Below are 115343 nucleotides of genomic sequence, written 5' to 3'. Positions count from 1 at the left end.
TTTATAAATTCTTGAATCTGCTCTTTCGTTTTACGGTGCTTGTTCACATAACGGCCTGTTTCCTGTCCTTTGCTGAATCCGACAAAACTCGGAATGCCAAATACATTTAATTCAGCGCAAAGATCAATAAATTGATCCCTGTCTACATAATAAAAAGTGAATTTGTCATTTTCAGCCTGAAGCTCCGGCAAAAACGGGTCAATAAAACGGCAATCGGGGCACCAGTCAGCTGAAAACATAAGAATCACATTTTCTTTTTGAATTAATTCGTTATATTGAGCCATTGATTGTAATTTTTCCATGTTAAAACCTCCAATAATTTCGTTTCCAATTCGTGCATTCATCCATTCGCATCATACCAAAAGAAGCACTTGGTTACCAATAGTTTAGCCTGTATAAAAGAAAAAGCCCCTTTGAGGCCAAAGGAGAATTCTTTTGTTTTAATAGGTAACAGAAGACACAATTCCCATCATTTGTTCAGCTGTATCTGCAACATTGCGCCCGTTTGTTTGCGTTGTCATTTTAACTCCGCCTATTCCGGCAGAAACCTCATATTCATCGTCTTCCAGTTTATCGACGAGAACGTATCCGAACCTTCCATTATCCTTAAAGGTTTCTTCTACTATTGGATCTTTGTATTGCTCAAGCAAAGAATCGTAAAAAACGGTACTGTCCTCTTTTTCTTTATCATTAACAAATAAAATATATTGGTCATCATCACGTTTGAAAATCAAGTTATTATTTTTGGCAGATTCAACTTTATAGCCTTCAGGCAAATGATAGTTAAAAGTGCCGCTTTCTTCATTGGCAGCAGCCGGCTTGCTTGTAAAAGTCTTTTTTGTCTGATCTATCGTTGCAGTTTGCATTTCTTCTTCATTCATTGAACAGGCTAATAAGGAAAAAAGAGAAGCAATTATGATGCCTGCTAGAATTTTTTTCAAGAAAAACCCTCCTTAATCAATAGGAAAATAGGACCCTTTTCTATAATAACCCTTTCATTTTAGAATTGACAAGAGAGCTTTGTTTTATGAAAAGAAAAAAAGGGTAATGAATTTTTTAAAAAAAGAGGTGTTTTGGAATGAAGCTCCATGTTTACTTAGCTGGAGAAATACATAGTAATTGGAGGAATGAAGTTAAAGAGAAGACCGGGAATCTCCCAATCATTTTTACAGGACCAATGGAAAACCATGATAGATCTGATCTGATTGGAGAAGAAATACTCGGCACACAGCCCAATGCTATTTTCAGAGATGAAGCTGCATCAAAAATTAATAATTTCAGATCAAAAGTTTTGATGGAGAAATCTGATATTGTGATTGCTTTATTTGGAGAAAAATATAAGCAGTGGAATACTGCAATGGATGCAAGCAGTGCATTGTCGAACAAAAAGCCATTAATTATCATTCGGCCTGAGAATCTGCACCACCCACTCAAAGAGCTTTCTTCTAAAGCCGATGTCACGGTAGAAACGATTGATCAGGCAATTGCAGTCTTATCCTATCTGTTTGAACAAGAGTAGCGGCTTTATTTGCCGCTGCTCTTATTTTGCATGTAAAAATATTGTCCGAATAAAAGTTTTGAAATGTGAGTAAACATTTCTGTCCTGTTCACCATGCCATTTGTAAAAATTCCAATTGCTCCTTCATTCTGACTTACATTAAATTGATTTGCATATTCATCCATAACGATGCCAAGCTCAATACCCGATTTCACCTTCCTGCCAACATCATCCGGGAGTAAGATTCTGGCGCTGCCTGCAATTATTGGTGCAAAGTCAGCTCCTGTCAAAGCACCCCAGTTGCATAAATAAAAACCTTGACTGGTTTCAATTATGCCTCCTTCAAGGCCTATGCCAAGATCAGCAAGCTCCATCTTTCTCGCATTTTCCGCCCTGTTAATGGCTCCCTGTATGGTTTCTTCATCTGAAAACGGCTGATCGGATACTCCAGATGGGACTTTTAAGCTTTGGAATGTAATATGCTCATAATTAGATAGAGCTGATATTACCGCATTTACTTTTGCTGGGTTTAAGGTTCCAATTGCTGTTTTCATTATTTTTTCTCCTAAGACATCTATAGGCAAATTTTTATACTACTTAACTCTAAAAAAGGGAAACCACAGCAGTGATTTCCGCTTCTTCTCTTTATGAATTTTGCTTAATTGTATCCAAAGTCGTTTGATCACAAGCTTTTACAAGAGTGACTATTAATTCTTTTGCTGCAGCATAATCGTCAATATGGACAATTGAAGCTGCCGTATGAATATAACGCGAGCAGATGCCAATAACTGCTGAAGGAACACCGTCATTTGAAGTATGAACACGTCCTGCATCTGTTCCGCCTTGCGACACGAAATACTGATATGGGATTTTGTTGGATTCTGCTGTGTCTAAAACAAATTCCCGCATTCCTCTATGCGTCACCATTGTCCGGTCTAAAATGCGGAGCAGCGCGCCTTTGCCGAGCTGGCCAAATTCATGTTTTGCTCCGCTCATATCATTTGCAGGGCTCGCATCAAGAGCAAAGAACAAATCAGGCTGAATCATATTGGCAGCAGTTTGTGCTCCTCTAAGCCCTACCTCTTCTTGTACAGTCGCTCCGGAATATAGAGTGTTTGGAAGCGTTTCGTTCTTCAGCTCTTTTAACAGTTCAATGGACAATCCGCAGCCATAGCGGTTATCCCAGGCCTTAGCCATAATCTTTTTAGGGTTTGCCATTGGAGTAAAGGGACAGACAGGAAGAATTTGCTGACCTGGCTTAATCCCAAGCTCTGCTGCATTTTCTTCTGAATCTGCTCCAATATCAATTAGCATATTTTTTATCTGCATCGGTTTGTTGCGCTGATCCTCACTTAACAAATGGGGAGGAATCGAGCCAATGACGCCGGGAATTGGTCCTTGGTCTGTTATGATCTCAACGCGCTGTGCAAGCAGCACCTGACTCCACCACCCGCCAAGCGTCTGGAATCTTACCATTCCATTTTTCGTGACCCCCGTTACCATGAACCCAACTTCATCCATGTGCCCTGCAACCATAATCTTTGGACCTTCTGAATGACCGCGCTTTACCCCGAAAATACTTCCTAAACGGTCTTGAACAATCTCATCTGAGTACTTGCTGAGCTCAGAACGCATGAATTTACGCACCGCATGCTCATTTCCCGGTGCACCCGGAAGTTCCGTTAATGTTTTAAAAAGCTCTAACGTCTCTTGGTTCATCCATCATATCCCCTTTACGTATGTATACTTTTATTTTACAGAAAGTTATCGTTTGGTGCTACTAAAGAAAAGCACAGCACCTGATCGAAACTGATGGAAGATAAAAAAATCCGTGAAAATTGGCCTTCTTTGTTTCATTCTCAATTGTTAATTCTCCATTATATTAGCAAAAAATTGTATCTTTCTAACGATTTTCTGTTTTTTACAGCTGAATTGCAGCTTTATTTAGCCGTCCGCCTTATGTTTCAGCCTAAAGCTCAATTCACTTAACAACAGTGCAGAACTTCGGTATACTTAAATCAATGTGTTAAGGATGGAGGAGATCGTGATGAATTGCAGAAAAGCATTCATTGGTATTCGAATTGGCCTGGCTGCTGCATACATTTTCAAGGATCAATTAAAGCCGGCATATATTTCTTCTGAAAAAGCTCTTGCAGTTGTGAAAAATGCATTTAAGGAAAAGGGTCCAATCAACGGATCATGGATCTATACAGTCCGCGAGTCCTATACCGAATCTGGTGAGACGTACAGTATTTATAAAGCAGGGATTACCAGAACAGCTGACTCGGAGCTCGAACAATACGAAGCTTTTGTGGATGCAAAAAGCGGGAATATCCTTCACGTAGAACAAATTGCTTAAAGATAAAAAGCCTGATTAAAAAATGCATAATGGCATGGAGACACTGCTCTCCATGCCATTTTTTTATTCTGGTCGAATTCTCTCAACTTTATCGATCATTTCTCTTTTTTCATTAAATTTGATTGCGCGGTATAAGGCGTCATGATAAAAAGACAGCCAAGTCTGTTTTTCGCCCGCATACCCGAGCCATTTTTGCTTCTGCTGAATCGAGTTCATTGGATAGTCATCGTATGCCAGCACCCATAAAGGATTGGTGTGGGCATGTGTTGGCATGAGGTCTGCCATATGGAGAAGTATTTCTCCATTATCCTCTATTTTAATTATACTGTGACCATCACTGTGGCCGCCCGTGTGAATCATTTCTATTCCCGGTACCGGTTCTGTTTTCACTTCAAAAGGAACGACCTGTTTTTCGATGGCCAGCCAATTTTCCTTCCAGTATGTATTTGCAGACCTGATATTAGGCTCTCTCATTTCATTCCATTCGGTAGAAGACGTGATAATTTTTGCACGTGGAAATACTGATACAAGTTCATCATTTACAAGCTTGGTCAGACCGGAAACGTGATCGAAATGCAAATGTGTCATAAGAACATAATCAATATCTTCAGTGTTCAATCCCATCTCATTTAATGAAGCGATTACATTTGATTCAGCCGTTACACCAAAATTCCGCTTTTGCTTATCGGTAAGTCTTCCTGAACCAATACCGCTGTCAATCAGTAAATTGATGCCCTCTTTTTGAACAAGGATTGGATCCGTGCGAAGCTCAATCTGATTGAGTTCATTAACAGGATATTTTTTTGACCATAGCGGTTTAGGAACGACCCCAAACATAGCGCCTCCATCAAGATAAGTTACCCCGCCGTCAAGCCATGTTAACGTTGTTTGACCTATTTTTAAAGTTTCCATATTATCCCCTCCAATTCAATCATAACAAAAAAACCCGCGTCCGTGGACATGGGTTACTTTTTTAAAAATTTCACTTCAGAGCGATAGATTCTTTGCCCTTTTTGTGAAAATTTCTCTTCATATTCGGTCATGATGTTGCCCTCGTATTCGCTTTTGTGCAAATCCAGGCTTACGTAAGTTAAAAGCAGTCCATAGGATGAGAAGCTTTGAAGCGAATACTCGAACAGCCCCTGATTATCTGTTTTAAAGTGAATTTCACCTTCATCAACTAAGATATCTTCATACCTTTTAAGAAATGTTTTAAAGGTTAATCTGCGTTTTTCATGTCTCGTTTTCGGCCATGGATCAGAGAAATTCAAATACACTCTCTCAATTTCGTCTTTGGCAAAAATATCAGTCAGATCCTCTGCATTCTCATTGAGCAGCAGAACATTTGTTCGTTCTGCGTCCACCGCTCTTTGAAGAGCCCCAACAATGACACTTTCAGACAATTCTATGCCAATATAATTAATGTTTGGATTAGCCCCTGCCATTCCAACCACAAATTGCCCTTTTCCTGTCCCAACCTCAATATGAATCGGGTTATTATTCCCAAAGATTTCATTCCATTTTCCTTTATACTCTTTAGGATTTTGTATCACAATATTTGAATGCCCGGCAATGAAATCATTAGCCCAGGGCTTATTACGCAATCGCATGAAGCACACCTCTATCGATTTAATGTCGCCATAAAAGATATCATGAATTAGAAGGGTGTGCAAGAGGAATTCCATGTAAAAATGTGTATTTTAATGAAGGTCTATGATTGTCTATCAGGGTTCTTTCGACATGAATCAAAGTTCTATCAATAAAAATCAAGTTTCTATCAGTATAAATCAGGATTTAAACCTGTTTCATAGCTGTAAAACACTTCAACGTCAGGCTGAATTCAAGCGTATTTTACTTCGCGAAAAAATGACCAGGCCCGACGGGAACTGGTCATTTATAATTCAGAATGAAATGGCTGTTTCCTGCACAAATTAAGACAAGAATCTGTAAAGGAGTGTTTGCCGTGCCGCTAGAATATCAGCATCAAGTTGAATTATTAAAGGATATATTGACTGAACATCAAAGTGACTGCTGCGGAACAGTTGCAGAATGTGAACAGCTCGAGCGTGTCATCAAATCTCTGATGGTGAATTCAAACATTCATCAGGATTTAAAGAACGTACTGCAAAATATTTATTCATACAGTCAGGACGGAAAAAATTCTTCAGAACTGAATTCCTATATAACATCTCAGCAAAATGTTCTTACACAATGGATTGATGATATTGATTCATTTTCTTAATTTAACTTAGAAATCATTTGCCGAAGGTAGTTATGCCACTCATTTGTTTCCTTTTCGTTGTGTTTCGCCCGATACCAAAGGGTATAGGTAATCGTTTGCGCAAGCACATACCAGTACATTCTTGCACGAAGCTGATCGGTCATATTCAGGCCATAAGTGGACAGCCAGCTTTCCCAGTCTTTTTCGTCTATATACCAGTATAAAAGCATGCCGATATCGATTGCAGGGTCAGCAATCAAAGCCCCGTCCCAGTCAATCAGATATAGCTGTTCATCGTTGGACAGCAGCCAATTATTATGATTCACATCACAATGACAGACCACTTTATCTTCGCAGTCCACATAAGGGAGATTGGACTCCAGATAATGAAGCGCCTGTATGACCTCTGGGAGATAAAAGTTTTCAAACTCAACCGTTTGCTTTAAATCCTCTAAAATAATTGAAGGAGTAAGCGGTTGCTTTCCCAGACGTTTCAGCATATCCAGCAGCTCTTTAGAATGATGGATTTTATGCAGCAGTTCCGCAACATTTTCGCCATTCATATCGTTTGGCTTCAGTTCACGGCCGCTTAGCCAGTGCTGTGCTGTTATCACATCGCCATTTTCCAGCCTTTTTGTCCATACCAGCTTAGGAACAATTCCTTCAGCAGACAGAACGGCCAAGAATGGAGAACTATTTCGTTTTAAGAACAATTTTTGCCCTTCTCGCTGTGCAAAATATGCATCGCCTGTTGCTCCGCCAGCAGGAGATAGCTCCCACTCGCTTCCTAGTAGTTGTTCCAACCAGTTCACCTTCAATTTCAACCCAACATTTCATTTATAAGTTTGGAATAGGGAAAGCAAAAGGCAGTGTACACCTGTTTGCTTCACCTTCTATTTTTTCATTTAGTCAATTAAAAAAGACAGCTATTCAAAGATAAAGAATCAGGTACCGATAGCTATCCTTTTAAATTTTATCGTTTCTAAGCAATTTTAGTCAAGAAAAACCGATAACCTACTTTTGGAATAAGACAAAAGTCCCTATCTCTTTCACCTCAAATGATTCACTTATAAGCTTGGCTGAGTTTCCTTCAATCTGATTGATATATGGACCTGAAGCAAGTTCCCATTGACCTTCGCCTGGCAAAGAAATAACCTTTCCATTTTTATGGCAGCAATGAATGACCGCAATCCTGCTCCATGGACCATATGAGCCTACATCGTTTAAGCAGTATGCGTAAATGCCTTCCTCATTCATAAAAATCTGATAATGCCTGCTTATTTCCTCTGAGGAATTAAATCTGAATGCACCATGTGATTTCCGCAGTGAAATAAGGTGCTGAATGTATTTGATATCGTCTGAGTGATGCTCTCTTTCATTCCAGTCCAGCTGATTGATCTTGTCAGGCGAGTTATAGCTGTTCTCCACACCCTGCTTTGTTCGGTAAAACTCTTGGCCGCTATGAAGAAATGGAATTCCTTGTGCAAGAATGACCATGCCGGCAGCAAGCTTCTGCCTCAGCCGTTTATCTTTAATCGAATCATTCGGAAGACACAAATTCATTTTATCCCATAGTGTATGGTTATCATGTGATTCTACATAATTGATTGATTGAGCGGGACTCTGAAAATGGGCAATCGAACCGCTCATGATTTTTGCCAGCATTTCCGGATTTCCAGTATTGCCTAGAATGAATCCCCTGTCCAGCACCTCAAAAGTGCTTCCTTTAATGTTGTCTCTGAACTGATCGTTAAAAAATGCGATACCCGGCATTTTGGCGGCATTTGCAATAATCGCTTTTTTTTCAAATGCAAGCGGGGTAAGCAGATCCCAGCCCTCTCCTAAAATTAGAATTTCAGGCTTTAATCGCTTACAAACCTCGTTCACCATGTTCATAGTATCAACATCCAAAATCCCCATTAAATCAAAGCGAAAACCGTCTACATCGTATTCCTTCAGCCAAAAAGTGACTGAATCCACAATAAACTTTCCGGCCATTTTCATTTCTGAAGCAAAATCATTGCCTACTCCAGTACCATTTGAAGGGAGTCCATTATGGTCATGCCGAAAATAATATCCCGGAACAATCTTCTCAAATGATGAGTTTTCTCTGATGTAAACATGATTGTAAACCACATCCATAATGACTCTTATACCATTTGCATGGATAGATTGAATGGCCGTCTTTAACTCCCTGATTCTTGAATAAGGATCTTCCGGATCAGATGAGTAGCTGCCTTCTGGCGCATTAAAATGAAGCGGGTTGTACCCCCAATTATAATGCTCCAAAACATTCTGCTCATTAACTCCTTCAAAGTCATTGAAAGGGAGCAGTTCTAAATGAGTTATGCCAAGTTCCTTCAAATAAGAAATGCCTGAAGTCATTCCCATCCCAGTTTTTGTGTCAGCTTCTGTGAAAGCTGCATATTTTCCTTTTTGATTGTTTCCGCTGTTTGGGTGGATGGTAAAATCACGTATATGCGCTTCATAAATTATTGCATCTGTTAATTGACCAAGCGGAGCGGGTGTATATTTCTCAACCGCTGTCCTGTCAAAATCTGCGATGACCCCGTATACGCCATTCATGGATACCGCTTTTGCATAGGGATCAACTGCTTCATTCCAGATTAAATTCACACATACAAGATAAGTGTAGAAAACGCTGTCAAAATTGCCTTTCAATTCGATCGTCCAAACGCCTCTGTCCCCGCGCTTCAGCGGAAGTGTTTCCTCGCGCTGTTCGCTTGGAAACAGCAATTTCACCTGAACATCTGTCGCTGTAGGAGCCCAAAGTTTCATTGTGACAGAATCTTTGCTGAAACGCACTCCAAGGTCATCACCGTTATAATAAAAATGTTCATCAAAAGCTGCCGTCCGAATAACTGCACCTATTTGCAGATCTGTTTTATTATCCTGTTCATCACATACTTCATACAATTTTCCAAAAGGTTTTATAGATGAATCCAGTCTGCATTGATATTTAACTCTGTTTTCTATATCCTGATGCCGCTCGCATTGAAGCTTCAGCCGGGTTTCGCCGTCCAGAAGAAAAAATGTCTTATTGCCTATGGCCTGCATTTCTTTTGGGATAAGGATTGTAATTAAGTTCATTTCATCAAGGTATGCATGATATACACGTTGTACCGATAACATTTTAGTCACCTGCCTGCAAAAGTTGTTTCATCACATCAGTATACCCATAGTGAAACAACTTGATATTAGAGTTACGTATAATACTTTATGCTTTTAGGTCTCAATGTGACTGTAACCGGTGTTTCGCCTATGTATTCTCCGTCAGCATGAATCATGAGCGGAGCAGCTCCGGCAATTTTTATTTTCCTTGCCGTAAACGTATGAACTTCTTTTAAACGTGTGTGCACTCCTGCAAAAACCAGACCAAAGAGCAATAGCAGCTTTAATCTTGATAAATTATGCACAACGATAAGATCTAGTACACCGTCATCTGGTTTTGCAGCTGGGGAAATTTTCATTCCTCCCCCATAAAAAGGGTGATTGCTAACTGCAGCAAGCCAGACATTTTCAAATACATAATCTGTGTCATCAACAGTCAAAGTTACGCTGTTTGGCTTGTAATTAAAAAGCCCTTTCAGCAGGGCAGCTATATAAATAAAAGAACCTGCCCGGAATTTATTCAGCCATTTCTTTAATTCCATTTCGTTAGAAAGCTTTGCAACATACGCATCAAATCCTGCGCCCATGCTGTTTACAAAGAAACGGTTCATCTGCCCTGTATGATATTGACCAAGGTCAAAGCTATTTACTTGCCTTTGCAGCCTGCGAAAAATCGATGATGGGTCTTTAGAGGAAAGGTTGTACCCTCTCTTAAAGTCATTGCCGGATCCGGCTGGAATAAATCCGATTTGCACAGAATGAAATTCACTCAGCCCATTTACGATTTCATGGATCGTCCCGTCCCCGCCAATTCCAACAACTGTCTTCAGGTGGTAATCCTGAATTGTCGCGATTTGCCTGGCCAGTATTTCAGCATGACCTGAATATTCAGTTAAAAATGAACGATAGTCTGCTTGATTCCGTTCAAGTTCAGCTTTTACCTTTTTCCAAACACGTAATGATCTGCCATTCCCGGCAAGAGGGTTAATGATAAAGTATATGCTGTTTTTCATTCTTAGCTCCATTATCTTCAATAATTCCTTGAATATCTCCGGAGATATTCCCAGTCTAGTAAAATTATAGCTTTTTTTAGGGGAACTGTATGTATGAAACGAAAAAAAATACGCCTAAAGGCGCATTAATCGTTTCTGCGGAAGGAGTCAATCAAGCATTGAGACAAAAGAATCTCAGCAGCTCTCAGCTGATCATGCTTAATCGGGGTTGAAGAATCTCTGTAAATTTGAAACCATTGATTGAAATTCCGTTTGTCTGCAATTGTTACGTCGTATGGCGCCTGGGTGAACTCAATGAATCCATTTTTGCACACCAGTACCTTTTTTATTTCAAGTTTGATATTTCTTTCTCTGAGTAATTGCTTCACGATTGTTCCAGTCCGATTCAGACTGATTAATGGAGAAAGCTGTTTTTTTTCATGATCTCCCGGATTCACTGTCCAGAACCGTTCAGCTGAACCTTCAAAAACATCGTGCTGTACTCCTTCTAAATAATGAATACAAACGATTTCTCTCGGGCTTATTAAAATCGGGTCAAGCGCAATGGATGTATTTTTCATTTTGAAAACAGGATGATACATGATGAGATGCTGGTCCGGCAATTTCTGAAGAAGTTCATGCAACTTTTCATCTTCGTAGAATGATGCATCTGCATAAGATTTTTCACGAATAGTAGACGTTGCCCACTTCATTTGGAACCTAAAGATGTGATTCATAAATTTGACTTTCAACTCTTCCATTGACTGGGGAACAGAGTGAAAGAACAATTCCATTATATCTGTTTGCTGATCAGCAGCCGGAATGGTCAAATCGTAAGACAGTGTTTCTTCTTTCTTCCCGAATTTATTTCTCACCTTACTTAGAAAATTCTCTTTTTCCTCTATTCCTTCTGCCTCATCCATTGTCTCCGTTTGGCGGCTTATAAAATGCTGAAACTCGTTATTTTCGTATGCCAGCTTGATCATTTGCCATTGCTGTTTTTTCAAGCGCAGAAATTGGCTTTGGTAGCGGTATATATCCATTTCATAGCGTGATATGCAGGAATGGATCTTGATTAATTGAGCCAACTTTTTCAACTCCTCAAAGCATATTTAAAATAAATGGTGCGAGCAGCGGGCAAATAATCGCTGTAAAAATGGCACATAAAGTCATTGAAATCGAACTGATGGCACCTTCAAGCTCCCCCAGCTCCAATGCTCTGGCCGTCCCTGTTCCATGCGATGCCGCACCAAGTCCAATTCCTTTTGCTACTGAATGATGAATGCCACAAAGCTGCAGCAAAGATGGCCCAAACATGGCACCAGAGACCCCTGCAATGACAACATAAATGGCAGCAAGCGCCGGTATCCCCCCCATCATGTCTGCAATATCCATTGCTATCGGATTCGTAACTGATTTTGGTGCAAGAGATAGAATCAGCTCTTCATCCACATGAAAAAGCCCTGCAAGAAGCGTTCCGCTGCCTATGCCAATGATGCTTCCGGCAAAAACACTTGCAAGAATCGTAAGCGCATATTTTTTCAGAATCCGGCGGCTTTCATATAAAGGATAGGCCAAAGCCACAACCGCAGGACCAAGCAGCCCGTCAATCCAGATGCCGCCTTTCATGTACTCTGCATAATCCGTTCCGCTTCCCAATAAAAGAAGAATGATAATAAAAGTGCATGTAGCTATAGGTACAAGAAAAGGAAGCGGATACTTCTTATAGAGCTGCCTCATGGCTGCATAAACAACAATCGTTAAAGCTATGTACAAGACTGCTAAAAACATTAGACTTCTCCTCTTTTTTCGGACACTTCCGAATTCATAAGCCTCTGACCGATGGCAGCGGACGAAATCATAACCAGGGCCGTACTGAATAGAGCGACAAGCGCACTGATGATTCCTTTTCCGCTGAACAAATCAAAATGATCGATTAAACCGACCGTCGCCGGTATAAAAAGCAGTGATAAATGACTTAACAGCATTGAACTTCCTGCTTTTAAAAGCGGCAGCCTGATGATCTTTAAAGAAAGGCAGAAAAATAGAAGAAACATGCCGATGATGCTTCCTGGCATAGATAGCTGCAATATCTGCTGTATAAAGATTCCAGCCAGGTAAAAAAGATATAAACAAGCAATTTGAATTAAAATTTTCATCCATTTCATCGTTATCCCTGCTTTGCATTTGTTGGTACATAGGATGACAGGCAAACCTTTTTTCATCGCAGCATCACGTTGTGTATAGAATGATATTTAGGCACTTCATCCAGCTTTGACTCGAAAAGATCCACAGCAGTCACTTTAAAGCTCAGCTTTTCAGGTGAAGGGATGAGCTGCTTTAAAAAATCTTTTTCTGAGATCCATTTCCTTGCCACTGTAATATGAGGAGCAAACGGACGCTCGTCCAGTTTAAAACCAGCATCCTGACATATCTGATAAACCTCGCTGCGAAGCTCCGCGAGTTTTTCAGATTCCTCTATTCCCAGCCAGAAAATCCTTGGAGACTGCGGTCTCCCGAATGTCTGGAATTCTGTTATCTGCAGATCAAAGGAATGATAGCTGGCAAGGTTCCTCTCAAGATCCTTCTTCACCTGATTTAATTGATCTTCAGATGATGGATGGCCTAAAAAGGCCAGTGTAAGGTGATAATCAAGCGGGTGCACCCAAGATTTAAATTGTTTTTCTTCCCTTAAAAGAGATGTTTGATCATAAATAGATTTTGCTATTGCTTCCTCAAGTGAAATGCCTATAAAAAAATGTGTCATTGTCATTTTTTCATACTCCTGTTCTTAATTGTTTTCAGAAGTGTTGTCTTTTTATAGCAAAGAGCGCAAAAGTTACTTTAGTTTTCATTTTATCAAAGATACAGGCAAGAATATAATCAAGCGCTTTGGATGGCTGCTGAAAAAATATATGCTATCATATCAAATAAAGGAGCTGAGAGAAATGCGTGTAGTTGAAAATATAGCAGATTTAATTGGCAGCACTCCCTTATTAAAATTAAATCGGCTGAACCCTGAAAACGGAGCGGACGTCTATTTGAAGCTTGAGTTTTTCAATCCGAGCGGAAGTGTAAAGGACAGAGCCGCGTTAAACATGATCATTGAGGCTGAAAAACAAGGTCTTTTAAATAAGAACTCCACGATTATTGAGCCGACTTCAGGCAATACCGGCATTGGGCTTGCAATGAACGCCGCTGCGAGAGGCTATAAAGCCATTCTCGTTATGCCCGACACAATGACCCAGGAACGAATTAATCTATTAAAAGCTTATGGCGCTAAAGTCGTACTGACGCCTGGCGATGAGAAAATGCCGGGTGCCATCAATAAGGCGAACGAACTGGCAAAAGAAATCCCGGACAGCTTTGTTCCAATGCAGTTTGATAACGAAGCAAATTCAGATGCCCACCGTAAATCAACAGCGCCTGAAATTATTTCTGCAATGGACAAGCTTGGCAAAAAACTGTCTGCATTTGTAGCAACTGCCGGAACAGGCGGAACGATTACAGGAACTGGCGAAAGTCTGAAAGAGCATTATCCTGACCTGACAGTTCACGTTGTTGAGCCAGCAGGATCTCCTGTCTTATCGGGCGGGAAGCCCGGCAAGCATAAGCTTGTAGGCACCAGTCCCGGATTCATCCCTGAAATTCTGAATCAAAGCGTCTATGATGAAATTTTCAAAATTAAAGATGATCAGGCATACGACATTACACGCCGCCTTGCCGCAGAAGAAGGCATATTGGTCGGCCCTTCATCAGGCGCTGCCTGTTTTGCTGCGCTGGAAGTAGCAAAACGTCTCACTCCTGATGATGTTGTCGTGTGCATCGCCTGCGACACAGGCGAGCGCTATTTATCAAGTGATTTATTTCTTCAGGACTAATACGAAAAGCGGAATCGCCCGTTTAGCGCAGGCAGACAGATAAGAAATCACCTATCCGCAGCCCATTCACTTTTATCATTTCCTAAGCAACAGAAAGAGCTGCCCGGCACTTAAACCGGAGCAGCTTTTCTCATTCTTATATTCATGATAGCTAAAACAAGTAATGCGATGGATGAGAGGATTCCAAAAAACAAATACACATAAAGGATAGAAAAACCTTCTAAGATCAACCCTCCGAAAAAAGTGCAAAACCAGTTTCCGAGACCATTTCCTACTGATGAATAAAGGGAAATGGCTGTCGCCCCAACAGAAATCGGCGCAAGATCTCTCACATACTGAAGGGCTGCAGGAATAAACAAGCCTACAGAAAATCCTTGAGCGATGGTCGTCACATAAACGACTCCAAGCGGAGGCTCGGTAAAATACAGAAACCATCTGATGCTTGAAATCAAAGTTGCCATCATAAGAATGTTCATCATCCCAAGTCTGCTGATCCAGCTGCTGGCGAATTTCATAAAAGGCGCTTCACTGCCTGCTGCAAGAAGAAATGCTATGCCAATTCCAGTCAGTCCCCCTCCAAGCTCTGCCACAAAAATTCCAAAGTAAATATTGTTCGCTAAGATCGGTCCGAGCACCAGAAAAGCAACGAATAAAAACAAAAAATACCTTGGTACATTCGCAAGCTCTTTTATGCCTTCCCTGATGCTGATTTGCATCGTTTTATTTTCATTAGGAAGCTGATAGGCGAAAAACACTGCACTAAATAAAATAAGGGCAAACGCATAGAAGATCATGCTTAATGAAAAAAGCTCGGAAAGCTGCCCGACAGCCATAACGGCAACCGCAAATCCAACCGCTCCCCAGAGCCGGATCGAACCGTACTCCGTTTTCGTTTTTTGAACGTAATTCATTGAGATGCTGTCTGACAAGGGAATCAGCGCACTCTGTACAATCGCAAGGAGCGAAGCGATGGCGATCATCCACATATATGTATCAATCATTGAAAAAACAAGTCCAAAAATCCCTGCAAGCGTCAGTGCAATTGTTAATAAAACAGTTGGTTTTTGCGTCATGTCACTCAAAATACCCCATAAAGGCTGAATTAAAATCATGACTACAGGACTGATGCTCATGATCATGCCAATCTGACTTCCAGTTAGCCCTGCACTGTCTTTAAGATAAACCGGCAGCAGCGGAAACAGCGAACCGAAAGCAAAAAACACTAAAAAATAAAATGAATAAAAATGAACTCTAGTTGTACGATGCTCTCTTTGCAATGAATATTCCAAAACAGCAGCCTTCTTTCTTTAATGTTCCTTCTTCATTTCAACTATAAAACCAGATCAGGACCCATAACCCTATTTAATAAATCGGGAGTTTCTAAAAAACCGAACTCCCAGAAAAACCGCCCTCCAGTAACAGAGAGCGGCCAAAAAGCTTCTTCAATCATCCTACCACAACAGGATGAATTCGTCGTTAACATTATTTTGCCAATTCATAAATGGCTTGTGCATAAATGGCAGTAGCTTTAAGCAAATCTTCAATGATGACATATTCATCTTTTTGATGAGCGACATCAGGTCTTCCCGGGAACATCGGTCCAAATGCCACACCAGCCTTCAGAGAACGGGCATAGGTTCCGCCTCCAATTGCAATCAGTTCAGCACGATCTCCTGTCTGTTCCTCATATACTTTTTTCAGTGTTTGAATCAATTCATGTTCAGCATCGACATAATGAGGCTTTGAATCACTAAAAGCTGCCAGCTGAAACTCGCTGATTGATTTAAGCCCTTCAGAAATTCTTTCAACATCACCTGTTACAGGATAGCGGATATTCACGCCAAGCTCACCTGATTTTTCACTGTCGAATGAAATGATGCCAAGATTAACAGTCAGCGGGCCGCTCACCTCATCCTCACATTGAATGCCAAGCTTCTCACCGCTCGTATCATTGCTGAAGAAGGCAACAATCTGTCTGATAAATCCTTTCCCGTTATGATCCAATTCTTCATCTGCAAGGAAGAGGGAGAGCAGAAGTCCCGCATTCTTGCCCGTGTGCGGCAAGCTCCCATGCGCAGAAACACCCTCAGCTTTAAGGGTAAGCACTCCATTTTCTTCAGAAGCGCTGCCTGAAATATCATATTGATTTAAGTACTTGTTATATTTTTCTTTAAGCCCCTGTGCATCCTCAGACTGAATCAGAGCTTCTGCATGATCGGGAACCATATTGAAGCGCCTTCCTGATTGAAAAGAAAGAAGTTTTGTTCCGGCTTTGCTGCTTAGTGTTTTATCAAAGAAGTATGTAAGCTTTGCATCAATAATTCCTTTTTCAGCATTAATAATCGGAAAATCTGCATCAGGTGCAAAGCCAAATGCAGGCATTTCCTCATGTTTAAAATAGTGATCAACACATCCCCAGTCACTTTCTTCATCTGTTCCAAGAATCATGCGGACTCTTTTGTTCAATGGCAGTCCAAGGTCTTTTACAATCTTCATCGCATAATAAGCGGCCATCGTCGGTCCCTTATCATCAATGGCTCCGCGCGCAAAGATTTTCCCGTCTCTTATTTCCGCCCCAAAAGGATCGCTGCTCCATCCGTCACCTTCGGGCACAACATCGACGTGACACAGAATTCCAACGATCTCATCCCCTTGTCCCATTTCCAGGTGCCCTGCATAGCCTTCTAGATTCTTAGAAATAAATCCGTCTTTTTCTCCTTTTTCAAGCATGTGAGTCAAAGCTTTATTAATTCCCTTTCCAAATGGAGCTCCTTCCTTGACTGTTTTTTTATCAAGCAAACTTTTAATGCGCAAAAATTCTTGAGTGTCTTTAATAAAATCTTCTTTTCTGCTTAAAACTTCCTGCATCCAATCCATTTTCAAAACCCCTTTTCATATTTATTTCAATAGGTCCTTACCTAGTAAGATACCAAAGGACGAGGACATAAGAAAGCTTCTATAGGAGAAACTAAAAGAAGCATAAAAAGAATAATCCTTGCAATTTACCTTAAAAACGAATATTATTAAAAATGTTTTGTAAAAACGTTCGTTAATTGGAGGCTCTCATGTTTAAATTAAAAGAAAATCAAACGACAGTACGCACAGAAACGCTGGCAGGTCTTACAACGTTTTTAACTATGGTTTACATTGTCGTCGTTAATCCTATTATCCTTGCAGACGCTGGTGTCCCTTTTGACCAGGTATTTACTGCAACTATTATTGCTGCTATCGTCGGTACATTGTGGATGGCCCTTGCTGCAAATTATCCGATTGCCATCGCTCCTGGCATGGGGCTGAATGCCTATTTTGCTTATTCCGTTGTCGGAGGCCATCAGGTCAGTTACCAGATTGCATTTGCTTCCGTATTTGTGGCAGGTATTCTGTTTCTTATTTTATCTTTAACTCCGTTCCGCAAAAAATTGATTGAGGCGATTCCTGCTAACTTAAAATATGGAATTACCGCCGGAATCGGTCTTTTTATCGCCTTTATCGGTCTGCGTTTAACCGGAATTGTAACAGATCATCCGGAAAACCTTGTAACTCTTGGAGATTTAACTTCTCCACCTGTCATACTGGCACTTGCCGGTCTTGCTGTTACGCTCGTATTAATGAGTTTAAATGTACATGGCGCCCTCTTTTTCGGGATGATCATTACTGGAATTATCGCTTTCTTTACTGGTGAACTTTCATTTAAAGAAGGATTTGTTTCAATGCCGAGCCTGCCGGAAGGATTTATTATCCTGAATCCTGTTGAAGCAATCGGACAAGTGATTCAGCATGGCCTTTATGCCGTGGTATTTTCTTTCCTGCTTGTTACAATCTTTGATACAACCGGCACGATGATCGGTGTTGCACAGCAGGCTGGGTTAATGAAGGGAAATGAACTGCCGAATGCACGCAAAGCCCTTTTAGCCGACTCTGCAGCAACTACCGTAGGAGCCATGTTTGGAACAAGCCCTACGACAGCCTATATTGAGTCCTCTGCAGGAGTAGCTGCCGGCGGACGTACAGGGCTTACTACTTTAACAGTTGCTGTGCTCTTCGGATTAACAGCGTTCTTCAGCCCTCTTGTCGGCGCCGTATCTGGAATTGCCGCCATCACCGCTCCAGCCTTAATTATTGTTGGAAGCTTAATGATGGGCAATATTGCAAAGATTAACTGGAATGAAATTGATGAAGCATTCCCGGCATTTCTCGTCATCATCAGCATGCCGCTTACATCAAGCATTGCAACAGGTATTGCACTTGGATTCATTTCATACCCCCTTATGAAAATAGCAAAGGGTAAATGGAAAGAAGTTCATCTGTTTGTTTATATTTTTGCTGTTTTATTCTTTATACAGCTTGTCTTCCTTGGAGGACATTAATAATAATGTGAAAAAGCATCCATACTAAAAAAATGGATGCTTTTTCTATACAAACACAAAAATGTCATACTATTCAGAATTAACTACATATAGTAAAATATGATATATAAGTTTTAACTTTATGTCATTAGATTAAAACTATGTAAAAATTTTGTTAATTCGAGCATTTAACTAGTATGAAGCTGTCGAAATCGTGTAAAATATTGTTGTAGCGTTCATAATTTAAATAAGTACAGTAACATCTGCAGTAGGGGACATCGTAGGTTGTAGTAGGCTATGCCGTACGATCAAATGATAAGGAGTGGTTTTTTGAAACCTTCAACAAACCGTATGCTAACTCGTATCAAATCTGTCTACATGTTTATCCATGAAAGAGGTACTGTGACAACTCAGCAGCTTGTCGACGAATTTGGTATTACACCACGAACCATTCAAAGAGATTTAAATGTGTTAGCGTATAATGACCTGGTTCGGAGCCCAAGCCGAGGCAAATGGACAATTACACAGAAGAAGGTTAGAAAAATGTCTTCTTAATGAAGAGACTGAACAATGGAAAACCGAAACGTTTTGTATACATAAGAAAACCAGCCAATCATTATATGGCTGGTTTTTTTTCTGATGGTTTAACTCGGGTTATTTTTATAATTCAATTGCTTTAGCATTCTGCAGGGCTTCCACTTCTTCTTCCGTAAGCTCGCGGTACTCCCCTAATGCCAAATTTTCATCAAGCAAAAGCGGTCCCATGCTGATTCTTTTTAAATAGGTTACTTTTTTTCCGACAGCTTCAAACATTCGTTTTACCTGATGAAATTTGCCCTCTGTGATGGTAATGTTTATTTCAGACTGCTCGTCTGCTGAAAGAATGACAAGCGATGCAGGTTTTGTCACATATCCATCATCAAGCTCTACACCTTGTTTAAACGCTGCTGCATCCTCTTCAGTCACTTTGCCGAGTATTTTTGCATAATACGTTTTGGGTACATGTTTTTTTGGAGACAGCAGCTGATGTGACAGCTGGCCATCATTTGTCAGCAGCAGAAGCCCTTCCGTATCTTTATCAAGGCGTCCTACCGGAAACGGCTTGTAAACCGCGTCTTCCATTTCCAGCAAGTCAATAACGGTTTCCTGAACAGAATCCTCTGTAGCCGAGAGATATCCGCCTGGTTTATTCAGCATCAAATAAATATGCTCCTTATACTCTACTGTCTCCCCATGTACGGTAATCATTTGCGCTGCAGGATCGACATGTGTCTTAGCATCTTTAATACTGACTCCATCCGCTTTTACTGCACCTGTTTTTAACAGCTGTTTAACTTCTTTTCGGCTGCCATAGCCGATGTTTGATAAAAGTTTATCTATTCTCATTAAAAATCCTCCTTTTAAAAATAGCGCAAGCGGCCGTTTAGCTCCGGCCAGACAGATAAGAAATACTAAAAAATTCGGTTCCCGGCTTATTGGATTATTTTGTTCTGGCCCAAGAAACTATAATTTCTTATCTATTAAAAAGGCTGTTTCGTAAATATTGTTGCTTTTAAACTACATGTATTAATCCATTAGTGGATTGCAGCGGAAGGAACTTGACTCCTGCGGGATAGTAGAGCGAAATGGAAGACCCCGCAGGCTCGCCGAGGAGGCTTCCACGCTCCCCGCGGAAAGCAAGTTCCTGCAGCGGAAAGGAACGGACAACATTTATAATCAAAAACCACAATCTATGCGAAAACAGCTATTAAAAAAGAAGGCTGTTTATTCAGCAGCCTTCTTCTTTCGATTTAAAAATGAAAAACGATTTCCCAGAAGTTTTTCAAGCAAGTGTGAACGGTGAGCAGCATACAAATAGGCTGCCGCTCCAAGACCTATTGAAATTAACAGGATAATAACTGATTGCATCTTGCCCTCGGCATAATCTATAAAAATGGACAATATAGATTGAGATACGGAAACTACAAGTGCCATAAAGGCTGTGAGAATCGCTATAAAAACTGTCCGTTTAAAAAGCAGTTTAAAGGAATATCCAGCGTGACGGTGAATCATGGCAAAGCTATACATAATAGATGCACCAAATCCGAGTGCAGTGGCCAATATCGAACCAAAGCCTTGGAATGCTTCAATCAGCGGTGCATTTACAGCAAGCTTAATGATCAATCCGAACGCAAGTGAAATGACTGCAAGCTTCTGCTTGTTAATTCCTTGAAGAACAGCCGCTGTAACAGTGAAAAAAGAAAACAGAAGGGCTACGGGAGCAAACCATCTGAGTAGACCAGGCCCATCCGGGTCATTTTCATAAAACACCATATAAGCAGGCTCAGCAAGTATCACAAGGCCGACTATCGCAGGCAGTGTCAGAAAAATGATAATCTGAAATGCCTGGTCAATCTGCCGGTTCACAAGCGTCATGTTTTTATTCGTAAATGACTTGGTGATGGTTGGAACAAGTGTAAGCCCAAAAGCTGTTGCAAGTGAGACAGGAATCATTACCAGTTTAGGCAAGTATAAAGTGACAATTGAAAAGATGTCTGTTGAAATTTTTTCAAATCCCCCTGCCACCATTGCCTTATTAAAGGTATTTGTATCGATGTACGTATATAAAGGAATAGCAAGTCCAACAAACACAAACGGGCCGGCATAGGAGAAAAGCTCCTTGAACATCCGGCCGGCCGGCATGTCAGCAGACGGTACAGCATTTTCCCTCAATGCATCGAGTGTGTGTTTGCGTTTTTGCCAATAAACAAACAAGACCAGCAGTCCGCCTATTGCTCCTACAAATGCAGCAAATGTAGAATACCCGACAGCAGTGACAAGCGTTCCGTTAAATACTTTTAAAACCAGGTATGTTGAAGCGAGCAAGAAAGCAATTCTTACAATTTGTTCAATGACTTGGGATACAGCAGTCGGTCCCATAGACTGATGGCCTTGAAAGAATCCCCTGATTAAACTCATGATCGGAACAACAATCAGTGCAAGACTGACCATTCGAATAACCAGAACGGCATCATCTATCGTGGTATTTCCAAGCTCTCTCTGACCAAGCGAGCTTTCAGCTAAAAACGGAGCCAAAAAGTAGAGAATGGCAAAAGCTAAAACTCCTGTTCCAAACATAACCGAAATGCCGACTCTGAACATTTTCCTGCTGGTCGCGTAATCTCCGATGGAATTATACTTGGAGACAAATTTTGATACCGCCTGGGGAAAACCCATTGTCGCAATTCCAAGGAATACGGCGTACTGTGCATATCCTATTTGATATAATGCACCGCCGTCCTTTCCGACAAGCGCGTAAAACGGAATAATGTAAATCATCCCTAATAATCTCGAAATATATGTGCCGAGCGTTAATACTAACGTCCCTCTTAATAATTTATTTGACATTTATGAAATCACCAATTTCTCTCTGAAGATTCAACTTTTCTATTTTAACACAATAAACCGCCATAACAATAATGTTTGTGCACAGCTCATCCGATAATAAAACGGCCTTATTTTGATTTCTTCCAGATTCAGCTATAATAAGAAAGGAAATTAGGTTTTTAGAAAGAAAAAGGTTGTGAGCAAATGAAATATGATGTGGTCATTATCGGAGGCGGCCCTTCTGGTTTGATGGCGGCAATTGCGGCCGGCGAACAAGGTGCTGATGTACTCCTGCTGGATAAAGGAAATAAGCTGGGAAGAAAGCTCGCCATTTCCGGCGGCGGACGCTGCAATGTAACAAACCGGCTGCCAATCGATGAAATTGTAAAGCATATCCCGGGAAATGGACGTTTTTTATATAGTGCTTTTTCAGAATTCAGCAATGAAGATATCATTCGTTTTTTTGAAAAGCTTGGCATACAGCTTAAAGAAGAAGATCACGGCAGAATGTTTCCTGTAACAGATAAGGCTCAATCTGTTGTAGATGCGCTGCTTAATCAGCTGAAAAAACTTCATGTGACGATACGGACAAATGAACCTGTTGAAACAGTGGATTATAAAGAAGGCAAAGCTGCGGGAGTTCTTTTAAAGAATGGAGAATACATCAGCACAAACGCTGTGGTCATTGCAGTTGGGGGCAAAAGTGTACCCCACACAGGAAGCACGGGGGATGGCTATGCATGGGCTGAAAAAGCCGGCCATACGATTACAGAGCTTTTTCCGACAGAAGTTCCGATTACTTCAAATGAGCCGTTCATTCAGGAAAAAACATTGCAGGGTCTGTCGCTCAGAAATGTTGCATTAAGTGTCTTGAATCCTAAAGGCAAAGTCATTAAGACCCACCAAATGGACATGATTTTTACCCACTTTGGCATCTCAGGCCCTGCTGTCCTGCGCTGCAGTCAGTATGTGGTAAAAGCTATGAAAAAGTTTAAAACAACTTCCATTCAGGTGAGCATCGATTCTTTTCCTGATGTAAATGCAGAGGAATTGTTCCAGCAGACAGTGAAGCTGTTAAAAGCAGAACCAAAAAAGGCCGTTAAAAATGTATTAAAAGGCTTTTTGTCTGAACGTTATCTTCACTTTTTATTGGAGCGGAACGGAATTGACCAGCAAGTGACATATGCGAACTTATCTATGGAGAAATTGCGCAGCTTTATCTCTGACTGCAAACAGTTCGAGTTTAACGTGCATGGAACATTGTCTATTGATAAAGCATTCGTAACTGGGGGAGGTGTATCCGTAAAAGAAATACACCCAAAACAAATGGCTTCCAAATTGATGAATGGTCTCTACTTTTGCGGAGAAATTCTTGATATCCATGGATATACAGGAGGGTACAACATTACGTCTGCGCTCGTTACAGGCAGACTCGCCGGCAAAAATGCCGCAGAATATGTAAAGGAAGCGGCTATCCTGTAGCTGCTTCCTTTTTTTAAGTTCTGTATAAGACTAACGCTGAAAAACAATAAAGCTGCTCGCCATCTTCATTGCAGGCAGCCGCCACGTTGTACTTTATATCCACAAGCTGTTCGTCTGAGATTGATTTTAAAAAGTGGTTAATTTCACGTTCAAGATCTTTTTCATGCTCCTTATCAAAAACGGCTACCTTGTACATTTAACACCATCCCATATCATACCCTTCTGCATATTGCTGCTGAAGCTCGCAATTTCGTTCATAAATCCGGTAAAACCTGTCCTCTTCCACAACAAATCCGCTTTCTAATTCATATTCCCGTCCCTCAGAAGTTATGACAAGCTTCCCGATATACTCCTTTCCAATGTACAATTCCATGAAATCCCCATGGAGCCTTGCAAGCACCCGGTCCGTTACATCAAGCTTGTGATATTCAGACATATCACATCCCTCCTTATTTTATTGTATTTTGGCGGGTCTAAGATTATGATAGCGTTTTCATTTGTTGGTTGATTTAAATGCTGAACAACCTAATCCGTTACACTAGGAGTAATAAAGAAAAAAGATAGTAATTCCTCCATAACGGCAAGTATTTCTCCAATTTTCGCCAGTATAGAAGCTATTCCGGCAAGTAAGAGTGCGAAATCTGGCAAGTAACCTATAAGCTTACTCTCCAAAATTGGCGGCTAACTATCCAGAACCGTGTTCTAACAATCCTTCGCTCAACGAATGCCAAAACATTAAAAAAATCCCTGTTTTAACAGGGATCCCGCTTTAACTTTAACCTAATTCACTTTTGCGTTTTGTATCGCCTTTCCAGTCAAGCATGCCGCCGGCCATATTTGTAACCTTATAACCTTGGTCCTCAAGATATGCGCAGACATTTCCGCTGCGTCCGCCTGAGCGGCAGATGATGACATATTCTTTCTCTTTATCAAAAGCATCGAGCTTTTCAGGGATTTCTCCCATTCGAATGTGTTTCGCTTCTGGGATCATGCCTTCTTCTACTTCGTCATCCTCGCGAACATCTACAAGATTCAATGTTTCGCCGCTTTTAAGTTTCTTATGTAATTCTTCTGTCGAAATTTCTTTCATTTAAATTACTCCCTTTCACTAACAGATGAATTTATTATACCAAAGCAGCATGAGGTCATACCAGTTTAAGACATCTATGCTGCGATAACAGAAAAAAGCAGGCACTGCATCAGCGCCTGCATCTATTTTTCTTATTGTCCAGCTCCGTTTTGGTCAGAACAAATTCGTCAAAAAATCACCTTTTCTGCCGAATCCCATCTGTCTGTCGGAGCTAACCGGGCGGTTCCGCTTTTCGTATTGTCCAGCTCCACCTCCTAACTCCTCGGTCAGAACGGATTCAGCAGTAAAGGCAAAAAGCGCCTTTTCTGCCGAATCCTTATCTGCCTGTCGGAGCTGAACAGTCGGTTCCGCTTTTCGTATTAGTTTGCTACGATGTTTACCAGCTTTCCTGGCACCGCAATGATTTTACGGACCGTCTTCCCGTCTACTTGTTCTTTAATTGCAGCATCAGAAAGGGCAATTTCCTGCATTTCCTCGCGTGTTGCATCCTTTGGAACATGTAGTTTTGCTTTTAATTTGCCGTTAACCTGAACGACAATTTCAACTTCATCTTCAACTAATTTGCCTTCGTCATAAGCAGGCCATGTTTCATAGGAAATCGTTCCTTCATGTCCAAGCTTTTCCCATAATTCCTCAGCAAGATGCGGAGCAACAGGAGATAACAATTTAACAAATCCTTCCATATAGACTTTTGGAAGTACAGTTGCTTTGTATGCTTCGTTGATGAAGACCATCAATTGAGAAATGGCTGTGTTAAATCGCAAGCCCTCATAATCTTCCGTTACTTTTTTAACTGTTTGATGGTAGACACGCTCTAAGCTGTCAGACATGTCATCTGTCACTTTTGGACTTAATGCCCCGCCATCTTCAATGAATAAACGCCACACACGATCCAAGAAACGGCGTGCTCCGTCTAACCCTTTTTCAGACCATGCAATTGAGGCTTCAAGCGGTCCCATGAACATTTCATATAAACGTAAAGTATCTGCTCCGTGACTTGCTACAATGTCATCCGGATTTACAACGTTTCCTTTAGATTTACTCATTTTTTCATTGTTTTCTCCAAGAATCATTCCTTGGTTGAACAATTTTTGGAATGGCTCTTTTGTCGGCACAATTCCAAGGTCATACAAAACCTTATGCCAAAATCTAGCGTACAGCAAGTGAAGAACAGCATGCTCAGCACCGCCGATATACGTATCAACAGGAAGCCACTCTTTAATTTTTTCAGGATCAGCAAGATGATCTGAATTTTTCGGATCAATATAGCGCAAGTAGTACCAGCAGCTGCCGGCCCATTGAGGCATTGTATTTGTTTCACGTCTTCCTTTTTTGCCTGTTTCAGGATCTGTCACATTCACCCATTCTTCAATCACGGCAAGCGGTGATTCGCCTGTACCGGATGGACGGATTTCTGTTGTTTTCGGCAATGTTAATGGAAGCTGATCTTCAGGTACCGCAGCCATTGTGCCGTCTTCCCAATGAATAATCGGAATCGGCTCACCCCAGTAGCGCTGACGTGAGAAAAGCCAGTCGCGGAGACGATATGTGATTTTCTTTTCGCCTTTTTTATTTGTTTCAAGCCAGTTAATCATATTTTCAATGCCGTCTTGTTTATTTAAGCCATTAAGGAAGTCAGAGTTTACATGAAGTCCATCACCTGTGTAAGCTTCATTCTCAACATTTCCGCCTTCAACTACTTCTTTAATAGGAAGATCGAATGTTTTTGCAAACTCATAGTCTCTTTCATCATGAGCCGGAACCGCCATAATAGCTCCTGTTCCATAGCTGACTAAAACATAATCGGCAATCCAGATTGGCATTCTCTCGCCATTTGCAGGATTTAGTGCATAGGCGCCTGTGAATACACCCGTTTTTTCTTTAGCTAAATCTGTTCTTTCAAGATCACTTTTGCTTTTCACTTTATCGATATAAGCGGCAACCGCTTCTTGTTGATCTTCAGTTGTAATCTCTTTTACAAGCGCATGCTCAGGTGCAAGCACGGCATAAGTTGCTCCGAAAAGAGTATCAGGGCGAGTAGTGAAGACAGTGAACGATTGTTCATGACCGTCAATGCCGAAATGAACGTGAGCACCTTCAGAGCGGCCAATCCAATTGCGCTGCATTTCTTTAATGCTCTCCGGCCAATCCACTTCTTCCAAGTCTTCAATTAATCTGTCCGCATAAGCAGTAATTTTAAGCATCCATTGTTTCATTGGACGGCGCTCAACAGGGTGTCCGCCACGTTCACTTTTGCCGTCAATGATTTCTTCGTTTGCCAAAACCGTTCCAAGTGCAGGACACCAGTTTACAGCGACTTCATCTACGTATGCCAAACCTTTTTTATATAATTGAAGGAAGATCCATTGCGTCCATTTGTAATATTCAGGGTCCGTTGTATTGATTTCACGATCCCAGTCATATGAAAAGCCCAGGCTCTGAATTTGACGGCGGAACGTATCAATATTTTTTGCTGTAAATTCAGCAGGGTCATTTCCTGTGTCAAGCGCGTACTGCTCAGCCGGAAGACCAAATGCATCCCAGCCCATCGGATGAAGAACATTGAACCCCTGCATCCGTTTTACGCGTGACAAAATGTCTGTTGCCGTAAAGCCTTCAGGGTGTCCTACATGCAAACCTGCTCCTGATGGATACGGAAACATATCCAGCGCGTAAAATCTCGGTTTGCCTTCGTCTTCTGTTGTTTTAAATGTTTTATTTTCAAGCCAGTAATTCTGCCATTTTTTCTCAACTTTTTCGTGCTTAAAACTCATATAGATCCTCCTCAAATTGGTGCGTTGCTCTTCGCTTTTAGTAATCAGTGTGAACGGCTGTCCCCCGGATTAAACCGCACAATAGAAAAAAACCTCTCATCCCAATAAGGGACGAGAGGTTTGATTTCCCGCGGTACCACCCAATTTAGCGCCAGCAAAGGCACTCACTTAAGCATCCGTAACGTGGATCACGACAGACATTACTGTGCAGGCAGCACTGCAGTTGACGTCTGTAACTCAAAGGCGAGTTCACAGACTATAGATGATTGACTCGCACCTTCCGTCAATTCTCTGAGCATCTAAAGTCTGCTACTATTCCTTATCACCGTTCATGTTGTATACCTTTATATATTGTATTTTATAGAATTTGTTACCGGGATGCAAGTTGTTAAATAAAGAAAAAGCGGAAATCGGATGATGGGCGGCAGAGATGTTCATTTTCTGCTAAATGAGAAGTGTTGGATATTGAGAGAGTAAGAAGTGAGTTTGCTATCATCAGGAGATTATTTTGCTTGACGCTCATTGTCTTTTTCTGGCTGCACTGTGTTGTCCTGCTGCTGTCTGACAAAGTCAAAACTCCTTAATACCGCTTCCCCGCTGTACCCAGCGATAATAGAAAGCACGACAAGCTGAAATGAGGATGAGGGTTCTGTAGATAAAACAAGCAGGATAGAAGCTGTCATTCCCATTGCGATATCTTCCCAGAATCCTAAGTAGATAAACCGTTTTGTCATTCTTGGTTTTTCGATCCTTCCTTTCTTTTTGACATGTCCAAGTAAACCCATTAACCCCCCAATCAATGACGCCACAACTACTGTCTGCAGCATAAGATCACCTTCCTAAAGCCGTAATAATTTCGGCACGCGACTTCAGGTACAAGATTTAAGCTTCTCTTTGCTTGTACAGATTTATGAAAAAATAGAAGCTTGTTTTACTTCCATTATATGTGAATGGAGGTAAAACAAGCTTGATTAAATAGAAGGAATTTTCAGGAAATTATTTATCATACTTTATCACTAGACCGAACGTTTTTTCGGTTTTTAGAATAAGCGATAAGTACCATTCATCACTGCACCGTGTAGCCTCCATCAATGACAGCTGCCTGACCAGTGACTCCCTTTGCTTTTTCACTTGCCAAAAATAATGCATAATCCGCAATTTCAGACACTTGAAGCAATCTTTTTTGAGGGACTAGCGGATAGATCACTTCCTCAAGAACACTTTCTAAAGGAACATTTCTTGTCTTAGCAAGATCACTCAGCTGATTTCTGACAAGCGGCGTGTCGACGTAACCGGGACATATGGCATTAACCGTAATGCCGTCTGCAGCACCCTCAAGCGCTGCAACTTTTGTTAATCCAATCACACCATGTTTGGCACTGTTGTAGGCGGATTTTCCGGCGAAACCGACAAGACCGTTTATTGATGATAAATTGATGATTCTGCCGAATTTCTGCTTCTTCATGATCGGAAAAACATGTTTCGTAGCAATAAATGGTGCAACAAGCATCACATTGATAAGAAGCTCAAATTTTTCTGTCGGGAAATCTTCAATCATTGAGACATGCTGAAGCCCTGCATTATTCATTAAGATATGAATGGTGCCAAATTCTTCTACTGTCTGCGAAATGGCTGCCGCAATATCTTCCTCACTTGTCACATTGCATCTTATACCGATTGCCTCATACCCTGATGCTTTCAAGGATTCGGCACTTTCGGCTACTTTTTCTTCGTTTAAATCTGTTAGGGCTACTTTAGCTCCGTTTTCTGCAAAAGCCTTTGCCATTTCAAAGCCAATGCCCTGCGCAGCTCCTGTTATAAAAACAACCTGATCTTTTACCAAAATCGTAAACCTCCAGTATTAGATTCCCAGTCCAAGAGAGAACAAGATGATTGCAAGTATTGTGCCTAATAGAGGAACAATAACAGTTACGGCTCCAACTGCACCGTAAGCTGCCTGGTGAGACTCTCCGCAAATTGCGCGAACCGTCGTAACAACATAACCATTGTGCGGCAATGAATCAAGCGCTCCGGAAGAAATCGAGATTGTGCGGTGAAGTGCTTCCGCGTTGACACCCATATCCAAATAGTGAGGCGCAAGCAACGGAAGGGCAATTGCCTGGCCGCCAGATGATGAACCTGTCATACCGGCAATAACACTGACCGCGATGGCTCCGCCGATCAGAGGGCTTCCCGGGATGCTCGTCATTGCATTGACAGCGGTTTCAAACGCAGGCACTGCTTTAGCAACGCCGCCAAACCCTACTACAGCTGCTGTGTTTCCGATTGCTATAAGGGCACCCATCGTTCCTTCGGATACAGCGTTCCAGAACGATTTGAAATATTTTCTGTTTAATAAGTAAGTCGCAATCACACCGCCAAGGAGAGCGATAATTAAAGCAGACTGCTTTAAAGAATCATGGAAAATAAATGAGATGATAAGAACGACCAGCAGCGGAATCAGTCCAAGGAACGGATTCGGCAAATCACGGTTTTCATTTTTGGGATCATTATCCCTCGCTTCAAACCTTTCCCCTTTGCCGACTGCTTTGCTGATCATCCGTTTCAGCCACCAGTAGCCGAAAATCATCATGAAGATGGCAACGATTAAGCTGACTTCCCAGCCTGCATATGGAGTTGTACCTAAAAACTCAATTGGGATCCAGTTTTGAATCTCAGGAGATCCAGCTGAAGTCATCGTAAAAGTAACAGAACCAAATGCAAGTGCTGCCGGAATAAAACGGCGCGGCAGGTCAGCCTGTCTGAATAAGCTGATTGCCATAGGGTACACAGAGAACGCTACAACGAATAAGCTTACGCCTCCGTATGTCAGTACAGCACAGGCAATAACAATTGCCAAAACAGCGCGCTTCATCCCAATTTTGGATACGATCCACTGGGAAACGCTGTCTGCTGCACCGCTGTCCTCCATTACCTTACCGAATATGGCTCCAAGCAGGAACATTAAGTACCATGAGGTAACAAAACTTGAGAACCCTGTCATATAATTTCCTACGAAATTGGCTTCCCCTTCGCCTACAAGCTGCGGAAACAGCGGCATTCCGCTCAGAACTGCTACAAATAATGCGCATAATGGACCTGCAACAAGCAGGTTCATGCCTTTCATTGTTAAAAAAATTAATAATGCCAGACCGCCGATTAACCCGATCATGCTTAACATTTACATTCCCCCTAGTCCAACTGTCTCTGTTTTAAAAGATGTTCACTGACAATCAGTTCAGGCTCTGTAACCGCCTGAATTTCTTCCACAGTATAATCGTCATAAACCTGGGCAAGCTTCAGACCATCCTCAGTCACGTCTATAACAGCCCGGTCTGTAATAATCCTGTTTACTACGCCTTTTCCGGTAAGAGGAAGCGAGCATTCCTTTACAATCTTAGGAGCTCCATTTTTAGAGACATGCTCCATAATCACAACAATTTTTTTTGCACCATGCACAAGATCCATAGCGCCGCCCATGCCTTTAATCATTTTTCCGGGAATCATCCAGTTTGCAAGATCGCCTGAAGCCGATACCTCCATTCCTCCGAGGATGGCTAGATCAATATGTCCCCCGCGGATCATGCCGAAAGATTCTGCACTGCTGAAATAACTTGCCCCATTAATCGCGGTAACGGTCTCTTTCCCCGCATTGATTAAATCCGGATCCACCTGATCTTCTGACGGAAATGGACCAATTCCGAGAAGACCATTTTCAGATTGCAGCACTACCTGCTTATTTTCCGAAATGAAATTTGCGACAAGGGTTGGCATACCTATTCCCAAATTTACATAGTAACCGCTTTCAATTTCCTGTTCGGCTCTTATTGCGATTTTTTCCCTCTGTGTATACTTCTCTCCTGTCATTCTTTTCACCTCCATTACACTTTTTGAACGGTCAATCTCTCAATCTTCTTTTGCTGTGCACCTTGAATAAGGCGCTGAACATAAATGCTTGGTGTTTGGATATGCTCTGGATTTAAGTCTCCGGCCTCGACAATTTCTTCAGCCTCCGCAATGGTTATTTTTCCTGCAGCTGCCATCATCGGATTAAAATTTTGAGCCGTTTTGCTGTAAATTAAATTTCCCCACTTATCTGCAATGGCCGCTCTGATCAGGCTGAAATCAGCTGTAAGTGCAGTCTCGAGCACATATTCTTTCCCATCAAAAACGCGGTTTTCCTTATTTTCTGCGATTTGCGTGCCTACTCCTGCAGGTGTGAAGAAAGCGGGGATGCCTGCTCCTCCAGCACGGATCTTTTCAGCTAAGGTGCCTTGCGGCAAAAGCTCGACCTCAAGCTCGCCTGATAAAACCTGGCGCTCAAATTCCTTATTTTCGCCAACATAAGATGCAACCATTTTTTTTATTTGACGATTTTTCAAAAGCAGTCCAAGACCCCAATCATCTACACCGCAATTGTTGGAGATCACAGTCAAATTCTTTACTTCTGTTTCTACTAGAGCAAGCAGCAGATTTTCTGGAATGCCGCAAAGACCAAATCCGCCGACCATAAGCGTCGATCCATCTTTTATATCTTTAACGGCTTCGGTGAATGATTGATGAAGTGTTTTCATGAAGATCCTCCCTTCTTTGTTCTCGCTATTATATATGCAAGAGCCGTGCCAACTTTAAAAAAGGAGATAAAGAGTAAAAAATCGTTCACAGATTCATTTTATATTCCGATTTTTCGGAAAATAAAATGACCTTGGACAAGTTTTATAAGAAGTAGGCGATATGGCCTGTATAAGAAAAAGGAAAAGTCCAGAATTCTGGACTTTATTCCGAAATTCTGGACTATATCGTCATCTCATATTTTTGTATTTTCTCATACATGCTTGATTTACTGATGCCCAAAGATTTAGCCGCTTTCTGTTTATCGCCGCTCCATTTTTTTAAAGCAGCAATAATAACTCTTTTTTCCGTTTCTTCAAGCATCTCTTTTAACGTAATATCTTCCGTTTCGAAGGAATGAATGTTCCGGATGTAGTCAGGAATGGCATCAATGCCTATAATGACATCATCAGTCAGGTGAATGGCCGCTTCTATGACATTTTCAAGCTCGCGGATGTTCCCCTGCCAATGATATTGATAGAAGGTATTCATCACATCTTCATGAATGCCGATAATCCGTTTGCCTGTGCGCAGGGAAATCTTCTGCATGAAGTGATTGACCAGAGTCTCTATATCTTCAATCCGTTCTCTAAGCGCTGGAATATTAAACGGAATGACACTTATGCGGTAATAGAGATCTTCGCGAAAGCGATTTTCTTTCATCATCAATTCAAGCGGACGATTGGTTGCCGCAATCACCCGAACATCCAGCGGAATGCTTTTTATGGAACCCACCGGCTCGAGTTCCTTTTCCTGCAGCACGCGAAGCAGCTTAACCTGCATATGCAATGACATATCTCCAATTTCATCAAGAAAAATGGTTCCTCCATTTGCGAGCTGGAATTTCCCCTTCTTGCCGCCTTTTTTTGCCCCAGTAAACGCTCCTTCCTCGTAGCCGAAGAGTTCAGATTCAAGCAGATGCTCAGGAATAGCCCCGCAGTTTACTTTAATAAAAGGCTGATCATTGCGATGGCTCAGCTGATGGATACTATGAGCAAATAATTCTTTTCCTGTCCCGCTTTCGCCCCTTAAAAGAACTGAGCTGTCACTTGCAGCAATGGCTTTTACTTTCTCTTTTAATTCTAAAATTTTTCTCGAATTTGATTTAATATCATTTAACGTATACTTCGCACCCGTCTGCTCCTGCTGATCAAGATATTTTTGAATAGATGATAAATGATGCCTCACTTGGCTGTTCATTTCATTCCACTCTTTTGTATCTCTGAACATAACGGTCCCAAACGCTCCGACAATCTTCCCGTTTGCAAAAATTGGAATTCGGTTGGCAATCATGTAATTCCCTCTAATATATTGAAGATCTGCAATTTCTTCTTTTTCAGTCTGAACGACCAGATGCATTCTTGTATTTTCGATTACATCCGTTACATGCCGTCCTTGTACGGTATTGCGGTCTACCTCAAGAAATCTGCAATAGTCTTCGTTCATATAAATGACTTTCCCTTTATCATCTACAATCACTATCCAGGCAAATGCATTTTCAATAACGGTTTCAAAAATCTCTTTTGCATATGGAAAGCTTTGATTGAACATTGTTTCTCCCACCCATTAACCCTTTTTTATCATCGTATCACAAAAGATATGAAAACGGTTGCGTTCCTCAGATTTAAAAAAGAGAAGCGCCTGTTTGCGCTTCTCTCCTTATGAACTTATTACTGGTTCACTTACAGACTGTTCTTTTATTTTTTTATCGTAGATCGAGGTTGTGAACATTGCAAGGAAAAGCAAGCCAATCAAAACGAGGAAAAGCATGTTCATTCCGTACATATCTACCAGAACCCCGCCGAGGAGAGGACCAATCATCCTTCCGCCTGTCGCTGTACTGTTGACGAATCCCTGATAAAAACCTTCTTTCCCCTTAGGTGCAAGATCGTTTGCTATCGTTGGGACTGCAGGCCACACAAGCATTTCTCCAACTGTCAAAATAATCATTGCAGCCATAAATCCGCTGAACGCATCTGCAAACGAAACCACTGCAAACGAAACGATAAAAATAACAAATCCTATCATCATCTGTTTTTTAATGGATTCAGCAAAATACTTAACAAAGGTATTCATTAAAGGCTGGGCAAAAACAATTAATGCACCGTTGACGCTCCATATTAAGCTGTATTGGGTAAGCGGAATGCCAAGCTCCTGAGTATGTGCAGCAATTGTAGATTGCCACTGTACATAGGCCACCCAGCAAAGTGCATATCCTGAGCAAAGAATGATAAGAGCAGTAAATTTATCATTGTTTTTCACTTTAGATGACTGCTGCAGGATCGATGTTTGTGCTGCTGGACTTGCAGCTATATTTCGATATCCGAAACATGCAAGCAAGAAAAAAACAGCATACAAGGCTGCATTCGCAATGAAAATATATTGAAAGGAATACCCTGCAATTAATCCTCCAAGCGCTGCTCCGACAGCGACTCCTGCATTTTGAGAGACATAGATGGCATTAAAAGCCTTCCTGCCGCCCTCAGGCCAAACGGTTCCAGCGAGTGCATACATAGAAGGAAACACAATTCCGGATCCAAAACCTACAAGTGTCAAAAAGACGATATATGATGGCCAGCCATGAAAAAACACCAGACCTAAAATAGCTGCAAACGTAAGGATAATTCCGCTTAAGATGGATCGGTACCCTCCAAAGCGGTCAAATAAAACACCGCCAATCAGATTTCCCGCCACACTCGCAGCAGAGTTTAACATCAGAACAACTCCGGCAACGGTTAACGATTTGCCAAGATGATCATGAATATAAATCGTATTTAAAGGCCATAGAAACGATGATCCCGTTACATTGATCAGCATGCCAATAATCAATAGCCATAAAGAACGCGGCATGATAAAACCTCCTTCAAAAAAACTCACAAAAAAGCACGAAAGCATCAGTTTGCCTTCGCGTCTTTTTTAATCCATTGAAGATTGTAGTCCTTTTTAGAGGAGAATGCAATAAAGAAATGCTGGATCCGCTGTTCAGTTCAAAGAAGCAGAAAAGGAATAACGGTTCGGAGGCTTACAGCCTAAAAATGATTTCAGTTGCCGGCCTCAATATACATTTAATTCTTCGTTCACCTTGAATGTAATTACTCCTTTGCTGTTCACTGATCTTGCCGTTATTTTTGCAGTACCATTGTACCCATTTTCAAAGTAGCCGAATATCATTTCCTGTCATTTTACCGGTTTGATCTGTGTAAACAAGCTGCATGGAGCTTTCACTGAAATCCTCATCTGGCACAATCCTAATCTCATGCTCCTCATTCGGTTTCAGTGCAGGAATGAGTATCTTTTCCTCATTATAATAATAAGTGATTTCAAGACCTCTGATCTCTCGTCCAGTCGAATTCAGAACGGAGATTTTCATTCCGCTGCTGAAAAAATGTTTAACAGGCAGGAAAAATAAGAGCATGAAGAGAAACGCAATCAACAGATTTAGAAACCCCTTCTTCATACAAATCTTCCTCTCAAAAAAAGCAGGCAAACTCGGCCTGCTTCTTGTTATAGTTCACGTCTCAATGCTGAAAGGACATTGATGTTAGTTGCTTTCACTGCAGGTCTCAAGCCTGAGATAACTGCCACTCCCACGCTGATCGAGCTCGCAATCAGGACAAGGCTGAGCGGGATAGAAGAGAAGGTGAAATTTACTCCATCCATACTTCCCTCTGAAACCGACTCTAAGATGAGAGGGATAGCGAAATTAGCAGCCAAACTGATCACGTAAGAAATCACGACTCCAAGCAAAGCGCCAAGTATGCCAATAAATGCACTTTCCAATAGGAATATTCTTCTTATTATTCTAGGCTGCGCACCGATTGCTTTCATGATGCCAATTTCCTGTGTGCGTTCTGTCACAGCCATGGTCATCGTATTAAAAATTCCGATTGAGGCTATAAGGACTGCTACCGTTCCAATGAAAATCAGTCCTGCTTTAAATGCATTAAAGAATAAATTCAAATTATCCAGTTCTTCGGTAATTGAATACACGAGATAATCCTTTTCTTTTAATGCATCAGTGACTCCTTCTACCTGATCAATACTTGTTGTATAAACAAGTACCTGATCATACTCAGCCATTTCAAATTCTGAAGTTCCATCTGCCGTCTTAGCAAAAGCAGTCATTTCAGGTTTCCATTTTTCACTGATATAGACAGAAGCATCTTCCATGTAATCTCTTGCAGGCTCTTTTGCAATCCCTGTGATTTTAAATTTCCAGCTTTTTTCTGCAGGCTTCCCGTCTACTTGCTCAATCATTGAAAACACAATTTCTTTCCCAATCAGTTCCCCATTGTAGCCTTCTGGCGGTGTTTGAGCTGAGTCCGGATTTTGATTGATTTCAACCTGTGTTTTTCTTTCTCCTTCAGTAAGCAGGGCTTTCCCGAAGTGATAGCCCACAATTACTTCATTTTCATTTTCAGGAATACTTCCAGCCTCAAGTTCCAAATTCCCTTTGAGCTCCTGTTCCATATTTGTAAGAATGGGATTCGCAGAAGAAGCTGTCCTGTCTGAAAGCTTAACGGCTGTTTCAGCAGTTGGAGAAACACCTGACCTTCTCACTACCGCTGCAACATTTTTCATGGTCTCAAGCTCATTTATCTGAGCCACTCTAGTCTCTTCATATTTGCCGTCTGTTTCTTTTCCGCTGATTTGAATTTCATTCAGCTTCTGTGCGCTTAACAACTCCTCCTGCATGCTTTTTTGCATGCCGAATCCAACAGAGGCCAGGACAATTAAAAAAGCGCAGCCTATCGTGGTAGCAAGGACGGTCATAAATACCCGCATCCGGTTTTTCTTCATATTGCGTTTTACCAAGTTTAGCTGATCTTTAAATTTCAACCGGAACACCCCCTTCCTTTAACACACCATCTTGAAGCTCAAATCTGCGGTCACTGTAAGCAGCTACTTCCTCGTCATGCGTGATGATGAAAAAAGTAATGCCTTTTTCAGCGTTTAATTCTTTGATCAGCAGAAGAATCTCTTTTTCCGTTTCACTATCTAGACTTCCTGTAGGCTCATCGGCCAGGATGATTTCCGGATTAGTAATTAAAGCGCGGCCAATTCCAACACGCTGCTGCTGACCTCCAGAAAGTTCATTCGGATAATGGGATGAATGGTTTTCAAGCCCAATGCGATAAAGCATCTCTGTCACGATTGTTTTGCGTTCAGACGAAGGTATGCCCTTTAATGTCAAAGGAAGTTCAATATTTTCAAATGTCGTCAGGCTGGGAATCAGCTGAAAGCTTTGAAAAATAAACCCGAATGTGTTTAACCGGAACTCTGCCCACTCCTTCTCATTAAAATCTGTAACAAGTGTACCATCTACCAGTATCTTACCGGCTGTCGGCGGGATAAAACCTGATACAAGATTCAGCAAAGTCGATTTTCCGGAACCGCTTCTGCCGACAATCGATGCAATTTCCCCTTTTTTCACTTCAAATGTTACACCTTTTAGAACCGGAATTTCTTTTTCACTGCCTTTTTTCCCAACCTTAAAGGAGTGACTTAAATGTTCAACTTTAATCATGTTTCTCTCTCCTATGCCTGCTTTGTTTTTTTATAAATCAAGTAATAGCCAAGTATGATACTGACTGCTGCACCAATAACGGCACCTAAGATATAGCCTGTAAAACTTTCATTAGAGATACCGTATCCAATTGAACTGAAACCAAGCACACCGAGCAGAATAACAATTATTTGAACTGGTAAATTCAGCTGTTTCCACAAAAAGAAATTGCCGTTTCGCTCATTTGGATGCCTGATGAATGAGAAATAACCAATAAGATAGAAAAGAGCGGCCATACCGCCAGGAATCAAGAAATAGTACCTGTAAGTGTAAGGGATTTCCTGAAAGGCTGTCCCTCCGAAAAATTGAAGAGCCGGAGTAAATAAATAACCTGCTTCATACCACATTTCCATTTCCGGATAGTAAACATTGCTGAATGCCTGGACATTCATCGCAATGACAAATGTAAACAGCAGCGGCAGAACAGAAGCACTGATTGCAGTCAGCCCCTGCGCAAATGGAGTTCCGGTAAGCGCTCCCGCAGACAAGGTCAGAGTATAAAACATAGTAAGGGAAGAAAAGTAGATAAAATAATAATTGAACAGCGGCTGAGAAACAGCAATATCGTGCCATTCAATGTAGCTGCCTGATAAAATCAGCGAAATGAGGGTAGAAAATACGATTATTCCAATAGCTAAAACCCATTTCACAAAGAATATTTTTGATCTCTTATACGGCAGCGCTAAAGTAAAATCCATCATTCCCTTTGCGCGTTCTGTTCCCATTTGATTAATAGCAATAAAAAAGAGAAACAATGTGCTGATGAAAAGAAGCGGATCTGCTCCAAATTGAATAACAAACGGCTCTGAAGTGTAGTCTGGATATTTTTTTAATAATTCCACATGACTTGAATACTGTGTCCAAATGGTAAATGGCAATGCGAACGAGTTAAATATAAACAAAAATAAAAACAGTGTTCTGACTTGCTTAAACTCTTTTTCAAAAAGACCTCCTCCTACCATCTCCGCTTCCCTCCAAACTTAGCGATAAATACTTCTTCTAAATTGACCGGAAGCTGATTCCACACTTTAGGATTCAATGATCTCAGCCAATTCTGACTCTCTTCGTCATCTCTTTTTAGAAGAAGGGTATAAAATACACCCGTGTAATCGAGAATTGAGATGTTCCGTTCTCTAATTTTCAGATGAACATCCTCATCAAATACTGCCTGAATTTTCATGTAATCTTCTTTTACTGCGTCCATTTCCATCACATTTGTAAGGGATTTTCCTTCCAAAAAACCAATGCGGCTGCTAATTCGTTCAATATCTTCTAACCGATGGGATGTAATGAGAATAGTCGTTTCCCTTTCTGCGACTTCATCAATCATCAGCTGCAGGAGATCATGACGTGTTACAGCGTCAATGCCGTCTGTCGGCTCATCAAGCAGAATTACTGCAGGACGAGTCGCAAATGCAAGAATCAGGGCGAGCTGTTTTTTCAAACCAGTTGAAAGCTCACGGTACTTTTTCGTTTCAGGAATAGCGTATCTGTTGATCAGTTCATTTGAGTAGGTCACATCAAAATCAGGATAGAGCGGCTTTAGAATACGTACTAGTTCCCTGTATGTGTATCTGTCATAGAAAGGATTCTGAACAGACACGAAAATGACTTTTCGTTTGATAAGAGGATTTTCTTTAATAGAGACACCCTCAAACAAAATCTCACCTTCATCCGGGAGAATAATTTGCTGAATCAACCGTAAAATCGTTGTTTTCCCCGAACCATTCCGGCCAAGTAATCCAAATATTTCTCCCTTGCCGAGCTTCAGTGAGATGGAATCAAGAACTTTTTCTCCATCAAGCGTTTTCGAAAGATTCTTCAGCTCAATCATCTTTTCCACCCCTCATTTCCCTGCTGATTTCCTCAATCCATCTATGGAGGATTTCAATGTCCACACCTGCATATACCGCATCTACAATAAGCGGTTTCAACTGTTCTTTAATCATCTCCATCTTCCCCTGATCCAATGTTATTTGGGCATTCTCCGATACAAAGGTTCCTCTGCCCCTTAATGTTTCAATCATGCCTTCCCGTTCTAATTCTTTATAAGCTTTGCTCACTGTATTTGGATTTGCAATAATCATTGTTGAGAGCTCTCTTACAGATGGCAGTTTTTCACCAGGCTTTAATACTCCCTTTAAACAAAGCTCTTTCATCTGCTGTATGATTTGCTCATAGATTGCTGTTGAACTGCGCGGATCAATTTGAATCATCGGTCTCCCTTCTTTCTTTAACTGGGATATACACTATCTTATGTATTAGGTGTACTAGTTCATATAGTACACCTAATACAATATATTTTCAATTGTTTCTAAAAAAATGAAAACTGCCTCCATAATGGAAGCAGTTTTCAAACTTATTCTGAACGCTGTTTCGATTTTACAGGCTGCCCCTGCTGCTCGTACTTTTTCTTGGATTGCTTAACAGGATCGAAATCTTTCCCAAATTCAACATCTTGATTATTGGCGCCGTTTCTTGTCTTTTGTTCAGGGTTATTCTGTTTTGAACGTTTTTTCATCTGACACAGACCTCCTAATGATCCAGTAAAATCATTTCATTTTGAAGCTGCTGAAGCTGAAGGCGCATTCTGTAAAGCTGTTCTTTTTGCTGATCATTAGCGCTTAATGTTAAAGAATTGCACTCATTTACCGCATCCTCAAGCATTTGTTGAGCTTGTGAATACTCCGTGTCATTGTAATGCTCCTGCTTAGATCCTTCAGCATATTGATTTCTGGCATAGTCATACGTATTTGAGCATCGGTCGAGACATTCAGTTACAGATTGTCTTGTTGCCATTTTGCAAACCCCCTATAAGTAAATGAAGCATTTCACTTCATTACGGATAGTTTGCTCCATTTCAGCATTCAAATTACGGAAAAACAATTGGAAATGACGTTACAGGTGTTTGTCATAGAGACAAACACCATGATAAAATGCTCTGATGGCTATTTACGATTTAAGGAGGTTTTTCTAGTTTGAAGCAGATAAACCCTTTTCCATATGCAGCAGATGAAAAACGGTATCATACATGGAATTATCATTTAAGAAATCACTTTGGACATAAAGTTTTTAAAGTAGCATTAGACGGAGGCTTTGACTGCCCCAATCGCGACGGTACAGCAGCATACGGCGGCTGCACATTTTGCAGTGCAGCCGGTTCAGGCGATTTTGCAGGAAACCGCGCAGAGGATCTTGTTACTCAATTCAATCAAATAAAAGATAAAATGCACGAAAAATGGAAAAACGGCAAATATATGGCTTATTTTCAAGCGTATACTAATACTCATGCACCAGTTGAGGTCCTGCGTGAGAAATTTGAATCTGTTCTTGAATTGGATGGCGTTGTCGGATTATCTATTGCAACACGGCCAGACTGTCTTCCCGATGATGTTATTGAGTATCTTGCAGAATTAAACAAAAGAACATACCTTTGGGTTGAACTTGGGCTGCAGACTGTTCATGAGCGGACAGCACTGCTTATAAACCGTGCCCACGATTATGAATGCTATAAAGAAGGCGTAGAAAAGCTCCGCAAACATAACATTCGTGTTTGTTCCCATATTATTAACGGTCTTCCGCTTGAATCAAATGAAATGATGATGGAAACAGCCCGTGCCGTTTCAAAACTGGATGTCCAGGGCATTAAAATTCATCTTCTTCACTTATTAAAAGGGACGCCAATGGTAAAGCAGTATGAAAAGGGCAAACTGGAATTTTTAACAAAAGAAGACTATGTTAGGTTGGTATGCGACCAGCTTGAAATTCTGCCGCAGGAAATGATTGTTCACCGGATTACAGGGGATGGACCAATTGATTTAATGATTGGCCCGATGTGGAGTGTGAACAAGTGGGATGTTCTGAACTCCATTGATGCAGAACTTAAAGCACGGGGCAGCTATCAGGGAAAATTTTTTCAGAAAGAACAGGTAATCGCAGAATGAAATTAGAACGGGTGCTTCCTTTTGCAAAATCCATCTTATCCAAGACAGTGACCCAGGGTGACATTACAATAGACGCTACAATCGGAAACGGGCATGATACGGTTTTTCTTGCAGATCTTGTTGGTGAAACCGGGCATGTTTATGGGTTTGATATTCAGGATGAGGCCATTCAGGCTACATCAGCAAGACTGTCAGAACACTCATTAACTGACCGTGTAACACTATTCAAAGAAAGCCATGCAAAGGCAGCTGACTGCCTGCCGGCCACTGTCTCAGGAAATTTAGCTTCTGCTATCTTCAACTTAGGCTATTTGCCTGGCGGCGACAAAGAAATCGTCACGAAGCCAGCGTCAACGATTAGAGCAATTGAACAGCTTTATTCCATGATGAAGCAGGGCGGAGTCATCATTCTTGTCATTTATCACGGTCACCCCGGCGGGAAAATGGAACGTGATGCCCTATTAGAATATGCAGGACAGCTGGATCAAAAAAAGGCGCACGTTCTGCAGTATCAATTTCTTAACCAGAAAAACAGTGCTCCATTTATTATCGCTATTGAAAAAATGCAGGCATAGGCAAGGGGTTGTCCATTAAGTCTCTAAAATGAAGCAAGCAGGAAATCAAATGTTTTTTCCTGCCTGCTTTTTTCTGTAGGCTCTTTTCGTAATCTTTGTTGTTTTTAGACTAAATGTAAAATCTTAAGTGGATTGTAGCGGAAGGCACTTGACTCCTGCGGGAAAGTAGAGGGAAATGGGAGACCCCACAGGCAAAGCCGAGGAGGCTCCCATCCTCCCCGCGGAAAGCAAGTGACTGCAGCGGAAAGGAACGAGCAATATTTATCATCAAAACAAAAATATATGTGAAGACAGACTTTCTGGACAGCCCCTTTCCTTAAGAGCTTCTGGCAGCCATTTTCTGAATAGCCCGGTAGGCCCGTCCATTCCAATAAAAGAACGAAGATGTTTTTCCGCCAAGTTTAATTAACTGTCTGGCAAGCTTCCCGAGATCTTTTCTTGAAGTTACTTTCTCGTCAGATAAATAAACGCCAAGCAGTCCTCTGTGAATAAGTTTATGAAAGTTTTCATGAGGAATTCCGCTGAGGTTTGATTCAGCCTGAAGGACGAAATGCTCAAGCCTCATCATCATTTCCTTCTCGGTCTTATAGTAATTGCAGAAATTCAAATCTCCGCCGATCCGGTCTTCTTCCTGATCAATTAAATAGTCGAGCAGAATATGCAGTCCTTGAACGTACGGAAAATAGCTTTCACGGATGCGGAAGGCTTCTTTTTCGCTGAAATCATCTCGGAATGCGTAAGAGACCAGGCAAAAAATGCCTAAAGTTGATCCTGCGCATGCAGAAAATTCATACCACTGCATGTCCGGCAATCCCTGTTTGTTTTTTTCAAACCATGTTTCAAGCCTTGGTATGCGCTCATCCATAGTTACATGCTTATGTACTTGCAAATCACAGTAATAACAGGATAATTCGAGCAGATGCTCTGAAATAAGAGAGTAGTTACCGAGTCTGCTTAATATATTCTGGCAAGTGGATACGAGTGCGTGCAAGTATCCGCCGTCATTTTGATCGGTCCGGTAAGAATAGTAATTCTTCAGTGGTGCTCCTACAGTCAGTGCATCATTCATTGATTGATGCAGCATGGCAAAATCCAATGGATCAAGCGACGTACTTCGGTCGCATAAATTATCAAGATAATCACTTATGGTCTGATAAGCTACAATAAATTCAATGCATTCATGCTTGTTTGTCTCTGATAAAAGACCAAAAATCCCTCCGCCCTCACAGTGGAAGGATTTACCGTTTATACTTGCCAGCGCCTGATTTCTAAGTTCCGCATTTTGAATCTGACTTGCTTTTTCTCTCCATCCATTTAGATGGGTATGCACAATCGGAAAAATATCTTTATAAATTTTCGCCATTAGTCGCAGCGGGTGCTGCGGTATTGCCGTCAATAAGATCACCTCTTTATTATCAGCTCTCTAAATGTGCATCGACAAACGATTGAGCGTACTTAAATACTTGATCCCGCTCAGGCTCATTAAATATTTCATGATAAAAGCCAATCCATTCTTTAAAAGCTTTTTCCGACAATGCAGCACGGTTGAACCATGTCTTAACAGCCGAGCTGTCAACCACTTTATCATCCCCGCCCTGCATGACAAGAAGAGGTAAATCAGGAAACTTCTTCACGTTTATATGCGCCTGTTCAATTGCCTTAATTAATTCACGATACCATCTTATGGACACTTTTGTCACATAAAGTGTATCATTCTCATCGGCGTCTCTCACTTCCTTATTTCTTGTAGCTATATTTACAGATAAGCCGGAATCAACTCTGAGCGCCGGAGCAATAATGTTTAAAGGTTTAGAAATCAGCTCCATCGCTTTGCTTGGCTTATATACGAGGCCCAGGCATGGTGAAGATAAAATAACACCGTTTATATGCTGGTGTTTTTCCTGCATAGCCCGTATGACGATCAGCCCGCCCATGCTGTGACCCAGTAAAAAAAGAGGCAATCCAAGCTTCCGTGCTTCATCCACCCACACATTAAATTCGATGATATACTCGTCAAATGACAGAATATGACCCCGTCTTCTCGTCGATGTACCTTGACCTGGGAGATCTCCCATAATGACATGATACCCGGAGCACTTCCACATTTCAACGAGCCAGCGGTAACGTCCGTGATGTTCTGCTGCACCGTGCACAATTACGATAACACCCTTAGGATTCGAGTCTTCACATTCCCATTTCCACATGATCTTGTTCACACCTTTCTTCTCAGAAAATAAGTTTTAGTTTGCTATAATAACGATGTGTACATTTTACATATATAAAGGAGATTTTAATTTATGATATACCCTTATAAAGAAAGCTTTCCGCAAATTTCAAAATCGGCATTTATCGCAGACTCCGCTGTGATTACCGGTGACGTCATAATTGGTGATGAATCAAGCATTTGGTTTCATACGGTGATAAGAGGCGATGTTTCACCTACAATTATTGGCAGCAGGGTTAACATACAAGATCAGTGCTGCCTCCACCAAAGCCCGGATGCTCCTCTTATCATTGAAGATGAGGTAACTGTGGGCCATCAAGTCATTCTACATAGCTCGATTATTAGAAAGCAATCATTGATCGGAATGGGTTCCATTATACTCGATGGTGCAGAAATAGGCGAAGGTGCTTTCATTGGAGCTGGCAGCTTAGTCCCTCAAGGCAAGAAAATTCCGCCAAACACACTTGCCTTCGGAAGACCTGCGAAAGCAGTCCGCGAATTAAATGAGGAAGATCGAAAAGACATGGAGCGCATTCGCCGCGAGTATGCTGAAAAAGGTCAATATTATAAGAAGATCCAGGAGAACCAAGAATAATTTTTACTCTCTCTTCATATAAGTTAACACCGAGTAAAGGGTGTTTTCATCTTCCTGTATTTCCGTGAAATTGCCCTTGTCTGCGGTTTCACGGATTTTTTTATTAGCTGCCATTTGCCGGCTCCTCTTTGTGAAAATAGCTTCATGCTGATCAAACTATCCTGGTGCTATTTTGTAAATAATTTACTTGTAAATTTTACATTTCCTTATTATTTACTAAATATTTGTGTTTTACAATGTGGTTAAACAGTGTTGAAAAGGAGCATCCGATTGATGACCAAACTAATGGAAAACATGTACGACTTCGAATGCAGATTGTTCCGCAGTGTTAACCGGCATTTTGACCGGAAATTTATGAATTGCTTTTTCCGCAATATTACACATATCGGCGGAGCAGCCTTCACGATTTCCATTTGTCTGCTGCTTATATTCATGACAGGCGGCGAAACACGCATGGCGGCCATCGCAAGTGCAGCAGCCCTCCTCATTAGTCATCTGCCTGTAGCATTTGTCAAAAAATGCTATCCGCGGAAACGTCCCTATCTTGCTTTATTAGAAATTAAAGTAACGGCAAATCCGTTAGAAGATCATTCTTTTCCATCAGGACATACAACAGCTATTTTTTCAGTTATTATTCCTTTTATTTTTATCTTTCCTCAGGCAGCCATCCTGCTTTTGCCGCTCGGAATCATCATCGGTGTCTCAAGAATGTATCTTGGCTTGCACTACCCTTCTGATGTACTCGCAGGATGTTTACTCGGCACTACAGCAGGCATTACTTGTTTTCTTCTTATTAATAAATATTTCGGGGCTTCTCTGATTCTCTAAGTTCCAGCTGAAATTGAAATAAACTCAGGCTACTGTAACTGATTTATGGAGGGATAAGATGAAAATTGCGATATTCACAGACACATTTGCACCGGATGTAAATGGTGTTGCGAGAACGTTAAAACGTCTTACCGATTATTTAGAAAGCAAAGGTCATGAATATAAAGTTTTTGCTCCCGAAAGCACAAAGGAATCTCTTTTTTCAAGCCATATCCACAGGTTTGCGAGTTCTTCCTTTTTTTTATACCCGGAATGCAGGCTCGCCTGGCCGAACATGCTGCAAGTAAAGTCAGAGCTCATCAGATTTAAGCCTGACATTATTCATGTAGCCACTCCTTTTAACATTGGTTTATGCGGACTGCATTATGCTAAGAAATTAAATATCCCCATTGTCGGTTCATATCATACTGACTTTGATCAATATCTGGAATTTTATGATCTGCAGATATTCTCAAAGATTTTATGGAAATATATGCATTGGTTCCACAGGCCATTGGAGAAAATCTTTGTACCTTCTGAAGAAACAAAGCAGCAAGTGCTGCATCAGGGATTTGAAAATGTCCATATATGGTCTAGGGGTGTAGACTGCCAATTATTCCACCCTAACTATCTGCGGAAAGAAGTCACGCTGGAATATCAAATAAGAGAAAAATTCATCTTAACTTATGTTGGACGGCTTGCTCCCGAAAAAGATGTTCAAACATTAATGAAGATCTCTCACCAGCTACCTCTGCACCTAAAAAGCAAAGTGCACTTTATAATTGTCGGGGATGGACCGTCCAAAGAAGAAATGATGAAAGATGCACCGGACAATATGACATTTGCCGGATACGAAAGCGGCGAAAAGCTCGCAAAGATCTATTCTAGCTCTGATCTATTTGTCTTTCCCTCACCTACCGAAACTTTTGGAAACGTTGTTCTTGAATCATTCGCTGCAGGGACTCCTGTTATCGGGGCAAACTCAGGCGGAGTAAAAAACATTATTCAGCACGGAAAAACAGGGTATTTATGCAGCACAGGATCAGCCTCAGAGTTCATCAGCGCCATTGAAACTGTTTTGCAAAATGATGCTTTGCGGTATCAGATGGGAATGAGTGCTCGCGCTTATGCCCTCAGTCAAACGTGGGACAGCATATTTGAAGGACTCCTTAATGAGTACAGTGAAGTCCTTCATCAGCATCAGTTTATCCGTTATGCTTAAAAGCCTCTTCATATGAAGAGGCTTTTCTTATGTTGCTGCAGCAAGCTTATCTCGGTTAAAGCTGTATACATTTTCTATAAAAACCTGATGCCAGAGAATAAATGTTAAAATCGTCCATATCTTTCTGCTGTAATCCGCTTCCCCTTTTCTATGCTTCTCAAGAAGTTCATGTGCAAATCCCTTATTGATCAGGCCATCCAATTCACTTTCTGAAATGAGGGCACTCGCCCACTCATACATCTCATGTTTCAGCCAATTTCGGATTGGGACTGGGAACCCAAGCTTTCTTCTGTTGAGTACGTGTGAAGGAACTAGATCACGGACAGCCTGGCGAAGCAGATATTTGGTCTCTCCATTTTTCACTTTCCATTCATAAGGAATAGCCGCTGCTGCATGAAATACCTCTCTATCCAAAAAGGGAACTCTTAATTCCAGAGAATGAGCCATTGTCATTTTATCTGCTTTAACTAGTATGTCCCCTTTCAGCCACGTCATGAGATCGATATACTGCATTTTTGAAACACTGTCTAGATGACGGACATTTTCAAAAAGATCTCCTGTGATTTCCGTTGGATTTACATATTGATCTCTTCCTGTGAGCAGCCGTTTTTTCTCATCTGCAGAGAAAATGTTGGCATTTCCTATGTAGCGATCCTCGAGAAGGGTTGTTCCCCTTTCAATAAAGCTTTTGCCTTTCATTCCCTCAGGAAAGATGGATGCAAGCTGTTTTAATGCCTGCCTGATGCCAGTTGGAAGATGCCCAAAGACGGACAGATCATAAGGCTCTTTATAGATGTTATAGCCTGCAAACAACTCGTCTGCCCCTTCACCAGATAAAACAACCTTTACATGCTTGCGCGCTTCCCGGGAAAGAAAATACAGCGGGATAGAAGCAGGATCTGCTACTGGATCATCCATATGCCAGATTATCTTGGGAAGCTCTCTCATAAACTCCGTATGATCTACATAATACGCGAAGTTTTCTGCTCCAATGGCAGCTGCGGTCTCTTTTGCAACATCGATTTCACTGTATCCCTCCTGCTTAAATCCTACAGAAAATGTTTTCAGGCCAGGGTGAAACTGTCTTGCAATGGAAGCAATGATACTCGAATCAACACCGCCTGACAGAAAAGAACCAACCGGAACATCGCTTCGCATATGCATTTTCACCGAATCGACTATCACAGTTTGAATGGCATCAATCATTCTGCTCTCATCATTGGACGGGACCGGCTTCATCTTTGGTTCCCAATACTTCTCCAAAACCATGCGATCGCCAGCCACTTTTGTCACACAATATCCTGGCGGAACTTTGTGAATCTCTTTCTGGATGGTATCAGGATCAGGAACATATTGAAAAGAAAGATAATGCTGTAAAGATACATCATTAACATAAGCGGTCCTTTTGTATTCTTTCAAGCATTTCATTTCAGAAGCAAAAAGGACAGTAAATCCATCCTCTATGTAGTATAGCGGCTTTATCCCAAAATGATCTCTGGCAGCAAAAAGATGCTGCTCCTGCGTATCCCAGATCAGAAAGGAAAACATCCCCCTTAAATAGCGAAGAACATCCTTACCATATAGATGATAAAGCGCAACGATCACTTCAGTATCTGTTTCTGTTTTTAACCTTTCTCCTTTTCGGAATAGGAGTTCTCTAAGTTCCACGTAATTATAAATTTCCCCATTAAAAACAATCTGATAGCGGTCATCGTCTCCATATGGCATAGGCTGATGCCCGCCATCTACATCAATAATGCTAAGCCGCCTAAAAGCAAGGATGGCATGCTCATCCTCAAACATTCCGCTGTCATCAGGGCCTCTATGCACAATTTGTCTGCTTGCTGCCTCTATATACTCCCGGTACCTTTTTGTATGTACTTTTTCAAAATCAATAACTCCTGCAAAACCGCACATGTTTTTCCCTCCATAAATACTGATTGCTTATTAAACGACAGATACTGGGATAATGTTGCAGGTTTTTACAAAATAATACAAAAAAATAAAGTCTTAGGATGAAATTATGTATTTTGATAACTATGTACAATCACTTCCATGACCTCAGCCACCCTCCGAATAATCAAAGATCCACAGGACCAGCTATTCCGCATAAAAAAAGGATGAAACCCGCCGCAAAGCTGGTTTCATCCTTCATTTAATTATCGGTTTAACGCTTGCTCTTTAAGAGCTTCTGCTTTATCCGTTCTTTCCCATGGAAGGTCAAGATCGTTACGGCCGAAGTGTCCGTAAGCAGCTGTTTGTTTGTAAATTGGGCGGCGAAGATTCAGCATGTTGATGATTCCTGCCGGACGAAGGTCAAAGTTAGCACGAACAACATCAACTAACACATCTTCCTTCACTTTGCCTGTTTCGAATGTATCGATTGCGATTGATACAGGCTGTGCCACACCAATTGCGTAAGCAAGCTGAACTTCACATTTATCCGCAAGGCCTGCTGCTACAATATTTTTAGCTACATAGCGTGCTGCATAAGCTGCAGAGCGGTCAACTTTTGTTGGATCTTTACCGGAGAATGCGCCGCCGCCGTGACGTGCATAGCCTCCGTAAGTATCAACGATGATTTTACGGCCTGTTAAGCCTGCATCGCCCTGTGGTCCGCCGATAACGAAACGGCCAGTCGGGTTGATGAAGTATTTAGTATCTTCATCAATTAATTCTTTTGGCACAACCGGGTTAATAACATGCTCTTTTACGTTGCGCTGAATTTGCTCCAATGAAATTTCAGGGTGGTGCTGAGTTGAAATAACAATTGTATCAATGCGAACTGGCTTGTCATTTTCATCATACTCAACTGTTACTTGAGTTTTACCATCCGGACGAAGGTACGGAAGAATTTCTTCTTTGCGCACTTCCGTTAAACGGCGTGAAAGTTTGTGAGCAAGCGAGATCGGAAGCGGCATTAATTCTTTCGTTTCGTTATTGGCAAAACCGAACATTAATCCTTGGTCACCTGCACCAATCGCTTCAATCTGCTCATCTGTCATTTTCCCTTCACGTGCTTCAAGCGCCTGGTCAACACCCATCGCGATGTCTGCTGACTGCTCATCAATTGAAGTAAGTACTGCACATGTTTCTGCATCAAAACCATATTTTGCACGAGTGTAGCCAATTTCTTTAACCGTTTCGCGAACGATTTTTGGAATGTCTACATAAGTAGAAGTTGTAATTTCACCAGCAACCAGAACAAGACCTGTTGTAACAGATGTTTCACAAGCTACACGGGCATTTGCATCTTTTTCTAGGATTGCATCTAAAATCGAGTCAGAAATCTGGTCACAAATTTTATCAGGATGACCTTCAGTTACAGACTCTGAAGTAAACAGACGACGTTGTTTAGTCATTAAAGTTTTCCTCCTCAAAAGGTTAGATGATACGGAACTCATTCCCTTTCATATTTTGACCATTCGTCAAAATATTTCAGTTGGCATGTTTTAGGAGAATCCACGAGTACTTTCAGGCAAAATATATTTATTCGAAATAAAAAATCCTTTCCCGCGAGGAAAGGTTATTTACTAAAATCGTAGCCTTTCGCTCTTATCGATCAAGGGCTTTCGCCTTGCATCAGGTTAGCACCTTTGCTCGCAAAAATTCATGAATGAATTTTAAAAATAAAGCAGGTTGCTGGGTTTCATTGGGCCTGTCCCTCCACCAGCTCGGGATAAGAGAATCCGTTCAAGGACATATAATATCGTATATTTCCTCCAGGTGTCAACAAAAAATGACAAGGTTTTCGGATAAGATTTTTCTGTTCCCTTCTGATATGTTTCCACAAAATGCCGAAATAAAAACACTTCCTATTATATATGTATCATTTTCATTAAAAACGTTCTTTAAACAGTTCCATTTCATCAATTTGTACGTAGAATAAGTTAAATAGTATAGACTATTTATTTTAATGTGTTATACTAATTAAGAAGAGTCACTTAAGATATAGTTAAAAATAATAATAGAAATATAGGTAAAGGATGGGTATGGGATGAATTCAATCGAAATTACAAATGAGCTTGATGTGTTACTTAAAGGGGAAAATGCATTTCATAACTTATCAGTTCCTGTTCTTGTTGAAAAAGTCTTAGAACGGGGTGAAGGAACATTAACTTCGACGGGAGCAGTCCGAGCAACAACGGGTACTTACACAGGACGTTCACCTAAAGATAAATTTATTGTAAATGAAAATTCAACAAATGACAAAATTGAGTGGGGAGCTGTTAATCAGCCTTTCTCAGAAACAGCATTTGAAAAGTTGTACTTAAAAGTTCTTTCATACTTAAAAGACCGCAATGAGCTCTTTGTTTTCAAAGGCTTTGCCGGCGCTGACGCAAAATACCGCCTGCCGATCCAGGTTGTAAATGAATTCGCATGGCACAACCTGTTTGCTCAGCAATTATTTATCCAGCCAGAGAGCGGGGATGAGCTGATTCAGCATGACAATCCGTTCACAATCGTTTCGGCTCCAAACTTTAAAGCAGATCCTGCAGTAGATGGAACAAATTCTGAAACATTTATCATCATTTCATTTGAGAAAAGAACCATTCTTATCGGCGGTACTGAATATGCTGGAGAGATGAAAAAATCCATTTTCTCAGTCATGAACTACCTGCTTCCTGAAAGCGGTATCCTGCCAATGCACTGCTCAGCAAATGTTGGCCAGGAAGGCGATGTTGCCCTTTTCTTCGGTCTGTCAGGAACAGGAAAAACAACCCTTTCCGCTGATCCAAAACGCAAATTAATCGGTGATGATGAGCACGGCTGGTCAAATGCAGGTGTTTTTAATATCGAAGGAGGCTGTTATGCCAAGTGCATCAACCTCTCACGTGAAAAAGAGCCTCAAATTTTTGATGCAATAAGATTCGGATCAGTGCTTGAAAATGTAGTCCTTGACGATGATACAAGAATTGCTGACTATGATGATACTTTCTTTACTGAAAACACAAGAGCGGCCTACCCGCTTGAAGCAATGGATAACATTGTGAAGCCTAGTATTGCCGGCCACCCTCATACAATTGTCTTTTTAACGGCTGATGCATTTGGCGTTCTGCCTCCTATCAGCAAGTTAACAAAAGAACAGGCTATGTACCACTTTTTAAGCGGATACACCAGCAAGCTAGCTGGAACTGAACGCGGCATTACATCACCTCAGGCTACATTCTCAACATGCTTTGGATCGCCTTTCCTCCCGCTTCCTGCTACTGTTTATGCCGAGATGCTCGGCCGGAAAATTGATGAGCATCAGGCTAATGTATTCTTAGTAAACACAGGCTGGACTGGCGGAGAATACGGAACTGGCCAGCGCATGAAACTGAAATATACCCGCGCAATGGTTCAAGCCGCTCTTGAAGGTGAATTAGACAATGTAGAAACTGTCACAGATAAAAACTTTGGACTTCAAATTCCAATTCATGTGCCAGGTGTACCTGATGAAGTGCTGCAGCCAATTAAAACTTGGGACAGCGTGGATGCTTATAATGAAAAAGCAAAAGAACTAGCAGGCAAGTTCAAACAGAACTTCAAGAAGTTCAATAATGTTTCAGCTGAGATCGAGACACTTGGCGGACCAGCTGTATAAACCTTTTAAAAGCTATGCCATACACTCTGGCATGGCTTTTTATTTTCTTTTCCATATATTAATAAAATAAAAATGAACATTTTTTATACCAAACCCTTCATTCCTGTGCTAAAGTAATTCTATAACACATGTACACATGTATCTTTCAGGAGGACAACATCATGAAATTGAAGCTCGGACTTTTGCCCCAAATCATACTTGCTATTATTCTCGGTGTCGGAATCGGGAGCATTTCACCAGAATGGCTTGTAAAAGGATTTGCAACATTTAATGGGATATTCGGCAACTTTATTGGCTTTGTCATTCCATTTATTATTATTGGATTTATTGCACCTGGCATCGGACAGCTTGGTAAAGGTGCTGGTAAATTGCTTGGAATTACTACAGGTCTGGCCTATATCTCTACGATTTTTGCAGGACTGCTTGCGTTCGCAGCAAGCTTATCTATTCTGCCTAAATTCATTACTGGAAATCAGCTCGTAAAGACTGATAATCCTGAGGAATTTTTATTAAAACCATACTTTGAAATTGGAATGCCGCCTGTTATGGAAGTCATGAGCGCTCTCCTATTCTCTTTCATCATTGGAATTGGACTTGCATCCATCAAAGGCAATACTCTGCAAAATGCCTTTGAAGATTTTCAAAAGATCGTTGAGAAATTGATAAAAACAGCGATTATCCCGCTGCTCCCATTCCACATTTTTGGCATTTTCGCAAATATGACTTACGGCGGACAAGTTCAGTCGATTTTATCTGTTTTTGCAAAAGTTTTTGTGCTTATTATCGTGCTTCATATTACAATGCTCCTTATTCAATATTGCACTAGCGGTTTGCTGACTAAAAACAATCCAATAAAGCTGTTAAAGATTATGTCTCCTGCCTACTTTACAGCACTGGGGACACAATCATCTGCAGCTACAATTCCCGTAACGCTTGGACAAGTAAAAAAAACCGGCGTCCAGTCTAAGATAGCAGACTTCAGCGTACCATTGCTGGCAACTGTTCACTTGTCAGGAAGTACGATTACGCTTGTTTGCTGCGCAATGGGTGTTCTGTTTATGAACGGAACAACACCATCTTTTGAAATGATGATTCCTTTTATCCTTATGCTTGGTGTTACAATGGTAGCCGCACCTGGAGTACCAGGGGGTGCAGTTATGGCTGCAATCGGCCTGCTTAAAACAATGCTCGGCTTTGATCCGACAATGGTTTCCCTTATGATTGCTCTATACCTCGCTCAGGACAGCCTTGGCACAGCAACAAATGTCACAGGTGACGGAGCTCTAACAATGCTCGTCAATAAATTCAGTACAAAAAAGCCCCAAAAGATTAAGGAATCACAGCTTGCTGGATAAAAAGAAAAAGTAAGGGATTGTCCAATAAGTCTCTAAAATGAAGCAGGCAGGAAAAACAATTGTTATTTCCTGTCTGCTTTTTTCTGTAGGCTCTTTTCATAAACTTTGTTGTTATTAGACTCCATCTTACAAAATTCAAGTGGATTGTGGCGGATAAACTTGACTCCTGCGGGAATTAGAGGGAAATGGGAGACCCCGCAGGCAGGCCTAGGAGGCTCCCAGCCGGACCGCGGAAAGCAAGTTCCTGGAGCGGAAAGGAACGGACAACATGTATAACCTAAAATAATAATTATGCAAAAACAGACTTCCTGGAAATGCCCTTTTCTTTTTCGAGATAGATCCATATGATAAAATTGCATAAAAAAGTAAATCATTTTTAAGGGGGTGATGTTTTTGGTGAATTCAGTCCGTTTGCCAGATTCTGAAGCGTCTCATGCAAAGCCCGGCAGTAAAAAGGCGATACTTTGCATGGGGCGGACACTTATTTAAATCGCCCAAAGCGTTTGCCTTTTCTATTCCTCGGCTTTGCACCTTATTTATACAATCACAAATAAGGGGCTGGCAGAAATGAAATATGTGAACGCAACCGCTATTTTACCTGAGGAACTGATTGCAGAAATTCAGCAGTACATTCAGGGAGAAACCCTCTACATTCCCAAACCGGAAACAGCGCACCATAAGTGGGGCACCCGCTCCGGGGGAAGAAAGGCGCTTGATGACAGAAACCTTTCAATTAAAAACGGTTTTAAAAGCGGCAAAAAAATTCATGAATTAGCTGAAGAACATTACCTTTCAGCCGAAACAATCAAAAAGATTGTCTATACGAAATAATAATAAAACAGCACTGATTGATCCTATGGATCATCAGTGCTGTTTTGTGCAGAGTTTATTTCTTAATCATTCTCACCATATAAAAAATGAAGCACTTCTTTTATTCTAAAATTAAGCCTTTTATTATTAAGGCAGCATGAATGGAGTGAACATACTATGGAACCTTTTATCAGAAGCGACCAATACAACTATATTAAGGCGCAGACACAGCTGCTTGTGAATGGATATGGTACGGTTAATGACCCGAACGTGTTAAATGCCTTAAAATCTCTTGCACAGGAAAGGACATTAACATTATTTGACGAAATTAAACCTGAACAAATTGATTTGCTGTCACCCATAAATGCAGTCAAAGATAAGTCTGATGCGGATGTCTTTCTTTTGCGTTTGAAACCATTTGTCATCCCGTTTAAACATGTAACCGAGCAAACGATAAAAAAGCTGTTTCCAAAAGCTAAGAAAATAAAGGCTCCTTCTTCATTAGAAGCACTGGATTTCACGGAAATTTCATACTTAAGCTGGCATGATAAAGGATCTGGCAAACAATATATAATAGCCCCTCAATCCAATAAACTCATGGGCCTGCAAGGCACGTTCAGCAGCATCCATCAAAAAGGCATTTGCACAATCTGCAACAGGTTTGAAGAGGTAGGTATGTTTACTGCAGAAATTAAAGGAGCCGAACCTGGAACTTTCATTAAACGCGGAAATTATATTTGCCAGAACCCTCATACATGCAACCAAAATATCACTACAATGACGAAGTTAAATGAATTTTTGGCATGGATGAAAAATAGCACGCTGAAGGGCCGGATATCTGAATAAATATACAGAAAGGGGCTGTCCAGAAAGTCTGTTTTCGCATAATTAATGTTTTGGAATATTAATGTTGTCCGTTCCTTTCCGCTCCAGGAACTTATAGTTTGTAACATGGAGTCTAAAAATAACAAAGTTATGAAAAGACCCCCATAGAAAAAAGCAGAAAGGAAATAACAGTAATTTTTCCTGCCTGCTTCATTTTTGAGACTTATTGGACAATCCTTTTCTTACGTTAAATGTTAATTTGTAGACTTCAGCGCAATCAGCTGATAAGTCAGAATGGTTTTAGAATCAGAAAGCTCAAGTTTTTTGATCAGAGCCTGTCCGCTAACGTCCCCTTCTTTTGTTTTTCTGACTTCAACGGGAATCTCCAGCGGATAAATGCGATAGCCCTCTTTCTCGAGAGAAAATAGATTCTCTTCTAGTCGGTTTTCTCTCCCTTTTGTCACGATCATCGTGTTCAATTCTAAAGGCATACCCATCTCCATCACTCCTTTTTCATATATCGTTATTTTAACATATTCATTCGGCTCAAACCCCCGATTTTATTGCTTTTTCATCCAGGAAGTCAGCTCTCTTACTACTTTCCGGTTAACGGCAGGAGGAAAGTAATGTGTATATTCCTCAAAATACATCGTATCTGCGCTTTTTCCAAGTTCACCGAGTCTTTTTTCAAGCAGGTAAGCATGTTCGACTGATACATTTTGATCATGAGCACCATGAATAATAAGAATTGGAGCCTTTAATGAATCCAGATTATACAGCGGAGTTCTCCACTTATATCTTTCAGGATATTTTGAAGGTGTCCCTCCTATCACCCGCTTCATCATTCTCCGTAAATCCTCCCGCTCCTCATATGTAAGGGCCATATCAGAAACGCCGCCCCATGTAACGACTGAACGGACGTCCGGGTCTAAGATTCCTGCAAAAAGCGCCATCACTCCTCCCCTTGAAAATCCGAAGACATGTATTCGTTCCTGATCAACTTTAGGATGTTTTTTTAAAAGAGTGAGCGCATGCAGAGCATCGTATCTGTCATCTCCCGCGAAATCTTCGTTTCCTTCTCCCCCTTGATTCCCCCGGTAAAACGGAGCCATCACCACAAAGCCTTCTGAAGCAAATTGTACAATTCGTCCCGCTCTGACTTTGCCGACATTTTTAATGCCGCCTCTTAAATATAGAAAACCGTCATATTTTCCTTCTTTCTCAGGTTCAGCAAGAAGTCCCTTTACCTTAAGCCCTTCTGATAAATAGGTGACGAGCTGCAGTCTGATTTTAGGATTAGGCGACGGCAGCAGCTGACGCTCGATAATTGAACCATTCTCCATTTTCTTGCACCTCGCAAAATCATTTATAGGCATTCACATATTTTTTTCGCTCTCATACATTATTCTAGGCGTTACAAAACTGGATACTCATTTTAATATTTTTTGATGGTGTCTGTCACCAAGGAGGATTTTATATGAAAAAAAGTCTCATCGGTTTTGCGGTACTCGCTCTTCTTATTTTTACACTAAGTGCGTGCAATCAAAACAAGCCTGAAAAAATCAGGTTGGCTGAAGTTACCCATTCCATTTTTTACGCACCATTGTATGCGGCAATGTCTGAAGGTTTTTTTGAAGAAGAAGGTCTTGATGTTGAGCTTACAACAACATGGGGCGGAGATAAAACAATGACAGCTCTTCTCTCAGATGGTGCGGATATTGCACTTGTCGGCTCTGAAACGTCGATTTACGTTTCTGCTCAAGGCTCTAAAGATCCCGTAATCAATTTTGCCCAGCTTACACAAACGGACGGAACCTTTTTAGTCTCGAGAGAAAAAATCGAGAATTTCAGCTGGGATCAGCTGAAAGGCAGCACTTTCCTTGGCCAGCGGAAAGGCGGAATGCCCCAGATGGTTGGAGAATTCGTCTTAAAGGAGCACGGTATTGATCCGCAAAATGATTTAAATCTGATTCAAAATATTGATTTTGCCAATATTCCGAGCGCCTTTGCTTCAGGAACCGGCGATTTTGTCCAGCTTTTTGAGCCTACAGCAAGCATTTTTGAAAAAGAAGGAACCGGTCACATTGTGGCATCATTCGGGAATGAATCAGGAAAAGTTCCTTATACAACATTTATGGCAAAAGAAAGCTTCTTAAAAGAGGATTCAGAAGCAGCAGAAAAATTCACAAAAGCCATTTATAAAGCTCAGCAATGGGTGGAAGAAAACAGCGCTGAAACCATTGCAAAGACTATTGCCCCGCAATTTAAAGATACAGACCTTGAGCTTATCACAACAGTAGTCGAACGCTATAAAGAGCAGGGATCTTTTGCGACTGATCCAATCCTTGATGAGGCAGAATGGACGAATCTTCAAAACATCATGGAAGAAGCGAACGAATTGCCTGAACGCATTGAGCACGGAACACTGGTTAATACGAAGTTCGCAGAAGACGCTGCAAAGTAAGGAGGTTTCAGCATGTCTTTCTTGACGGTCCAGCATATCCACCATATGTACTTTACAAAAGAATCAGCAACTCTTGCATTAGAGGATATTGATTTACAAGTAGAGGAAGGAGAATTCATCTCCTTTCTTGGCCCAAGCGGATGCGGCAAAACTACATTGCTGTCCATTATCGCGGGCCTGATCTCACCTACAAAAGGCAGCATTTTAATGGAAGGCAGACCGGTCAAACATGACACATCTGCCATTGGATACATGCTGCAGCAGGATTACCTTTTCCCGTGGAAAACAATTGAAGAAAACATTCTGCTCGGATTAAAAATCGGCGGCAGCATGTCAGCTGATGCGATAAAGAAAAGCCTTTCTCTGCTGAAAGATATGGGACTTGAGAATGTCGAGAAGAAATATCCGCGCCAGCTTTCAGGCGGTATGAGGCAGCGTGCAGCTCTGGTCAGAACGCTCTCAACGAATCCTAAGCTTCTCATGCTTGATGAACCATTTTCTGCGCTGGATTATCAAACAAAGCTTAAGCTCGAAGACCTTGTTTGGAGCACATTGAAGGATTTCAGGAAAACGGCCCTGCTTGTCACACATGATATCGGTGAAGCCATCGCTATGAGTGACCGCATCTTTCTTCTTTCCACAAAACCCGGCAGAATCGCTCAAATCTTTCAAGTTCCAGAAGAATTAAAAAACATGACACCATTTACAGCGAGACAGCATCCCTCCTTTACAGACCTGTTTCAGCACATTTGGAAGGAGCTGGATCAGCTTGATGGAAAAGAATGAATTAAACAGACTGCATCAATCCTATTTAAAAGGCTTGAAAAAAGAGAAAAACTGGGTAAGGTTTTATCAGCTTCTTATCTTTATCACGTTTTTCTCCCTTTGGGAAATAGCAGGGAATAGAGAATGGATTGATCCTCTGCTCTTCAGTTATCCTTCTAAAATATGGAACCTGTTTTTAGTAAAGATAGCTGACGGGTCTCTTTTATCAAACTTGAGCGTCACCTTATTTGAAACCGTTCTTGGCTTTATAATCGGCACCCTGTCCGGTACTGTGCTTGCAGCTGTTCTATGGTGGTCTAAGCGGCTGTCAAACATTCTTGATCCTTACTTGGTCATTTTAAATGCAATGCCAAAGGTAGCGCTCGGACCTATTTTAATTGTTGCTCTTGGACCGGGTTATTTCTCTATCATTGCAATGGGTGCCATTATCTCTATCATTATAACAACGATCGTAGTTTATACGGCATTCCGAGAAATGGATTCCAATTATCTGAAGGTTCTTCAAATATTTGGCGCCTCGAAATGGCAAATGTTCAAAGAAGCCGTACTGCCTGCATCGTTTCCAACCATCATATCTACCCTTAAAGTCAATGTAGGACTCTCATGGGTTGGAGTCATTGTAGGAGAATTCCTGGTATCCGCAAAAGGCTTGGGCTACATGATCATTTACGGCTTTCAGGTCTTCAACTTTACGCTTGTCCTCCTCTCGCTTATCATCATTGCCTGCTTTGCAACCATTATGTATCAGGCCGTTGAACTGCTGGAGAGAAAGCTGGTTAAGGATGATGAATAGCAAATACGGTCTTAATTGACCGTATTTTTGTTTTGTCAGTCTAAATAGTCCCTATGCCATTTTCATTATTCATCTCTAGTCTATTTGGCATTTGCTAGAATTGATAGAAAATGATAAAATTTAACAGAAAGTTCCGATTATTATACCTCTGTCTCTGGCCTTAACATTTGTTTCTTAAGAAATGATAGGAGGGGTTGTAATGGAAAAGTCTATTAAATTGATCCCGTACAAAGTTGACAATCATCTTGTAGAGGCTCAGCAAATCCCGGAAGGCGTGGATATGATTCAAGCCCCCGCATTATGGAGCAAAGGATTTAAAGGCAAAGATGTGTTGATTGCAGTAATTGATACAGGATGTGACACACAGCATCCGGATTTAGAGGGCAGAGTAATCGGCGGCCGCAACTTTACTGATGATGATAATGGAGAGCCTGACGTATTTACAGATTACAGCGGCCACGGAACTCACGTAGCCGGTACGATTGCTGCCGTAAATGCGGAATCAGGTGTAATTGGTGTTGCACCTGAAGCTAAGCTGCTTATTTTAAAAGCACTTGCGGGAGAAGAAGGATCAGGTGCCTATGAGTGGATTATCAACGCCATTGAATATGCCATTTCAGAAAAGGCTGATATCATTTCAATGTCTCTCGGCGGACCATCCGATGTGCCTGAGCTTCATGAAGTGATACAAAAAGCTGTACAAAACCAAATTCTCGTTGTGTGTTCAGCAGGCAATGAAGGAGACGGCAACAGCAAAACATCGGAATTTTCGTACCCCGGCTGCTACAATGAAGTCATTTCAGTCGGAGCTATCAGCCTCCAAAGAAAATCTTCTTACTTTACTAATTCAAATAATGAAATAGACGCCGTGGCACCTGGTGAGAAAATCATATCTACCATTCCCGGCGGAAAATATGCCGTATTCAGCGGAACATCCATGTCCGCACCGCATGTTTCAGGCGCTCTTGCGTTAGTCAAGAAGCTTGCTGAGAGTGAATTCGAAAGAAAGCTTTCAGAACCGGAAATCTATGCCCAGCTGATGAAACGCACGATACCTCTCGGCTTTCCTAAGAGTCTTGAAGGAAACGGCTTAATCTACTTGACGGCTCCAGACCTGCTGGCTGATTTTCTTAAAAAAGAAAATATTGCTTCATCAATTGGAGTATAAGCAAATTTATAAAGGCTTTCGGGTATCCGAAAGCCTTTTTATTATTTATCATTTATTCCTTTATAAGGAACTCCGTTCATTTTTGCAGCAGAATAAAAATTTGCGTGATCGCTGTTAAATCTTCTGTCACGAAGAAAGATAAGTTCTTCTCCATCTTTGAATAAAAACTTTACCTGCCAGTTAACCGCCGCGTCATCAGAATCTTCCGTGATAATTTCTTTAACATCCTTCCACTTATAGCTTGTTTCAGAAAAGGACCATGGACTGCTGAACTTAATTTCATCGTAGGTCACTACTTTATAGTGATCTGTGCCAAGTCCAATCCCGATAAACCCAATAATGGCCAGAGGCAATGCAGCCTTCCATAGTTTTTTCTGATTTAAATACATCAAAAAACTGGCAAGAGCAATTATTCCAATTGAGATTCCATACATATACAGCACAAGCTTAGGCGTTTGGATCGTGGCAGTATTCATCGTGTGAAATAAAATGTTATGTATGGTATACGGAACAATCAGGATGACAAAAAAACTTGAGACTGCTAATAACAAAGAAACGGCAATCCAAATGTATCTAGGTTCACTGTGTGACATATTATTTATCCCCCTAATTTCATCTGCTCTACTTCATATTACTATATTTTCCATTGGGGTTGTTTTATTTTCAGATAAAAAAAATCCCGGCATTCATTTGCCGGGATTCACTAAATATACTCTGCTGTAACTTTCATCAAGCTCTTAACCAATACTTCATCTTTCATAATAAAACTAAACTTTCGATTTCTCCCTATATCCGAAGGCAGTGAGTCAAATAAGATAGGCCCTTTTGTCTCAAGATAGTCAGTTTGGGGGATAATCTCGCCGATTTCTGCGTAATAAATATTCTTGACGATTGTTTTTTCTTTTCCAAGCACCTTGTATTGTCCCATATACGTTAACTTCGACACAGAGGCCCCTGTTTCTTCTTTGACTTCTCTTACAGCAGCATCATCAGGACTTTCAGATTCTTCGACCTTGCCTCCCGGAAATTCATATCCCCGATCGCGATGAATCGTAAGCAGCCACTGATCTCCGTAACGGCAAATGACCCAAACATGCTTAGGATCTTTTGAGAATGGATATTCCTCAAAAGACAGATGAACTTCATTGTGATAATAATCTTTAAATCGAAACATTTTTCTATCCCTCAATTTCTATGTGTCCATAAAAATCTTATCACAATGAAAGAGTTTGTATAAGACCTATTGTTGTTCTTCAATCTTTTTTAAAATTCCCTGTGAGCGAATATGATTCTTGGCTTCTTCGTCTCCAAGCTGATAAATCATTTCATAAATTTTATAATTTGTTTGATCAATCGCATCATTTTCCCTATCATAATGATATTCTAAGTACGGAACATGGGCTCTGAAAAATCCCTGCCAGTCAGATGAATACACCTGATCAAAATACTCTCTGAGCGATGTAATTTCTTCTTCTGTCGCTTCAATCTTATAATCCCACGGAGCTTCTGTGCTCAGCTGTGATATTTCACCGTTCGCAACCGTTACATAATAAGTTTGCTTCGTATCTGACATTTCTTTAAGCACCCCTTTACTTGTCCATTGTTTATTTTTTTCCTATTCATGAACAAATTATTCGGCACTCATTTTTTAAACAATTGCTCAATAAACTCTAAAGTCCGGATCAAAAATCTAGGGACAGACAGCTTGACATGATGAGCGTTTCTCAATATGCGCAGAGCTTCGAAAACAATATAGAAACAAATCGTTCCATCACGCAGAATGTAATTCGTATTAAGTACAAGATCAATCAAATTTGCAACGGCCACAACAGAAATGATGATAACTTTTGCACCAAGCCTAGAAGCCGAATTTTTCAGCAAATTCGCGGTATTAGTAAGAGCGTCAGCCAAAATAAAAGTTAAAAACTCGATTAACATTAATGATAGCAGGATTAAAAAAATTTCATGAAGCTCGCCAATGATAAAGGTTAGCACAGTGAAATAGATGGAGGTAAGCATAAGCAAGCCCATTTCCAGACGAGACATGTTCTTGCCTTCCTTTCTAAAAGAATAAATTCCATATATTCTATGTTTTCAATCTCACCTTGCTCTAGCAGTTATCCCATCATTAAAGAAATGTGCTATTTTCAAGCACCCAAAAGACCGGTTCATGTACTATGAACCGGTCTTTTGGGTGCTCAGGGAAATTCTTAGAGAACAACTTCTTGAGATTGGGCATGGAAAATCTACTAGTTATGTGGATCTAAAACGCACTTTAGTTTTATTGAAAAACGAAAAAGACTGCCCTGCGGCAGCCTTATTTCCCCAAGAATGATTTCAGCATCCAGTTATGCTTCTCCAGACTTTGGTGAATAGCAAGGAGCATGTCACCTGTTGTTTCATCGCCGACCTCATCTGCAAGATCCATGCCTTCTTTTAGTTCATCGGCAACTTTTGAAAAGTCGTCATAGACGGTTTGCACCATTTGCTCTGCTGTTTCTTTCCCTTCTGCTTCACTTACTGTGGAGAGTTCGAGACATTCTTTCAGCGTTGCTACAGGTGCTCCTTCAAGTGCCAATAGACGTTCTGCAAGTTCATCGATATGAACGTGCGCTTCATTGTATAGCTCTTCAAATTTTTCATGCAGAGTAAAGAAATTCTGTCCCTTTACATACCAGTGATAATTATGTAATTTTTCATATAAAACAGTCCAGTTTGCTACTTGTTTATTAACGGTTTGAACTAATTTTTCAGACATTTACAATCTCCTCCTTGTGTACTTATAAATTACCCCTTTTAAGAAAAAATAAAACAAATTCATATCAGATTTCTGATACAATTAATGGTATACAGGGGGAGATTTTCACATGTTTTATATCTTTGCAATCTGCATTCTCATCATTATTATCGTGCTTCTTCTCAGTGTTCTGACTACCTCAAAAGCGTATAAATACGAGCATAAAATTGATCCTCTCCATAATGATGATCAAACACCGGAAATAGAATCCAAACAAAATAACAGAGAGAACGTCTGACAAATTCAGACGTTTTTTATTTATTTTTTTTCACTTTTCGTAAACCTTGTTGCTTTTAGACTAAATGTTTAAAACCTTAAGTGAATTGTGGCGGATAAACTTGACACCTGCGGGAAATAGAGGGAAATCGGCGATCCCCCAGGCCGAGCCGAGGAGGCTCCCAGCCGGACCGCTGAAAGCAAAGAACAACATTTATAATCGAGTACAACAATCTATGAGAAAACAGCCATTTTATTAGAGTACTATGCCAAAAGGACGTACATTTCGACAAAATTACTTAACATGATAAAAAATAAACCTTCATCATTGCATTCTAAAAGTCACTATGTTTTTTCAAATTCTGTAAAACGGAAAATAGTCTTATATCAATAGACTTATTCAGGCACTTCAATAGCAAAAATCATGTCGAATAATAATCATTTCCCTTCTACTTTTTATAATATAATGAAAATTAAGAAAACAAAGGGGGTTACAAATAATGACATTAAAAAAAGGTATTTTTGCAGGCATCTTGACTACTGCGCTGTGTGCTTCTGCCGTATTTGGGGGAGCTGCGCAAACTGGACAGGCTCAGTCAGTTGAGAACAAATACATAGTTATTTTCAAAAACGAGACTAATCTACCATCCGGGTATAAAGACTTAGTAGAAGACGCTGGGGGAAAAATAACAGACACACTTGAACGTGTTGGAGCAGTAGAAGTGACTTCAGCCAATCCTGAATTTTTAAAAGAAGTCAAAAAATCCTCCCAGATTGCTGAAGCTGGCATTCAGAACAAATTGTACCCTGAAACGCCTGCAGTTGAAGCTGAATACACGTTACAGGAAGCTGAAGCAGCAAATGCAGATCTGTATGAGTCGCTTCAATGGGATATTAAGCAGGTAACAGGCAACGGTGACTCATGGAAACTTCCTGGAGGTACAGGAAAAGCAGCCAATGGCAAAGATATTGTAGTAGGAGTAATTGATACAGGGATCGATTATAACCACCCCGATTTAAAAGCCAACTATGCCTACGGAAAATCTTTTGTCCCTGGTTATCCAGATGCTATGGATGAAAACAGCCATGGCACGCATGTAGCGGGTTCAATTGCAGCTAAAGGGAGAACAATGGGTGTCGGCCCTGATTTAAAAGTAGCTGCATACCGTGTGTTTGGGCCAACAGGAGGAGCTGAAACAGCTCATATCGCTGAAGCGCTTATGACGGCTGCGGATGATAATGTAGATGTAGTGAACATGTCTTTGGGCGGTTACGACTGGTTCCAGAACCCTGAGTATGCTACAAAAGATATCGTTGCTGATGTTCGGCTATTTAACCGTGCCATTAAGTATGCAATTCAAAAAGGAGTAACAGTTGTAGGCTCTGCCGGCAACAACGCAGTAGATATCAGCAGCCCAGGCAAATTGTCAGGTGATGATAATGGTGCTACTCACAGAAGCCCAAGCAGTCAAAGTATGATTCGCGTTTCAGCTGGCGGCCAGCTTAAAAACTTGGCTTTCTATTCTAACTATGGCGTTGGGAAAATTGATGTAATTGCTCCAGGCGGAGATTTAGGACCTAATTATAATCCAGCTACTGGAGCAGGCAGAGATAATACTTATTTATGTTTAGCAACCATTCCTGGAGGAGGTTACGGCTATAAAGGCGGAACATCAATGGCCGCACCTAAAACAGCTGCTCTGGCAGGAATTATCATTGCAAAGCATGGAAAAGACAAGCTCTCTCCTGCACAAGTAAAGCATATTGTTCAATCTTCATCGATCGATTTGTTTAAAAGTGGATATGACGGCGAAGCAGGACATGGATTAATCAATGCGGTAAATGCTCTAAAATAAGACTAAAACCAGCAGGAATTTAAATTCCTGCTGGTTTTTTTATCAATATTCTTCGTAAACATAAGGTTCCTTCGGCTGTTCGATTTTTTCGATTGATTGAATATCCACACTTGGAAGAACCCAGTCCTGGTATTTAACGCTTTTGATGATCCCGGAGACTTTCACCCATTCATCCTGCTGATATTTTTCTCCATCGTCAATCGAAGCAAGCGTTCCATAGACAGATGCATCGGCAACACAGCACGATAATCCGAATCTTGCTACCACAAATTGATCTTCTTTAAAGCCATCTTCCCGATAAACAAACCCGAGCATTTCTACTTCTTTCCCGGCAAACTTCTCCGGATTTTCATCCATTATATTTGTCATGGCAATATAATTCTCTTCTGTTAGAACGATTTTTTTCATCTTCAGCATTTTTGCTTCCAGCTCTTTGTAGAACTCTTCCGGAGGAGCCTGAATTTGGAATCCGTCCGGATGTTCAAGCGGAACATCGGGACTGGATTCCGGGGATTGAGATTTTTCCTCCACCCTTTCTTCAAGCTGCTGCATATATTCATCAGGATCCTGCAGATAAAGATCGGCTAAGTCCTCATCCATTGGTGCTTCTTCATTTTTAGCCGTTTCTTGAGATTGGCTTAAGCCCGTTTTAAAACCGCGTTTTGCTGCAATCGAACTGTCCAAAACTACATCCGGGAAAACAAAACCGGTGACAACCGGGAAAATAAACATAGCGTATATAATGATCGATTGAATCGGCGAGCTTTTTCCTGAATGATCAAAACCGCAATTGCAGTATATTTCTTCTTCATTTTTACTGCCGCTTCTCCAAATCTGGACAACTCCAAGCAGCAAAAAGGTGATCACTGCAAAATAGATAAACGGCAGCATGCGGGGAGCTATGAAATTTTGAATATCTCCCGTTATGATCAGCTTAAAGAGGAGCATTGTAAACCCCATTAAGATAATTCCGCGCAGGTAGAGGTGAAAACGGTAATCTCTTTGCTTTTCCATTTCTTAAGGACTCCTTCTTTTATAAAATAAATTGCTGATAAACTATGACGGACACATAAACGGCTGCCGTTACGATTCCAATAAACGCTGCCACGAATTTCACTCTGAAAAAAGCAAATAGCATAATCGTATTCTTTAAATCTACCATAGGACCATAAACTAGAAAGGCAAGCAGCGATCCAGCAGTGAACGTTCCTCCGAATGAAGCAGCAACAAACGCATCGGCTTCTGAACATAGCGAGAGAATATAGGCGAATGCCATCATAATTGCTGGTGACAAAAAGTCACTGGAGCCTAGTTCGGCTAATAGAGATCTGTCTAAGAAGGTTTGAAAAACACTGGCGATAAATGCACCCAAAATCAAATATTTCCCCATTTCGAAAAATTCATCACTTGCATGGTAAAGTGTTTCCTTAAATTTATTTACACCTTTGACAGACTCTGCCTCGGCACTTCTTCCTGCCAATTCTTCTCTTGTCCACTTCAGCTGATCGCGGTTTTTAAATAACAAATACACAGCGAATCCAACCAATATGGAAACGACGAACGCAAGTCCCATCCTTCCATATACAATTTCTTTCGAAGACTGAAATGCATAGTATGTAGAAGCAAAGACGACGGGATTTAAAATTGGAGCGGCAACTAAAAAGACAATTCCTACATGCAGCGGCATACCCTTTTTGATTAAACGTCTGACAATCGGGACAATCGCACACTCACAAACTGGAAAAATAATGCCGAGCAAGGCGGCCGGAAATAGAGCAATAATTGCGTTCTTTGGCAAAAACCGCTGAATCATTTCCTCAGATACAAACGATTGAATGAGTGCCGAAACAAAAACGCCAAGCAAAATAAACGGGATTGCCTCAAGCACGATACTTAAGAAAATGGTATTCAAGTTGAGAAATGCTTTTGGGGCATCAATCTGTAAATCCCCGAAATCTATGAAAATAAAAAGATAAATAAACAATCCTATTAATACAAGAGCAAACGACTCCTTTACAATAGAAGAGGCTGGTTTTTTCATCTTAAAACTCCAATCTGTTTTTTCTTCTAGCAATATATCTTACTGGTGTTGTCGTTGAATTATGCAATATAGTGACAAGTCTGCTCATATAGATTTGGAAAAATCATTCGTAATAGCTTCCTTGACCCTCTTTTTAAATCATTTTTAATTGCCGTTATCTATCTTTGTACAGTATACTCTCTATTATTGAGGCACTTGAGAGGAGATCATCCATGATTAGAGAGATTACATTACCGCCGAAAAAAGAGAGACATAGACTCTTCGGATCTGTTGAACCAGGTTTAAAAACAAAACCAACCGAAAAAGACAAAATGCCTGATTTGCAAAATTCTAAAAAAAATTTTCTTTTTCATATAAATGCAGTTGGAATCAGCAACGTGAAATACCCTGTTCATATCCTATCTTCATTAAGTCCAATGGAGCAGACGACTGTTGCTTCATTTAAAATGACATCATCCATTTCTTATGAAGCGAAAGGCACAAACATGAGCCGCTTTACAGAACAGCTTGAGAAGTACCGCTTAAATGGAGGATTCACACTTTCATTAAACGAGCTTTATGATTTTACTAAAGAGCTTGCAGAGCGCCTTAAACAAAAGGATGCCGAAATTGAAGTCACCTTCCCATGGTTTTATGAGAGAAAAGGACCAAGCTCTGAGCTTGCAGGCTTAAACCATGCAACGGCAGGCTTAAAAATTAAGTATGAAGAAGATAAAGGGTTTACTTCCAGTGCAAAGCTTACTTGTGCAGTCACAACTCTTTGTCCGTGCTCAAAAGAAATCAGTGAATACAGTGCGCATAATCAACGGGGATTTATCACAATGGATGTTGAATTTACAGAAAACTTCCGTGAAGAGCAGGACTGGAAAGAAGCACTGCTTGCTGCGGCAGAAACAAACGCAAGTGCCATGATCCACCCCGTCCTAAAGCGTCCTGATGAAAAAATGGTAACCGAAACAGCCTATGAAAATCCGCGTTTTGTCGAAGATATGGTGCGGTTAGTCGCAGCAGACCTTTACGAGCTGGATTTTGTGGCAGCTTTTCGTGTCGAATGCCGAAATGAAGAATCCATTCATCTTCATGATGCTGTTGCAGAGCTTTCTTATCGAAAATAAGAAAAGCGGAACCGCCCGTTTAGCGCAGGCATGACAGATAAGAAATCACCCGAGTTTGACTTTTTGGGTGATTTTGTTCTGGCCGAGGAGCCTGAGCGGTGGAGCTAGACAGAGAAGCGCAAAACATATAATTTCTGATACTTTAAAAAAAGCGGGGGACGCCATATCCCCCGCTTTTTTTCTCTACCAGCTTGCTTTCTTCACTCCTGGAAGCTGTCCTTTGTGGGCATATTCTCTAAATGCAATTCTTGAAAGGTTAAACTTCCGCATGTATCCTCTTGGTCTTCCGGTGATTGCACAGCGATTCTTCAAGCGTGCCGGCGAGGAATCACGCGGCAGGTTTCTTAAAGCCACTAAATCTCCTTCCGCTTTCAGATGCAGTCTTAGTTCTCTATATTTTTCAACCATTTCCTGACGTTTTAATTCTTTCATAACCTTTGCTTTCCTTGCCAATTTCCTCTTCCTTTCACTAAATGAATTAAATCGTAATTATTACTATTTGTATAATAAACCATCTTTCCTCAAAAAACAAATTCTCTGGTTTTGTTTTCTTCATTTGGTGATATATATAATGGGATACATTTTCGGCCTGTGAAAATTCAGAAAATATTTGCATGAATGATCGATTGCAAGTATACTTTAGTTGAGAATGATTATCGTAATCATTTATATCGAGGTGAGTTTTTCTAAATGAAACCAACAATGCATGGAGCTGCTGACTCAAGAAAAAACGAATTAATTGAACAGCTGCTTGATATGGGGATATATAGAACCGCAGAAGGCCAGCTTTATGAGCTTTGCGAAACCGAGCTTGAAAAAGAATTCAGCGAAAAAATGCAGCGGAAGGAGATAACCTGATGAGAATTAAAAAGAAATCATTTAAAGAACTGGTTGAAGAAAATAAACAAACCATCTTGAATGATAAAATTTTGCTTGATAAGGTGTACGAGAAAATCGATTCAAAGCAGAGTGTAAAGAAATAGGCCATTCGACAGCACATGAAAAAAGCCGCTAATAGCGGCTTTTTTGCATGATTTATTTTCTTATGGAAATACAACAGTCTTGTTTTCATAAACAAGGACCTTATCATCTAAGTGCCAGCCTACTGCTCTTGATAGAACAAGTTTCTCGACATCTCTTCCAATTCTTTTTAAATCCTTAATTTGGTAGCGGTGACTCACCCGCTCAACATCCTGTTCAATAATCGGGCCTTGATCAAGCTCTTCAGTAACATAGTGCGCTGTAGCACCAATGATTTTTACACCGCGGTCATATGCCTGATTGTACGGTTTACCGCCGACGAATGCCGGAAGAAACGAATGATGAATATTGATGATTTGGTTTTTATATTGTTCAATCATTACAGGCGGAATGATTTGCATATAACGAGCAAGAACGACTGTATCCACATTGGCTTCTTCAAGTAATGAAAGATGGCGTTCAGCTGCTTCCTCCCTTGTATCCTTTGTTGCAGGAACATGATGATACGGAATGCCGTATGGCTTCACAATTTCTCTCATGTCCTCATGATTGCTGACGACCATTGAGATATCCGCAGACAGCTCCCCAAGCCGGAAACGCTGAAGAAGATCCTGCAGACAATGATCTTCTTTAGAAACAAAAATGGCTATTTTCTTTTTCTCGCTGGCACAGGACATGCGCCATTTCATTTGAAAAGGTGCTGCGGTTTGTTCAAACCTGGTTCTGAGTTCATTTATATGATCTTCAATGCCATGAAGCTGAAATTCAATCCTCATAAAAAAAAGACCGCCGACCGGATCGGTTGAGTGCTGATCTGAATGGATAATATTTGCCCCCTCATCTGCCAGAAACCTTGATACCGCGGCGACAATTCCCGGACGGTCCTCACATGAAATCAATAGTCTTCCTATCATTCTGAATCCTCCTAAGTCCGTTTGTATTTGTTGAACGGACACCTGTATAAGCAATGAAAACAGTATAACGAATTGATTTCTGTTAAGCAACCGTATTTTACTGCCGGAGCAGCTCTTCACGGCTAAACAGGTTTTTTCTCAATCGCGGCACATACATCATTAAAAAGACAGATCTGCAGAAGCTGAACGCAATAAATGCTGCCCATAAGCCATGATTGCCGTATACGGGCAAAAACGCCCAGAGAAATAGAAGGTAGACAATTAGAGAAAAGATCATTGAATTTCTTACATGAACGACAGATGTTGCACCCGTGAACACGCCATAGATAACCAATCCGGCACAGGCAGACAGAGGATACAGCAGCAGCCAGTCTCCATAATGTGAAGCTAGCTCTGCAACGGCTGGAATTTGCGTAAAAAGCTCGATTGCGCTGTCCTTCACCAAAAAGTATACCACTGTAATCAGCAAAGCGGCATATACAGACCATTGATAGGACAGGGAAAGAATTTTATCAAACCCGTTTCGATCTTTTGCCCCTATCGCCCTTCCGGTTAAAATACTGGAGGCATTGGCAAATCCGTCAAAGAAATAAGCCATGATGTAATGAATTTGAATTAAGATGGCATTTGCTGCAAGTACGTCTGTTCCAAAGGAAGCTCCGTACTTTGTAAATAAATTGAACATGATCAATAAACAGACGGTGCGAAGAAATAAATCCCTGTTCACTGTCATCATTTTCATTAAGGAAGTAATATCTGCCGTTTTCTTTAGATTCGGAAGCCTCAGCAGGTTGCGCTGACTTTTAAGGATATACCCTAAACCAGCTGCAGCCGCGGCTGCTTCAGCAATCAGTGTTGCTGCAGCTACACCTGCAGCATTCCAGGAAAATCCAAAAACAAAAAGCAGGTCAAGAAGAATATTCAGCACATTCATTCCGACTTGCAGATAAAAAGCGAACTTAATTTTTGACAGTCCCATAAGCCAGCCGAGGATCACATAGTTCATTAAAGCAAATGGTGCTCCCCAGATTCTGATCGTAATATAGGTTTGGGCGTGTTCCTGAACTTGCTCCGACGGATCAATGATTGCCATGGCAAGATGTGCGATCGGCTGCTGAAATAGGATGAAGATAATGCCCATAACTCCTGCTGTGATAAACGGTCTTATGAATGACAAAGCAATTGCCTCTTCATCCCTTGACCCATGTGCCTGAGCTGTAAAACCTGATGTACTGACCCTTAAAAAACCAAGCAGCCAGTACATCGTGTTGAAAAGAATCGCTCCAACTGCCACTCCCCCAATATATGCGGGATCAGGAAGCTGCCCTACTACGGCAGTATCCACAGCTCCAATAAGCGGTGTAGTAATTGTTGATGCAATTAAAGGAAGGGCAAGCATAAGATAGGATTTATGATTCATGCCTCGCCTCTCTCCATTCCTGCTTCTGTCAGCTGCTTCGTGTAATGATGCCGTGTTTCCGAAAAGAGTTCATCTGCTGAAAAAGAATCAACAAGTATACCTTCTTTTAAAACAGCCATTCTGTCGCTCATAAACCGGACAGCCGCCATGTCATGAGAAATAAATAAAAAAGACATGCCAAACTCCTCCTTCAGATCCTTCAGCAAGTTCAAAATCTGCGCTTGGACTGAAACATCCAAACTTGAAGTTGGCTCATCGCATATGAGGATTTTAGGCTCTATGCTGATTCCCCGGGCAATGGCCACGCGCTGTCTCTGGCCCCCGCTGAGCTGATGGGGGTAGCGTTCAAGTAGCTGTCCGTTCAGTCCAACCATCTCAAGCAGCCTTAAGGCCATTTTTTTCCGGTCTTTTTTTACGTCGAGTAAAAAGGCAGGAACCGCTTCAGGATAGTTTTCTAGCGGTTCTGCGACAGATTTCCATATTGGCAGTTTTGGATTTAAAGAAGCATGAGGATTTTGAAATACCACTTGAATGTGGCGCCTCACTTTTTTAAGAGCTCTTCCTTTCTGTTCATTCAGGCGGACTCCGTTTAGAATGATCTCTCCTTCATCCGCAGAATCAAGCCCCAATATCAGCTTGGCAAGAGTACTTTTCCCGCTGCCGCTTTCTCCTATCAAACCAAGGCATTCACCCTGCCTAATGGTAAAAGAAACATCGGATAGAACGTTATGAGTACGGTAAGACTTCGTGATATTGCTGACTGTCAGCATTTGCATCCTCTCCCTTCAAGCTGCATGCATGGCAAGCAGACCTATGATGTTCTCCCGCTTCCTGAAAAGCCGGGAATGAGCTGCATTCCGGCATTACTTCCGGGCAGCGGAGAGCAAATGGACAGCCGGATTCAGCTGCAAGTCCAGGTTCGCCCCCTATAAAGGGCAATCTTTTTGGGATACTGCCTGAAAGTTTAGGTCTTGTGCTCAACAGAAGTTTTGTATATGGGTGCGCAGGCTCGCAAGCGATCCTTTCCGTCGGCCCATGCTCGACAATACGTCCTCCGTACATAATCACGATCCGGTCAGTTCTTTTCAGCAAATGATTCAAATTATGTGAAATAAGAAGGACTGCACAGTTCAGCTCTTTTTGCAGTTCAGCCAGCAGATGGAGGACGTTTTCACCCGTCAGGACATCAAGTGCAGTTGTCGGCTCATCCGCAATAATCAAAGAAGGCTTCATCATCAACGAAGCTGCAAGTGCCGCTCTCTGAAGCTGCCCCCCGCTGAGCTGGTGCGGATAGCTTCGAAATGCTCTTTTAGCCGGCAGCTTCACCCTTTCCAGCCATAGGAGAGCTTCCTCTTTCGCATTTTCTTTTCCTATTTTTCTGTGAGATACTATCGCTTCAACGAGCTGCTTTCCTATTTTAATGAATGGAGTAAAGCTTCCTTGATAATTTTGAAAAATATAGGCAATCTCTTTTCCCCGTATTTTTCTTTTATCTTTTTCATGCATGGCTGTCATTTCGTTTCCTGAAAAAAGAATACTGCCTTCTGAGATCCCGATATTAGGAGGAAGAAGTCCAAGTACAGCCGCTGCTGTCATACTCTTCCCGCTTCCGCTCTCCCCTGCCAGTCCAACCATTTCTCCTGCCTTCAGCTGAAGATTGATTTCTTTTACAAGGGTGCTGCTCTCGATTCCTTTTCTTTTGTTAAGCGTTACAGAGACGTTGCTTATCGTGAGAAGTGGCGGCATATTTTCCTTATTGCTCATGGCTTATTCACCTCCAGACTTGGAATAAGGTTATCTGCTTTTAACGTCAAGCTGGTCTCTCAGCCCTTCACCTATCAAATTACAAGATAAAACTACAAGAAAGATGGCAAGGCCAGGGTAGATCATTAATTCCGGATGCGTTTGAAAATATGGTCTGCCGTCATTAAGCATTGCTCCCCATTCCGGATTTGGCGGCTGTGCACCAAGTCCTATGTAGGAAAGGGAGGAAATAATCAGAATAACTTTTCCGATATCCAGTGCCGCAAGGATAAGAACCGGCGCCATGATTTGAGGCAGCAAGTGCCTCGTCAGCAGCTTAATAGAAGAGCAGCCTCCAACCTTTGCGGCAAGAATATATTCTTTTTCCTTTTCAGAAATAACAATTCCTCTTACAAGACGGGTGTAGCTGATCCATTTAACAAGAACAACTGAAATCATCAAGTTTGTCAGGCTCGGGCCCAAAAATCCCGCTATAGCGATTGCCAAAATAAATTCTGGCAGAGCAAGAAGTCCGTCCGCTATTCTCATGAGGACAGCATCAAAGCGTCCCCCGATATACCCGGCCAGCAGACCTATCGGCAGACCTATGCACAGAACACTTGCTACTACAAGCGCCGTAATACTAAGGGTGGTCTTCGCCCCAACGACCAGCCTAGAAAAAATGCACCTGCCGAGGTTGTCTGTCCCAAGCGGATACTGCAGACTCGGAGAAGCAAATCGTTCTCCCATGCTTGCTGTATACGGATCATTTGGTACAAGCAAAGGACCAGTAAGAGAAAGGACGGCAATAAATGCAAGAAGTCCGGCTCCTGTCAGAATCATCGGTTTACCGGTAAAGGTTTGTCTTCGAAAAAATACTGTGTACCTTTTTACATTCAGTATACTTTTCATTCAGTTACCCCATTTCCCCGTCTGATTCGCGGATCAATGAAAAAATAGGAAAGATCCGCAACGAGGTTCATTGCAACGACAAAAACGCCTGTCAATAATACATATCCCTGTATAACCGGATAATCCCGGGCAAAAATGGCGTCAACTGCCATGCTTCCGAGCCCGGGCCACGAAAAAAGAATTTCAATGACGACCGCTCCGCCAAGCAAGCTCCCCATACTCAAACCTAACACGGTCATCACCGGCAAAAGCGCAGCTCTTATGGCATGAATCCATAGGATTCGCCATTCTTTTACCCCTCTTGCTCTTGCTGCCCGGACATAATCCTCCGAATAGCTTTCCATCAGACCGGAACGCAATAATCTTGCATACACAGCAGCGAGAGAAAACCCTAAAGCAAACGAGGGCAAGATGGATTGATTCCATTCTCCAAATCCATTTGAAGGCAGCAGCTGAAGCTTAAAGGCGAAAACATAAATAAGCATCAGTCCTAGCCAAAAGCTCGGAATTGATGCTCCAATTAGCGCAAGCACTCTGCTGACATGGTCAAGCCATTTTCCTGGAAAACGTCCTGCTGCAATGCCGAGCGGAAGCGCGATTGAAATCATGACGAGCAGTGCTCCGCAAGCAAGCTCCATGGTTATCGGCAAGCGTTCCATCATTTCTTCCCCGACTGGATTCCCGCTTATGTAGGACTTTCCAAGATCAAGCTGAAGCAGCCCTAGCATCCACTTTCCGTATTGAACATAAATGGGCTGATCAAAGCCAAGCTCTTTTCTGAGCTCAGCCTGATCAGCATCTGTTACTAACATTTCATCAGCGTTTAGTATCTGCATGACCGGATCTCCGGGAGCAATCTTCATTAGTCCGAACGTAAAGACAGACAAGATGAAAACAACCAGTACAAGCTGAGTCAGACGCTGTTTTATGAGAGGAAGCATGTTATTTCACATCCATTGTATGAGTCAAAATATAATACTCCTCAGCCGTAGGCTTAAAATTTTGAATGCGCTCATTTACCCCAACAAGGATGTTTGGATAAACGGCATAGCTGTGCGCGAATTCTTTGTTAATGATTCTTGCTGCATCCTTTGTCAGCTGTGTTCTTTTTTCTAAATCGGCGGTTGTATTTAATTCGTTAATCAGTTCATTCAGTTCCGGGATTGAGATCTTCCCGACATTTAATGCACCCTTATCTGTAAAGGCTGTATTCAGGAAGTAGCTTCCATCTCCCCTCGGAGACGTATTATTGCTGTATGTAGCCAGATCCCAGTCTTTATTTTCGGCAAGGTGTGTATCTGCATTTTCAACATTTTTTATTTCGATATCAATTCCCGCTTTAGCAGCATCTGACTGCAGAAGCTGTGCGATTAACGGCAGCTCCGGCCGTGCTTTATACGTAATCAGTTCCAGTTTAAGCGGTTCTCCGTCCTTTTCCATCTTTCCTTTGCCATTTTCTTTATAGCCTGCTTCAGCAAGCAATGCCTTCGCTTTTTCAACATCTACAGCTTTAATCTCATCTTTGACTCCAAACGGATGAGTGCTGTTGAACGGACCACTCGCTGGAATCCCGTGTCCGAGCATAATATCTTCTGCAGCGCTTTTACGGTCAAGAAGCAAGTCGAGCGCCTCTCTGACTTTGATGTCTGACACTTTAGGGCTTTGCTGGTTGTACAAAATAAAATGCGCTCTAAGACCCGGAATAGATTCAACGTTCAGCTCCTTGTCTTTTTCAATCGGTTCAATGCCTTCTGAAGGAATATTGTAGACAACATCTGCCTCTTTGGACTGAAAAGCAAGAGATCTTACGTTAGCATCTTCATTAAATTTAATGACAGCTTCATTAAGCTTTGGTTCCCCAGCCCAATATTCACTGTATTTTTCAACTTGCACTTCTTGATTCGAGATGAATTTTTTTACTTTAAACGGGCCTGTCCCAACAGGAGAATTGTTAAATGCTTTTTCTCCCATCTCTTTCTCGGCTTTTGTGTTTACAATCGATGTATACGGGTTCACAAGCTCAGATGGCAGAGCCGGGTATGGTTCTGTCGTTGTAATGGAAAGCGTTTGTCCATTTGCTTCTAATGATTTGATTTTCAAAGACCCTTCAAGTGATTCGTTAACCTTGATACTACGCTCAAGTGAAGCTTTTACAGAAGCAGCGTCAAGTTTCTTGCCATCCTGAAACGTAACATTATCGCGGATCGTAAATGTCCAGTTTACGTTATCCTCTGTTTCCCACTTCTCTGCAAGCCAGCCCTCAATAGCTGAATCCTGATCAAGCTTAAGCAGTGTTTCTGTTACACCGGCACGAATTGGTGTAAATCCTGTGTGCGGATCCATATTTGGTGATTTAAAGCTGAAAATCATGGTGACTTTTTTATCCTTTTCATCTTTTTCATGATTTGACTGGCTTTTTTCAGCGGAACATCCTGCAGCCGCCAGGATAAACATGCCTATTAAAATAGCAATCACGCTTTTTGTCATTCTAAACGATTTCATAGCATCTACCGTCCTTAAATTATTTAATTCGTAATTATTACGATTTATATTACTAAATAGTACTAGCTTCCTCAAAATCGGTCAATGACTATTTTTCATAAACAACAGACGTACTTCTTTTAACCGAAGCGGTCCTCCTATTCATCACGGACAGGAGCACACATGAAGCAATGATCAGAATACCGCCGGAAATGGTGAGGGCATCCGGCACCTCTGACCAGAATAAAAAGCCCCACAAAGCATTGAAGACAATTCCTATGTATCTGGTCATTTCCACCACGACAATATTTTCATGTGTGAATGCTTTTGTCAGGAAAATCTGTCCGAGAAGGGACACAACTCCAATACAGACAAGATAGAAACCTTCCAGCAGCGACGGTACAACAAACTCGTTCCACATAAGCGGCACTGAGACAACAGTCCCTGTTGCGAGAAAGTAAAAAACAATTTCATATGAAGGATGCCGTTTACTCAAATACCGGATCGATGTGGCTGCTCCTGCTGCAAAAAGAGCACTCAATACACCGACCAGCGCATAAACAGAGAATGCGGAAAAGGTAAACGGCTTAATCAGCAGGATTGCTCCGAGAAATACTAGCGGAAGAATATAAAACGTCGACCTTGACACTTTTTCCTTCAAAAAAACAGCCGATAAGAAAAACACAAAAATGGTTGATAAGTGGGCAAGAATGCTTGCGTCAGCAAGCGGTATTTTAGATATGGTGTAAAAATAAGCATACAAATACAAAGCGCCGAGAAGTCCTCTTATAAAGAGCATTGGCACACCTTTTTTTGAAAAAGGGACCCTGCTTTGTTTCATCATGATAAAGATGAGGATTGTTCCAATCAAACTGCGGAAGAACATAATCTCTGACGCAGGTATATTCAGGCTGACCGCTTTCACAAGCGCGTTCATAATGCTGAAGACAAGCGATGATAAGACAGCGAGCATGACCCCGTTTTTCAGCAAATGCCACAGCTCCCTTCAAGCCGGTAATTGTCAAATGAAGATTTGTGTTTATCACTGAACAGGGCTGCTTCTTCTTCGAAAGTCCGAAGCAGGGAATGCGCTCTCGGCATTTGAATGCCCGCTTCAAATGCAAGGTCTGTCACCAGTTTCAGCTTGTGGTAATCTTCAAGCGGAATCCGCGGAAGCGACCACTGTCCTGAAACGGTACTCTTGACCTGAGTAAATGACACTTTTGAGAAATCAAAATATGTTCCGTTCTCGTCTGGAACCGAAAATGGATCGATTAAAATAGACGTATATCTGATGTACAGCAAATATTCTTGTTTCTCCGTACTGAACTCGGGGAAATGTTCAATGTCCTTTCTTGAAAGCGTATATTCATGAACCGGATAGTTATCATCGTTCAGAAACTTCAGAAGATTAATAGGCTTGGCCCCAAAATAGGCAACCACTGCAGAAACTTCTTTCCAGAGAGCATTCATGGCTCTGATTGCGTGCTGAGTAATCGGCCCTTCAGGATATAGCTTGTACATGGATTTAACTGACTTGCTTTCACTCAGAATCTCTCTCATTGCAACAGCATTCATAAATAATGGCGGATGAACATAGGTTGTAATGCTTCTGCTCTCTGCTTCAACCGGAGAAGAAAGGACATCTGCATCTGTCCCTACGCTTTTTACTAATTCTGCCAGAAACGGTACAAAGCTGCTGTCTTTGATGGAAGATCCAATATACACCTTTTTCTTAACAGCTTTCGTAAAGGCCATAAACTCATCCTCTTCTGAATACTTAGTTGCAGCATAATATGCAGACATGCTGATGACTTCTATGTCTAATGACAAACGGTCTATGATCGTTGAAGCAGAGCCGATTCCTGGCGAGAGGAGGACAATCCGTTTCGTCTTTTTCAGTCTGTGTATGTTCATCTCTTTTAAAATATCAAGGTATGTATGGCTTGGCGTGCATAAAATAATCGTTTCCCATCTGTCATCCACTTGATCTAAGGATCTGTAAAATCGATTGAGGCTGGCCTTTCCGCTTAAATTCTGATCTAAGTGAGGAGCAAATAAGGAGCTTATCTCGTAACCATTCTGATCAAAGTGAGCTTTAAGCCGTTCGGAATGTTCTCCGGCACGGTTTGACAACCCAAGTTCTTTAGAAAATCCTCCTTTTGCGGTCTGCACAGATACTGCTGCCGCCGCCGGACCTGCACCCGCAATCAGCGTGTTTCCAAAGGCGTTCAATGGTAAAGTCATGAATATTCCATTTCCTTTCCTGCCCTTGCCGGCACTTGTTTTTCTAGAATAAGGGTATCGTAGAAACGCCCCTCTTGATGAATGGTTTCTGTTTTCCAGTCTGAATCAGGTGAATAGTCAAACGGATAATTAAAGATCGATTTAAGTCCATTGCCGTAGCGCAAAATGACTTTTGCACCATTTGGGAGGATCGATGTAAGTTCATCAATAATTTCCTTCTTCTCTTTTACAAGGGAAGCAATCATGACATGAGTGGCTTCTTTAATTGATGGAAGCTCCGCAACAGGCTTGCTTGTAAAATTGACCTCCCTTAAACCTGACAGACCCGCAATATTTCTTCCCATCACTACCGCTTCTTCATCAATATCCAGACAAGTAATAGCAGCACCCGTTTCTCTGGCAATGGTTAAAGCGGATAGGGGAAAAGCTCCTGATCCAATAAAGAAAACCTTTGATTCAACCGAAATGCCGCAGCTGGCTGCATCCTGTTTAACAGATGCGGAAAGTGCCGAAAAATAGTCAGACATGTCTGCTTTGTTTTCGGCCGTACAGACCGACTGATGCTTCTCAAGGGCTGATACAGCTGCTGAAGACGCTTCTCTGAGCATTGCGGAGTACTTACTGATTTCTAAATCACTTCCCCATAAACCCCATCGTCTTTCATTCGTTTCATTCATGACAAAGGCAGAAAGTTCGTCCAGTCTTTCTGTCAGCATCTCACAGCACGGACTGCTTTCTTTTATAAAGGCAGACAATTCCTCTATTTCATGCAATATCATTTTTATCGATACCAGAAATGTGTACTTATCTTCCAAGGTAACCCTCCTCAAAACGTAATAATTACGATTTGAAGTTTATCACTCTCCCTTTCTCTGCGTCAATCAGGTAAAAAGGCTCAAAAAAAGCAGGCCCTGCACACAGGGCACTGCTCTCTTCTTATCCAAATACTTTTGCCAATTCTTTTTTATCCTGATCAAGCCAGAAACGCATTAAACGCTTTGCACCTTCTAAATCATGCAGTTTCGCTTGTCCGCATTGCTTTTCATTAGCTGCTGGAATTTCTGTAATTTCAATTGCATCTTTCAGCGTATCATCTAAAAGATCAATAATTTCTTCCACTGTTGGCTCACCGCTGACTACTAAGTAGTAACCAGTCTGGCAGCCCATTGGAGAAATGTCGATAATGTCAAAATGGTCGTATTTCTCTGAATGTGTGCGGATGTTAAACGCAAGCAAATGCTCTAAAGTATGAATCACATCCGGCTTCATGGCCTGCTTGTTCGGCTGGCAGAAGCGGATATCAAATTTATTGACAAGTCCGTCGCTTCCTACTTTGTGAACTCCGCAATGTCTGACATATGGTGCTTTTACTGCATTATGGTCAAGATCAAAGCTTTCTACTGATGGCATAATTACCACTCCTTATTAAGACTTCTTCATTCATCATACAATTAATTCCGATAAAATTCATCTATTTTATCCGGATTAAATCTTCCAATTTTAACTTATTCTCGAATTGAAGTATACTTAAGGCATAAAAAGAGGTGACATGAATGAAACAGCTATTTATTGCCCTTATCCGTTTTTACCAAAAATTTCTTTCGCCGCTGAAGCCGCCATCATGCCGCTTTTACCCGACATGCTCGCATTACGGACTGGAATCCGTTAAGCGGTTTGGCGCTCTTAAGGGCGGGTATTTGACCGTCAAAAGAATTATGAAGTGCCATCCCTTTCATCCTGGAGGCTTTGATCCAGTTCCTGAAAAAAAGGATCAGGCCTGATAGCCGTCTGCTACAAGATCAAGCTTTCCGGTTGATGGATCAATGATCAGCCCGTGGACAGGCACATCATTTGGAAGCAATGGATGGTTTCGGATAACGTCTACACTATGTTTTACACTGTCTTCGACGTTATCAAACCCTTTTAGCCATTCTTCTAAATGAATGCCAGAATAATTCAGGGTATCAATCTTATCCTGGGATATTCCGCGTTTCATGGCTTTTTCAAGAAAAGAATCCGGATTAAGGCTGCTCATTCCGCAATCATAGTGGCCGACAACGCATACTTCATCTGCTCCAAGCTCCATAACAGCTACCAGAATGCTTCTCATAATACTTCCAAACGGGTGTGCAACAATAGCCCCCGCACTTTTTACAATCTTTACATCTCCGTTTTTAATGTTCATGGCCTGCGGAAGAAGTTCAACAAGCCGAGTATCCATACAGGATAAAATAACCAGCTTTTTGTCAGGAAATTTGGTGGTTTGAAACTTTTCGTAGTCGCGTTTTTCTACAAACTGGGTGTTGTGATTAATAATTTCATCTAACAATCTCATCTGCAATTCTCCTTAAACATCATTTTTTCAGCACTTTTACAAAAAAGCAGCTTTTAATTAATATATCATAACACTTGTTTTTTAGGTTAGTTTTGCTATATGATGATTTTTGTAAATCGTAATGATTATTATTTATAGATGCGAAAGGGCCTTGGTCAGCTCCGACAGGCTGATAAGGAGCAGGCGGAAAAATCCGGGTTTGACTTTTTTAGGGATCTGTTCTGACCGAGGAGTTAGGCGCTGAGGTAGACATCAATACCCCGAAATAAATACTCTCAACAAAAATAAGGAGGATTTTCATGATGAATCAAATTCCCGTTACGGTGCTGAGCGGTTACTTAGGAGCAGGCAAGACCACCCTATTGAAGCACATTCTGGAGAATAAAGAAGGCAAACGAATTGCTGTCATCGTAAACGATATGAGCGAGATTAATATTGATGCAAGCTTAATCAAAAAGGATGTCATCAGCAGGACTGAAGAAAAATTGGTTGAGATGCAAAATGGGTGCATCTGCTGTACCCTTCGCGAAGATTTAATGGTGGAGGTTGAACGGCTTGTTAAGGAAGGAGATATCGATTATATCGTAATCGAATCATCCGGCATCAGCGAGCCGGTGCCTGTAGCACAAACCTTTACGTATATCGATGAAGAATCCGGCATTGATCTTTCGCAAACATGCTGTTTGGATACAATGGTCACGGTTGTAGACGGCAATCGCTTTTGGGAGGATTTCTCCTCAGGTGAAAATCTTCTTGACCGAAAGCACGGAACAGATGAAAACGATACGAGAGAAGTGATTGATTTATTAATTGATCAAATCGAATTTGCCAATGTGCTTATATTGAACAAGACAGACCTTTTAAACGAAGAAGACATGAATGAACTGTATGGAGTTCTTAGAAAGCTGAACCCCGATGCAAAGATCTTGAAAACAACATACAGCAGAGCACCTGTTTCTGAAATTCTCAATACAAAGAGCTTTGATTTTGAAAAAGCAAGTCAATCTGCGGGCTGGATAAAGGAATTAAATGAGGAGCATACACCTGAAACCGAAGAGTATGGCATTTCATCCTTTGTCTATAGAAGACGCCGGCCCTTTCACCCCAAACGCTTTATGAACTGGCTTGAGAATTGGCCGGCTGATGTTGTACGGGCTAAAGGCTTTTTCTGGCTCGCTACAAGAAATGATACATCAGGGCTTTTGTCACAGGCAGGGACTTCAATCATGATTCAGGGAGCAGGGGAATGGGTGGCAGCTTATCCGGAGAATGAGCGGATTGAAACACTTAAAGAAGAACCTGAGCTGCTGGAACGCTGGGATAAAACATTTGGTGACCGCATGACAGAACTTGTGTTTATCGGAATTGATCTTTCAAGAGATGATATAGAAACCTCGCTTGACGGCTGTCTGCTTTCAGACGAAGAAATGTCATCAGATTGGTCTGCCTTAACAGATCCTCTTCCTTCCTTTTCATAATTATTCGAATCCTTTTTCTTTTTAGGAAGAAACATTTCCAGTTCTCAAATCGTAAGTATTACGATATAATGTGAAAGGATATATTGAAATTAACTGATTACCACATATATAAGGAGTAAATGATGAAAAAAACAGGACTAACAATGGCACTTGCGCTAATGCTTGGAACAGCACTTGCCGGATGCGCAGATAATGATCAAAATACAGCGGATAATGGTGAAGACAAGCTGAAGGTTTATACAACAATCTTCCCCGTTCAGGACTTTACAAAGAAAATCGGCGGCGATGCCGTTGATGTGGAAAGCATCTATCCTGCAAATACTGATGCACATACATTTGAACCTTCCACGAAAGATATGGTTGCGATGGCAGAGGGAGACGCATTTATTTATTCAGGCGTTGGTCTTGAAGGCTTCGCCGAAAAAGCAACGGCAACCTTAAAATCAGAAGATGTGAAAATCATTAAAGCCGGTGAAGGCATTGAGCTTGCTGAAGCTTCCCACGATGAAGAAATTCATGAGGAGCATGAAGACGAGGAAGATCATGCTGAACATTCCGATGAGGAAAACCATGATGAGCACGCTGATGAAGACGCTCATGCCCACGATCATGGAGATAAAGATCCCCATATTTGGCTGGATCCTGCACTCTCCATTCAAATGGCTGAAACGATCAAAAATGGTTTAATAGAGCTTCAGCCAGAATCTAAACATGAATTTGAAAAGAATTTTGAAACCCTCAAATCAAATCTTGAGAAATTGGATGCAGATTATAAAGAAACAATTGATGCTGCAGACAAAAAAGAAATTTTGGTATCGCATGCCGCTTACGGCTATTGGGAAGAGCGCTACGGCATTCAGCAAATCAGTGTCCTCGGATTATCGCCGACCCAGGAGCCATCGCAAAAGCAGCTGCAGTCCATTATAGAGACTGCAAAAGAACACAACATGAACTATATTCTTTTTGAAAACAACGTAAACAGCAAAATTGCAGATATCGTCAAGACGGAAATTGGAGCGGAGAGCCTGACCCTGTCTAATCTGGAGTCAATCTCTGAAGAAGATGCAAAAAACAATGAAGACTACTTCAGTTTAATGGAACGAAATTTGGAAACGCTGAAAACGGCATTATCGAATTAAGAGAAATCCCGGCCTTATGAACAGGCCGGGATTTTTTATATGGTTATTTTCACAGAAATGACTGGTTAAAAGTCGTTTTGATCTCTTCTGCATTCAAATTCTGTCCGATTAAAATCAAAACTGTTTTCTCTGTATCGACTTTAGAATCGGAAAGAACGGCTTTTTTTGAAGCAAACTGCATCTCCCGCAGCTCACTTTTTCCCTCTATATACAGATATCCTTTCGCACGAATCAGTCCGTTTATTCCTTTCAGCCATGTTTCAAGCTTTTTCAGACGAACCGCTGGAAGTCCAGCTATTTTTAGAGTTGCAATCGAATGATGGTGGTGATGTTGCCCATCAGTGTCTGTCAGGGTTACAAGGCTTTGCCTTTGTTCAGCAAGTTTTACAAAAGGAACATCACCGTAAGAGGCTGCAAGTATTTCAACACCTGGAGAGATCACTTTTTCAATTTTTTGTCTGACTTTTTCTTGTTCTTTTTCATTAACCATGTCTATTTTATTGAGGATAATAAAATCAGATGAAATGATTTGTTCTTTTAAAAGAGAACGGATTTCCTTAGAGCTTGCAAACATACTTTGATAATCGAGGTAGTGGCTTGCATCGACTATTCCGATCATTGACATAAGCTCAAATTCCTCAATCAGTTCAGGAGAAAGCAGGATATCTTTAATTTCTAATGGATTGGCCACTCCCGTCCCCTCAATTAAAAGGACATCAGCTCCTTCACCTTCTAAAAAGCCTTTGAGTGTGGTTATGAGGTCATCCTGAATCGTACAGCAAATGCATCCATTTAAAAGTTCATGAACGGTTTGATCCTCAAATAAATGCTTTTCAACATTTTCATCGCCTAGTTCATTTAAGATAATCCCAACTTGTTCTCCTCTCTTTTTAAACTCATTGACCATCTTTCCTAATACAGTCGTTTTCCCGCTGCCAAGAAAACCGCTTATGGTATACACAGGTATGCGTTTCATGTTCAAGCCTCCTCTATATGTAAGAATATCAAGTTTCCTCATTAAAAAAGATGCCCGGAAACAATTTGTTCCCAGGCGCCATTGACAGATTACATATTGTATTTTTTCTTAAAGCGCTCTGCACGTCCATCGCGGTCTGCGAATTTTTGACGTCCTGTGTAGAATGGATGTGTATCTGAACTTACCTCTATTTTAATAAGAGGATATGTGCGGCCATCTTCCCATTCAGTTGTCTCATTTGATTTCATGGTTGATCCGCTCAAGAATTTAAACCCGCTGTTTGTATCCATATAAACAACTTTATGATAATCCGGATGGATTCCTTGTTTCATTGTAAAGCACTCCTTTAATCGTAATTATTACGTTTTATATATTACAGGGTTTGTCCGTGTTTGTCAATGTAAGTGATAGGCTTAGAATCTGCTGTTTCATAAAACAAGTTCCATATTTACCGCATATTTCCTGAAAATGTGAAGACAATAAGGGAAGATTGTTACAACCTTGGGAAAGAAAGGCGGAAATAAGATGGATGATCTCGTATTAGCCAGATCCTTGTTTGGGACGACAATGGGCTTTCATATTATCTTTGCATCACTTGGTGTAGGTCTTCCTCTCATGATTCTGATTGCAGAACTGCTGTTTCAAAAAACAAAGGATCATGATTATGCGGTCATGGCGAAAAGGTGGACAAAAGGGCAGGCGGTGCTCCTCGGAGTTGCGATTCCTACAGGGACTATCGCAGGTGTACAGCTCGCTTTGTTATGGCCGGGTTTTATGGAGGTTATCGGACGTGTAATGGCGCTGCCGTTTCAAATAGAAATCTATGCTTTCTTTGTGGAAGCCTTGTTTATGTCAATTTACGTTTACGCAGCTGACAGAATTTCTCCCCGGATGAGAATTGTCAGTGTTTCGCTTGTCCTGCTCGGGGCTGCAGCCTCCGCCATCTTAATTACAAATGTTCATGCATTTGAAGGTACTCCAGCCGGATTCAGAATTGAAAATGGGGAAATTGTTGATGTAGACCCATGGGCTGCCTTTTTTAATCCAAGCTTTATCGTTACAGCTGGACATGTTGTGGTTTCAGCGTTTATGACAGGTGCATTTGTTATTGCTTCTATATCAGCTTATAAGATGCTGAGAAATATGAAAAATGAACGCCTTTACCGCTTTCACCGCAAAGCATTAATGATGGGTCTTGTTGTAGGGGGGATTTTCTCATTTATTACTGCTTTGAATGGGCATGAATCAGCGCAAATGCTCCATGAATATCAGCCTGAGAAGCTGGCAGCTGCTGAAGGTTTATTTGAAACTCAGACATATGCCCCCCTTGCCATCGGAGGCTTTACGGACCGGGAAACACAGGAAGTTAAATGGGGCATTGAAATTCCGTGGGCTCTGAGCTTTTTAGCTGACAACAGCTTTAAAACGGAGGTTATTGGCTTGAATGATTTCCCTGAGGAATATTGGCCCCCGCTGTTTGTACATACGCTGTTTAATGCAATGGTTGGAATCGGCAGTCTGCTGATCTTCCTGTCTCTTCTCGGATTCTTCTGGTACAAAATATTGAAGCGTCCGCACTTCCCTAAATGGATGCTCGTCATATTTGTTCCTTCGGGAATACTTTCCATGCTTGCGATTGAGTTTGGATGGATTTTTGCCTGCACGGGAAGACAGCCTTGGGTTATATATCGTTTACTGAAAACAGAAGATGTAGTGACAGCCTCCGGTCAAATCGGAACCCTTTTTATTCTTTTCACACTTGTTTATACGGTATTAGGACTCGCTGTCATTCTTGTTCTGGTCTATTACTTCAAACGAAATCCAGTTGAAAAAGAACTTGATAAGTCCGCAGGTGATGGTGATGGCGTCAGTGTTTATTAAAGAAATGGAGGCGTTGCTTGAATGATTACAACAGATGCACTGCTCGCCATTACAGTTGTGTGGGGATTTGTTTTTATCTATGCTGTAATGGCGACAATGGATTTCGGAGCAGGCTTTTGGTCAATGATCTACATTAACAAAGAAAAAACGAACGCAACCAATATTGCCAATCGTTATTTATCCCCTACTTGGGAGGTCACGAATGTTTTTATTGTTGCTATTGTCGTAGCGCTTTTCAGCTTTTTCCCTGGCGCTACGTTTATTCTGGGCACTGTCTTGCTGATACCAGGAAGCATCATCCTATTACTTTTGGCGATTCGAAGCGGATTCCTTGTATTCTCCCATTACTCTAAAGGGTATGAAAAAGCACTTACTTATGTTTCCGGAATTTCCGGTTTCATTATACCCGCTATTTTATTGCTGGTTCTGCCCATCACTCATGGCGGGTTTATTGAGGTAGTAAACGGTTCACATCAGCTTCAGCTGGGCAAATTGTTTACAAGCCCAAATGCCTATGCCTTCAGCGGGTTCGCGATTACGAGCACGCTCTTTCTGTCATCGCTTCTGCTTTCTGATTACTCAAATGTGGCCAATGAACCGGAAGCTTACAAAGTATACAGGCGTGATGCCCTAATCTTAGGTCCGTTATCCCTAGTAATGGGTTTTTTGATTATGCTGACCCTTCGCACTGAGGCAAACTGGCTCTATATGAACATGATGAAGTATTTGCCTTTCCTGATTGGATCTGTTGCGATGTTTATGATTGCAGGGGGTGCTCTGTTTTTGCCGTCGCAAAAAGATAAAAGAACGCTTGGCAGACCTAGAATCGCGGTTGTAGCTGTAACCATTCAATACTTTCTTGCAAGCTATGCATACGGACGGGCACACCTGCCTTATATGCTGTATCCTGATGTGTCCATCCAGGATGGCTTTACCCACCCCAACACTTTCCATGCCGTGTTTATCACTTACATCGTTGGATTTTCAATTCTCTTTCCAGGGTTCTTTTACTTCTGGCGCTTATTTATGAAGGACAAACGGTATCTGAAGCAAAATGAATCATAAAAAATAAGGTGCGGCTGCACCTTATTTTTTTATCAAGCGTATGAAAAACTGCCTAACATGCAAACTAACTGTTGAACCCTAAACTAAAGGAGGTTTTGATAAATGCCAAGAGAAGTAAAGTGTGAAGTCAATAACTGTGAGTATTGGGGCAATGGCAATCAGTGTACAGCTGATGCCATCTATGTAGTCAGCCATAAAGGAGATACTGCTTCCCGCAGCGAGGAAACAGACTGCAAAACCTTTAAGCCTCATGATCTGTAAAAGAAAGGGCAGCTTTTCGCTGTCCTTTTTCTTTATTATTGATAATGAGAATCATTTTTATTCACAATTCATATCATTTTATTCACTAACTTCGGCCGAGGCAAATTTTCTTCTTGACAGAAGCTTCGATAACAGCCCGTGTGAGGGTGAAAAAATAAATATCAGGAAAAAGATCAGTCCTGCAGCAGTAGCCATTGCCCCTGCAATCGAGACATTCAGCCACGTTGCTGCATAGTAGCCGGATACTGCTGATAAAATTCCGATAATTGAACTGATGATCAGCATATGAAGCAATTTATCCGTCAGCAGGTAGGCAGCTGATGCAGGCACAATAAGCATGGCTACAACCAAAATTGCACCAACACTGTCAAATGATGCAACCGTTGTAATCGAGAGCATCCCCATTTGCAGGTAATGAATGAGTAGCACTGGGATCCCAATTGCTACTGCCATCTGAGGGTCAAACGAAGAAATCTTAAATTCTTTGTAAAAAAGAACGATAAGCAATAGATTCACGATAAAGACAGAACCAAGCATCCATACTGCTTTTGGCCCCAGATCAGCACCGGCTATGGTGATCGTATCCCACGGCACAAATGTAATTTCCCCCATCAGCGCGTGATTGACATCAAGATGGATGTTTCCTCCAAATAACGAAAGCAGGATAACACCTATGGCAAAGAGAGATGTAAAAACAACTCCGATTGCAGCATCTGACTGAACACCTTTAGCATTTAATATTTGCACTAGAAACGCTGTAAGCAATCCGACAACAGCGGCACCGATAAACATTGAAATCCCATCTAAGCTTCTGCTGACAAAATAGGCTCCTACGATGCCAAGCAAGACAGAATGACTGATTGCATCTGCAAGCATGGCCATTTTCCTTAAGATCAGGAAACAGCCAATCATCGCACATGTAATGCCGACCAGAGAACCTGTCAGTAAAATCCATGCATCATAACTCATTGATACAGCCACTCCTTCCTGCTTAGGCTATTCTTCGTCTTAGGCAGCAGCATCGGCTCTCTATGATGATCTTTTAACAGGTTCATTAAACGATCCTTCATATCGTTTGACATCATTTCCACATCAACATCATCACGGCTTGTAATTTGAAGCTGGGCAAGCTCCATTTCATGCATAAGGTACATTTCATAAAGGCGCTGATTTAAAGCAAGATGATAGGCAAGCTGCAGGCCATTTTCTGTAAGCCTCCAGCTATCCCCTTCTCCTTTCATGATCAGGCGCTTTTTCAAAAGCTCTTTTAATGATCTGCTGACAAGACTGTTGGCTGCTTTTCTTTTATTCACAATTTCGTCCAGCGAAAAGGATACAGCAGAATATTTCCCCCCTGCACTTTCTGTTAAATCATAAAAAGACAGAAGCAGCTGTTCAACCGATGTTCTTTTTCTCAGCTTGATTTGCTTTAACGCTTTTGAAACCAGCCCGCGTTTTGGTGCAAAAATCAGTGAGATTAGAAAGAGCAATGTAGCTGCAACAATTATTAGAGGACCAGTTGCCATTCCTCTTACTGTTGTGCTCAGGAAAGTTCCAGCTACCCCGGAAATACCTCCGATGATTCCAGCAATAATTACCATATGCCCAAGCTTATCTGTCCAATATCTTGCTGAGATGGCAGGTGTTATAAGCATTGCTGCCATTAAAATGACCCCTACGGTCTGAAGTCCGATAACAACTGCACAAACAATTAAAACCATGAGCAGGCCATTCAGAAATGTTGTTGGAAGTCCAATTCCTTTTGCAAACTGAGGGTCAAACGTCAAAATCTTAAATTCTTTAAAGAAAACAGCTGTCAGAAGGAGTAATATCGCTGCAATCAGAGTAATGATCTGAACATCCTGACCGACCATTGAAGCTGCTTTTCCGAAAATAAAATCGCTCAAGCCGCTTTGGTTTCCGCCGCTGTTGTGCTGAATATAAGTCAGCAGAACGATTCCAAATCCAAAGAATACGGATAAAACAAGACCTAAAGCTGAGTCTTCTTTAATTCGGGAATTCTGTATGATAAATTGGATAAGCCATGCAGCAATCATCCCTGAAATGGCTGCTCCGACAAGAAACCAAACTAAGGATTTGGACCCGTAAAGCAGGAATGCCATACACACACCCGGCAAGGCAGCATGGGCCATTGCATCTCCTATCAGACTTTGTTTCCTTAGGAGAGCAAAGCTTCCGAGAACCCCGCTTGCAAGCCCAAGCAGCATCGTTCCAAGCAGAACCCACTGCGTATTCTGATTTTGCAATTGATAGAATAGTTCTTCCATCATATCCACTCACTCCTGTTTTGTTTCATCCACAAGCACACTTTTGTCCTGTAAAAATGTGAGCCTGCCTCCGTATGTTTTTTGAAGATTATCCATCGTAAAGACTTCACTCGTTGGACCAAATGCAATCTTCCTTAAATTCAGAAGCAGAACCCAGTCAAAATATTCTTCAACTGTCTGAAGATCATGATGAACAACCAATACCGTTTTCTGTCTTGCCTTTAGTTCATTTAAAAGGGAAATGATCGCTTTTTCAGTTGCTGCATCGACACCCACAAACGGTTCATCCATGAAATACACATCTGCATCCTGTGCAAGTGCTCTTGCTAAGAACACACGCTGCTGCTGTCCGCCAGACAGCTGGCTGATTTGTCTGTCAGCGAAGTCGAGCATGCCTACTTTTTCGAGACATCCGCGGGCAAATTCGATATCTTTTTTCCCCGGACGCTTGAGCCAGCCAATATGGCCGTATCGTCCCATCAGCACGACATCAAGTGCATTCGTCGGAAAATCCCAATCCACTGATCCCCGCTGAGGGACGTATCCGACGCGTTTACGCTGTTTTTTATAATGATCGCCATAGATTTCAACTTCTCCCGATGCCACTGGAATCAATCCTAAAACGGCTTTAATTAAAGTAGACTTCCCAGCTCCATTTGGTCCGATTATTCCAATTAATTTTCCTTCCGGAACTTCAAACCCCACCTCTTGCAAAACCGGTTTGCGGTGATAGGCTACTGTCAAATTTTCAACAGTTACTGGATTCATTGTAAAACACCTGCCTTATTTCAATGATGAAACAATTGTATCGATATTGTGTTTAAACATTCCTAAATAGGTTCCTTCTTCTGTTCCTTCTTCACCCATGGCGTCAGAATAAAGCTGTCCGCCAATGACCACATCATGGTCTCTCTTTTTTGAGCCTTCCACAACGGCGTTAATCGATTTCTCTGATATACTGCTTTCCACAAATACCGCTTTAATCTCACGGTCTACCAGTACATCGACTAAATTTTGCACATCACGGAGACCGTATTCAGAATCTGTGCTTAATCCCTGCAGCCCCATCACTTCAAATCCATAGGCGTTTCCAAAGTAAGTAAATGCATCATGCGCTGTTACCAGGACTCTGCTTTCTTCAGGAATGGTCTGAACCTGCTCTTTTGCATATTGATCCATTTCCTGGAGCTTTTTCTTAAAAGCAGCTGCATTTTTTGCAAATTCATCTTTATTTTCAGGTGAAAGCTTAGTGAGTTCTTCTTCGACGATATCAACGGTATGAATCCATAATGAGATATCAAACCATACATGAGGATCGTGTATCTTTGCGTTCGTTTTATCATTTATTAATTTATTTTCTGGGATGGCACTTGCTACTGGAACTGTAGGCTTTTCATTCGACATTTTTTCGAAAATTTCACCCATCTTGCCTTCTAAATGCAGACCGTTATAAAAAATAATGTCTGCCTGATTCAGCTTTTGAATATCTCCCTGTGATGCCTGATATAAATGGGGATCAATTCCTGGACCCATTAGCGACTGAACTTCTGCAGCGTCGCCGGCAACGTTTCTTGTGACATCCGCTATTTGCGCAGTTGTTGTGGTTACCTTGATCGTTCCGTTTCCATCCCCGCTTGCTGCGCCCTGGCTGCACGCTGTCATCATAACGGACAGGGCAATGATTGAAATCAGCATTAATAATCTCTTTTTCATTCTTGTTCCTCCTCTTTCCTTCGTCAATAAATGTTTCCCTGATGCAAATTTTTGAGTAAAAAAAGGACTTTCCTTCGCAAAAACCATTTTATGAAAGAAAGTTAGGTCATGTGCTAATAAGTTAGCTTGTTTCATGTTTTGTTGATGAGTATAATTTTTTTGCCTATATGCAACAATTTAAAGCATTTTAATCTTTCTGTCAATCATTCTTTCTCGACAAAAAAAGAGCCAGCTACCTAAATAGCTGGCTAAAGATTGAAGCAGAGAGGGCTGATTGTCGAATTGATGTCTCTAGCATCATTCCATTTAGTTTTAACATGGAAAGCGAAGTTTTACAAAACCGCAAAATCAAATTTTGCAGAGCTAAAATCGGTTTTTGTCCTAGAGAAAAATCAATTTTTTTTAGTGAAACGTTCGATATGAGTACAGTATTTTGCTAATTTGCTTCGATTTACTTCAAATCCGAGCCCATGACCTGCAGGTACATTTATTTTCCCATTATTCACGGTAACGGGGGGAGAAATGATATCTTCTTCCCAGTATCTTGCAGATGCTGAAATATCACCGGGTATCGTGAAATTCGGAAGTGTTGCAAGAGCGATGTTATGTGCCCGTGAAACCCCTGTCTCAAGCATTCCTCCTACCCAAACGGGAACATTGTGCTTCATGCAATAATCGTGAATTTTTATCGATTCAAAAAGCCCGCCTACTCTCCCCGGCTTAATATTAATGACGCCGCAGCTGCCCAGCTGTATCGCTTTTATTGCATCATTTAGCGTAATAATGCTCTCATCAAGACAAATCGGTGTTTTTAATTGAGACTGAAGAACTGCATGATCGATAATGTCATCGTGAGCAAGCGGCTGTTCGATCATTAAGAGATTATATTCATCAAGCTGCTTTAAAAGGCTGATATCATCAAGCGTATACGCAGAGTTGGCATCTGCCATTAAGGGAACATCCGGAAAATGGCTTCTGATTTCATGAAGCAGAACAGCATCTAATCCAGGCTTAATTTTTATTTTTATTCGTTTATATCCATCGCTGACATGCTTCTCAATTGTTTCAAGCATGTGTTCCATTGAGGCCAGACCTACGACAACACCTGAATCAATTTGCTTTGCCGTACCGCCTAAAATGGCTGCAAGCGGCTTTTCCTTAAGCTTTGCATGAAGATCCCATACTGCACCTTCAATTGCTGCTTTAGCCATTTGATTTCTTCTGATATAGGAAAAAGAATCAATGAATGCTTCCGGATCTTGAAATGGTTTTGCAAGCAGCTCCGGGATAAGAAATGATTTCAGCAAGTGATGACAAGTTCCAATCGTTTCTTCTGTGTACCAGGGTGAAGAGAATGCAACAACTTCTCCCCATCCAATTTGTCCGCTGCGATTACGTACTTCAATTAGTATGCTCTCTCTCTTAGAAACTGTTTCAATACTGGATTGAAAGGGGGTAACGAGTTTCATATCAAGATGATGAAGGGTCACTTCCTGCACATCAATCATAAGTACCTCCAAGAAATTCTGCGAGCTTTCTGCGCACTAATTTATTTGAAGCATTTCTAGGAAGCTTATTCATAAAATGTATGCGTTTTGGAATTTTATATTTTGCAAGCAAGGCTGAACAATAGGCGATCAGTTCTTCCTCACTCACTTCATCTTTTGCAGCAATGAATGCGTGCGGTACCTGTCCCCATTTTGCATCAGGCATTCCTGTTACACCAGCTTCATTGACCGAAGGGTGAGAAAGCAGGGCAGCTTCTATTTCGGCAGGATAAATATTTTCGCCGCCTGATACGATCAGATCCGAACGTCTGTCAAGAACATATAAAAATCCTTCGTCATCCAAATATCCCATATCTCCTGTTTGCAGCCATCCATTATGAATGTCTGCTTCACGTTTCCAATACCCTTTCGTGACATTCGGGCCATGCACATGAATTTCTCCCTCTGTTAAAGGGGGGCAAACCTGATTGTTCTTCATAATTTTAATCTCGCAGGGAAAAAGCGGTTTCCCTGCTGAACCAAGCTTTGTCAGACTGTACTCAGGTGATAGCGTGACAATTTGCGAAGAGGTTTCTGTCATTCCGTATGTTTGATAGACAGGGATTTTTTTCTTTTCACATTCTTTCAATAGTGGCATAGGTGCCGGACCGCCGCCTAACAGCATGCATCTGAAAGTCTCCGGATATTCTTCTTCTCCAAGTTTTTCTATCATTTGAGATAGCATGGTTTGCACAACGGAAACGATTGTTGCTCCGTTCTCCATGATTTCGCGGTTCGCTCTTGATGGATGAAAGGATTCATGGAGGATGACGGTCATTCCATAGATCACACCTCTCATTAAGATGGACAGTCCGCTGATATGAAAAAGAGGAACGGCGCAAAGCCACCTGTCATCATGATGAAGGCCCAGGTTTAAAGAGGAACCGGCAGCGCTCCAATAATGATTGCCGAATGATTGAAGAACACCCTTCGGTTTTCCGGTTGTTCCTGATGTGTACATAATAGTTGCTGCCTGATCTAATTGAAATGAATGTTCATATTGAACAGAAGGTGTTCCTGCTGTTATAAGCTCTGCGCTATCCAGTGTAATCCAGCTTGGATTCTCCCATTTTTGATTAAGAGCTGCATCACAAATGAGGAACGCTGCTTCTGAATCCCTTAATTGCCAATCAAGCTCTGAGGCAGTCAATCTTGTATTTAACAGCACGGCTGTTGCCCCAATGTATGTAAGCGCATGTATGGCAGCAGCCATTTCAATACTGTTTTTCATAAGGATTGCAGCATGCTGTCCTTTTCTGATTCCTTGCTGATGATATGTAAATGCTATTTGTTCTGTCCGTTCATGCAGTTCACGAAACGTTAATGTTCTCTCATCTGTCATCATCGCAATTCGGTCAGGGGTTAAATAGGCACGCTGCTTTAACCAATTGGGCATTGTATTCATTATTGTTCACCGCCTTTATATTAGAAAAGCGCAAGCTAAGGCCTGCTCCTACAGGCAGATAAGGTTCCGACAGAAAAGCCGGGTCCCGACAGCCGTTCTGACCGGGGATCTAGGCGCTTGCGCTAGACATAGATGCAAAAAAAGACTAAATAAATTCTAAACTATAAGAAAGCAGCTTGATGAAATCATCAAGCTGCTGCAGGTTGTTTAAGGGAATCTTGGGAACTGCTTGAAGTCAGGATTGCGTTTTTCTTTGAAAGCATCTCTTCCTTCTTTAGCTTCATCCGTTGTATAGTAAAGCAGAGTTGCGTCTCCTGCAAATTGCTGAATGCCAGCAAGACCGTCTGTATCTGCATTAAATGCAGCTTTAAGGAAACGAATGGCAGTCGGGCTCTTTTCTAAAATCTCCTCGCACCATTGAACCGTTTCTTCTTCTAGTTTTTCTAAAGGCACAACTGTGTTGACAAGACCCATGTCAAGCGCTTCCTGTGCATTGTATTGACGGCATAGGAACCAGATTTCGCGTGCTTTTTTGTGTCCGACAATACGGGCAAGGTATCCTGAACCATAGCCAGCATCAAAGCTGCCTACTTTTGGACCTGTCTGGCCGAAAACAGCATTGTCAGCTGCTATTGTTAAATCACAGACAATATGAAGCACGTGGCCTCCGCCGATTGCGTATCCTGCCACCATGGCAATAACCGGCTTTGGAATCACACGGATTAAGCGCTGCAGATCGAGAACATTCAAACGCGGAATTTGGTCTTCGCCAACATAACCTCCATGTCCGCGCACCTTTTGGTCGCCGCCTGAACAGAATGCTTTGCCGCCTGTTCCAGTTAATATAATGACCCCAACATTTGCGTCATCTCTTGCATAAGCAAAGGCATCAATTAATTCCATTACCGTTTTTGGACGGAATGCATTATGTACCTCTGGACGATTAATCGAGATTTTGGCAATCCCATTATACGTTTCATATAAAATATCTTCGTACTTGCGTTCTGCTATCCATTCTACTGTCATTTCGCGTACTGCCTCCTTATGAATACGTTTACGAATTAATAAACTCATTTACTATTCTACCAAAGATTTGCGGTTGTTCCACATGAACCGCATGACCTGCACCAATTATTTTAATAAATGTCGAAAGCGGGAGCAAATCTTTCATCTCTTTTGCGATTAAGCAGAACTTTTCATCCCGCTCTCCGCATAGTAGCAGAACGGGAATCTTTAGAGTATCGAGGCTGTCCCATAAGGACTTCTGAGATCCTGTCCCCATCCCCAAAAGACTGTTTGCAAGCCCTGTCTCATCATTTTCCAGCCTTTGGCTCCGCTGTTTTTTTTGAACGGCCTCTGGCAGAGCTTTCTGAGAGGCAAACAGCGATATATTCTCCCAGAAATCTATAAAGGATTCCATTCCCTGTTCTTTAATAAACTGAGAGAGCTTTCGGTCATTTTCTCTTCTATTCATTCTCTCAGCCTCTGTTTTTAAACCAGGAGAGGCACTTTCAAGTATCAGCTTGGTGATCCGTTCAGGGTGCAGAACGGCATAGGTTAATGCCAGTCTGCCTCCCATAGAATAGCCTGCAAGAATGAAGTTCTTAAGATGAAGTTCTGCAAATATAGCATGTAAATCCTTAACAGATTCCTCCATGCTGCAGCGCTCAAATTCTGAAGGTGAATTTGTCTGTCCGTGTCCTATCAGATCAATTAATATAACTTTATATTGGCTGAACATGGCCAGAAAGGGGTGCCAGTTTTCAGCTGAACCTGTAAATCCATGGAGAAGAACTAGTGGTGTTCCTTCTCCATATGTTTCGACATGATAGGATACTCCTCTTATCGTCAGCATCATTTTAAGATCTTCTCTCTTATTTCCTGGGAAACACGATTCATCAATTCACGATGAATGCTGACACGGGTTTGACGATTTGTGCGCACCTCTATGATATTTAAACCTCTTTTAATGACAGCATCTGACACTGCTGCCCGGAATTCCTCCCAAGTTGCAGGTAATGTATAGGCAGCGTCGTATAGATCGGCAGCATGTTTAAAATCAAGACCTGATGGCGTGCCGAATAAAGTTTCAAAATGCTTCTCTTCTTTTGACTGCGGAAGAAACGAAAAAATGCCTCCCCCATCGTTATTAATAAGAATGATGGTCAAATTGAGCTTGTGCATTTTCGCAGCAAGCAAGCCATTCATATCATGATAAAAGGATAAGTCGCCGATGACTAAAAAAGTGGGATGATCTGTGCCGGCCCCCGCACTCATTCCAAGTGCTGTAGATACGATCCCATCGATTCCATTCGCTCCGCGGTTCGCAAATACTTCAATTTCCTTTTCCGTATTCAGGAAATAATTATCCAAGTCACGAATTGGCATGCTGTTTCCTGCAATCAGATGACACTTCTGCGGAAGAGCATGCTGCAATTCACGGAAAACATTTCCTTCAAACAGATCGCCGCCTTTGTCTTCAGCAGAGCCTGCTATCTCACGCGAAATGAGATTTACTTTCTGCCATGACTGCAGCCAATCCGTATCTTCCCGCGTTTTGACCTGTTTGATAAGCTCCTTGCACAGCCAGCTTTCTCTGCATTCAATCATTTCCGCGGCCATTAAGGTCGGCTCCCGCCAGCCTCCTTGTCCATCTACAACAAGTTGACGGATGTCAGCCGATTTCTTCAAGAATAAAAACAGCGGCTTTGAAACCGGCATTGCTCCAAACCGGATAATGACTTCCGGCTTTAGCTGCTCTGTTATGTATTCATCCTTCATAAATGCATCATAGCATTCAATGACAGATGATTGATCATGAGAACCTGTTCTTAAATTAGAAAGAGGATCTGCAAGAATCGGGTACTTCAGGACTGAAGATAATTTTACCGCCGCTTGAGTGAAATCAGGATCGCGAAGCTCTCCGCAAATAATCAATCCTTTTTTTTCTTCTGACATGAGATCAGCTAAGCGCTGCACTTCGGAAACATCAATAACTGTAGAACCCGCTGTTACTTGAACCTGTTTAGGACGGCTATTCAAGCTTGTCCATAAATCCTCACATTCTAAATCAGGTACGAGAGGTTCTCTGAACGGAAAATTAAGATGAACGGGTCCTGATGGAGAAGAAATGGCTTTGCCCGCTGCACGTGCGGCCATTGTTCTTCCATAATGAAGAAGCTCAGCAGTATGCTCCGGAATCGCCATATCAGCAAACCATTTTGCATAGCGGCCGAACAGATGCAGCTGATCGATTGCCTGCGGAGCCCCCACATCTCTAAGCTCGTGCGGACGGTCTGCTGTTAAAACAAGCAAAGGCACTCTTGAATAGAATGCCTCAACAACTGCCGGATAATAATTAGCTGCTGCCGTTCCTGAAGTACAAAGCAATGCAACAGGTCTTTGCTGAATCTTAGCCATGCCAAGGGCAAAAAAACCTGCTGATCGTTCGTCAATCAGAACATGCATGTTGATATCAGGATGCTCAGCCATTAGCATGGCCATAGGCGTTGACCTTGAACCAGGGCTAATAACTGCATCCCGAACACCCGCTTTAGTTAATTCATCAACGAAACTTGCTGCATAGAGGGTTAAAGATTTATTTGCACTCATGGTTGACTCCTCCCAGCGCAGAGAGCATCGGCTTCAGCTTAATCAATGTTTCCTGATATTCCATTTGAGGATCGGATTCTGCAACAATGCCACATCCTGCAAACAGGATTGCCTGCTCGCCCTCAATTAAGCCGGAGCGGATGGCTACTGCAAACTCACCGTTGTTTTCAGCATCAAGCCAGCCTACTGGACCGGCATACCAGCCGCGGTCCATAGGTTCAATTTCTCTGATCATCTCAACAGCCGCCATTTTTGGATATCCGCCCAAGGCAGGTGTCGGATGGAGCTTCTCCACTAAGTTCAATAAGGAATAACCTGTTTTCATTGATCCTTCAATCGGTGTATACAAATGCTGAATATTTTTCGTTTTTAATAATTGCGGGTCATCTGAAACATCCACTTCACTGCAGCATTCCTCAAACGAATCTTTGATCATTTTCACAACAATCGCGTGCTCAATCAGGTTTTTTTCATCATTTAAAAGCTCTGTTCCAAGCTCCGTATCTTCTTGCTTGCTCTTCCCTCTTTTAATGGAACCAGCAAGACATGTTGAAAGCAGCCTGCTGTTTTCCTTTTTAATCAGACGTTCAGGTGTTGCTCCAATGAACGATTGCCGGCCATTTTCAAAAGAAAAGATAAAGCTTGTAGGCTGCTCTGTCTGCAGTTTGCTTAAAGTTGAATAGATATTAATTTTGTGATCATACTCTAACTGTACTTCACGTGCCAGCACGACTTTATCCAGCTCACCGCTTTTAATTAATTCTGTAGCTTTCTGTACAGCTGAAAGCCATTTTCCCGTATCCGCCTCTTTTAGAGTGTAATTGTTCACGGACTCTTCCCCGGTGCTTGCCTTTCCTGTAAGTACTTCTCCAGCAATCGTTGTGAAATGCTTGGCACATGATTCAAGATCATCATCCGGCTTAATGACTCGATTGATTGTCAGAAAAGAAAAACCGTCTTTTACTGTTAGCATAACCGACGGCAAAAAGAATTTCGCCTCAGGATAGTTATTCCAGCGCTCGTTTCTGCGGTTATGCGGATCAAAAGAAAAACCGCCGAATAATAAAGCGCCTGTACCTATATGAGATTTTGCACCATCTTCGTAATGCACCATTTTTTTAAAGCGTTTCCAATCAGACTCAATCCGCCCGAAACGATCGCTTTCAGCAGAATCATTCTCTACTGTGCATTCGTTTCCCAAGCCTGTAATCGTAAAGCGTGAACCAGGAGTTGCCCAATAAAACCGCTCGCCTAAAAAAAGCCGCTCGCCAGCCGCATAAAAATGGAGGGGGTTCATTGAATCATTCAACGACTTGACCTGACTTAATATGACCGGTTTATCAAACTGTCTCGCTTCCTCCAAAGCACGCTTTATAATCTCCGTAAATGTATGTTTTAATGCCGTAATCATTGGAAATCCCTCCAAAACCGAAAAATCGCTTATATTAAGATACACCTCAGAGGAAAGAGGTGTCAATAGTACTTGGACAAAGAAATGGTATAATAGAAATAACGACTATTATCCTTATTATATTACTACCCTGACAACATTAAAATCAAAAGCTCTTGCGGAAGAAATTTCCCGGTCAGGGAATTAAATGATTGTTCAAACATTTGTAAAAGGATTGACACAATATTGTAAATTTCCTACACTTAATTCTGGGAAGCAAACGTGCTCCATTTGGTTTACAAAAAGGGGAGAAATCTTTAATGCATACACAATCGCACACTACACAAAACGTGCCTTCCATCAAACCGGATAAAAGCTGGAAAGTATGGTGGATGCTGCTGCGTCCGCACACACTGTCTGCAGCCTTTATTCCTGTTACAATCGGTACGGTGCTTGCTTTAAATGAAGGTCAGGTTCATATCTTATTATTTCTAGCTATGCTGATTGCATCCATTTTAATTCAAGCTGCAACCAACATGTTTAATGAATATTTTGATTTTAAGCGCGGACTTGATAATGAAAATTCTGTCGGAATCGGCGGAGCAATTGTAAGAAACGGAGTGAAACCAAAGACAGTTCTAAACCTTGCCTTTGCATTCTTCGCCGTCGCAGCACTTTTAGGTGTTTATATTTGCATGACCTCCACTTGGTGGATCGCTGTTATCGGGTTAATCTGCATGGCTACAGGCTATTTTTATACAGGAGGCCCTATGCCAATTGCCTACACTCCATTTGGGGAGCTTGTTGCAGGTTTCTTTATGGGTATGGTTATTATCCTGCTTGCTTATTACATTCAAACTGGTACGATATCACCGATCAGCATCATTATTTCCATTCCGATCGCTTTCCTGGTTGGAAACATCATGCTGTCAAATAATATTCGCGACCTCGATGGCGATAAAGAAAACGGGCGCAAAACACTGGCAATTCTGATTGGACGCAAAAAAGCGATTATTTTCCTCGCTTCCATGTTCGCTGCTTCATATGCGGTCATCTTGATCATGATTGCACTCGGCCACTTGTCCTTTTGGGCGCTTTTAGTCTTAATCAGCACACCTAAAGCATACAGTGCCGTAAAAAAATTCGTCGGCAAATCACTTCCGCTTGAAATGATGCCTGCAATGAAAGCAACTGCTCAGACAAATATTCAATTCGGCTTCTTGCTCGCACTTGGTTTATTCATTAGCACAATCTAAACTTTACATGGCCCTTTGATGGGCCGTGTTTTTTTGTGCATTATTTACAATCATGATTTGGCCCTTTCTGTTTATACTAAAAAAAGAAGAAATTACTTCTTAAGGAAGGAGCGTGAATGGAATGCTTAACAGCGGGCAAATGGCTTCCTTTCGCTCACAGCTTGACGCAAGAAAAGCAGAAATTGAGCAGCACCTGCAGGAAAGCAAACATTTCGGGCTCGAGCAAAGCTTCGGGCACGATTCTACCGGAGAGCTTTCAAGCTATGACAACCACCCTGGTGATGAAGGCACAGAGCTTTATGAACGTGAAAAAGATATTGCATTAAATGAACATGTTGAGGAAGAATTAAGCGATATCAACCGGGCACTTGCAGCCATTGAAAAGGGAACTTACGGGGTTTGTGAAGTATGCGGAACTGACATACCAGAAGAAAGACTTGAAGTGCTTCCCACTGCTACAACTTGCAAGGAACATTCACCGGAGCAGGCAATTTCCCGCTCAAGACCGATTGAGGAAAGCATTCTTGAGCCGGCATTTGGACAATTCGAATACGATGAAAGCGATTCTGAAGCTTATGATGCAGAAGACACATATCAGGATGTAGAACGCTTCGGCAATTCTGAAACTCCGTCTGACATGGAGTATCCTGTCGATTCCTACAATGACGTGTACATGGAGAACGATGACCCAACAGGGTATGTTGAAGATTATGAGAACTTCGCAGCTACAGATATCGAGGGTAAGAATGTAACAGTGTATCCAAACATACAGCATAGACAGTATGAACATACACTTGATGAAGAAGGGCTGATGACTCCTTTCGGGGACCTTCCTGCATCAGAAAAAGAACCTTATAGTGAATAATAAAAGCGGAATCGTCCTGGTCAGCTCCGAAAGGCGGATCCGTTCTGACAGAAGAATTAGGCGATGGAGCTTGACATCAAGGCGAAAATTATTATTTTTCCTATAATCTTAAACAGAGTTCCTGCTTTGGGACTCTGTTTTATTTTGCTTCTGCGATTTTTTTCAGCTCTGCCGTCCGGTCTGAGAGAAATATTTTCATGTATTTCTTTAAAAATAAAAAATCTGCGGCTTTGCCTAATAAACCTAATGGTGACCGATAGTCAAAGTAATCAATCATCTCTGTTTCATTGCCAGAAGCAACGAAAGTATGTGTGTGAGTGAAAGACTTAAAAGCTCCATTAACCATAATATCTGTAAATTCATAAGGCCTGTTCATTTCTGTTATTTTGGCAGTCAGCCTTTGCTTAATACCGAAGTGCACAGCCTCCCATACGACTGTATCCCCTTTTTCAAGAAGCCCGGAGGTTATACCTCCAACCGCTTTCTCTTTTGTTTTTTCGGTCGTTTTCGTATGAACCTCTACATTTCTTGCAAGGTCGAAGCAGACCTCGATCGGCGCTTTAATGAAAATGGTGTTTTTAATGACAGGCATAGGCTTATCTCCTTTTTGAAGAACTCCTTTCATTATAAATGGAAATCGGAAGGGTTTTCTTCCTTAATGACGAATGTTTACAAAAAAGAAAAGAGGTGACCTTATTGAACGCACACGAAATTGATTACAAGATTTATGGAGATGACATGCAGTTTGTTGAAATTGAGCTCGATCCAAGTGAAAGTGTAGTAGCCGAGGCCGGCGGAATGATGATGATGGATGACGGCATTGATATGGAAACCATCTTTGGAGATGGGTCAGAGAAAAAAGGCTTGATGAGCCGTTTAGTAGGTGCTGGTAAGCGTGTCATTACCGGAGAAAGTTTATTTATGACGGTCTTCACCAATAATGCGGGAGGCAAAAAGCAGGTGTCATTTGCAGCTCCCTATCCAGGAAAGATCATCCCTGTCGACTTAAAAGAAATGCAGGGCAAGGTTGTATGCCAAAAAGATGCGTTTCTATGTGCTGCAAAAGGCGTTTCAGTCGGTATTGATTTTCAGAAAAAATTAGGTACTGGCTTCTTCGGCGGCGAGGGGTTCATTATGCAAAAGCTTGAAGGAGACGGTCTTGCCTTTTTGCATGCGGGAGGCACAATACATAAACGGCAGCTTGCAACCGGGGAACGTCTTAAAGTGGACACAGGCTGTCTTGTCGCGATGACGAGAGACGTTAACTACAATGTGGAATATGTCGGGAAAGTTAAAACGGCCTTCTTCGGCGGTGAAGGATTATTTTTTGCAACTGTACAAGGGCCTGGGACTGTATGGGTGCAGTCTCTTCCGTTCAGCCGTCTTGCCGACCGTATTTTTGCAAATGCGCCAAGTGCTGGCGGACACTCTTCAGGAGAAGGGAGCATCCTTGGCGGACTTGGACGATTGCTTGATGGGGATAACCGTTAATAAGAAAATCGCAAGCGCCCGGTTAGCGCAGGCATGACAGATAAGGATCCGACAGAAAAGGCGGTTTTTGCCAATATTTTCGGAGCCTGAGCGTTGGAGCTAGACATCAAGAAAAGCGGAACCTACTGTTTAGACCCGACAGACATATGAGAATTCTCCCGAAAAGGCCGGGTCCCGCCTTTTTGGGGGAATTTGTTCTGGCCGAGGGGCTAGGAGGTGGAGCTAGACATCAAAGCGCAAAATTTTATACCTTCTTATCTTTATGATAGACGCATGTACAATTCATGCGTCTATCTTATTTTAAATAATCTTGGCAAAGCAGCAGCTTTCTCACATGTTTGCGATAAAGGCTAATTAACCTGATTTGGTAGCGGGATTCCCAAAAGTCAGACAGCAGAAAACCCGCTCAACAAGCGGGTTTTCAAAAACTTAATGGATAACAGGTATCGGCTGTATGTCCCAAATGCCATCAGCATACTCATGGATCGTCCGGTCACTTGAGAAATAGCCTGAGTGCGCAATATTAAGAAGGGCTTTTTCAAGCCATTTATCCTGGTTTTTGTAGGCTTTTTCAAGCTGCTCCTGAGCATCCACATAGGATGCAAAATCACGCAGTACAAAGTATTGATCATTTTCATAAAGAAGGGAATCTTTTATTGCTTCAAACTCATCTTCGGTATCAGGAAAGAATCCGTTTGTGAGCTGATCAACCACTTGTCTGATCCGCAAATCATGATGATAATATTCAGATGAGCGATATCCGCCATTTTCGTAATAGTTCAGAACCTCATCAGCCTTCAAGCCAAAGGTGAAGATGTTCTCTTTTCCTACTTCTTCTAAAATTTCAATGTTCGCCCCGTCCAATGTTCCCATCGTGAGCGCACCGTTCATCATGAATTTCATATTGCCCGTTCCAGACGCCTCTTTACTGGCAGTAGAGATTTGTTCACTGACATCTGTCGCAGGGAAAATATGCTCAGCAAGTGAGACCCTGTAGTTTTCCATAAAAATGACTTTCATCATCTTTGAAACTTTCGGATCACTGTTTACTTTATCAGCGAGCGAGTTAATAAGCTTAATGATTTTCTTAGCATAATAATAGCCTGGGGATGCCTTGGCTCCAAAAATAAACGTCCTTGGATAAATCGTAAAATTGGAATCCTCTTTCAGCCTGTTATACAGATACATGATGTGCAGCACGTTTAAGAGCTGGCGTTTATAAGCATGCAGACGCTTAACCTGAACATCAAAGATTGAATGTTTATCAACGGAAATTCCTGTTTTCTTTTCAATAATATCTGCAAGAATTTCTTTTCTTTTCCGTTTAACGGCTGCAAATTCTTCTTTTAATAGTGGATTATAGATATGTCGTTTTAGTTCAATCATGAGGTGCGGGTTTGTAATCCAGTCGGTTCCGATTGTTTCGGTAATGAGATTGGTCAGTTCTGGATTGGCTTTAAGCAGCCATCTGCGGTGTGTGATGCCATTTGTTTTGTTGTTGAACTTTTGAGGATAAATTTGATGAAAAAGTTTCATTTCACGGTTTTTCAAAATGTCAGAATGGATCTTTGCAACTCCGTTGACGCTGTGGCTTCCGACAATTGCTAAATGGGCCATTTTTACGACGCCGTGAGCGATAATCGCCATATTTTCAATACGATTCCAGTCTCCAGGGAAACGATTCCATAATTCTTTGCAGAACCTCTCGTTTAATTCTTCAACAATCATATAGATTCTTGGAAGCAGCGGCTTAAAGATATGCAAGGGCCATTTTTCAAGTGCTTCTGATAAAGTCGTATGATTTGTATAAGATATTGTATTAAACGTAATATTCCATGCTTCTTCCCATTCCATATGCTCTTCATCAAGCAGAATTCTCATCAGCTCTGGGATGGCAAGAACGGGATGAGTATCGTTTACATGGATGGCAACATGCTTATGAAATTCATGCAGGGTATCATTCTTTTTAAGGTATGACCGGACAATGGACTGCAGGCTTGCAGAAACTAGGAAATATTGCTGTTTAAGCCTCAGAATCTTTCCTTCATCATGTGTATCATCCGGATATAAAAACTCTGATACTGCTTCTGTTTCGCGTTTATAAGCAAGTACATCACGGTGAGGCGGATGTGGAGCCGGCTCAGCGTTCCACAGCCTTAATGTATTAACTGTGCTTGTTTCATAGCCAATAACAGGCATATCATAAGGTACAGCCATAATATTCTCAGATTGAACATGTCGGAATTCAAGCTTTCCATCTTCGTGTGAATGTTCAATCTTACCCCAAAATGGAATCTCAATTGCCTGGTCCGGCTTGCGGACTTCCCATACATTTCCGTGCCTTAACCATTGTTCAGGCAATTCTACCTGATAGCCATCTACAATCTTTTGGTCAAAAAGACCATGTTTATACCTGATGCCGAGGCCATGTCCAGGTAAATTTAATGAAGCAAGCGAATCGAGAAAACAAGCAGCAAGGCGGCCTAAACCGCCATTGCCCAGCCCTGCATCTGCTTCGCTTTCTTCAATCTCCTCAAGATCGATTCCAAGATCAGCGAATCCTTCAAGCACAACTTCACGAATGCCCAAATTCAAAAGATTTTGTCCGAGCAGCCTCCCTAGCAAGAACTCAATTGACAAGTAATAAACTTGCTTGTTGTTGCTTGCCCGGTTCCATTCGTTCGTTGAGATCCAATTGCTGCTGATATGTTCTCTCACCATATTCCCAAGCGTTTGGTATTGATCACGTTTTGTTGATTCAGCGAATTTCTTTCCATAACTCATTTCCAAGCGCTTTAGAAAACTGTCTTTAAATTCATTTTTGTTAGAGAACATGACTCCCACTCCTAGTCATTAAATCAGCATAAAGCTGGTTATATTTAAACGCAGACTGCGCCCAACTGTAGTCTTCTTTCATAGCTGTTTTGACAAGGCTGTTCCAAATGGTTTTATTCTTATAAATCGTGCATGCCCGGTTAACGGTGTTCATCATATCATGAGCATTGAAGTTCGTGAACGTAAAGCCGTTCCCCTCGCCTGTATCATCGCGGTAAGAAGTCACGGTATCATTCAGGCCGCCAGTTTCTCTGACAATCGGAATCGATCCGTATCTTAGAGCAATCAGCTGGCCAAGACCGCATGGCTCAAACTGAGAAGGCATTAAAAAGAAATCCGAGCCTGCATAAATGCGGTGTGCAAGCGGCTCATCAAAGCCGATGTATGCTTTGCACTTATCAGGATACAGCCACTCCATGTGCCTGAAGAAATCCTCGAACTTTTTCTCTCCGGTTCCAAGGATGATAATCTGCATATCTGATTGAAGCATTTCATGCAGCACTCGCTCGACCAGATCAAGGCCCTTTTGCTGCGTTAGTCGAGTGACCATTGTAAGAAGAGGCGTATCCTCTTTTTCCGGAAGGCCAAACATCTTCTGAAGCTCTTTTTTATTCTTTGCTTTGTTTTTGACAGAGTGCTCATCATATGGAAACGCTATGTATGGATCGTCCCCCGGATTATAAATTGCATCATCAATTCCATTTAATATGCCCACAAGAGAAGCTTCCTTCACCCGCAGCAGCCCGTCAAGACGCTCGCCAAAGTACGGGGTTTGGATCTCATTCTTGTAAGTAGGGCTTACCGTTGTTATTAAATCTGAAGCAACAAGAGCAGCTTTCATGAAGTTCACAAAGCCATGGAATTCCAATTGATCTGCATTAAAATACCGGTCATCAAGACCAAGTAAATCATGCAGGATATCTCTTGGGAAAATCCCCTGAAATTGCAGATTATGAATCGTAAAAACCGCTTTCATATTTTCATAAAACGATTGAGAAGCGTATTCTTCTTTTAATAGGAATGGCACCATGCCTGTATGCCAATCATGGCAATGAATCACATCAGGCTGGAATTCGACTGCTTTAATCGAATCCAAAACCGCTCTGCAGAAAAAAGAGAAACGCTCCCCATCATCAAAATGGCCATATAAAGAGTCACGCTTAAAATAATATTCATGATCAATGAAATAATACGTGATTCCCTCAAATTCCAGCTGTTCGATCCCGCAATATTGGCGTCTCCATCCGACAGGGACTACAATATCCTTAATCTTTTTCATTTTTGAGCGGAAACGCTCCGGAATTTGACCGTATTTAGGCAAAATCACTCGAATATCCGTGCCAAGACGCTTTAATTCCTTGGGCAGCGCCCCTGCAACATCCGCCAGACCTCCGGATTTTACAAAAGGGACACATTCCGATACAACAAATAATACCTTCACGATTTCATCAGCGCTCCTTGTACTGTTCCTTTTCTAAGTACGATCGGCAGATCAGCAGATCCTTTTAATTCGATGCCGCTGCCCACTTTTACATCCTTATCAAGAACGACATTCTCAAGCACGCAATTTTCTCCAACCTGAGATTTTTGCATGATGATGCCATTTTTTATGACCGTTCCTTTTCCGATATGAACAGCTCTGAAAATAATGCTGTTTTCTACATGTCCTTCAATCACGCTGCCGTTTGCAATCATTGAATTTTTCACAACAGCATTCTGTCCGTGCCTTGCTGGCGTCTCATCCTTCACCTTAGTTAAGATAGGACGGTTTTTAAGGAATAACTGCTGCCACACCTCAGGCTTAAGCATTTCCAGGCTGTGGCGGTAATAGCTTTCAATGGAATCAATAATGGCAACATATCCATCAAACTCATAATCACAAATCATCATTTTATGAGTATTGTCCATAATCACTTGGCCAATTGTTTTATAACCTGTTTGATTATTATCATGGATAAGATTCAGCAATAATTTCGTCGACATCACATACATATGCAAAGATTCGCCATCTTTACGGATTTCCGTAATATCGCAGCCCATTTTGACATGTTTCGCAAGAACATCTTTGAAATCAATGTTGCAGACCGTATAGCTGTTTGTGATCACCGCATATTCCTGCTTGCTTCTCAAGAAATAGTCAATGTGATCTGAAAGCTGGCGGATCGAACCAAATTCATTGTATTGGTCGTTTAAATGCGGAGATGGGAAAAAGAACAGCCCATCACGCTTTCGGTTTAAATCCCATTGTTTGCCTGACCCTAAATGATCCATCAGAGAACGATATTGGTATTTTGGAAAAATAGCTACACTGTCAATATCCGAGTTCACCATATTTGATAATACAAAATCGATTAATCTGTAACGCCCCGCAAACGGAATAGCAGCCATCGACCGATTCACCGTTAAGTCCTCGATGGCATTTGTATACGTTGTTGCATCAATAATTCCCAGCATCCTTTGATTCATAGCTGTTCCACCTCTCGCATTAGTTTATTTTCATCGGAAATAAATAGGATTTCTCTGCTGTTTGCACATCGTACTTACCGGTTATGCTCCTGCCGTTTGCTCTACTAGTTCTTCCGTTACTAAAATGACTTCTTCAATATCTTTATCCGAACGAATGACCATGCCATCCGGTACAACTAAACCTGATGGTACAATCGCATTTTCTATATAAACATTATTGCCAATGACCGCATCCGGCATGACAACCGTATTTTTCAGGAATGAATGCTGCCCCACTGTTACACCCTGGAATAAGACCGAATGGTGAATGGTTCCATAAACCACGCATCCTTCGTTTACAAGGGACTCAGTAACTTCTGCACCCTCTGATAAATATTGAGGAGGCTGATTCGGGTTCACAGAATAGATGCGCCAGTTGTTATCAAACAAATCCAGCTCAGGCACTTCATTTAATAGATCCATATTAGCTTCCCATAGGCTTTTAACCGTACCGACATCTTTCCAATAGCCTTTAAACGGATAAGCTACAAGTTTTTTCTTTTCATCAAGCAGCAAAGGCAATACGTCTTTGCCAAAGTCATGGCTTGAGTACGGATTACGCTCATCCATTTCCAAGAACTCTTTTAAAATGGACCATTTGAAAATATAGATGCCCATAGATGCCAGATTGTTCTTAGGATTTTGAGGCTTCTCGTCAAATTCAATGACTTCAAGATTTGCATCTGTATTCAAAATACCAAAGCGGCTTGCTTCGTCCCATGGCACTTCTTTTACAGAAATAGACACGTCAGCATCTTTTTCCACATGGTAATCCAGCATTTCGGAATAATCCATTTTATAAATGTGATCTCCTGATAAGATCAGTACATACTCTGGATCATATTGTTTTAAATAGTTAAGGTTTTGATAGATGGCACTTGCTGTTCCTTTATACCATTTCACTTCAGAGGACTCTGCGTATGGAGGAAGTACAGTAACTCCTCCATTTTTGCGGTCAAGATCCCATGCACTGCCAATCCCGATATAAGAATTCAGTACAAGCGGCTGATACTGTGTCAGCACCCCTACTGTATCTACACCTGAATTGCAGCAATTGCTTAAAGTAAAGTCGATAATGCGGTACTTTCCGCCAAATGGCACTGCTGGTTTTGCAAGGTTTTGCGTTAAAGAACTTAAACGACTACCCTTTCCTCCTGCCAATAACATTGCGACGCACTTTTTTTTCACCATGGTTGATTGTCTCCTCTCGTTTTTTAACTGCGCGTAAAATGGATATTCCATAAGGCGGAATGGTCATTGATATGTGATAAGGCTGATTATGCTGCCTGCCTTCTTGTGCTTTAAGATCTTTCTTATTAACCTGGCCTGATCCTCCAAATACAGTGTCATCGCTGTTCATGATTTCAATGTATTTTGTATCAGCCGGCACCCCCACTTTATATTCGTGGTAGGTTTGCGGTGTGAAGTTGCAGACTACAACGAGCTGCTCATTAGGCTTTAGGCCTCTTCTGATAAAGGAAAAGATACTTTGGTCGGAATTATTCACATCAATCCATTCAAAGCCTTCCTGTGAGTGATCCTGCTCATACAGAGGACGCTGTCTTTTATAAACAGCCAGGAGTTCCTTGAAATAGGTTCTTGCCTTTTGATGCATGTCAAAATCATCAAGCACCCAATCAAGCTGCTCAAGATCCTTCCACTCATCAAACTGGGCAAATTCGCCGCCCATAAACAGCAGTTTTTTTCCTGGATGAGTCATCATATACCCGAGAAGCAGACGATACTGGGCAAACTTCTGCCAATAATCCCCCGGCATTTTATTCAGAAGTGAACGTTTTCCATGAACCACTTCATCATGTGAAAGCGGAAGGATAAAGTTCTCAGTAAAAGCATAAATCAGTGAAAATGATACCTTGTGGTGAAGGTGCTTCCGCTGTTCCGGAGGAGCTTCCATGTACTTGAGGATATCGTTCATCCACCCCATGTTCCATTTGTAGTTAAACCCAAGCCCTCCATCAGAGGTAGGTGATGTCACCAGAGGAAAGTCGGTTGAGTCCTCTGCTATCATTAAAACACCAGGATCATAGGCAAATACATTTTCATTCAGCTTTCTCAAGAAATTCACTGCAAACGGATTTTCATGAGGCTCTTCAGTATTCTGCCAGTAGAGCATGTTCGCTACTGCATCCACTCTGAATCCATCAATATGATATTTTTCAAGCCAGAAAAGAGCATTCGAGATTAAGAAACTCTGAACCTCAGGCTTTCCTAAGTCAAAGTTAGCCGTACCCCAAACCTCATTCTCCCGGTCTTCATATCTCTCATATTCAAATGTCGGTTCCCCATCGAAATAATACAGACCATGAGCATCTTTGCAGAAATGGCCCGGCACCCAGTCCATGATGACGCCAAGATTATTCTGATGACAAAGATCGATGAACTTCATTAATTCATGAGGAGTTCCGTACCGGCTTGTAGCCGCATAATATCCTGTTCCCTGATATCCCCATGAACGATCATAAGGATGTTCTATAATAGGCAGAAGCTCAATGTGTGTAAATCCATGATCGAGAACATACGGAATCAAAATATCCGCTAGCTCCAAATATGTATAAAGGCTGCCGTCCTCTTTCTTTTTCCAAGAACAAATATTAAGCTCGTAAATATACATCGGCCGGTTATAAATTTCCTTCTGACGCTTCTTCTTCTGCCACTTCTGATCATTCCACTCATAATCTGCCAGATCATAAACAATCGAAGCAGTATTCGGTTTCACCTCTGCATAAAAGGCAAATGGATCAGATTTAAGAATTTTCTCATTTTTCTGTGTAATAATCTCGTATTTATACAGGTCACCCTCTTTTATATCCTGAATAAAAGCAGACCAGATACCTTGATCATTCACTCTTTCTAGCTTGTGATTCGAGCCGTCCCAGTGATTAAAATCACCTGCAACCCGCACCTCAAGCGCATGAGGAGCCCAAACAGTAAACACAGTACCGCAAACACCGTTCCGTACGCTGCTGTGAGCACCAAATAATTCATGGGCTTTAAACAAATTTCCCTCATGGAAAAGATGAACCTCAAAATCAGTTGGCGTAGCAAGATTCATTCCTAATCACCCTTTCTATAAGTTTATCTTAATTCTAATTTCAATCAGAAGGAAGGATTACCTTTTTTGTAAGCGCTTCTACTTATTGACATGATATGTCATGAATCATTATTCATTTTTCAAAAAACTATTCTTTTAAAATGATGTCGAATGAGGAAACGAAAGAAATAAGGATAATCGAAGAATTTGGCGAAATGAACATCAGTCAAATATACTAAAAAATTAATATACGTAAGAAAATACAGGAATTTCTAACAGGATATTCTAATTGTGTATTTTGAGTAAGTTATATCACAAAAATAGTTAATTCGACAAAATGAGTAAGAATTGTCGAAATCTTTTTATTCTTCATTTTCGTTTTTTCTTTATTACCATTACTTATACCTCTCTCAGAGATATCTCAAACCTTATTTCATAAAGTATTTATAAAGATTTATATTATTTGTTGAAAATATATTTTAAGTTCTTGAAAAAGAAAATGAATCATTTTTTTACATGACTTTTTTCTGAAGATTTTAGTTAAGAGGTTAATGGGGAGTTAGAGAGCTTTGGAAGATAGTTGGAGACTAGTTAAAAGTTAAGAGTTAAGTGGCTTTCATCTTAATCAGCATTGAACTTCGTACTCTCCTTCATCAAGGCACTTGCATAAATGGCCAAAGGCAACTATAAGAGCTTATTGTTTGTAGAATAATGACTGATGGGTTAGTTAGAAGAGGTTCCATACAGGCGCAGAGAAAGGATAGGAGATAGGGGGTGAATCTTTAAGCATTAGTACTGCTTAAAAGATCCTCTTACACATCTTTTAAAATTAAAAGGCTGTTTTCTCATAGATTGTTGTTTTCGAGTATAAATGTTGTCCGTTACTTTTTTCCGCTGCAGGAACTTGCTTTCCGCGGTCCTGCTGGGAGCCTACCCGGCTTGCCTGAGGGTTGTATGGTCTGAGGACAAAAATTCAGAATGGCAGCTGCGATATGGAGTCAAATGCGCTGTATGAGGACAAAAATTCAGAATGGCGCCTGCGAAACGGAATCAATTACGCTGTATGAGGACAAAAATTCAGAATGGCGCCTGCGAAACGGAATCAATTACGCTGTATGAGGACAAAAATTCAGTAAGGTGGCTGCAAAACGGAATCAATCATTTCCCTCTGTTTCCCGCAGGAATCAAGTTCCTTTCGCTACAATCCACTTAAAGTTTTTAACATTTAGTCTAATAGCAACAATATTTACGAACAGAGCCAATTAAAAAGAGTGCTGCACATAGTGCAGCACTCTTTCAAGTATGACCCGTACGGGATTCGAACCCGTGTTACCGCCGTGAAAGGGCGGTGTCTTAACCGCTTGACCAACGGGCCAAAAACAAGGCTTTCTGGCGGAGAAGGAGGGATTTGAACCCTCGCGCCGCTTACGCGACCTACACCCTTAGCAGGGGCGCCTCTTCAGCCACTTGAGTACTTCCCCAGAATATGGCTCCGCAGGTAGGACTCGAACCTACGACCGATCGGTTAACAGCCGATAGCTCTACCACTGAGCTACTGCGGAATAATATTGAAACCTTATTTCTCCAAAACAGAAATGGTGGGCCTAAATGGACTCGAACCATCGACCTCACGCTTATCAGGCGTGCGCTCTAACCAGCTGAGCTATAGGCCCATTATGGAGCGGGTGATGGGAATCGAACCCACGACATTAGCTTGGAAGGCTAGAGTTTTACCATTAAACTACACCCGCAAAATGAATATAAAAATGGGGCGACTGATGGGAATCGAACCCACGAATGCCAGAGCCACAATCTGGTGCGTTAACCACTTCGCCACAACCGCCACTATTATATTTGTTTAGCATTTACAACATTAAAGTAAATGGTGGCTTGGGACGGAATCGAACCGCCGACACAAGGATTTTCAGTCCTTTGCTCTACCGACTGAGCTACCAAGCCATTTAAAAGTTAGTCATACAATCATGCTTTTGTTCTTGAAACCTTCGCCCAAATTTCAGTAAGATCAGCCAAGAAGCGGATCAATTTGTGCGCTGATGCTTAAGCTTTGGAGCTAATTCGATCGTGCTCTACCGATTGAGCTACCAAGCCATTTGTAGAAATTAAATCTTTACTGAACCGTACATCAAGTAAAATGGCGGTCCCGACCGGGATCGAACCGGCGATCTCCTGCGTGACAGGCAGGCATGTTAACCGCTACACCACGGGACCATTTGGTTGCGGGGACAGGATTTGAACCTGCGACCTTCGGGTTATGAGCCCGACGAGCTACCAGACTGCTCCACCCCGCGACAATATTAATTAAGTTCATTTAATCCGATTATTATGCTGCGAATCAATCGGCTTGCTGAAGTAAGCTATTCCACTTATCAAAATAAAAATGGAGGAGGTAGAGGGATTCGAACCCCCGCGGGATTTGACTCCCCTGTCGGTTTTCAAGACCGATCCCTTCAGCCGGACTTGGGTATACCTCCGAATGACTAAATAGAATGGTGGACCTTGTAGGACTCGAACCTACGACCGGACGGTTATGAGCCGTCTGCTCTAACCAACTGAGCTAAAGGTCCTTTTTTGGTAGCGGCGGAGGGAGTCGAACCCACGACCTCACGGGTATGAACCGTACGCTCTAGCCAGCTGAGCTACACCGCCCCAGGAACAAAGTCAATTAATTCTATTTAATTGGTGGAGCCTAGCGGGATCGAACCGCTGACCTCCTGCGTGCAAGGCAGGCGCTCTCCCAGCTGAGCTAAGGCCCCTAATTAAAAGTTGGAAATGGTCGGGAAGACAGGATTCGAACCTGCGACCCCTTGGTCCCAAACCAAGTGCTCTACCAAGCTGAGCTACTTCCCGTATATGGCGCGCCCGATAGGAGTCGAACCCATAACCTTTTGATCCGTAGTCAAACGCTCTATCCAATTGAGCTACGGGCGCATATATGAAATAAGTGGTGCCGAGGACCGGAATCGAACCGGTACGGTAGTCAGCTACCGCAGGATTTTAAGTCCTGTGCGTCTGCCAGTTCCGCCACCCCGGCG

The 115343-nt window shown here is 41.6% G+C and carries 114 protein-coding genes, 16 tRNA genes, 1 riboswitch and 1 other annotated feature (1 of these 132 running past the window's edge); of the genes, 34 read left to right on the top strand and 96 right to left on the bottom strand.

Annotation, left to right across the window (positions count from 1 at the left end; all coding sequences use genetic code 11):
• Together GJU41_RS15240 and GJU41_RS15235 are read right to left on the bottom strand one after the other, a co-directional pair.
• Positions 1-302, bottom strand: the 5' portion of a protein-coding gene (locus tag GJU41_RS15240; RefSeq protein ID WP_154319071.1) for a thioredoxin family protein. The gene continues 16 nt to the left of window position 1, outside the view; 302 of the gene's 318 nt are visible here — the first part of the coding sequence; the start codon lies at positions 300-302; its stop codon lies off the left edge, out of view.
• Positions 303-440: 138 nt separating this feature from the next.
• Positions 441-941: a hypothetical protein gene (locus GJU41_RS15235; protein ID WP_070876550.1), complete on the bottom strand. Its 501-nt coding sequence runs from the start codon at positions 939-941 to the stop codon at positions 441-443.
• 137 nt (positions 942-1078) lie between these two features.
• Between GJU41_RS15235 and GJU41_RS15230 the strand changes: the two genes are divergently transcribed.
• On the top strand, positions 1079-1519 hold the full coding sequence (locus GJU41_RS15230) for a YtoQ family protein (RefSeq protein ID WP_070876551.1): 441 nt from the start codon (positions 1079-1081) through the stop codon (positions 1517-1519).
• 5 nt (positions 1520-1524) lie between these two features.
• On the opposite strand, the gene GJU41_RS15225 is transcribed toward GJU41_RS15230, so the two are convergent.
• Positions 1525-2052 (bottom strand): DUF84 family protein, encoded by a 528-nt coding sequence (locus tag GJU41_RS15225; protein ID WP_154319070.1) that lies wholly within the window; start codon positions 2050-2052, stop codon positions 1525-1527.
• A gap of 91 nt (positions 2053-2143) precedes the next feature.
• Positions 2144-3217, bottom strand: coding sequence for a M42 family metallopeptidase (locus GJU41_RS15220; protein WP_154319069.1), 1074 nt, complete (start codon positions 3215-3217; stop codon positions 2144-2146).
• Between the two features lie 328 nt (positions 3218-3545).
• Here GJU41_RS15220 and GJU41_RS15215 point away from each other — a divergent pair, with 328 nt between their 5' ends.
• The gene (locus GJU41_RS15215) at positions 3546-3857 is read left to right on the top strand and encodes a PepSY domain-containing protein (protein ID WP_154319068.1); all 312 of its coding nucleotides are present in this window, start codon (positions 3546-3548) and stop codon (positions 3855-3857) included.
• A 63-nt stretch (positions 3858-3920) separates the two neighbouring features.
• Here GJU41_RS15215 and GJU41_RS15210 read toward each other — a convergent pair whose 3' ends face one another.
• Together GJU41_RS15210 and trmB are read right to left on the bottom strand one after the other, a co-directional pair.
• A complete protein-coding gene (locus GJU41_RS15210; RefSeq protein ID WP_154319067.1) occupies positions 3921-4769 on the bottom strand; it encodes a YtnP family quorum-quenching lactonase in 849 nt (282 codons plus the stop codon).
• Positions 4770-4822: 53 nt separating this feature from the next.
• Positions 4823-5467, bottom strand: coding sequence for a tRNA (guanosine(46)-N7)-methyltransferase TrmB (trmB, locus tag GJU41_RS15205; RefSeq protein WP_070876556.1), 645 nt, complete (start codon positions 5465-5467; stop codon positions 4823-4825).
• A gap of 353 nt (positions 5468-5820) precedes the next feature.
• Between trmB and GJU41_RS15200 the strand changes: the two genes are divergently transcribed.
• On the top strand, positions 5821-6099 hold the full coding sequence (locus GJU41_RS15200) for a YtzH-like family protein (RefSeq protein WP_070876557.1): 279 nt from the start codon (positions 5821-5823) through the stop codon (positions 6097-6099).
• Here the strand turns inward: GJU41_RS15200 and GJU41_RS15195 are convergent.
• The 7 genes from GJU41_RS15195 to thpR form a co-directional block, all read right to left on the bottom strand.
• Positions 6096-6902, bottom strand: coding sequence for a phosphotransferase family protein (locus GJU41_RS15195; RefSeq protein WP_070876558.1), 807 nt, complete (start codon positions 6900-6902; stop codon positions 6096-6098). The two genes, GJU41_RS15200 and GJU41_RS15195, sit on opposite strands and share 4 nt — an antisense overlap.
• Before the next feature lie 190 nt (positions 6903-7092).
• Positions 7093-9231, bottom strand: coding sequence for a type I pullulanase (gene pulA, locus GJU41_RS15190; RefSeq protein ID WP_154319065.1), 2139 nt, complete (start codon positions 9229-9231; stop codon positions 7093-7095).
• A 71-nt stretch (positions 9232-9302) separates the two neighbouring features.
• Entirely contained in the window at positions 9303-10223 is a 921-nt protein-coding gene (locus GJU41_RS15185; protein WP_070876560.1) for a diacylglycerol/lipid kinase family protein, read from the bottom strand.
• Positions 10224-10348: 125 nt separating this feature from the next.
• Complete coding sequence (locus GJU41_RS15180; protein ID WP_154319064.1) at positions 10349-11290, bottom strand: NERD domain-containing protein; 942 nt, start codon at positions 11288-11290, stop codon at positions 10349-10351.
• 13 nt (positions 11291-11303) lie between these two features.
• Entirely contained in the window at positions 11304-11993 is a 690-nt protein-coding gene (locus tag GJU41_RS15175; protein WP_154319063.1) for an LrgB family protein, read from the bottom strand.
• Positions 11993-12370, bottom strand: a complete 378-nt coding sequence (locus GJU41_RS15170) for a CidA/LrgA family holin-like protein (RefSeq protein WP_224771100.1) — start codon at positions 12368-12370, stop codon at positions 11993-11995. The genes GJU41_RS15175 and GJU41_RS15170 overlap by 1 nt, the downstream gene beginning before the upstream one ends.
• A 53-nt stretch (positions 12371-12423) precedes the next feature.
• Positions 12424-12975, bottom strand: a complete 552-nt coding sequence (gene thpR, locus GJU41_RS15165; protein ID WP_154319062.1) for an RNA 2',3'-cyclic phosphodiesterase — start codon at positions 12973-12975, stop codon at positions 12424-12426.
• Between the two features lie 175 nt (positions 12976-13150).
• Here thpR and cysK point away from each other — a divergent pair, with 175 nt between their 5' ends.
• Positions 13151-14083 carry a cysteine synthase A gene (cysK, locus tag GJU41_RS15160; protein ID WP_154319061.1) on the top strand — a complete coding sequence of 311 codons (933 nt, stop codon included), beginning with the start codon at positions 13151-13153 and terminating at the stop codon, positions 14081-14083.
• A gap of 110 nt (positions 14084-14193) precedes the next feature.
• On the opposite strand, the gene GJU41_RS15155 is transcribed toward cysK, so the two are convergent.
• Both GJU41_RS15155 and pepV read right to left on the bottom strand, forming a co-directional pair.
• Positions 14194-15372, bottom strand: a complete 1179-nt coding sequence (locus GJU41_RS15155) for an MFS transporter (protein ID WP_154319060.1) — start codon at positions 15370-15372, stop codon at positions 14194-14196.
• 193 nt (positions 15373-15565) lie between these two features.
• Positions 15566-16960 carry a dipeptidase PepV gene (gene pepV, locus GJU41_RS15150; RefSeq protein WP_154319059.1) on the bottom strand — a complete coding sequence of 465 codons (1395 nt, stop codon included), beginning with the start codon at positions 16958-16960 and terminating at the stop codon, positions 15566-15568.
• Between the two features lie 188 nt (positions 16961-17148).
• On the opposite strand from pepV, the gene GJU41_RS15145 reads away from it, so the two are divergent.
• Together GJU41_RS15145 and GJU41_RS15140 are read left to right on the top strand one after the other, a co-directional pair.
• Positions 17149-18450, top strand: coding sequence for an NCS2 family permease (locus GJU41_RS15145; RefSeq protein ID WP_154319058.1), 1302 nt, complete (start codon positions 17149-17151; stop codon positions 18448-18450).
• 309 nt (positions 18451-18759) lie between these two features.
• On the top strand, positions 18760-18984 hold the full coding sequence (locus GJU41_RS15140) for a DeoR family transcriptional regulator (protein WP_029278908.1): 225 nt from the start codon (positions 18760-18762) through the stop codon (positions 18982-18984).
• Positions 18985-19089: 105 nt separating this feature from the next.
• Here the strand turns inward: GJU41_RS15140 and GJU41_RS15135 are convergent, their stop codons facing one another.
• Positions 19090-19815, bottom strand: coding sequence for a pseudouridine synthase (locus GJU41_RS15135; RefSeq protein WP_154319057.1), 726 nt, complete (start codon positions 19813-19815; stop codon positions 19090-19092).
• Positions 19816-20193: 378 nt separating this feature from the next.
• Positions 20194-21816: a putative polysaccharide biosynthesis protein gene (locus GJU41_RS15130; protein ID WP_070876569.1), complete on the bottom strand. Its 1623-nt coding sequence runs from the start codon at positions 21814-21816 to the stop codon at positions 20194-20196.
• 183 nt (positions 21817-21999) lie between these two features.
• Between GJU41_RS15130 and GJU41_RS15125 the strand changes: the two genes are divergently transcribed.
• Positions 22000-23277 (top strand): BaiN/RdsA family NAD(P)/FAD-dependent oxidoreductase, encoded by a 1278-nt coding sequence (locus GJU41_RS15125; RefSeq protein ID WP_070876570.1) that lies wholly within the window; start codon positions 22000-22002, stop codon positions 23275-23277.
• 13 nt (positions 23278-23290) lie between these two features.
• Here GJU41_RS15125 and GJU41_RS15120 read toward each other — a convergent pair whose 3' ends face one another.
• From GJU41_RS15120 to GJU41_RS15030, 19 genes are all read right to left on the bottom strand, one after another.
• Positions 23291-23473 carry a sporulation protein Cse60 gene (locus GJU41_RS15120; RefSeq protein ID WP_070876571.1) on the bottom strand — a complete coding sequence of 61 codons (183 nt, stop codon included), beginning with the start codon at positions 23471-23473 and terminating at the stop codon, positions 23291-23293.
• Entirely contained in the window at positions 23474-23713 is a 240-nt protein-coding gene (locus tag GJU41_RS15115; RefSeq protein ID WP_133313465.1) for a DUF2553 family protein, read from the bottom strand.
• 339 nt (positions 23714-24052) lie between these two features.
• Positions 24053-24367, bottom strand: a complete 315-nt coding sequence (locus GJU41_RS15110; RefSeq protein WP_070876573.1) for a rhodanese-like domain-containing protein — start codon at positions 24365-24367, stop codon at positions 24053-24055.
• A 359-nt stretch (positions 24368-24726) separates the two neighbouring features.
• The gene (leuS, locus tag GJU41_RS15105; RefSeq protein WP_154319056.1) at positions 24727-27141 is read right to left on the bottom strand and encodes a leucine--tRNA ligase; all 2415 of its coding nucleotides are present in this window, start codon (positions 27139-27141) and stop codon (positions 24727-24729) included.
• Positions 27142-27245: 104 nt separating this feature from the next.
• Positions 27246-27476, bottom strand: a binding site (T-box leader).
• Positions 27477-27644: 168 nt separating this feature from the next.
• A complete protein-coding gene (locus GJU41_RS15100) occupies positions 27645-27968 on the bottom strand; it encodes a DUF4257 domain-containing protein (protein WP_070876575.1) in 324 nt (107 codons plus the stop codon).
• 239 nt (positions 27969-28207) lie between these two features.
• Complete coding sequence (locus GJU41_RS15095; protein ID WP_070876576.1) at positions 28208-28984, bottom strand: 3-hydroxybutyrate dehydrogenase; 777 nt, start codon at positions 28982-28984, stop codon at positions 28208-28210.
• Between the two features lie 18 nt (positions 28985-29002).
• The gene (locus GJU41_RS15090; RefSeq protein ID WP_070876577.1) at positions 29003-30322 is read right to left on the bottom strand and encodes a GntP family permease; all 1320 of its coding nucleotides are present in this window, start codon (positions 30320-30322) and stop codon (positions 29003-29005) included.
• 11 nt (positions 30323-30333) lie between these two features.
• A complete protein-coding gene (locus GJU41_RS15085; protein WP_070876578.1) occupies positions 30334-31008 on the bottom strand; it encodes a CoA transferase subunit B in 675 nt (224 codons plus the stop codon).
• Positions 31009-31022: 14 nt separating this feature from the next.
• Positions 31023-31715, bottom strand: coding sequence for a CoA transferase subunit A (locus tag GJU41_RS15080; protein ID WP_070876579.1), 693 nt, complete (start codon positions 31713-31715; stop codon positions 31023-31025).
• Between the two features lie 220 nt (positions 31716-31935).
• Positions 31936-33303, bottom strand: coding sequence for a sigma-54 interaction domain-containing protein (locus tag GJU41_RS15075; protein WP_070876580.1), 1368 nt, complete (start codon positions 33301-33303; stop codon positions 31936-31938).
• Between the two features lie 108 nt (positions 33304-33411).
• Complete coding sequence (locus GJU41_RS15070; protein ID WP_070876581.1) at positions 33412-34602, bottom strand: MDR family MFS transporter; 1191 nt, start codon at positions 34600-34602, stop codon at positions 33412-33414.
• Positions 34603-34903: 301 nt separating this feature from the next.
• Complete coding sequence (locus GJU41_RS15065; protein ID WP_070876582.1) at positions 34904-35209, bottom strand: hypothetical protein; 306 nt, start codon at positions 35207-35209, stop codon at positions 34904-34906.
• A 47-nt stretch (positions 35210-35256) separates the two neighbouring features.
• Positions 35257-36600, bottom strand: coding sequence for an ABC transporter permease (locus tag GJU41_RS15060; RefSeq protein WP_224771419.1), 1344 nt, complete (start codon positions 36598-36600; stop codon positions 35257-35259).
• Entirely contained in the window at positions 36581-37279 is a 699-nt protein-coding gene (locus tag GJU41_RS15055; protein WP_070876584.1) for an ABC transporter ATP-binding protein, read from the bottom strand. The genes GJU41_RS15060 and GJU41_RS15055 overlap by 20 nt, the downstream gene beginning before the upstream one ends.
• Before the next feature lie 11 nt (positions 37280-37290).
• The gene (locus GJU41_RS15050; protein WP_070876585.1) at positions 37291-38280 is read right to left on the bottom strand and encodes a hypothetical protein; all 990 of its coding nucleotides are present in this window, start codon (positions 38278-38280) and stop codon (positions 37291-37293) included.
• On the bottom strand, positions 38274-39152 hold the full coding sequence (locus tag GJU41_RS15045; protein ID WP_154319055.1) for an ABC transporter ATP-binding protein: 879 nt from the start codon (positions 39150-39152) through the stop codon (positions 38274-38276). Before GJU41_RS15045 ends, GJU41_RS15050 begins: the two co-directional genes overlap by 7 nt.
• A complete protein-coding gene (locus tag GJU41_RS15040) occupies positions 39145-39534 on the bottom strand; it encodes a GntR family transcriptional regulator (RefSeq protein ID WP_070876587.1) in 390 nt (129 codons plus the stop codon). Before GJU41_RS15040 ends, GJU41_RS15045 begins: the two co-directional genes overlap by 8 nt.
• 143 nt (positions 39535-39677) lie before the next feature.
• Positions 39678-39839, bottom strand: a complete 162-nt coding sequence (locus GJU41_RS15035) for a glycogen biosynthesis protein GlgD (RefSeq protein ID WP_070876588.1) — start codon at positions 39837-39839, stop codon at positions 39678-39680.
• A gap of 14 nt (positions 39840-39853) precedes the next feature.
• On the bottom strand, positions 39854-40117 hold the full coding sequence (locus GJU41_RS15030; RefSeq protein ID WP_070876589.1) for a YtzC family protein: 264 nt from the start codon (positions 40115-40117) through the stop codon (positions 39854-39856).
• 179 nt (positions 40118-40296) lie between these two features.
• Here GJU41_RS15030 and mnmL point away from each other — a divergent pair, with 179 nt between their 5' ends.
• Together mnmL and mnmM are read left to right on the top strand one after the other, a co-directional pair.
• Positions 40297-41262 (top strand): tRNA modification radical SAM protein MnmL/YtqA, encoded by a 966-nt coding sequence (mnmL, locus tag GJU41_RS15025; protein WP_154319054.1) that lies wholly within the window; start codon positions 40297-40299, stop codon positions 41260-41262.
• Complete coding sequence (mnmM, locus tag GJU41_RS15020; protein ID WP_070876591.1) at positions 41259-41837, top strand: tRNA 5-(aminomethyl)-2-thiouridylate-methyltransferase MnmM; 579 nt, start codon at positions 41259-41261, stop codon at positions 41835-41837. Before mnmL ends, mnmM begins: the two co-directional genes overlap by 4 nt.
• 316 nt (positions 41838-42153) lie before the next feature.
• On the opposite strand, the gene GJU41_RS15015 is transcribed toward mnmM, so the two are convergent.
• Both GJU41_RS15015 and GJU41_RS15010 read right to left on the bottom strand, forming a co-directional pair.
• On the bottom strand, positions 42154-43200 hold the full coding sequence (locus GJU41_RS15015; RefSeq protein WP_070876607.1) for a tetraprenyl-beta-curcumene synthase family protein: 1047 nt from the start codon (positions 43198-43200) through the stop codon (positions 42154-42156).
• A 52-nt stretch (positions 43201-43252) separates the two neighbouring features.
• Entirely contained in the window at positions 43253-44041 is a 789-nt protein-coding gene (locus tag GJU41_RS15010) for an alpha/beta hydrolase (protein ID WP_070876592.1), read from the bottom strand.
• A gap of 93 nt (positions 44042-44134) precedes the next feature.
• Between GJU41_RS15010 and GJU41_RS15005 the strand changes: the two genes are divergently transcribed.
• From GJU41_RS15005 to GJU41_RS14995, 3 genes are all read left to right on the top strand, one after another.
• Positions 44135-44656 carry a gamma carbonic anhydrase gene (locus tag GJU41_RS15005; RefSeq protein ID WP_070876593.1) on the top strand — a complete coding sequence of 174 codons (522 nt, stop codon included), beginning with the start codon at positions 44135-44137 and terminating at the stop codon, positions 44654-44656.
• Between the two features lie 273 nt (positions 44657-44929).
• Positions 44930-45484, top strand: coding sequence for a phosphatase PAP2 family protein (locus GJU41_RS15000; protein ID WP_070876594.1), 555 nt, complete (start codon positions 44930-44932; stop codon positions 45482-45484).
• Positions 45485-45542: 58 nt separating this feature from the next.
• Complete coding sequence (locus GJU41_RS14995) at positions 45543-46685, top strand: glycosyltransferase family 4 protein (protein ID WP_070876595.1); 1143 nt, start codon at positions 45543-45545, stop codon at positions 46683-46685.
• Between the two features lie 27 nt (positions 46686-46712).
• Here GJU41_RS14995 and asnB read toward each other — a convergent pair whose 3' ends face one another.
• Together asnB and metK are read right to left on the bottom strand one after the other, a co-directional pair.
• Complete coding sequence (asnB, locus tag GJU41_RS14990; protein WP_070876596.1) at positions 46713-48602, bottom strand: asparagine synthase (glutamine-hydrolyzing); 1890 nt, start codon at positions 48600-48602, stop codon at positions 46713-46715.
• A 242-nt stretch (positions 48603-48844) separates the two neighbouring features.
• On the bottom strand, positions 48845-50047 hold the full coding sequence (gene metK / locus GJU41_RS14985) for a methionine adenosyltransferase (protein ID WP_070876597.1): 1203 nt from the start codon (positions 50045-50047) through the stop codon (positions 48845-48847).
• Between the two features lie 190 nt (positions 50048-50237).
• Positions 50238-50371, bottom strand: a riboswitch (SAM riboswitch).
• Positions 50372-50682: 311 nt separating this feature from the next.
• Between metK and pckA the strand changes: the two genes are divergently transcribed.
• The 4 genes from pckA (at position 50683) to GJU41_RS14965 (ending at position 55283) form a co-directional block, all read left to right on the top strand.
• Positions 50683-52272: a phosphoenolpyruvate carboxykinase (ATP) gene (gene pckA / locus GJU41_RS14980; RefSeq protein WP_070876598.1), complete on the top strand. Its 1590-nt coding sequence runs from the start codon at positions 50683-50685 to the stop codon at positions 52270-52272.
• 167 nt (positions 52273-52439) lie between these two features.
• Positions 52440-53627, top strand: a complete 1188-nt coding sequence (locus GJU41_RS14975; RefSeq protein ID WP_083328194.1) for a dicarboxylate/amino acid:cation symporter — start codon at positions 52440-52442, stop codon at positions 53625-53627.
• 567 nt (positions 53628-54194) lie between these two features.
• Positions 54195-54458, top strand: coding sequence for a CD3324 family protein (locus tag GJU41_RS14970; protein WP_070878782.1), 264 nt, complete (start codon positions 54195-54197; stop codon positions 54456-54458).
• 156 nt (positions 54459-54614) lie between these two features.
• Positions 54615-55283 carry a FusB/FusC family EF-G-binding protein gene (locus tag GJU41_RS14965; protein ID WP_070878781.1) on the top strand — a complete coding sequence of 223 codons (669 nt, stop codon included), beginning with the start codon at positions 54615-54617 and terminating at the stop codon, positions 55281-55283.
• Positions 55284-55516: 233 nt separating this feature from the next.
• On the opposite strand, the gene GJU41_RS14960 is transcribed toward GJU41_RS14965, so the two are convergent.
• Positions 55517-55759, bottom strand: coding sequence for a DUF2584 domain-containing protein (locus GJU41_RS14960; RefSeq protein ID WP_070878780.1), 243 nt, complete (start codon positions 55757-55759; stop codon positions 55517-55519).
• Positions 55760-55822: 63 nt separating this feature from the next.
• Positions 55823-56605, bottom strand: coding sequence for an alpha/beta hydrolase family protein (locus GJU41_RS14955; protein ID WP_070878779.1), 783 nt, complete (start codon positions 56603-56605; stop codon positions 55823-55825).
• A 134-nt stretch (positions 56606-56739) separates the two neighbouring features.
• Between GJU41_RS14955 and GJU41_RS14950 the strand changes: the two genes are divergently transcribed.
• The 4 genes from GJU41_RS14950 (at position 56740) to GJU41_RS14935 (ending at position 60473) form a co-directional block, all read left to right on the top strand.
• Positions 56740-57726, top strand: coding sequence for an ABC transporter substrate-binding protein (locus GJU41_RS14950; RefSeq protein WP_070878778.1), 987 nt, complete (start codon positions 56740-56742; stop codon positions 57724-57726).
• Positions 57727-57738: 12 nt separating this feature from the next.
• A complete protein-coding gene (locus tag GJU41_RS14945; RefSeq protein ID WP_070878777.1) occupies positions 57739-58512 on the top strand; it encodes an ABC transporter ATP-binding protein in 774 nt (257 codons plus the stop codon).
• Positions 58499-59305 (top strand): ABC transporter permease, encoded by an 807-nt coding sequence (locus GJU41_RS14940; RefSeq protein ID WP_154319053.1) that lies wholly within the window; start codon positions 58499-58501, stop codon positions 59303-59305. The genes GJU41_RS14945 and GJU41_RS14940 overlap by 14 nt, the downstream gene beginning before the upstream one ends.
• A 199-nt stretch (positions 59306-59504) precedes the next feature.
• Positions 59505-60473, top strand: a complete 969-nt coding sequence (locus GJU41_RS14935; RefSeq protein WP_070878775.1) for a S8 family peptidase — start codon at positions 59505-59507, stop codon at positions 60471-60473.
• A gap of 41 nt (positions 60474-60514) precedes the next feature.
• Here the strand turns inward: GJU41_RS14935 and GJU41_RS14930 are convergent, their stop codons facing one another.
• The 5 genes from GJU41_RS14930 to GJU41_RS14910 form a co-directional block, all read right to left on the bottom strand.
• Positions 60515-61066, bottom strand: a complete 552-nt coding sequence (locus GJU41_RS14930; RefSeq protein WP_070878774.1) for a hypothetical protein — start codon at positions 61064-61066, stop codon at positions 60515-60517.
• A gap of 110 nt (positions 61067-61176) precedes the next feature.
• The gene (gene ytkD / locus GJU41_RS14925; RefSeq protein WP_070878773.1) at positions 61177-61647 is read right to left on the bottom strand and encodes an RNA deprotection pyrophosphohydrolase; all 471 of its coding nucleotides are present in this window, start codon (positions 61645-61647) and stop codon (positions 61177-61179) included.
• A 66-nt stretch (positions 61648-61713) separates the two neighbouring features.
• Positions 61714-62046, bottom strand: coding sequence for a hydrolase (locus GJU41_RS14920; protein ID WP_070878772.1), 333 nt, complete (start codon positions 62044-62046; stop codon positions 61714-61716).
• 68 nt (positions 62047-62114) lie between these two features.
• The gene (locus tag GJU41_RS14915; RefSeq protein WP_070878771.1) at positions 62115-62519 is read right to left on the bottom strand and encodes a phage holin family protein; all 405 of its coding nucleotides are present in this window, start codon (positions 62517-62519) and stop codon (positions 62115-62117) included.
• Between the two features lie 271 nt (positions 62520-62790).
• On the bottom strand, positions 62791-63231 hold the full coding sequence (locus GJU41_RS14910; protein ID WP_070878770.1) for a Dps family protein: 441 nt from the start codon (positions 63229-63231) through the stop codon (positions 62791-62793).
• Between the two features lie 109 nt (positions 63232-63340).
• Here GJU41_RS14910 and ytzI point away from each other — a divergent pair, with 109 nt between their 5' ends.
• Together ytzI and GJU41_RS14900 are read left to right on the top strand one after the other, a co-directional pair.
• Positions 63341-63508, top strand: coding sequence for a YtzI protein (gene ytzI / locus GJU41_RS14905; RefSeq protein ID WP_083328339.1), 168 nt, complete (start codon positions 63341-63343; stop codon positions 63506-63508).
• Between the two features lie 478 nt (positions 63509-63986).
• Positions 63987-65342, top strand: a complete 1356-nt coding sequence (locus GJU41_RS14900; RefSeq protein ID WP_070878769.1) for a S8 family serine peptidase — start codon at positions 63987-63989, stop codon at positions 65340-65342.
• 42 nt (positions 65343-65384) lie between these two features.
• Here GJU41_RS14900 and GJU41_RS14895 read toward each other — a convergent pair whose 3' ends face one another.
• Both GJU41_RS14895 and GJU41_RS14890 read right to left on the bottom strand, forming a co-directional pair.
• Positions 65385-66356, bottom strand: coding sequence for a TIGR03943 family putative permease subunit (locus GJU41_RS14895; protein WP_070878768.1), 972 nt, complete (start codon positions 66354-66356; stop codon positions 65385-65387).
• Between the two features lie 19 nt (positions 66357-66375).
• The gene (locus GJU41_RS14890; RefSeq protein WP_070878767.1) at positions 66376-67383 is read right to left on the bottom strand and encodes a permease; all 1008 of its coding nucleotides are present in this window, start codon (positions 67381-67383) and stop codon (positions 66376-66378) included.
• Between the two features lie 212 nt (positions 67384-67595).
• On the opposite strand from GJU41_RS14890, the gene folE2 reads away from it, so the two are divergent.
• The gene (gene folE2, locus GJU41_RS14885) at positions 67596-68498 is read left to right on the top strand and encodes a GTP cyclohydrolase FolE2 (protein WP_070878766.1); all 903 of its coding nucleotides are present in this window, start codon (positions 67596-67598) and stop codon (positions 68496-68498) included.
• Between the two features lie 183 nt (positions 68499-68681).
• On the opposite strand, the gene rpsN is transcribed toward folE2, so the two are convergent.
• Positions 68682-68951, bottom strand: coding sequence for a 30S ribosomal protein S14 (gene rpsN, locus GJU41_RS14880; RefSeq protein ID WP_070878765.1), 270 nt, complete (start codon positions 68949-68951; stop codon positions 68682-68684).
• A gap of 237 nt (positions 68952-69188) precedes the next feature.
• Here rpsN and GJU41_RS14875 point away from each other — a divergent pair, with 237 nt between their 5' ends.
• Both GJU41_RS14875 and GJU41_RS14870 read left to right on the top strand, forming a co-directional pair.
• A complete protein-coding gene (locus GJU41_RS14875) occupies positions 69189-69356 on the top strand; it encodes a Fur-regulated basic protein FbpA (protein ID WP_083328338.1) in 168 nt (55 codons plus the stop codon).
• Positions 69356-69481, top strand: coding sequence for an FbpB family small basic protein (locus GJU41_RS14870; protein WP_083328337.1), 126 nt, complete (start codon positions 69356-69358; stop codon positions 69479-69481). The genes GJU41_RS14875 and GJU41_RS14870 overlap by 1 nt, the downstream gene beginning before the upstream one ends.
• A 60-nt stretch (positions 69482-69541) precedes the next feature.
• Here the strand turns inward: GJU41_RS14870 and purU are convergent, their stop codons facing one another.
• From purU to GJU41_RS14815, 11 genes are all read right to left on the bottom strand, one after another.
• Entirely contained in the window at positions 69542-70393 is an 852-nt protein-coding gene (purU, locus tag GJU41_RS14865) for a formyltetrahydrofolate deformylase (protein ID WP_070878764.1), read from the bottom strand.
• Positions 70394-70490: 97 nt separating this feature from the next.
• Complete coding sequence (locus tag GJU41_RS14860) at positions 70491-71813, bottom strand: MATE family efflux transporter (protein WP_070878763.1); 1323 nt, start codon at positions 71811-71813, stop codon at positions 70491-70493.
• Positions 71810-72589: an ABC transporter ATP-binding protein gene (locus tag GJU41_RS14855; protein WP_070878762.1), complete on the bottom strand. Its 780-nt coding sequence runs from the start codon at positions 72587-72589 to the stop codon at positions 71810-71812. The genes GJU41_RS14860 and GJU41_RS14855 overlap by 4 nt, the downstream gene beginning before the upstream one ends.
• Positions 72540-73577: an ABC transporter ATP-binding protein gene (locus GJU41_RS14850; RefSeq protein ID WP_154319052.1), complete on the bottom strand. Its 1038-nt coding sequence runs from the start codon at positions 73575-73577 to the stop codon at positions 72540-72542. The genes GJU41_RS14855 and GJU41_RS14850 overlap by 50 nt, the downstream gene beginning before the upstream one ends.
• Positions 73578-73607: 30 nt before the next feature.
• Entirely contained in the window at positions 73608-74399 is a 792-nt protein-coding gene (gene nikC, locus GJU41_RS14845) for a nickel transporter permease (protein WP_396653223.1), read from the bottom strand.
• Between the two features lie 65 nt (positions 74400-74464).
• Positions 74465-75409 carry a nickel ABC transporter permease gene (nikB, locus tag GJU41_RS14840; RefSeq protein ID WP_154319050.1) on the bottom strand — a complete coding sequence of 315 codons (945 nt, stop codon included), beginning with the start codon at positions 75407-75409 and terminating at the stop codon, positions 74465-74467.
• A gap of 1 nt (position 75410) precedes the next feature.
• The gene (gene nikA / locus GJU41_RS14835) at positions 75411-76970 is read right to left on the bottom strand and encodes a nickel ABC transporter substrate-binding protein (protein ID WP_154319049.1); all 1560 of its coding nucleotides are present in this window, start codon (positions 76968-76970) and stop codon (positions 75411-75413) included.
• Between the two features lie 88 nt (positions 76971-77058).
• Complete coding sequence (locus tag GJU41_RS14830) at positions 77059-77940, bottom strand: DMT family transporter (protein WP_282958543.1); 882 nt, start codon at positions 77938-77940, stop codon at positions 77059-77061.
• The gene (locus tag GJU41_RS14825; protein ID WP_154319048.1) at positions 77934-79196 is read right to left on the bottom strand and encodes an opine metallophore biosynthesis dehydrogenase; all 1263 of its coding nucleotides are present in this window, start codon (positions 79194-79196) and stop codon (positions 77934-77936) included. Before GJU41_RS14825 ends, GJU41_RS14830 begins: the two co-directional genes overlap by 7 nt.
• Complete coding sequence (locus GJU41_RS14820) at positions 79193-80011, bottom strand: nicotianamine synthase family protein (protein WP_154319047.1); 819 nt, start codon at positions 80009-80011, stop codon at positions 79193-79195. The genes GJU41_RS14825 and GJU41_RS14820 overlap by 4 nt, the downstream gene beginning before the upstream one ends.
• Before the next feature lie 121 nt (positions 80012-80132).
• Positions 80133-80606: an S-ribosylhomocysteine lyase gene (locus GJU41_RS14815; protein ID WP_070878755.1), complete on the bottom strand. Its 474-nt coding sequence runs from the start codon at positions 80604-80606 to the stop codon at positions 80133-80135.
• 143 nt (positions 80607-80749) lie between these two features.
• On the opposite strand from GJU41_RS14815, the gene yidD reads away from it, so the two are divergent.
• On the top strand, positions 80750-80977 hold the full coding sequence (gene yidD / locus GJU41_RS14810) for a membrane protein insertion efficiency factor YidD (protein ID WP_154319046.1): 228 nt from the start codon (positions 80750-80752) through the stop codon (positions 80975-80977).
• Here the strand turns inward: yidD and GJU41_RS14805 are convergent.
• On the bottom strand, positions 80968-81531 hold the full coding sequence (locus GJU41_RS14805; RefSeq protein WP_070878753.1) for a beta-class carbonic anhydrase: 564 nt from the start codon (positions 81529-81531) through the stop codon (positions 80968-80970). The two genes, yidD and GJU41_RS14805, sit on opposite strands and share 10 nt — an antisense overlap.
• Before the next feature lie 299 nt (positions 81532-81830).
• On the opposite strand from GJU41_RS14805, the gene GJU41_RS14800 reads away from it, so the two are divergent.
• Positions 81831-83009, top strand: coding sequence for a GTP-binding protein (locus tag GJU41_RS14800; RefSeq protein ID WP_154319045.1), 1179 nt, complete (start codon positions 81831-81833; stop codon positions 83007-83009).
• Between the two features lie 122 nt (positions 83010-83131).
• Positions 83132-84148, top strand: a complete 1017-nt coding sequence (locus GJU41_RS14795) for a metal ABC transporter substrate-binding protein (RefSeq protein WP_154319044.1) — start codon at positions 83132-83134, stop codon at positions 84146-84148.
• Positions 84149-84197: 49 nt separating this feature from the next.
• Here GJU41_RS14795 and GJU41_RS14790 read toward each other — a convergent pair whose 3' ends face one another.
• Both GJU41_RS14790 and GJU41_RS14785 read right to left on the bottom strand, forming a co-directional pair.
• Positions 84198-85124, bottom strand: coding sequence for a CobW family GTP-binding protein (locus GJU41_RS14790; RefSeq protein WP_170292807.1), 927 nt, complete (start codon positions 85122-85124; stop codon positions 84198-84200).
• A gap of 89 nt (positions 85125-85213) precedes the next feature.
• Complete coding sequence (locus tag GJU41_RS14785) at positions 85214-85456, bottom strand: type B 50S ribosomal protein L31 (protein ID WP_070878749.1); 243 nt, start codon at positions 85454-85456, stop codon at positions 85214-85216.
• Between the two features lie 193 nt (positions 85457-85649).
• Here GJU41_RS14785 and GJU41_RS14780 point away from each other — a divergent pair, with 193 nt between their 5' ends.
• From GJU41_RS14780 to GJU41_RS14770, 3 genes are all read left to right on the top strand, one after another.
• Positions 85650-87005 (top strand): cytochrome ubiquinol oxidase subunit I, encoded by a 1356-nt coding sequence (locus tag GJU41_RS14780; RefSeq protein WP_154319042.1) that lies wholly within the window; start codon positions 85650-85652, stop codon positions 87003-87005.
• Positions 87006-87026: 21 nt separating this feature from the next.
• A complete protein-coding gene (locus tag GJU41_RS14775; RefSeq protein WP_154319041.1) occupies positions 87027-88070 on the top strand; it encodes a cytochrome d ubiquinol oxidase subunit II in 1044 nt (347 codons plus the stop codon).
• Positions 88071-88172: 102 nt separating this feature from the next.
• The gene (locus GJU41_RS14770; protein WP_070878746.1) at positions 88173-88331 is read left to right on the top strand and encodes a DUF1540 domain-containing protein; all 159 of its coding nucleotides are present in this window, start codon (positions 88173-88175) and stop codon (positions 88329-88331) included.
• A gap of 78 nt (positions 88332-88409) precedes the next feature.
• Here the strand turns inward: GJU41_RS14770 and GJU41_RS14765 are convergent, their stop codons facing one another.
• The 10 genes from GJU41_RS14765 to GJU41_RS14720 all read right to left on the bottom strand — a co-directional run bounded on the left by GJU41_RS14765 (position 88410) and on the right by GJU41_RS14720 (position 100307).
• Positions 88410-89300, bottom strand: coding sequence for a metal ABC transporter permease (locus GJU41_RS14765; protein ID WP_070878745.1), 891 nt, complete (start codon positions 89298-89300; stop codon positions 88410-88412).
• A complete protein-coding gene (locus GJU41_RS14760) occupies positions 89297-90622 on the bottom strand; it encodes a metal ABC transporter permease (RefSeq protein ID WP_154319040.1) in 1326 nt (441 codons plus the stop codon). Before GJU41_RS14760 ends, GJU41_RS14765 begins: the two co-directional genes overlap by 4 nt.
• A gap of 6 nt (positions 90623-90628) precedes the next feature.
• Positions 90629-91387 carry a metal ABC transporter ATP-binding protein gene (locus GJU41_RS14755; RefSeq protein WP_070878743.1) on the bottom strand — a complete coding sequence of 253 codons (759 nt, stop codon included), beginning with the start codon at positions 91385-91387 and terminating at the stop codon, positions 90629-90631.
• 15 nt (positions 91388-91402) lie between these two features.
• Entirely contained in the window at positions 91403-92332 is a 930-nt protein-coding gene (locus tag GJU41_RS14750) for a metal ABC transporter solute-binding protein, Zn/Mn family (RefSeq protein WP_154319039.1), read from the bottom strand.
• 392 nt (positions 92333-92724) lie between these two features.
• Entirely contained in the window at positions 92725-93840 is a 1116-nt protein-coding gene (menC, locus tag GJU41_RS14745) for an o-succinylbenzoate synthase (protein ID WP_154319038.1), read from the bottom strand.
• Positions 93833-95284, bottom strand: coding sequence for an o-succinylbenzoate--CoA ligase (locus tag GJU41_RS14740; RefSeq protein WP_154319037.1), 1452 nt, complete (start codon positions 95282-95284; stop codon positions 93833-93835). The genes menC and GJU41_RS14740 overlap by 8 nt, the downstream gene beginning before the upstream one ends.
• A 207-nt stretch (positions 95285-95491) precedes the next feature.
• Positions 95492-96310: a 1,4-dihydroxy-2-naphthoyl-CoA synthase gene (menB, locus tag GJU41_RS14735; protein ID WP_070878739.1), complete on the bottom strand. Its 819-nt coding sequence runs from the start codon at positions 96308-96310 to the stop codon at positions 95492-95494.
• A gap of 28 nt (positions 96311-96338) precedes the next feature.
• Entirely contained in the window at positions 96339-97142 is an 804-nt protein-coding gene (gene menH, locus GJU41_RS14730; RefSeq protein WP_154319036.1) for a 2-succinyl-6-hydroxy-2,4-cyclohexadiene-1-carboxylate synthase, read from the bottom strand.
• Positions 97139-98896, bottom strand: a complete 1758-nt coding sequence (gene menD / locus GJU41_RS14725) for a 2-succinyl-5-enolpyruvyl-6-hydroxy-3-cyclohexene-1-carboxylic-acid synthase (protein WP_154319035.1) — start codon at positions 98894-98896, stop codon at positions 97139-97141. The genes menH and menD overlap by 4 nt, the downstream gene beginning before the upstream one ends.
• A complete protein-coding gene (locus GJU41_RS14720) occupies positions 98883-100307 on the bottom strand; it encodes an isochorismate synthase (protein WP_154319034.1) in 1425 nt (474 codons plus the stop codon). The genes menD and GJU41_RS14720 overlap by 14 nt, the downstream gene beginning before the upstream one ends.
• Before the next feature lie 299 nt (positions 100308-100606).
• Between GJU41_RS14720 and GJU41_RS14715 the strand changes: the two genes are divergently transcribed.
• Complete coding sequence (locus GJU41_RS14715; protein ID WP_070878735.1) at positions 100607-101542, top strand: 1,4-dihydroxy-2-naphthoate polyprenyltransferase; 936 nt, start codon at positions 100607-100609, stop codon at positions 101540-101542.
• A 121-nt stretch (positions 101543-101663) separates the two neighbouring features.
• Entirely contained in the window at positions 101664-102407 is a 744-nt protein-coding gene (locus GJU41_RS14710; RefSeq protein WP_070878734.1) for a TraR/DksA C4-type zinc finger protein, read from the top strand.
• Between the two features lie 139 nt (positions 102408-102546).
• Here the strand turns inward: GJU41_RS14710 and GJU41_RS14705 are convergent, their stop codons facing one another.
• Positions 102547-102999, bottom strand: a complete 453-nt coding sequence (locus tag GJU41_RS14705; protein WP_154319033.1) for an SRPBCC family protein — start codon at positions 102997-102999, stop codon at positions 102547-102549.
• A gap of 104 nt (positions 103000-103103) precedes the next feature.
• Here GJU41_RS14705 and GJU41_RS14700 point away from each other — a divergent pair, with 104 nt between their 5' ends.
• Positions 103104-103898 carry a TIGR00266 family protein gene (locus GJU41_RS14700; RefSeq protein WP_154319032.1) on the top strand — a complete coding sequence of 265 codons (795 nt, stop codon included), beginning with the start codon at positions 103104-103106 and terminating at the stop codon, positions 103896-103898.
• A gap of 429 nt (positions 103899-104327) precedes the next feature.
• Here GJU41_RS14700 and GJU41_RS14695 read toward each other — a convergent pair whose 3' ends face one another.
• From GJU41_RS14695 to GJU41_RS14595, 21 genes are all read right to left on the bottom strand, one after another.
• Positions 104328-106733 carry a glycogen/starch/alpha-glucan phosphorylase gene (locus GJU41_RS14695; protein WP_154319031.1) on the bottom strand — a complete coding sequence of 802 codons (2406 nt, stop codon included), beginning with the start codon at positions 106731-106733 and terminating at the stop codon, positions 104328-104330.
• Positions 106723-108174 carry a glycogen synthase GlgA gene (gene glgA / locus GJU41_RS14690; RefSeq protein ID WP_170292806.1) on the bottom strand — a complete coding sequence of 484 codons (1452 nt, stop codon included), beginning with the start codon at positions 108172-108174 and terminating at the stop codon, positions 106723-106725. Before glgA ends, GJU41_RS14695 begins: the two co-directional genes overlap by 11 nt.
• Positions 108171-109199 carry a GlgC family sugar phosphate nucleotidyltransferase gene (locus GJU41_RS14685; protein ID WP_154319030.1) on the bottom strand — a complete coding sequence of 343 codons (1029 nt, stop codon included), beginning with the start codon at positions 109197-109199 and terminating at the stop codon, positions 108171-108173. Before GJU41_RS14685 ends, glgA begins: the two co-directional genes overlap by 4 nt.
• A gap of 81 nt (positions 109200-109280) precedes the next feature.
• Complete coding sequence (locus GJU41_RS14680; protein WP_133313563.1) at positions 109281-110426, bottom strand: glucose-1-phosphate adenylyltransferase; 1146 nt, start codon at positions 110424-110426, stop codon at positions 109281-109283.
• Positions 110380-112311: a 1,4-alpha-glucan branching enzyme gene (gene glgB / locus GJU41_RS14675; protein ID WP_154319029.1), complete on the bottom strand. Its 1932-nt coding sequence runs from the start codon at positions 112309-112311 to the stop codon at positions 110380-110382. Before glgB ends, GJU41_RS14680 begins: the two co-directional genes overlap by 47 nt.
• Before the next feature lie 1282 nt (positions 112312-113593).
• Positions 113594-113665: transfer RNA gene (locus tag GJU41_RS14670), tRNA-Glu, on the bottom strand.
• A 15-nt stretch (positions 113666-113680) separates the two neighbouring features.
• Positions 113681-113771, bottom strand: a tRNA-Ser gene (locus GJU41_RS14665).
• A 6-nt stretch (positions 113772-113777) separates the two neighbouring features.
• Positions 113778-113852: transfer RNA gene (locus tag GJU41_RS14660), tRNA-Asn, on the bottom strand.
• Positions 113853-113886: 34 nt separating this feature from the next.
• Positions 113887-113963: transfer RNA gene (locus GJU41_RS14655), tRNA-Ile, on the bottom strand.
• 4 nt (positions 113964-113967) lie between these two features.
• Positions 113968-114041, bottom strand: a tRNA-Gly gene (locus tag GJU41_RS14650).
• Positions 114042-114057: 16 nt separating this feature from the next.
• Positions 114058-114133: transfer RNA gene (locus GJU41_RS14645), tRNA-His, on the bottom strand.
• Between the two features lie 40 nt (positions 114134-114173).
• Positions 114174-114249, bottom strand: a tRNA-Phe gene (locus GJU41_RS14640).
• 194 nt (positions 114250-114443) lie between these two features.
• Positions 114444-114519: transfer RNA gene (locus tag GJU41_RS14635), tRNA-Asp, on the bottom strand.
• A 3-nt stretch (positions 114520-114522) separates the two neighbouring features.
• Positions 114523-114599 (bottom strand) — tRNA-Met (locus GJU41_RS14630).
• Between the two features lie 90 nt (positions 114600-114689).
• Positions 114690-114782: transfer RNA gene (locus GJU41_RS14625), tRNA-Ser, on the bottom strand.
• Positions 114783-114798: 16 nt separating this feature from the next.
• Positions 114799-114875 (bottom strand) — tRNA-Ile (locus GJU41_RS14620).
• A 5-nt stretch (positions 114876-114880) separates the two neighbouring features.
• A tRNA-Met gene (locus GJU41_RS14615) sits at positions 114881-114957 on the bottom strand.
• A 31-nt stretch (positions 114958-114988) separates the two neighbouring features.
• Positions 114989-115064, bottom strand: a tRNA-Ala gene (locus tag GJU41_RS14610).
• Between the two features lie 17 nt (positions 115065-115081).
• A tRNA-Pro gene (locus tag GJU41_RS14605) sits at positions 115082-115158 on the bottom strand.
• Between the two features lie 4 nt (positions 115159-115162).
• A tRNA-Arg gene (locus GJU41_RS14600) sits at positions 115163-115239 on the bottom strand.
• A gap of 14 nt (positions 115240-115253) precedes the next feature.
• Positions 115254-115342: transfer RNA gene (locus tag GJU41_RS14595), tRNA-Leu, on the bottom strand.
• Between the last annotated feature and the right edge of the window lies 1 nt (position 115343).

Origin of the sequence: Metabacillus idriensis (assembly GCF_009674765.1) — a bacterium.
In the GTDB taxonomy this organism is placed as follows: domain Bacteria; phylum Bacillota; class Bacilli; order Bacillales; family Bacillaceae; genus Bacillus_P; species Bacillus_P idriensis.
This window is presented reverse-complemented; position numbering and strand designations above follow the sequence as displayed.

What these genes read in the sequence shown, in the direction of transcription:
- GJU41_RS15230 (WP_070876551.1), top strand. Translation starts at nt 1,079, where the DNA reads ATGAAGCTCCATGTTTACTTAGCTGGAGAAATACATAGTAATTGGAGG.
- GJU41_RS15225 (WP_154319070.1), bottom strand. Translation starts at nt 2,052, where the DNA reads ATGAAAACAGCAATTGGAACCTTAAACCCAGCAAAAGTAAATGCGGTA.
- GJU41_RS15220 (WP_154319069.1), bottom strand. Translation starts at nt 3,217, where the DNA reads ATGAACCAAGAGACGTTAGAGCTTTTTAAAACATTAACGGAACTTCCG.
- GJU41_RS15215 (WP_154319068.1), top strand. Translation starts at nt 3,546, where the DNA reads ATGAATTGCAGAAAAGCATTCATTGGTATTCGAATTGGCCTGGCTGCT.
- GJU41_RS15210 (WP_154319067.1), bottom strand. Translation starts at nt 4,769, where the DNA reads ATGGAAACTTTAAAAATAGGTCAAACAACGTTAACATGGCTTGACGGC.
- trmB (WP_070876556.1), bottom strand. Translation starts at nt 5,467, where the DNA reads ATGCGATTGCGTAATAAGCCCTGGGCTAATGATTTCATTGCCGGGCAT.
- pulA (WP_154319065.1), bottom strand. Translation starts at nt 9,231, where the DNA reads ATGTTATCGGTACAACGTGTATATCATGCATACCTTGATGAAATGAAC.
- GJU41_RS15185 (WP_070876560.1), bottom strand. Translation starts at nt 10,223, where the DNA reads ATGAAAAACAGCATATACTTTATCATTAACCCTCTTGCCGGGAATGGC.
- GJU41_RS15175 (WP_154319063.1), bottom strand. Translation starts at nt 11,993, where the DNA reads ATGTTTTTAGCAGTCTTGTACATAGCTTTAACGATTGTTGTTTATGCA.
- GJU41_RS15170 (WP_224771100.1), bottom strand. Translation starts at nt 12,370, where the DNA reads ATGAAATGGATGAAAATTTTAATTCAAATTGCTTGTTTATATCTTTTT.
- thpR (WP_154319062.1), bottom strand. Translation starts at nt 12,975, where the DNA reads ATGACAATGACACATTTTTTTATAGGCATTTCACTTGAGGAAGCAATA.
- cysK (WP_154319061.1), top strand. Translation starts at nt 13,151, where the DNA reads ATGCGTGTAGTTGAAAATATAGCAGATTTAATTGGCAGCACTCCCTTA.
- pepV (WP_154319059.1), bottom strand. Translation starts at nt 16,960, where the DNA reads ATGGATTGGATGCAGGAAGTTTTAAGCAGAAAAGAAGATTTTATTAAA.
- GJU41_RS15145 (WP_154319058.1), top strand. Translation starts at nt 17,149, where the DNA reads ATGTTTAAATTAAAAGAAAATCAAACGACAGTACGCACAGAAACGCTG.
- GJU41_RS15135 (WP_154319057.1), bottom strand. Translation starts at nt 19,815, where the DNA reads ATGAGAATAGATAAACTTTTATCAAACATCGGCTATGGCAGCCGAAAA.
- GJU41_RS15130 (WP_070876569.1), bottom strand. Translation starts at nt 21,816, where the DNA reads ATGTCAAATAAATTATTAAGAGGGACGTTAGTATTAACGCTCGGCACA.
- GJU41_RS15125 (WP_070876570.1), top strand. Translation starts at nt 22,000, where the DNA reads ATGAAATATGATGTGGTCATTATCGGAGGCGGCCCTTCTGGTTTGATG.
- GJU41_RS15120 (WP_070876571.1), bottom strand. Translation starts at nt 23,473, where the DNA reads ATGTACAAGGTAGCCGTTTTTGATAAGGAGCATGAAAAAGATCTTGAA.
- GJU41_RS15115 (WP_133313465.1), bottom strand. Translation starts at nt 23,713, where the DNA reads ATGTCTGAATATCACAAGCTTGATGTAACGGACCGGGTGCTTGCAAGG.
- GJU41_RS15110 (WP_070876573.1), bottom strand. Translation starts at nt 24,367, where the DNA reads ATGAAAGAAATTTCGACAGAAGAATTACATAAGAAACTTAAAAGCGGC.
- leuS (WP_154319056.1), bottom strand. Translation starts at nt 27,141, where the DNA reads ATGAGTTTTAAGCACGAAAAAGTTGAGAAAAAATGGCAGAATTACTGG.
- GJU41_RS15100 (WP_070876575.1), bottom strand. Translation starts at nt 27,968, where the DNA reads ATGCTGCAGACAGTAGTTGTGGCGTCATTGATTGGGGGGTTAATGGGT.
- GJU41_RS15090 (WP_070876577.1), bottom strand. Translation starts at nt 30,322, where the DNA reads ATGTTAAGCATGATCGGGTTAATCGGCGGTCTGGCATTATTAATTTTT.
- GJU41_RS15085 (WP_070876578.1), bottom strand. Translation starts at nt 31,008, where the DNA reads ATGACAGGAGAGAAGTATACACAGAGGGAAAAAATCGCAATAAGAGCC.
- GJU41_RS15080 (WP_070876579.1), bottom strand. Translation starts at nt 31,715, where the DNA reads ATGAAAACACTTCATCAATCATTCACCGAAGCCGTTAAAGATATAAAA.
- GJU41_RS15075 (WP_070876580.1), bottom strand. Translation starts at nt 33,303, where the DNA reads ATGTTCAATCAAAGCTTTCCATATGCAAAAGAGATTTTTGAAACCGTT.
- GJU41_RS15070 (WP_070876581.1), bottom strand. Translation starts at nt 34,602, where the DNA reads ATGCCGCGTTCTTTATGGCTATTGATTATTGGCATGCTGATCAATGTA.
- GJU41_RS15065 (WP_070876582.1), bottom strand. Translation starts at nt 35,209, where the DNA reads ATGAAGAAGGGGTTTCTAAATCTGTTGATTGCGTTTCTCTTCATGCTC.
- GJU41_RS15055 (WP_070876584.1), bottom strand. Translation starts at nt 37,279, where the DNA reads ATGATTAAAGTTGAACATTTAAGTCACTCCTTTAAGGTTGGGAAAAAA.
- GJU41_RS15050 (WP_070876585.1), bottom strand. Translation starts at nt 38,280, where the DNA reads ATGGTAGGAGGAGGTCTTTTTGAAAAAGAGTTTAAGCAAGTCAGAACA.
- GJU41_RS15045 (WP_154319055.1), bottom strand. Translation starts at nt 39,152, where the DNA reads ATGATTGAGCTGAAGAATCTTTCGAAAACGCTTGATGGAGAAAAAGTT.
- GJU41_RS15040 (WP_070876587.1), bottom strand. Translation starts at nt 39,534, where the DNA reads ATGATTCAAATTGATCCGCGCAGTTCAACAGCAATCTATGAGCAAATC.
- GJU41_RS15035 (WP_070876588.1), bottom strand. Translation starts at nt 39,839, where the DNA reads ATGAAAAAACGTTCAAAACAGAATAACCCTGAACAAAAGACAAGAAAC.
- GJU41_RS15030 (WP_070876589.1), bottom strand. Translation starts at nt 40,117, where the DNA reads ATGGCAACAAGACAATCTGTAACTGAATGTCTCGACCGATGCTCAAAT.
- mnmM (WP_070876591.1), top strand. Translation starts at nt 41,259, where the DNA reads ATGAAATTAGAACGGGTGCTTCCTTTTGCAAAATCCATCTTATCCAAG.
- GJU41_RS15015 (WP_070876607.1), bottom strand. Translation starts at nt 43,200, where the DNA reads ATGGCGAAAATTTATAAAGATATTTTTCCGATTGTGCATACCCATCTA.
- GJU41_RS15010 (WP_070876592.1), bottom strand. Translation starts at nt 44,041, where the DNA reads ATGTGGAAATGGGAATGTGAAGACTCGAATCCTAAGGGTGTTATCGTA.
- GJU41_RS15005 (WP_070876593.1), top strand. Translation starts at nt 44,135, where the DNA reads ATGATATACCCTTATAAAGAAAGCTTTCCGCAAATTTCAAAATCGGCA.
- GJU41_RS15000 (WP_070876594.1), top strand. Translation starts at nt 44,930, where the DNA reads ATGACCAAACTAATGGAAAACATGTACGACTTCGAATGCAGATTGTTC.
- GJU41_RS14995 (WP_070876595.1), top strand. Translation starts at nt 45,543, where the DNA reads ATGAAAATTGCGATATTCACAGACACATTTGCACCGGATGTAAATGGT.
- asnB (WP_070876596.1), bottom strand. Translation starts at nt 48,602, where the DNA reads ATGTGCGGTTTTGCAGGAGTTATTGATTTTGAAAAAGTACATACAAAA.
- metK (WP_070876597.1), bottom strand. Translation starts at nt 50,047, where the DNA reads ATGACTAAACAACGTCGTCTGTTTACTTCAGAGTCTGTAACTGAAGGT.
- pckA (WP_070876598.1), top strand. Translation starts at nt 50,683, where the DNA reads ATGAATTCAATCGAAATTACAAATGAGCTTGATGTGTTACTTAAAGGG.
- GJU41_RS14970 (WP_070878782.1), top strand. Translation starts at nt 54,195, where the DNA reads ATGAAATATGTGAACGCAACCGCTATTTTACCTGAGGAACTGATTGCA.
- GJU41_RS14965 (WP_070878781.1), top strand. Translation starts at nt 54,615, where the DNA reads ATGGAACCTTTTATCAGAAGCGACCAATACAACTATATTAAGGCGCAG.
- GJU41_RS14960 (WP_070878780.1), bottom strand. Translation starts at nt 55,759, where the DNA reads ATGGGTATGCCTTTAGAATTGAACACGATGATCGTGACAAAAGGGAGA.
- GJU41_RS14955 (WP_070878779.1), bottom strand. Translation starts at nt 56,605, where the DNA reads ATGGAGAATGGTTCAATTATCGAGCGTCAGCTGCTGCCGTCGCCTAAT.
- GJU41_RS14950 (WP_070878778.1), top strand. Translation starts at nt 56,740, where the DNA reads ATGAAAAAAAGTCTCATCGGTTTTGCGGTACTCGCTCTTCTTATTTTT.
- GJU41_RS14945 (WP_070878777.1), top strand. Translation starts at nt 57,739, where the DNA reads ATGTCTTTCTTGACGGTCCAGCATATCCACCATATGTACTTTACAAAA.
- GJU41_RS14940 (WP_154319053.1), top strand. Translation starts at nt 58,499, where the DNA reads ATGGAAAAGAATGAATTAAACAGACTGCATCAATCCTATTTAAAAGGC.
- GJU41_RS14935 (WP_070878775.1), top strand. Translation starts at nt 59,505, where the DNA reads ATGGAAAAGTCTATTAAATTGATCCCGTACAAAGTTGACAATCATCTT.
- GJU41_RS14930 (WP_070878774.1), bottom strand. Translation starts at nt 61,066, where the DNA reads ATGTCACACAGTGAACCTAGATACATTTGGATTGCCGTTTCTTTGTTA.
- ytkD (WP_070878773.1), bottom strand. Translation starts at nt 61,647, where the DNA reads ATGTTTCGATTTAAAGATTATTATCACAATGAAGTTCATCTGTCTTTT.
- GJU41_RS14920 (WP_070878772.1), bottom strand. Translation starts at nt 62,046, where the DNA reads ATGTCAGATACGAAGCAAACTTATTATGTAACGGTTGCGAACGGTGAA.
- GJU41_RS14915 (WP_070878771.1), bottom strand. Translation starts at nt 62,519, where the DNA reads ATGTCTCGTCTGGAAATGGGCTTGCTTATGCTTACCTCCATCTATTTC.
- GJU41_RS14910 (WP_070878770.1), bottom strand. Translation starts at nt 63,231, where the DNA reads ATGTCTGAAAAATTAGTTCAAACCGTTAATAAACAAGTAGCAAACTGG.
- ytzI (WP_083328339.1), top strand. Translation starts at nt 63,341, where the DNA reads ATGTTTTATATCTTTGCAATCTGCATTCTCATCATTATTATCGTGCTT.
- GJU41_RS14900 (WP_070878769.1), top strand. Translation starts at nt 63,987, where the DNA reads ATGACATTAAAAAAAGGTATTTTTGCAGGCATCTTGACTACTGCGCTG.
- GJU41_RS14895 (WP_070878768.1), bottom strand. Translation starts at nt 66,356, where the DNA reads ATGGAAAAGCAAAGAGATTACCGTTTTCACCTCTACCTGCGCGGAATT.
- GJU41_RS14890 (WP_070878767.1), bottom strand. Translation starts at nt 67,383, where the DNA reads ATGAAAAAACCAGCCTCTTCTATTGTAAAGGAGTCGTTTGCTCTTGTA.
- folE2 (WP_070878766.1), top strand. Translation starts at nt 67,596, where the DNA reads ATGATTAGAGAGATTACATTACCGCCGAAAAAAGAGAGACATAGACTC.
- GJU41_RS14875 (WP_083328338.1), top strand. Translation starts at nt 69,189, where the DNA reads ATGAAACCAACAATGCATGGAGCTGCTGACTCAAGAAAAAACGAATTA.
- GJU41_RS14870 (WP_083328337.1), top strand. Translation starts at nt 69,356, where the DNA reads ATGAGAATTAAAAAGAAATCATTTAAAGAACTGGTTGAAGAAAATAAA.
- purU (WP_070878764.1), bottom strand. Translation starts at nt 70,393, where the DNA reads ATGATAGGAAGACTATTGATTTCATGTGAGGACCGTCCGGGAATTGTC.
- GJU41_RS14860 (WP_070878763.1), bottom strand. Translation starts at nt 71,813, where the DNA reads ATGAATCATAAATCCTATCTTATGCTTGCCCTTCCTTTAATTGCATCA.
- GJU41_RS14855 (WP_070878762.1), bottom strand. Translation starts at nt 72,589, where the DNA reads ATGCAAATGCTGACAGTCAGCAATATCACGAAGTCTTACCGTACTCAT.
- GJU41_RS14850 (WP_154319052.1), bottom strand. Translation starts at nt 73,577, where the DNA reads ATGAGCAATAAGGAAAATATGCCGCCACTTCTCACGATAAGCAACGTC.
- nikC (WP_396653223.1), bottom strand. Translation starts at nt 74,399, where the DNA reads ATGATTCTGACAGGAGCCGGACTTCTTGCATTTATTGCCGTCCTTTCT.
- nikB (WP_154319050.1), bottom strand. Translation starts at nt 75,409, where the DNA reads ATGCTTCCTCTCATAAAACAGCGTCTGACTCAGCTTGTACTGGTTGTT.
- nikA (WP_154319049.1), bottom strand. Translation starts at nt 76,970, where the DNA reads ATGAAATCGTTTAGAATGACAAAAAGCGTGATTGCTATTTTAATAGGC.
- GJU41_RS14825 (WP_154319048.1), bottom strand. Translation starts at nt 79,196, where the DNA reads ATGACTTTACCATTGAACGCCTTTGGAAACACGCTGATTGCGGGTGCA.
- GJU41_RS14815 (WP_070878755.1), bottom strand. Translation starts at nt 80,606, where the DNA reads ATGCCATCAGTAGAAAGCTTTGATCTTGACCATAATGCAGTAAAAGCA.
- yidD (WP_154319046.1), top strand. Translation starts at nt 80,750, where the DNA reads ATGAAACAGCTATTTATTGCCCTTATCCGTTTTTACCAAAAATTTCTT.
- GJU41_RS14805 (WP_070878753.1), bottom strand. Translation starts at nt 81,531, where the DNA reads ATGAGATTGTTAGATGAAATTATTAATCACAACACCCAGTTTGTAGAA.
- GJU41_RS14800 (WP_154319045.1), top strand. Translation starts at nt 81,831, where the DNA reads ATGATGAATCAAATTCCCGTTACGGTGCTGAGCGGTTACTTAGGAGCA.
- GJU41_RS14795 (WP_154319044.1), top strand. Translation starts at nt 83,132, where the DNA reads ATGAAAAAAACAGGACTAACAATGGCACTTGCGCTAATGCTTGGAACA.
- GJU41_RS14790 (WP_170292807.1), bottom strand. Translation starts at nt 85,124, where the DNA reads ATGAAACGCATACCTGTGTATACCATAAGCGGTTTTCTTGGCAGCGGG.
- GJU41_RS14785 (WP_070878749.1), bottom strand. Translation starts at nt 85,456, where the DNA reads ATGAAACAAGGAATCCATCCGGATTATCATAAAGTTGTTTATATGGAT.
- GJU41_RS14780 (WP_154319042.1), top strand. Translation starts at nt 85,650, where the DNA reads ATGGATGATCTCGTATTAGCCAGATCCTTGTTTGGGACGACAATGGGC.
- GJU41_RS14775 (WP_154319041.1), top strand. Translation starts at nt 87,027, where the DNA reads ATGATTACAACAGATGCACTGCTCGCCATTACAGTTGTGTGGGGATTT.
- GJU41_RS14770 (WP_070878746.1), top strand. Translation starts at nt 88,173, where the DNA reads ATGCCAAGAGAAGTAAAGTGTGAAGTCAATAACTGTGAGTATTGGGGC.
- GJU41_RS14765 (WP_070878745.1), bottom strand. Translation starts at nt 89,300, where the DNA reads ATGAGTTATGATGCATGGATTTTACTGACAGGTTCTCTGGTCGGCATT.
- GJU41_RS14760 (WP_154319040.1), bottom strand. Translation starts at nt 90,622, where the DNA reads ATGATGGAAGAACTATTCTATCAATTGCAAAATCAGAATACGCAGTGG.
- GJU41_RS14755 (WP_070878743.1), bottom strand. Translation starts at nt 91,387, where the DNA reads ATGAATCCAGTAACTGTTGAAAATTTGACAGTAGCCTATCACCGCAAA.
- GJU41_RS14750 (WP_154319039.1), bottom strand. Translation starts at nt 92,332, where the DNA reads ATGAAAAAGAGATTATTAATGCTGATTTCAATCATTGCCCTGTCCGTT.
- menC (WP_154319038.1), bottom strand. Translation starts at nt 93,840, where the DNA reads ATGATTGATGTGCAGGAAGTGACCCTTCATCATCTTGATATGAAACTC.
- GJU41_RS14740 (WP_154319037.1), bottom strand. Translation starts at nt 95,284, where the DNA reads ATGAATACAATGCCCAATTGGTTAAAGCAGCGTGCCTATTTAACCCCT.
- menB (WP_070878739.1), bottom strand. Translation starts at nt 96,310, where the DNA reads ATGACAGTAGAATGGATAGCAGAACGCAAGTACGAAGATATTTTATAT.
- menH (WP_154319036.1), bottom strand. Translation starts at nt 97,142, where the DNA reads ATGATGCTGACGATAAGAGGAGTATCCTATCATGTCGAAACATATGGA.
- menD (WP_154319035.1), bottom strand. Translation starts at nt 98,896, where the DNA reads ATGAGTGCAAATAAATCTTTAACCCTCTATGCAGCAAGTTTCGTTGAT.
- GJU41_RS14720 (WP_154319034.1), bottom strand. Translation starts at nt 100,307, where the DNA reads ATGATTACGGCATTAAAACATACATTTACGGAGATTATAAAGCGTGCT.
- GJU41_RS14715 (WP_070878735.1), top strand. Translation starts at nt 100,607, where the DNA reads ATGCATACACAATCGCACACTACACAAAACGTGCCTTCCATCAAACCG.
- GJU41_RS14710 (WP_070878734.1), top strand. Translation starts at nt 101,664, where the DNA reads ATGCTTAACAGCGGGCAAATGGCTTCCTTTCGCTCACAGCTTGACGCA.
- GJU41_RS14705 (WP_154319033.1), bottom strand. Translation starts at nt 102,999, where the DNA reads ATGCCTGTCATTAAAAACACCATTTTCATTAAAGCGCCGATCGAGGTC.
- GJU41_RS14695 (WP_154319031.1), bottom strand. Translation starts at nt 106,733, where the DNA reads ATGTTCTCTAACAAAAATGAATTTAAAGACAGTTTTCTAAAGCGCTTG.
- GJU41_RS14685 (WP_154319030.1), bottom strand. Translation starts at nt 109,199, where the DNA reads ATGAATCAAAGGATGCTGGGAATTATTGATGCAACAACGTATACAAAT.
- glgB (WP_154319029.1), bottom strand. Translation starts at nt 112,311, where the DNA reads ATGAATCTTGCTACGCCAACTGATTTTGAGGTTCATCTTTTCCATGAG.